Origin of the sequence: Pseudomonas sp. CFBP13508 (assembly GCF_005233515.1) — a bacterium.
GTDB classification, from domain to species: domain Bacteria; phylum Pseudomonadota; class Gammaproteobacteria; order Pseudomonadales; family Pseudomonadaceae; genus Aquipseudomonas; species Aquipseudomonas mercuritolerans.
Window position 1 is genome coordinate 57333 of sequence record NZ_QFZZ01000004.1, and the last position, 113552, is coordinate 170884.

General features: G+C 60.1%; 105 protein-coding genes and 2 pseudogenes (2 of these 107 cut by a window edge). 56 read left to right on the forward strand and 51 right to left on the reverse strand.

Going from position 1 to position 113552, the window contains the following annotated elements:
- Together PspCFBP13508_RS12375 and PspCFBP13508_RS12380 are read right to left on the reverse strand one after the other, a co-directional pair.
- Positions 1-226, reverse strand: partial view of a DUF4404 family protein gene (locus PspCFBP13508_RS12375; RefSeq protein ID WP_016775472.1) — the 5' portion only. 38 nt of this gene lie to the left of the window's left edge; 226 of the gene's 264 nt are visible here — the first part of the coding sequence; the start codon lies at positions 224-226; its stop codon lies beyond the left edge, outside the window.
- Between the two features lie 108 nt (positions 227-334).
- A complete protein-coding gene (locus PspCFBP13508_RS12380) occupies positions 335-955 on the reverse strand; it encodes an HAD family phosphatase (protein WP_137214666.1) in 621 nt (206 codons plus the stop codon).
- 199 nt (positions 956-1154) lie between these two features.
- On the opposite strand from PspCFBP13508_RS12380, the gene PspCFBP13508_RS12385 reads away from it, so the two are divergent.
- The 3 genes from PspCFBP13508_RS12385 (at position 1155) to rssC (ending at position 3852) form a co-directional block, all read left to right on the forward strand.
- Positions 1155-1844 (forward strand): VacJ family lipoprotein, encoded by a 690-nt coding sequence (locus PspCFBP13508_RS12385; RefSeq protein WP_122508321.1) that lies wholly within the window; start codon positions 1155-1157, stop codon positions 1842-1844.
- A gap of 344 nt (positions 1845-2188) precedes the next feature.
- Positions 2189-3373 carry a two-component system response regulator RssB gene (rssB, locus tag PspCFBP13508_RS12390; protein WP_130912523.1) on the forward strand — a complete coding sequence of 395 codons (1185 nt, stop codon included), beginning with the start codon at positions 2189-2191 and terminating at the stop codon, positions 3371-3373.
- Positions 3370-3852, forward strand: a complete 483-nt coding sequence (gene rssC, locus PspCFBP13508_RS12395; protein WP_003226553.1) for an anti-sigma factor antagonist RssC — start codon at positions 3370-3372, stop codon at positions 3850-3852. The genes rssB and rssC overlap by 4 nt, the downstream gene beginning before the upstream one ends.
- Positions 3853-4057: 205 nt before the next feature.
- On the opposite strand, the gene tal is transcribed toward rssC, so the two are convergent.
- Together tal and PspCFBP13508_RS12405 are read right to left on the reverse strand one after the other, a co-directional pair.
- Positions 4058-4984 (reverse strand): transaldolase, encoded by a 927-nt coding sequence (gene tal / locus PspCFBP13508_RS12400; RefSeq protein WP_016775468.1) that lies wholly within the window; start codon positions 4982-4984, stop codon positions 4058-4060.
- Between the two features lie 202 nt (positions 4985-5186).
- On the reverse strand, positions 5187-6143 hold the full coding sequence (locus PspCFBP13508_RS12405; protein ID WP_137214668.1) for a cellulase family glycosylhydrolase: 957 nt from the start codon (positions 6141-6143) through the stop codon (positions 5187-5189).
- Positions 6144-6432: 289 nt separating this feature from the next.
- Here PspCFBP13508_RS12405 and PspCFBP13508_RS12410 point away from each other — a divergent pair, with 289 nt between their 5' ends.
- The 8 genes from PspCFBP13508_RS12410 (at position 6433) to PspCFBP13508_RS12445 (ending at position 16083) form a co-directional block, all read left to right on the forward strand.
- Entirely contained in the window at positions 6433-6873 is a 441-nt protein-coding gene (locus PspCFBP13508_RS12410) for a low molecular weight protein-tyrosine-phosphatase (protein ID WP_016775466.1), read from the forward strand.
- A 39-nt stretch (positions 6874-6912) separates the two neighbouring features.
- Complete coding sequence (locus PspCFBP13508_RS12415; RefSeq protein WP_110603456.1) at positions 6913-9135, forward strand: polysaccharide biosynthesis tyrosine autokinase; 2223 nt, start codon at positions 6913-6915, stop codon at positions 9133-9135.
- Positions 9136-9175: 40 nt separating this feature from the next.
- Positions 9176-10258 carry a glycosyltransferase gene (locus tag PspCFBP13508_RS12420; RefSeq protein ID WP_137214670.1) on the forward strand — a complete coding sequence of 361 codons (1083 nt, stop codon included), beginning with the start codon at positions 9176-9178 and terminating at the stop codon, positions 10256-10258.
- A gap of 15 nt (positions 10259-10273) precedes the next feature.
- Positions 10274-11386, forward strand: coding sequence for a polysaccharide pyruvyl transferase family protein (locus PspCFBP13508_RS12425; RefSeq protein WP_041477306.1), 1113 nt, complete (start codon positions 10274-10276; stop codon positions 11384-11386).
- Positions 11383-12615, forward strand: a complete 1233-nt coding sequence (locus PspCFBP13508_RS12430; protein ID WP_137214672.1) for an oligosaccharide flippase family protein — start codon at positions 11383-11385, stop codon at positions 12613-12615. The genes PspCFBP13508_RS12425 and PspCFBP13508_RS12430 overlap by 4 nt, the downstream gene beginning before the upstream one ends.
- Positions 12606-13709, forward strand: a complete 1104-nt coding sequence (locus tag PspCFBP13508_RS12435; RefSeq protein WP_024013616.1) for a hypothetical protein — start codon at positions 12606-12608, stop codon at positions 13707-13709. The genes PspCFBP13508_RS12430 and PspCFBP13508_RS12435 overlap by 10 nt, the downstream gene beginning before the upstream one ends.
- Before the next feature lie 12 nt (positions 13710-13721).
- Positions 13722-14771, forward strand: a complete 1050-nt coding sequence (locus tag PspCFBP13508_RS12440) for an acyltransferase (RefSeq protein ID WP_137214673.1) — start codon at positions 13722-13724, stop codon at positions 14769-14771.
- Between the two features lie 178 nt (positions 14772-14949).
- The gene (locus PspCFBP13508_RS12445) at positions 14950-16083 is read left to right on the forward strand and encodes a GDSL-type esterase/lipase family protein (RefSeq protein ID WP_137214676.1); all 1134 of its coding nucleotides are present in this window, start codon (positions 14950-14952) and stop codon (positions 16081-16083) included.
- Between the two features lie 115 nt (positions 16084-16198).
- Here PspCFBP13508_RS12445 and PspCFBP13508_RS12450 read toward each other — a convergent pair whose 3' ends face one another.
- On the reverse strand, positions 16199-16612 hold the full coding sequence (locus PspCFBP13508_RS12450) for a mannose-1-phosphate guanylyltransferase (protein ID WP_137214678.1): 414 nt from the start codon (positions 16610-16612) through the stop codon (positions 16199-16201).
- Positions 16613-16643: 31 nt separating this feature from the next.
- Positions 16644-17477: a UTP--glucose-1-phosphate uridylyltransferase GalU gene (gene galU / locus PspCFBP13508_RS12455; RefSeq protein WP_137214679.1), complete on the reverse strand. Its 834-nt coding sequence runs from the start codon at positions 17475-17477 to the stop codon at positions 16644-16646.
- 387 nt (positions 17478-17864) lie between these two features.
- Here galU and galE point away from each other — a divergent pair, with 387 nt between their 5' ends.
- The 6 genes from galE to PspCFBP13508_RS12485 all read left to right on the forward strand — a co-directional run bounded on the left by galE (position 17865) and on the right by PspCFBP13508_RS12485 (position 24066).
- Positions 17865-18881 (forward strand): UDP-glucose 4-epimerase GalE, encoded by a 1017-nt coding sequence (galE, locus tag PspCFBP13508_RS12460; RefSeq protein ID WP_016775458.1) that lies wholly within the window; start codon positions 17865-17867, stop codon positions 18879-18881.
- A 230-nt stretch (positions 18882-19111) separates the two neighbouring features.
- Positions 19112-19348: a hypothetical protein gene (locus PspCFBP13508_RS12465; RefSeq protein WP_016775457.1), complete on the forward strand. Its 237-nt coding sequence runs from the start codon at positions 19112-19114 to the stop codon at positions 19346-19348.
- Between the two features lie 145 nt (positions 19349-19493).
- Positions 19494-20555, forward strand: coding sequence for a polysaccharide biosynthesis/export family protein (locus PspCFBP13508_RS12470; protein ID WP_042609067.1), 1062 nt, complete (start codon positions 19494-19496; stop codon positions 20553-20555).
- Between the two features lie 12 nt (positions 20556-20567).
- Positions 20568-21233, forward strand: a complete 666-nt coding sequence (locus PspCFBP13508_RS12475; RefSeq protein ID WP_137214680.1) for a YjbF family lipoprotein — start codon at positions 20568-20570, stop codon at positions 21231-21233.
- A complete protein-coding gene (locus PspCFBP13508_RS12480; RefSeq protein WP_137214681.1) occupies positions 21230-21991 on the forward strand; it encodes a capsule biosynthesis GfcC family protein in 762 nt (253 codons plus the stop codon). The genes PspCFBP13508_RS12475 and PspCFBP13508_RS12480 overlap by 4 nt, the downstream gene beginning before the upstream one ends.
- Positions 21988-24066: a YjbH domain-containing protein gene (locus PspCFBP13508_RS12485; RefSeq protein WP_137214682.1), complete on the forward strand. Its 2079-nt coding sequence runs from the start codon at positions 21988-21990 to the stop codon at positions 24064-24066. Before PspCFBP13508_RS12480 ends, PspCFBP13508_RS12485 begins: the two co-directional genes overlap by 4 nt.
- Before the next feature lie 504 nt (positions 24067-24570).
- Here PspCFBP13508_RS12485 and PspCFBP13508_RS12490 read toward each other — a convergent pair.
- From PspCFBP13508_RS12490 to PspCFBP13508_RS12500, 3 genes are all read right to left on the reverse strand, one after another.
- Positions 24571-25965 carry an undecaprenyl-phosphate glucose phosphotransferase gene (locus PspCFBP13508_RS12490; RefSeq protein ID WP_122612703.1) on the reverse strand — a complete coding sequence of 465 codons (1395 nt, stop codon included), beginning with the start codon at positions 25963-25965 and terminating at the stop codon, positions 24571-24573.
- A gap of 392 nt (positions 25966-26357) precedes the next feature.
- Positions 26358-27017: a helix-turn-helix domain-containing protein gene (locus PspCFBP13508_RS12495; protein WP_137214683.1), complete on the reverse strand. Its 660-nt coding sequence runs from the start codon at positions 27015-27017 to the stop codon at positions 26358-26360.
- Positions 27018-27295: 278 nt separating this feature from the next.
- On the reverse strand, positions 27296-28036 hold the full coding sequence (locus PspCFBP13508_RS12500; RefSeq protein ID WP_137214684.1) for a winged helix-turn-helix domain-containing protein: 741 nt from the start codon (positions 28034-28036) through the stop codon (positions 27296-27298).
- A 569-nt stretch (positions 28037-28605) separates the two neighbouring features.
- Between PspCFBP13508_RS12500 and PspCFBP13508_RS12505 the strand changes: the two genes are divergently transcribed.
- Complete coding sequence (locus tag PspCFBP13508_RS12505) at positions 28606-29439, forward strand: undecaprenyl-diphosphate phosphatase (RefSeq protein ID WP_137214685.1); 834 nt, start codon at positions 28606-28608, stop codon at positions 29437-29439.
- A gap of 50 nt (positions 29440-29489) precedes the next feature.
- Here the strand turns inward: PspCFBP13508_RS12505 and dusA are convergent, their stop codons facing one another.
- On the reverse strand, positions 29490-30500 hold the full coding sequence (gene dusA, locus PspCFBP13508_RS12510; protein WP_137214988.1) for a tRNA dihydrouridine(20/20a) synthase DusA: 1011 nt from the start codon (positions 30498-30500) through the stop codon (positions 29490-29492).
- Between the two features lie 126 nt (positions 30501-30626).
- Here dusA and PspCFBP13508_RS12515 point away from each other — a divergent pair, with 126 nt between their 5' ends.
- Positions 30627-30914 carry a hypothetical protein gene (locus tag PspCFBP13508_RS12515; protein WP_130909764.1) on the forward strand — a complete coding sequence of 96 codons (288 nt, stop codon included), beginning with the start codon at positions 30627-30629 and terminating at the stop codon, positions 30912-30914.
- 15 nt (positions 30915-30929) lie between these two features.
- On the opposite strand, the gene PspCFBP13508_RS12520 is transcribed toward PspCFBP13508_RS12515, so the two are convergent.
- The 3 genes from PspCFBP13508_RS12520 to PspCFBP13508_RS12535 all read right to left on the reverse strand — a co-directional run bounded on the left by PspCFBP13508_RS12520 (position 30930) and on the right by PspCFBP13508_RS12535 (position 33050).
- A complete protein-coding gene (locus tag PspCFBP13508_RS12520; RefSeq protein WP_130909763.1) occupies positions 30930-31343 on the reverse strand; it encodes a hypothetical protein in 414 nt (137 codons plus the stop codon).
- 454 nt (positions 31344-31797) lie between these two features.
- A complete protein-coding gene (locus PspCFBP13508_RS12530; RefSeq protein ID WP_137214686.1) occupies positions 31798-32511 on the reverse strand; it encodes a peptidoglycan recognition family protein in 714 nt (237 codons plus the stop codon).
- Positions 32512-32516: 5 nt separating this feature from the next.
- Positions 32517-33050 carry a PAAR domain-containing protein gene (locus PspCFBP13508_RS12535; protein WP_137214687.1) on the reverse strand — a complete coding sequence of 178 codons (534 nt, stop codon included), beginning with the start codon at positions 33048-33050 and terminating at the stop codon, positions 32517-32519.
- Between the two features lie 441 nt (positions 33051-33491).
- Here PspCFBP13508_RS12535 and PspCFBP13508_RS12540 point away from each other — a divergent pair, with 441 nt between their 5' ends.
- Positions 33492-33854: a DUF6124 family protein gene (locus PspCFBP13508_RS12540; protein WP_137214688.1), complete on the forward strand. Its 363-nt coding sequence runs from the start codon at positions 33492-33494 to the stop codon at positions 33852-33854.
- A 93-nt stretch (positions 33855-33947) separates the two neighbouring features.
- Here the strand turns inward: PspCFBP13508_RS12540 and PspCFBP13508_RS12545 are convergent, their stop codons facing one another.
- From PspCFBP13508_RS12545 to PspCFBP13508_RS12570, 6 genes are all read right to left on the reverse strand, one after another.
- Positions 33948-34736, reverse strand: coding sequence for a transporter substrate-binding domain-containing protein (locus PspCFBP13508_RS12545; RefSeq protein WP_137214689.1), 789 nt, complete (start codon positions 34734-34736; stop codon positions 33948-33950).
- A gap of 58 nt (positions 34737-34794) precedes the next feature.
- Positions 34795-35664 carry a copper homeostasis membrane protein CopD gene (gene copD, locus PspCFBP13508_RS12550; protein ID WP_137214690.1) on the reverse strand — a complete coding sequence of 290 codons (870 nt, stop codon included), beginning with the start codon at positions 35662-35664 and terminating at the stop codon, positions 34795-34797.
- A 3-nt stretch (positions 35665-35667) separates the two neighbouring features.
- Positions 35668-36042: a copper homeostasis periplasmic binding protein CopC gene (gene copC / locus PspCFBP13508_RS12555; RefSeq protein ID WP_137214691.1), complete on the reverse strand. Its 375-nt coding sequence runs from the start codon at positions 36040-36042 to the stop codon at positions 35668-35670.
- 32 nt (positions 36043-36074) lie between these two features.
- On the reverse strand, positions 36075-36944 hold the full coding sequence (locus PspCFBP13508_RS12560) for a copper resistance protein B (protein WP_137214692.1): 870 nt from the start codon (positions 36942-36944) through the stop codon (positions 36075-36077).
- Between the two features lie 11 nt (positions 36945-36955).
- Positions 36956-38653 carry a copper resistance system multicopper oxidase gene (locus tag PspCFBP13508_RS12565; protein WP_137214693.1) on the reverse strand — a complete coding sequence of 566 codons (1698 nt, stop codon included), beginning with the start codon at positions 38651-38653 and terminating at the stop codon, positions 36956-36958.
- 102 nt (positions 38654-38755) lie between these two features.
- Positions 38756-39226 carry a hypothetical protein gene (locus PspCFBP13508_RS12570; RefSeq protein WP_137214694.1) on the reverse strand — a complete coding sequence of 157 codons (471 nt, stop codon included), beginning with the start codon at positions 39224-39226 and terminating at the stop codon, positions 38756-38758.
- A 164-nt stretch (positions 39227-39390) separates the two neighbouring features.
- Between PspCFBP13508_RS12570 and PspCFBP13508_RS12575 the strand changes: the two genes are divergently transcribed.
- The 4 genes from PspCFBP13508_RS12575 to PspCFBP13508_RS12590 all read left to right on the forward strand — a co-directional run bounded on the left by PspCFBP13508_RS12575 (position 39391) and on the right by PspCFBP13508_RS12590 (position 41949).
- Positions 39391-40059, forward strand: a complete 669-nt coding sequence (locus PspCFBP13508_RS12575) for a ribonuclease T2 (protein WP_137214695.1) — start codon at positions 39391-39393, stop codon at positions 40057-40059.
- A 108-nt stretch (positions 40060-40167) separates the two neighbouring features.
- Entirely contained in the window at positions 40168-40695 is a 528-nt protein-coding gene (locus PspCFBP13508_RS12580; RefSeq protein ID WP_275550477.1) for a PAAR domain-containing protein, read from the forward strand.
- A 4-nt stretch (positions 40696-40699) separates the two neighbouring features.
- Positions 40700-41431, forward strand: a complete 732-nt coding sequence (locus PspCFBP13508_RS12585; protein ID WP_137214697.1) for an alpha/beta hydrolase — start codon at positions 40700-40702, stop codon at positions 41429-41431.
- Positions 41428-41949, forward strand: a complete 522-nt coding sequence (locus PspCFBP13508_RS12590) for a hypothetical protein (protein WP_137214698.1) — start codon at positions 41428-41430, stop codon at positions 41947-41949. Before PspCFBP13508_RS12585 ends, PspCFBP13508_RS12590 begins: the two co-directional genes overlap by 4 nt.
- Before the next feature lie 15 nt (positions 41950-41964).
- Here PspCFBP13508_RS12590 and PspCFBP13508_RS12595 read toward each other — a convergent pair whose 3' ends face one another.
- Entirely contained in the window at positions 41965-42822 is an 858-nt protein-coding gene (locus PspCFBP13508_RS12595) for a LysR substrate-binding domain-containing protein (RefSeq protein WP_137214699.1), read from the reverse strand.
- A 109-nt stretch (positions 42823-42931) separates the two neighbouring features.
- Here PspCFBP13508_RS12595 and PspCFBP13508_RS12600 point away from each other — a divergent pair, with 109 nt between their 5' ends.
- The 3 genes from PspCFBP13508_RS12600 (at position 42932) to PspCFBP13508_RS12610 (ending at position 46167) form a co-directional block, all read left to right on the forward strand.
- Positions 42932-43639: a haloacid dehalogenase type II gene (locus PspCFBP13508_RS12600; RefSeq protein WP_137214700.1), complete on the forward strand. Its 708-nt coding sequence runs from the start codon at positions 42932-42934 to the stop codon at positions 43637-43639.
- An 11-nt stretch (positions 43640-43650) separates the two neighbouring features.
- Entirely contained in the window at positions 43651-44424 is a 774-nt protein-coding gene (locus PspCFBP13508_RS12605; protein WP_137214701.1) for an aldolase, read from the forward strand.
- A 174-nt stretch (positions 44425-44598) separates the two neighbouring features.
- Positions 44599-46167, forward strand: a complete 1569-nt coding sequence (locus PspCFBP13508_RS12610) for a sensor domain-containing diguanylate cyclase (protein WP_137214702.1) — start codon at positions 44599-44601, stop codon at positions 46165-46167.
- Positions 46168-46326: 159 nt separating this feature from the next.
- Here the strand turns inward: PspCFBP13508_RS12610 and PspCFBP13508_RS12615 are convergent, their stop codons facing one another.
- Positions 46327-46662, reverse strand: a complete 336-nt coding sequence (locus PspCFBP13508_RS12615; protein WP_130909824.1) for a hypothetical protein — start codon at positions 46660-46662, stop codon at positions 46327-46329.
- A 189-nt stretch (positions 46663-46851) separates the two neighbouring features.
- Here PspCFBP13508_RS12615 and PspCFBP13508_RS12620 point away from each other — a divergent pair, with 189 nt between their 5' ends.
- The 4 genes from PspCFBP13508_RS12620 to PspCFBP13508_RS12635 all read left to right on the forward strand — a co-directional run bounded on the left by PspCFBP13508_RS12620 (position 46852) and on the right by PspCFBP13508_RS12635 (position 51585).
- Complete coding sequence (locus tag PspCFBP13508_RS12620; protein ID WP_024013585.1) at positions 46852-47292, forward strand: carboxymuconolactone decarboxylase family protein; 441 nt, start codon at positions 46852-46854, stop codon at positions 47290-47292.
- 252 nt (positions 47293-47544) lie between these two features.
- Positions 47545-48036, forward strand: a complete 492-nt coding sequence (locus PspCFBP13508_RS12625; RefSeq protein ID WP_130909825.1) for a sigma-70 family RNA polymerase sigma factor — start codon at positions 47545-47547, stop codon at positions 48034-48036.
- Between the two features lie 40 nt (positions 48037-48076).
- Positions 48077-49060 (forward strand): FecR family protein, encoded by a 984-nt coding sequence (locus PspCFBP13508_RS12630; protein ID WP_137214703.1) that lies wholly within the window; start codon positions 48077-48079, stop codon positions 49058-49060.
- A gap of 98 nt (positions 49061-49158) precedes the next feature.
- Positions 49159-51585, forward strand: a complete 2427-nt coding sequence (locus PspCFBP13508_RS12635; RefSeq protein WP_137214704.1) for a TonB-dependent receptor — start codon at positions 49159-49161, stop codon at positions 51583-51585.
- A gap of 90 nt (positions 51586-51675) precedes the next feature.
- Here PspCFBP13508_RS12635 and PspCFBP13508_RS12640 read toward each other — a convergent pair whose 3' ends face one another.
- Positions 51676-52827: an MFS transporter gene (locus tag PspCFBP13508_RS12640; RefSeq protein ID WP_101158826.1), complete on the reverse strand. Its 1152-nt coding sequence runs from the start codon at positions 52825-52827 to the stop codon at positions 51676-51678.
- A gap of 244 nt (positions 52828-53071) precedes the next feature.
- Between PspCFBP13508_RS12640 and PspCFBP13508_RS12645 the strand changes: the two genes are divergently transcribed.
- A complete protein-coding gene (locus tag PspCFBP13508_RS12645; protein ID WP_137214705.1) occupies positions 53072-54052 on the forward strand; it encodes a diaminopimelate epimerase in 981 nt (326 codons plus the stop codon).
- 153 nt (positions 54053-54205) lie between these two features.
- Here the strand turns inward: PspCFBP13508_RS12645 and codA are convergent, their stop codons facing one another.
- The 5 genes and pseudogenes from codA to PspCFBP13508_RS12670 form a co-directional block, all read right to left on the reverse strand.
- Positions 54206-55441 (reverse strand): cytosine deaminase, encoded by a 1236-nt coding sequence (gene codA / locus PspCFBP13508_RS12650; protein ID WP_071172997.1) that lies wholly within the window; start codon positions 55439-55441, stop codon positions 54206-54208.
- A 13-nt stretch (positions 55442-55454) separates the two neighbouring features.
- Positions 55455-56726, reverse strand: coding sequence for a cytosine permease (gene codB / locus PspCFBP13508_RS12655; protein ID WP_056791386.1), 1272 nt, complete (start codon positions 56724-56726; stop codon positions 55455-55457).
- A 191-nt stretch (positions 56727-56917) separates the two neighbouring features.
- Positions 56918-57034: pseudogene (locus PspCFBP13508_RS27650) on the reverse strand (metal ABC transporter ATP-binding protein); the annotation flags it as partial.
- A complete protein-coding gene (queD, locus tag PspCFBP13508_RS12665; RefSeq protein WP_007915588.1) occupies positions 57031-57387 on the reverse strand; it encodes a 6-carboxytetrahydropterin synthase QueD in 357 nt (118 codons plus the stop codon). The gene queD and the pseudogene PspCFBP13508_RS27650, both read right to left, overlap by 4 nt.
- A gap of 85 nt (positions 57388-57472) precedes the next feature.
- On the reverse strand, positions 57473-58552 hold the full coding sequence (locus PspCFBP13508_RS12670; protein ID WP_137214706.1) for a patatin-like phospholipase family protein: 1080 nt from the start codon (positions 58550-58552) through the stop codon (positions 57473-57475).
- A 291-nt stretch (positions 58553-58843) separates the two neighbouring features.
- Here PspCFBP13508_RS12670 and PspCFBP13508_RS12675 point away from each other — a divergent pair, with 291 nt between their 5' ends.
- Genes PspCFBP13508_RS12675 through PspCFBP13508_RS12690 form a run of 4 tightly spaced genes read left to right on the forward strand, consistent with a single transcriptional unit; the run spans position 58844 to position 61445 of the window.
- Positions 58844-59152, forward strand: a complete 309-nt coding sequence (locus PspCFBP13508_RS12675; RefSeq protein WP_016775414.1) for a PepSY domain-containing protein — start codon at positions 58844-58846, stop codon at positions 59150-59152.
- The gene (locus tag PspCFBP13508_RS12680; RefSeq protein WP_016775413.1) at positions 59152-59463 is read left to right on the forward strand and encodes a PepSY domain-containing protein; all 312 of its coding nucleotides are present in this window, start codon (positions 59152-59154) and stop codon (positions 59461-59463) included. The genes PspCFBP13508_RS12675 and PspCFBP13508_RS12680 overlap by 1 nt, the downstream gene beginning before the upstream one ends.
- Positions 59464-59466: 3 nt before the next feature.
- Positions 59467-60135 (forward strand): response regulator transcription factor, encoded by a 669-nt coding sequence (locus PspCFBP13508_RS12685; protein ID WP_110603823.1) that lies wholly within the window; start codon positions 59467-59469, stop codon positions 60133-60135.
- Positions 60132-61445 (forward strand): sensor histidine kinase, encoded by a 1314-nt coding sequence (locus PspCFBP13508_RS12690; protein WP_137214707.1) that lies wholly within the window; start codon positions 60132-60134, stop codon positions 61443-61445. The genes PspCFBP13508_RS12685 and PspCFBP13508_RS12690 overlap by 4 nt, the downstream gene beginning before the upstream one ends.
- 204 nt (positions 61446-61649) lie before the next feature.
- On the opposite strand, the gene PspCFBP13508_RS12695 is transcribed toward PspCFBP13508_RS12690, so the two are convergent.
- Complete coding sequence (locus PspCFBP13508_RS12695; RefSeq protein WP_016775410.1) at positions 61650-63797, reverse strand: methyl-accepting chemotaxis protein; 2148 nt, start codon at positions 63795-63797, stop codon at positions 61650-61652.
- Positions 63798-64211: 414 nt separating this feature from the next.
- Here PspCFBP13508_RS12695 and PspCFBP13508_RS12700 point away from each other — a divergent pair, with 414 nt between their 5' ends.
- Positions 64212-65528 (forward strand): Na+/H+ antiporter NhaC family protein, encoded by a 1317-nt coding sequence (locus tag PspCFBP13508_RS12700; RefSeq protein WP_016775409.1) that lies wholly within the window; start codon positions 64212-64214, stop codon positions 65526-65528.
- Positions 65529-65729: 201 nt separating this feature from the next.
- Positions 65730-67412 carry a methyl-accepting chemotaxis protein gene (locus PspCFBP13508_RS12705; protein ID WP_137214708.1) on the forward strand — a complete coding sequence of 561 codons (1683 nt, stop codon included), beginning with the start codon at positions 65730-65732 and terminating at the stop codon, positions 67410-67412.
- Between the two features lie 134 nt (positions 67413-67546).
- Here PspCFBP13508_RS12705 and PspCFBP13508_RS12710 read toward each other — a convergent pair whose 3' ends face one another.
- A complete protein-coding gene (locus PspCFBP13508_RS12710; RefSeq protein WP_137214709.1) occupies positions 67547-68482 on the reverse strand; it encodes a LysR family transcriptional regulator in 936 nt (311 codons plus the stop codon).
- A gap of 113 nt (positions 68483-68595) precedes the next feature.
- On the opposite strand from PspCFBP13508_RS12710, the gene PspCFBP13508_RS12715 reads away from it, so the two are divergent.
- From PspCFBP13508_RS12715 to PspCFBP13508_RS12725, 3 genes are all read left to right on the forward strand, one after another.
- Positions 68596-69081, forward strand: coding sequence for a DMT family transporter (locus PspCFBP13508_RS12715; protein WP_016775407.1), 486 nt, complete (start codon positions 68596-68598; stop codon positions 69079-69081).
- Positions 69082-69084: 3 nt separating this feature from the next.
- Positions 69085-69537 (forward strand): DMT family transporter, encoded by a 453-nt coding sequence (locus PspCFBP13508_RS12720; RefSeq protein ID WP_137214710.1) that lies wholly within the window; start codon positions 69085-69087, stop codon positions 69535-69537.
- A 566-nt stretch (positions 69538-70103) separates the two neighbouring features.
- Positions 70104-70271, forward strand: a complete 168-nt coding sequence (locus PspCFBP13508_RS12725; RefSeq protein ID WP_016775405.1) for a metallothionein — start codon at positions 70104-70106, stop codon at positions 70269-70271.
- A 22-nt stretch (positions 70272-70293) separates the two neighbouring features.
- Here the strand turns inward: PspCFBP13508_RS12725 and PspCFBP13508_RS12730 are convergent, their stop codons facing one another.
- Both PspCFBP13508_RS12730 and PspCFBP13508_RS12735 read right to left on the reverse strand, forming a co-directional pair.
- The gene (locus PspCFBP13508_RS12730) at positions 70294-70566 is read right to left on the reverse strand and encodes a hypothetical protein (protein ID WP_137214711.1); all 273 of its coding nucleotides are present in this window, start codon (positions 70564-70566) and stop codon (positions 70294-70296) included.
- Between the two features lie 49 nt (positions 70567-70615).
- Positions 70616-70843 carry a DUF6555 family protein gene (locus PspCFBP13508_RS12735; protein WP_016775403.1) on the reverse strand — a complete coding sequence of 76 codons (228 nt, stop codon included), beginning with the start codon at positions 70841-70843 and terminating at the stop codon, positions 70616-70618.
- A 146-nt stretch (positions 70844-70989) separates the two neighbouring features.
- On the opposite strand from PspCFBP13508_RS12735, the pseudogene PspCFBP13508_RS12740 reads away from it, so the two are divergent.
- From PspCFBP13508_RS12740 to mnmH, 10 genes and pseudogenes are all read left to right on the forward strand, one after another.
- A pseudogene (locus PspCFBP13508_RS12740) lies at positions 70990-71756 on the forward strand (helix-turn-helix transcriptional regulator).
- Positions 71757-71966: 210 nt separating this feature from the next.
- Complete coding sequence (locus PspCFBP13508_RS12745; protein WP_137214712.1) at positions 71967-72140, forward strand: DUF1427 family protein; 174 nt, start codon at positions 71967-71969, stop codon at positions 72138-72140.
- Positions 72141-72172: 32 nt separating this feature from the next.
- Positions 72173-73129, forward strand: a complete 957-nt coding sequence (locus tag PspCFBP13508_RS12750; RefSeq protein WP_137214713.1) for a zinc-binding alcohol dehydrogenase family protein — start codon at positions 72173-72175, stop codon at positions 73127-73129.
- Positions 73130-73398: 269 nt separating this feature from the next.
- A complete protein-coding gene (gene tssI, locus PspCFBP13508_RS12755; protein ID WP_137214714.1) occupies positions 73399-75402 on the forward strand; it encodes a type VI secretion system tip protein TssI/VgrG in 2004 nt (667 codons plus the stop codon).
- On the forward strand, positions 75399-76265 hold the full coding sequence (locus tag PspCFBP13508_RS12760; protein WP_137214715.1) for a DUF4123 domain-containing protein: 867 nt from the start codon (positions 75399-75401) through the stop codon (positions 76263-76265). The genes tssI and PspCFBP13508_RS12760 overlap by 4 nt, the downstream gene beginning before the upstream one ends.
- A partial coding sequence (locus tag PspCFBP13508_RS27810) for a toxin VasX (RefSeq protein WP_343287067.1) occupies positions 76262-77310 on the forward strand: 1049 nt, incomplete at its 3' end. The genes PspCFBP13508_RS12760 and PspCFBP13508_RS27810, both read left to right, overlap by 4 nt.
- 2425 nt (positions 77311-79735) lie before the next feature.
- Complete coding sequence (locus tag PspCFBP13508_RS12770) at positions 79736-80851, forward strand: hypothetical protein (protein WP_137214716.1); 1116 nt, start codon at positions 79736-79738, stop codon at positions 80849-80851.
- Between the two features lie 201 nt (positions 80852-81052).
- A complete protein-coding gene (locus tag PspCFBP13508_RS12775; protein ID WP_241669515.1) occupies positions 81053-82192 on the forward strand; it encodes a hypothetical protein in 1140 nt (379 codons plus the stop codon).
- A 173-nt stretch (positions 82193-82365) separates the two neighbouring features.
- Complete coding sequence (gene selD, locus PspCFBP13508_RS12780) at positions 82366-83400, forward strand: selenide, water dikinase SelD (protein ID WP_137214717.1); 1035 nt, start codon at positions 82366-82368, stop codon at positions 83398-83400.
- The gene (mnmH, locus tag PspCFBP13508_RS12785; protein WP_137214718.1) at positions 83400-84503 is read left to right on the forward strand and encodes a tRNA 2-selenouridine(34) synthase MnmH; all 1104 of its coding nucleotides are present in this window, start codon (positions 83400-83402) and stop codon (positions 84501-84503) included. The genes selD and mnmH overlap by 1 nt, the downstream gene beginning before the upstream one ends.
- Before the next feature lie 109 nt (positions 84504-84612).
- On the opposite strand, the gene PspCFBP13508_RS12790 is transcribed toward mnmH, so the two are convergent.
- Entirely contained in the window at positions 84613-85287 is a 675-nt protein-coding gene (locus PspCFBP13508_RS12790) for a hypothetical protein (RefSeq protein WP_041477219.1), read from the reverse strand.
- A 283-nt stretch (positions 85288-85570) separates the two neighbouring features.
- Between PspCFBP13508_RS12790 and PspCFBP13508_RS12795 the strand changes: the two genes are divergently transcribed.
- Positions 85571-86269 carry a glutathione binding-like protein gene (locus tag PspCFBP13508_RS12795; protein ID WP_122611212.1) on the forward strand — a complete coding sequence of 233 codons (699 nt, stop codon included), beginning with the start codon at positions 85571-85573 and terminating at the stop codon, positions 86267-86269.
- Between the two features lie 237 nt (positions 86270-86506).
- Positions 86507-87481 (forward strand): porphobilinogen synthase, encoded by a 975-nt coding sequence (hemB, locus tag PspCFBP13508_RS12800; RefSeq protein WP_016775388.1) that lies wholly within the window; start codon positions 86507-86509, stop codon positions 87479-87481.
- 96 nt (positions 87482-87577) lie between these two features.
- On the opposite strand, the gene PspCFBP13508_RS12805 is transcribed toward hemB, so the two are convergent.
- The 3 genes from PspCFBP13508_RS12805 to PspCFBP13508_RS12815 form a co-directional block, all read right to left on the reverse strand.
- Positions 87578-88021 carry a hypothetical protein gene (locus PspCFBP13508_RS12805; RefSeq protein ID WP_137214719.1) on the reverse strand — a complete coding sequence of 148 codons (444 nt, stop codon included), beginning with the start codon at positions 88019-88021 and terminating at the stop codon, positions 87578-87580.
- A 122-nt stretch (positions 88022-88143) separates the two neighbouring features.
- Positions 88144-89670 carry an FAD-dependent oxidoreductase gene (locus tag PspCFBP13508_RS12810; RefSeq protein WP_137214720.1) on the reverse strand — a complete coding sequence of 509 codons (1527 nt, stop codon included), beginning with the start codon at positions 89668-89670 and terminating at the stop codon, positions 88144-88146.
- Positions 89671-89871: 201 nt separating this feature from the next.
- Positions 89872-92076 (reverse strand): TonB-dependent siderophore receptor, encoded by a 2205-nt coding sequence (locus tag PspCFBP13508_RS12815; RefSeq protein ID WP_137214721.1) that lies wholly within the window; start codon positions 92074-92076, stop codon positions 89872-89874.
- Positions 92077-92344: 268 nt separating this feature from the next.
- Here PspCFBP13508_RS12815 and PspCFBP13508_RS12820 point away from each other — a divergent pair, with 268 nt between their 5' ends.
- Positions 92345-93427 (forward strand): DUF1615 domain-containing protein, encoded by a 1083-nt coding sequence (locus tag PspCFBP13508_RS12820; RefSeq protein WP_130909704.1) that lies wholly within the window; start codon positions 92345-92347, stop codon positions 93425-93427.
- A gap of 70 nt (positions 93428-93497) precedes the next feature.
- On the opposite strand, the gene PspCFBP13508_RS12825 is transcribed toward PspCFBP13508_RS12820, so the two are convergent.
- The 12 genes from PspCFBP13508_RS12825 to PspCFBP13508_RS12880 form a co-directional block, all read right to left on the reverse strand.
- Positions 93498-93899 (reverse strand): hypothetical protein, encoded by a 402-nt coding sequence (locus PspCFBP13508_RS12825; protein ID WP_137214722.1) that lies wholly within the window; start codon positions 93897-93899, stop codon positions 93498-93500.
- Positions 93900-94031: 132 nt separating this feature from the next.
- A complete protein-coding gene (locus PspCFBP13508_RS12830) occupies positions 94032-94724 on the reverse strand; it encodes an anti-sigma factor (protein WP_016775384.1) in 693 nt (230 codons plus the stop codon).
- Positions 94721-95248, reverse strand: coding sequence for a sigma-70 family RNA polymerase sigma factor (locus PspCFBP13508_RS12835; protein WP_130910341.1), 528 nt, complete (start codon positions 95246-95248; stop codon positions 94721-94723). The genes PspCFBP13508_RS12830 and PspCFBP13508_RS12835 overlap by 4 nt, the downstream gene beginning before the upstream one ends.
- 161 nt (positions 95249-95409) lie before the next feature.
- Entirely contained in the window at positions 95410-95931 is a 522-nt protein-coding gene (locus PspCFBP13508_RS12840; protein ID WP_130910342.1) for a DUF3455 domain-containing protein, read from the reverse strand.
- A 184-nt stretch (positions 95932-96115) separates the two neighbouring features.
- On the reverse strand, positions 96116-97750 hold the full coding sequence (locus PspCFBP13508_RS12845; protein WP_241669516.1) for an ABC transporter ATP-binding protein: 1635 nt from the start codon (positions 97748-97750) through the stop codon (positions 96116-96118).
- A 1-nt stretch (position 97751) separates the two neighbouring features.
- Positions 97752-98774, reverse strand: coding sequence for an ABC transporter permease (locus tag PspCFBP13508_RS12850; protein WP_137214724.1), 1023 nt, complete (start codon positions 98772-98774; stop codon positions 97752-97754).
- Positions 98774-99838, reverse strand: a complete 1065-nt coding sequence (gene yejB / locus PspCFBP13508_RS12855; protein ID WP_016775380.1) for a microcin C ABC transporter permease YejB — start codon at positions 99836-99838, stop codon at positions 98774-98776. The genes PspCFBP13508_RS12850 and yejB overlap by 1 nt, the downstream gene beginning before the upstream one ends.
- Before the next feature lies 1 nt (position 99839).
- A complete protein-coding gene (locus PspCFBP13508_RS12860; RefSeq protein ID WP_137214725.1) occupies positions 99840-101705 on the reverse strand; it encodes an extracellular solute-binding protein in 1866 nt (621 codons plus the stop codon).
- Positions 101706-101932: 227 nt separating this feature from the next.
- Positions 101933-104644, reverse strand: coding sequence for a TonB-dependent receptor (locus PspCFBP13508_RS12865; protein ID WP_161984080.1), 2712 nt, complete (start codon positions 104642-104644; stop codon positions 101933-101935).
- A 211-nt stretch (positions 104645-104855) separates the two neighbouring features.
- Positions 104856-105257, reverse strand: a complete 402-nt coding sequence (locus PspCFBP13508_RS12870; protein WP_016775377.1) for a biopolymer transporter ExbD — start codon at positions 105255-105257, stop codon at positions 104856-104858.
- On the reverse strand, positions 105257-105964 hold the full coding sequence (locus PspCFBP13508_RS12875; RefSeq protein ID WP_122611220.1) for a MotA/TolQ/ExbB proton channel family protein: 708 nt from the start codon (positions 105962-105964) through the stop codon (positions 105257-105259). Before PspCFBP13508_RS12875 ends, PspCFBP13508_RS12870 begins: the two co-directional genes overlap by 1 nt.
- 45 nt (positions 105965-106009) lie before the next feature.
- Positions 106010-106834, reverse strand: coding sequence for a TonB family protein (locus tag PspCFBP13508_RS12880; RefSeq protein WP_073471361.1), 825 nt, complete (start codon positions 106832-106834; stop codon positions 106010-106012).
- Between the two features lie 1072 nt (positions 106835-107906).
- Between PspCFBP13508_RS12880 and PspCFBP13508_RS12885 the strand changes: the two genes are divergently transcribed.
- Entirely contained in the window at positions 107907-108536 is a 630-nt protein-coding gene (locus PspCFBP13508_RS12885; RefSeq protein WP_095182125.1) for a glutathione S-transferase N-terminal domain-containing protein, read from the forward strand.
- Between the two features lie 121 nt (positions 108537-108657).
- On the opposite strand, the gene PspCFBP13508_RS12890 is transcribed toward PspCFBP13508_RS12885, so the two are convergent.
- Complete coding sequence (locus PspCFBP13508_RS12890) at positions 108658-109098, reverse strand: CBS domain-containing protein (protein WP_016775372.1); 441 nt, start codon at positions 109096-109098, stop codon at positions 108658-108660.
- 341 nt (positions 109099-109439) lie between these two features.
- Between PspCFBP13508_RS12890 and PspCFBP13508_RS12895 the strand changes: the two genes are divergently transcribed.
- Positions 109440-111800 carry a DNA polymerase II gene (locus PspCFBP13508_RS12895; RefSeq protein WP_161984081.1) on the forward strand — a complete coding sequence of 787 codons (2361 nt, stop codon included), beginning with the start codon at positions 109440-109442 and terminating at the stop codon, positions 111798-111800.
- Here PspCFBP13508_RS12895 and PspCFBP13508_RS12900 read toward each other — a convergent pair.
- The 3 genes from PspCFBP13508_RS12900 to PspCFBP13508_RS12910 form a co-directional block, all read right to left on the reverse strand.
- Positions 111765-112235, reverse strand: coding sequence for a DUF1810 domain-containing protein (locus tag PspCFBP13508_RS12900; RefSeq protein WP_137214727.1), 471 nt, complete (start codon positions 112233-112235; stop codon positions 111765-111767). The genes PspCFBP13508_RS12895 and PspCFBP13508_RS12900 overlap by 36 nt on opposite strands.
- Positions 112236-112259: 24 nt before the next feature.
- Positions 112260-113081, reverse strand: coding sequence for an aldo/keto reductase (locus tag PspCFBP13508_RS12905; RefSeq protein ID WP_137214728.1), 822 nt, complete (start codon positions 113079-113081; stop codon positions 112260-112262).
- A gap of 281 nt (positions 113082-113362) precedes the next feature.
- Positions 113363-113552, reverse strand: partial view of an aldose epimerase family protein gene (locus PspCFBP13508_RS12910; RefSeq protein WP_137214729.1) — the 3' portion only. The gene runs 959 nt beyond the window's last position; the window shows 190 of its 1149 coding nt (coding positions 960-1149); its start codon lies off the right edge, out of view — the gene reads right to left on this strand; the stop codon is at positions 113363-113365.

Consider the following 113552-nt stretch of genomic DNA (forward strand, 5'->3'; position numbering starts at 1 on the left):
GCAGGGTGCCGGCGATCGCCGGGTGTTCGACTTCGAAGCGCTCGACCGCCAGGTTCACGCCGTCGGCGATGCTCGCGTCCTGGGTGGCAGTTTCCAGCTGGATTTCCGATTCGATCTGCGCCATCAGCGCATGCAGATCCTCACGCTCGGCTTCCGACAGCGGTGGATTGTGTTCCAGCTGCTCGCGCAGGGTATCGAGCTGTTTTTGCAGTTCTTGGGCGGGCATGGTGGTTTCCTTTTATCAATAGGCACTGGCATTGACCGCAGCCACGCGCCAAAGGTCTGTGGCTGACCTTTAGATTAATCCACTCTCGGTAAACCTGCATGACGCCGGTCAGGGCTTTTCGCCTTTGGCGCGGCGCAAGCTGATGTCGGCGAGGCAGGCGTCCAGTTCGCCGAGATGATCGATCACCGAATGCACACCCAGGCCGAACAACTGCACGGTTGCCTTGCCGCGCAACTTTTCGCGTTCCTTTTGTGACAAAGCCTGCCACTCGCTCGGGCTCAGGCCGCATAGCGAGCCGCAGGACGCCAGGCCAATCGTCCAGAGTCCGGCATTCAGGCCGGCCTGTAACAGGCGCGGCTCACCACTGACCAGCACGCAGCCGTCGAGGCGGTCGATGTTCAAACTCATCAACGCCTGCCAGCACGCGTTGGGCGCTGGCCATGGATTCATTGTTGCTGAATGTTGCGTCGGTTTGATCCAGTCTGGCAGCGAGGCGGCCAGTGGCTGAGCGAGGGCAGCGGGCAATTCGTCGAGCCACGCGCAGGGAATTCCCTGGCGCTGCAAACTTTTCAGGCTATCGAGTGCGCCGGGTGTAGTTTTGGCATGTTCCGGCTGGGCGTTGAGCTGTTGCGCGGCGCGGGCACCGAAATCCACCAGGCAACCGCTCAGGCCGAACAGCACGGCAGTCAGGCCGGGCGCGGCGACGGGCAAGGTTTCGGCGTGAGTCATGGCAACGTCCCTGAAATAACGCTCAAGACTAGGGCGCGCGGGTGACAGTTGCATGACAGGCGGGTGAAAGCCTGCGTAGGAAACTTCCTGCATATCCTTGCAGCGGCGCACTGCCCAAATCGCCGTTTACGCTTATACTAGCGGCCTTAATGCCCGGGCCGAGAGGACCGCGCCAGTATCGAATCCAAGGAGTTTTTCTATGCGCTGGAGCCCTTCGCTCACTCAGCTAAGTGTATGTGCCAGCCTGTTGCTGGCGCCGTTCGCCACCCAGGCGGCCACCGAAGAAGACCCTTGGGAAAGCGTCAACCGGCCGATTTTCCAGTTCAACGACTTCGTTGACACCTACGCGCTGAAGCCACTGGCGCAGGGTTATGAGTTCATCACCCCGCAGTTCGTTGAAGACGGCATTCACAATATGTTCCGCAACGTCGGTGATGTGACCAACCTGGCGAACAACATCCTCCAGGCCAAACCGGCTGCAGCGGGCGTTGATACCGCCCGACTGATTTTCAACACCACCTTCGGTCTGCTCGGCTTCTTCGACGTCGGCACCAAGATGGGCTTGAACCGCAGCGACGAAGACTTCGGTCAGACCCTCGGTTACTGGGGCGTGGGCAGCGGCCCGTACGTGATGTTGCCGCTGATGGGGCCGAGCACCCTGCGTGACGCACCTTCGAAATACGTCGATAGCTTCACCGGCCCGTACCGCTACATCGACCACGTGCCGACGCGTAACTCGATCTTCGGCCTGAACATCGTCGACACCCGCGCCAGCCTGCTGTCGAGCGAGAAGCTGATCAGCGGCGACAAATACACCTTCATCCGCAACGCTTACCTGCAGAACCGCGAGTTCAAGGTGAAGGACGGTCAGGTCGAAGACGATTTCTGATTTCGACCGGCGACAGAAAGGCGACCCTCGGGTCGCCTTTTTTGTCCGCGCCAGAGCGTCGCCTGCGACTGCCGCTACCTTCCATCGGGTTACCGTGGGAGCGGTTCTTATAACTCCCGGTGATTTGACAAACAAAGTCGTCAAGCGACAATCGGCGCATGCTTGAAACGCTCTGCGGATGGGAGTACCGTCTGCGCCTTAGAAGGGCACCTCTGTTTAAAACCGCGAGCCAGGCGAATGCTTGAAAGCGCTGTAACAGAGAGGCTAGAAAGCGAATCCAGTAGTCTGCGCAGGGCCGTTGCCCCGCTCACTACGCCAACCTAATTCTGGCGCCGTTTGCCCACATGCCAAAAACCAGTGCCACGCTGCTGATAATCGATGATGACGAGGTAGTGCGCGCGAGCCTCGCGGCCTATCTGGAAGACAGTGGTTTCAGCGTCCTGCAGGCCGGCAACGGTCAACAGGGTCTTCAGGTATTCGAGCAAGACGAGCCCGATCTGGTCATCTGCGATCTGCGCATGCCGCAGATGGGCGGTCTCGAACTGATCCGTCAGGTCACCGAGCGCTCACCGGAGACGCCGGTGATCGTGGTCTCGGGTGCCGGGGTGATGAACGACGCGGTCGAGGCCCTGCGCCTGGGCGCTGCGGATTACCTGATCAAGCCTCTCGAAGATCTGGCTGTGCTCGAGCATTCCGTGCGCCGGGCCCTGGATCGTGCGCGGCTGCTGCTGGAAAACCAGCGCTACAGCGAGAAGCTGGAAAAGGCCAACCGCGAGCTTGAAGCCAGCCTGAACCTGCTCCAGGAAGACCAGAACGCCGGTCGCCAGGTGCAGATGAACATGCTGCCGGAAAGCCCGTGGAGCATCGACGAATTCAATTTTGCCCACCAGATCATCCCGTCGCTGTACCTGTCGGGTGATTTTGTCGACTATTTCCGCGTTGACGAACGCCGGGTCGCGTTTTATCTGGCGGATGTTTCCGGGCATGGCGCGTCATCGGCCTTCGTCACCGTGCTGTTGAAGTTCATGACCACGCGTTTGCTCTTCGAGTCGAAACGCAGCGGTACCTTGCCGGAGTTCAAGCCTTCGGAAGTGCTCGGTCATATCAACCGGGGGCTGATCAGTTGTAAGCTGGGTAAACACGTCACAATGGTCGGTGGAGTCATCGACGAGGAGACCGGTTTGTTGACCTATAGCATCGGCGGCCATCTGCCTTTGCCTGTGTTGTACACGCCTGACAGTGTTCGTTATCTCGAAGGCCGTGGCCTGCCGGTGGGGCTTTTCAATGAAGCCACCTACGAAGACCACGTGCTTGAGCTGCCGCCGACGTTCAGCCTGACGCTGATGTCTGATGGCATTCTGGACCTTTTGCCGGAAGCAACGCTCAAAGAAAAAGAGGCTGCTTTGCCCGAACGGGTGAAGTCAGCGGGCGGCAGCCTGGATGGTCTGCGGCAAGTGTTTGGTTTGGCCACGCTGGGGGAGATGCCGGATGATATCGCCCTGTTGGTGTTGAGCAGGAATCTTCAATGAGTACCGGTAGAATCCAGTTCGCCGAGCAGGACGGCACCTTCGTCCTGAAGTTCGTCGGTGAAGTTCGCCTGACCCTGTGTTCGGCGTTGGATGCGACTATTGAGAAAATCTTCACCGCGCTGAATTTCAACGCGATCGTGATCGATTTGACCGAAACCCGCAGCATCGACAGCACCACCTTGGGCCTGCTGGCCAAACTGTCGATCCTGTCGCGGCAGAAGGTCGGCCTGTTGCCGACGGTTGTCACCACCCACGAAGACATCACTCGGCTTTTACAGTCGATGGGCTTCGAGCAGGTGTTCAACATCGTCAACCACCCGGTGCCGTGCCCGGAGTGCCTGGACGACCTGCCGGATCAGGACCAATCCGAAGAAGTGGTGCGAATCAAGGTGCTGGAAGCGCACAAGATTCTCATGGGCCTGAACGATTCCAATCGTGAAGCGTTTCATGATCTGGTGAATGCGCTGGAGCGGCATTGATTCAGTGAATTGAGGATGCATGGGCCGGCCTCTTCGCGAGCAGGCTCGCTCCCACAGAATCTTTATTCGACACACAATCGAGATCACTCACAAATCCCTTGTGGGAGCGAGCCTGCTCGCGAAGGCGGGCACTACCGATTTCCAACAGCCACAAAAAAGGGCGAACCCTCACAGGTTCGCCCTTTTTGCATTCTACAGACTCAAATCAGAGCTTGGCCTGCAACAACGCTTCCAGTTTTTCCTGGTCGCGGGCGAACTGACGGATGCCTTCAGCCAGTTTCTCGGTGGCCATCGCGTCTTCGTTGGACAACCAGCGGAATTGCGCTTCGTTGAGGCTCAGACGCGCTTCACCGGCATTGCCCGGCGCCAGTTTGCGTTCCAGCTTGCCGGTGTCGGCGGCCAGCTTCTCCAGCAGTTCCGGGCTGATGGTCAGGCGATCACAGCCAGCCAGTTGTTCGATCTGGTTGATGTTACGGAAGCTGGCGCCCATGACCACGGTCTTGTAGTCATTGGCCTTGTAGTAGTTGTAGATGCGCGTCACCGACTGCACGCCAGGATCATCGGCGCCGGTGTAGTCGTTGCCGTTGGCCTTCTTGTACCAGTCGTAGATACGGCCCACGAACGGCGAAATCAGGAACACCCCGGCGTCAGCGCAGGCGGCCGCCTGGGCGAAGGAGAACAGCAGGGTCAGGTTGGTCTGGATGCCTTCCTTCTCGAGGATCTCGGCGGCGCGGATGCCTTCCCAGGTCGAGGCGATCTTGATCAGCACGCGGTCGCGGCCAACGCCGGCCTTGTCGTACAGCTCGATCAGACGATGCGCACGCTTGAGGATCGCATCCTGGTCGAAGGACAGGCGCGCATCCACTTCGGTGGAGATGCGGCCAGGAACCACGTTGAGAATTTCCTTGCCCACTGCGACGCCGAAACGGTCGCTGGCCAGGCCGACATCGCCCTTGCAGTCGCGAACGCAATCGTTCAGCAGTTCGGCGTAACCGTGAATGGCCGAAGCCTTGAGCAGCAGGGAAGGGTTGGTGGTGGCATCGGTCGGTTTGACTCGGGCGATCGCTTCGAAGTCGCCGGTGTCGGCAACCACGGTGGTGAACTGTTTGAGTTGTTCCAGCTTGGAAGTCATGGGCGTGCTCTATCCTATGGGTCTGAAGACATTACCCGAGCGCTGACGGGCACTCAAGGGTGCATTCGTGGATCGATGGCCCCGGTGGCAACAACCTGAAAACGATTGTTTGAAAGGTGGGGCGCGGTGTCGCTGAATACGATGCCAAAACAGCCCACAGGTTCAAAGCAACCGACCTGTGAACAGGCCGGTTGCCCATGTCCTACTCAGCGTTCAACACACCTTCCACGGACAACCGTGCCGGTTTTGGCTGACCGTCAGAGGTGAGAAAGCCGAAGTTCTTCTCGCGATCGTTGCTGCCCGAATCACTGTTCCGCCATTCATAGATAGAGGTCAGGGGAATATTCAGGCGTTTAACGTCGGTAATAAACGCGTTGATCTTGGTCGCTTGCCCTTCAGGACCGCCGTTGGAGGCGAGGGCCGAAACCCCCCATTCACTGATGACCCCCGGCAGATTGAAGTTCTGCTGGATGAAGGTCTGTGCGTTGCTGATCTGCGTGGCGGTCATGCCGTAAGGGTGATAGGAAACGGCGTTGAGGCACTTGGGGTAATCGCTGACGATACTTTTCATCGCCACCGTCGACGCCGAGCCGGCGCTTGGCGGCCGGGCGAAGCCGAAGCCGACCCGTGGCGTCGCCTGCGGCTGACCTTCGAAGGCCTTGCACATGCCGGCCATGAACGGCACGAAGGTGGTGTCGAAATTGCGCGTCGGCCAATAGGTTTCCAGGTCCGGTTCGTTCCATATTTCGATCGCTACCAGTTGCGAGCTCCAGGATTTTTCCAGCCCGGTCACGGTGTTGGCGAACTTAGCGCCGGCGGCGTTCAGCTCTTCGGGCGAAGTGGCCGGCAGTGCCTTGATCGCGCGCACCGTCAGCAGTACTGGCAGCCCGGCGGAAGCGGCGGCGGCGAAGGCGTCGCTGACCTGTTTCTGATACGTCTTGGCGGTGAGGCTGTCGCTCCACACGCCGAAGCGCACAAAGCTGAAGCCGGCGGCCTTGATTTGCGCGGCATCGGCGGCGGTGAAGCTCTGGATTTTCACCTGCACGCCGATGGTTTTTGCTGGAAGGTTGGGGAACAGCTCACTGGCGTGAACCTGGCTTGCGGCACCAAGCGCCATCAGGGCGAGGGCGGCGAGTTTATTGCGCTGTGCTGTTTTCATGTCTGCTCTCCTGAAGAGAATGACAACTACGAATATTTATCCCGTTACTCAATTTCCGATAACGGTGATGGCACTAAGTGCGCGAATGTTATTTTTTGTCAGGAAAACAGCAACTGAAAATCACAGTTATTTTTAGTCCGCTAATAGTGGTTGGGGCGGCTTAAAACGCTGTGGTACTTAATGTTCCTGTACTAACAGGGCGAAGCTATTTCTGAGTGCAGGAAAGTCGTGAGGGTTCATTAACTTTCGCGACATGTTGGCTGTTTGATATTACACAGGAAAGCAAGACTTGTTCAAAAAGATCCTCGTTGTCTGCGTGGGCAATATATGCCGAAGTCCGACGGCCGAACTGCTGCTGCGCAACGCGCTGGGCCCGTCCGCCATCACCGTGTCCTCAGCCGGCCTGTCCGCCCGCGTCGGCGAGGGCGTGGAGGCCTCGGCGCGGCAGGTTCTCGAAGAGCACGGGCATTGCGCCGAGGCCTTCAAGGCGCGGCAACTGACTTCGGACATCGTCAATGACTCGGACCTGATCCTGGTCATGGAAAAGGCCCACGTCAATCAAGTGCTGAAGATTGCCTCGCACGCCAGAGGCAAAGTGTTTCTGCTCGGCAAGTGGCAGAGCGAGCGCGAAATACATGATCCGTATCGTCAAGGCAAAGCCGCGTTTATTCATGCCCACGCATTGATTGAAGATGCTGTTAGTTCATGGGCGAAGCGTCTCGGGCATTGATGAATCTTCTTCAGAACAGTAAATGGTAAGAACAGACTTATGCAGTTACCGTCCGTAATCGGCACCCGCGACAATGATCAAGACAGTATTGATCTGCTCGGCATCTTCGGCAGCCTGATCGACCAGAAGTGGCTGATCGGCGCGCTGACCGGTGCCTTCATGGTCACCGGCGTCGCCTATGCGGTTCTGGCAACGCCGGTGTACCTGGCGAACGCGCTGGTGCAGGTCGAACCGAAAAAGAACGACATGCTCGGTTTCTCCGACCTCAACAGCATGCTCGGCGGGCAATCGCCGTCGGTGACCGAAATCGGCATCATCAAATCCCGCGCGGTGATCGGCAAAACCGTTGACGACCTGCGCCTGGATATCGACGTCACCCCCAACACGTTCCCGTTGATCGGCGGCTTCCTTTCGCGGCGCTATCGCGGTGACAGCGAGACCAGCGTCGCGCCGCCGCGTTTCGGTTTGAACAGTTATGCCTGGGGCGGCGAACGTCTGGAATTCAATCGGCTGCAATTGCCGAAAGACCTGCTCGGCAAGAAACTCACCCTGATCGCCGGCGAACAGCAGCGTTTTCAACTGTTCGATGAAAACGACAATCTGCTCGCCGAAGGCGTGGCCGGCGAAGCGTTTGCCAACGACGGCGTAGAAGGGCAGATCGCGCACTTGTCGGCCAACCCCGGAACGCGCTTTCAGGTGGTGCGCAATCCACGCATCGTGACCATCCAGGGCTATCAGGACGCGCTGGATATCTCCGAACAAGGCAAGGAGTCGGGGATCATTCGTCTGGCGCTGGCCAGCTCCGACGCGGCCGAGGCGGTGAAGATCCTCAACAAGATCGCCTCGCTCTACGTCGAGCAAAACGTACGGCGCACTTCGGCGGAAGCCGCGCAGAGCCTCGCGTTTCTGCAAAGCCAGTTGCCCCAGGTCAAGCGTGATCTGGCCAAGGCCAGCGACGCCTTGAATGCCTACCAGACCCACGGCAAGACCGTGAACATCTCGCTGGAGACCCAGTCGGTGCTGGGCCAGTCGGTGGCGCTGGAAACGCGCATCTCCGAGCTGAAAATGCAGCAGGCCGAACTCGATCGCAAGTTCACCAAACAGCACCCGGCCTATCGCGCCTTGATGACGCAGATCGGCGAGCTGACCCAGCAGCAGAAATCTCTCGAGGGCAAGGTTCAGGACTTGCCGGCCACTCAGCAGGAATTGCTCAACCTGACCCGCGACGTCGAGGTGGCTTCGCAGATCTACACGCAGTTGCTGAACAAATCGCAAGAACTGGACATCGTCCGCGCCGGGGCCGTCGGCAACGTGCGCCTGATCGACACTGCCGATGTCGACCTGACCAATCCGATCAAACCGAAGAAACCACTGATCGTGCTGATCGCGACATTGCTCGGCGCGTTTGTCGGCGTGGCGCTGGTGCTGCTGCGCAAATCCCTTAGCCGAGGCCTTGAAGGTCCAGAAGGCATCGAGCAGTTGGGCCTGCCGGTTTACGCGTCGATTCCCTACAGCGCCTTGCAGGAAGAAGAGGACAACAAAAAGGGCCGCGCCCGCGACGGCGTCGACAAGCCTGCGTACCTGCTGGCGCTGCGCAACCCGACCGATCTGTCGATCGAATCGATCCGCAGCCTGCGCACCTGCCTGCACTTTGCCGGGCTCGATTCGACCAACAACCGCATCATGATTTCCGGGCCGAGCCCACAGGTCGGCAAGACCTTCGTCTCGTCCAACCTCGCGGCGGTCATGGCCCTCAGCGGCCAGCGCGTGGTGCTGATCGATGCCGACATGCGCAAAGGGCATCTGCACAAAACCCTCAACACGCCGATCAGCAATGGTCTGTCCGACCTGCTGGTCAAGCGCTGCACCCTTGAGCAGGCGATCAACAAAGTCGAAGTCGACAACCTGCATTTCATCAGCCGGGGGCAAGTGCCGCCCAATCCTTCCGAGCTGCTGATGCACGCCAACTTCCGCGAGCTGCTGGCCGAACTCAGCGAGCGCTACGACCTGGTGATCATCGACACGCCGCCACTGCTGGCAGTGACCGATGCCGCCATCGTCGGTCGCGAGGCCGGCATCAGCCTGATCGTCACCCGCTTCGGGGTGAACCCGGCCAAAGAGATCGAACTGACCATTCGCCGCTTCGCCCAGAACGGCATCGAGTTGAAAGGCGCGGTGTTCAACGGCGTCGAGAAGCGTGCGGCCAGCTATTACGGCGGCACTGGCTATTACAACTACGAATACGCGTCCGACAAATCCTGATGGTTGCCGATTGTTCTTTCCTGTTTGAAGTGGGTGAGTTGTGAAAAAAATACTGCACGTGGCAGAGACGATCAAAGGTGGCGTGGCGACGGTGATCCGCACGATCTCGGCATCGCCTGAAGGCGACGCGGCGAATTATCAACTTGTCTATCTGGTGCCCGAGGATCAGGCCAAGGAGCTGCACGGCATCGCCCCGCAGCAGGTGCGCACCTTTCCACGCAGCGGTCGCAACGTGCCATCGCTGCTGCGTTTCGCCTGGCGCCTGAGCCAGGTGCTGCTCAAGGAAAAGCCCGACGTCGTGCATTTGCACAGCACCTTTTCCGGAGTGATCGGCCGTGTTGTGTGCGTGCTGTTGCGACCATGGCGCAAGCCGAAAATCGTCTACTGCCCGCACGCGTTTTCGTTCCTGATGGAAAGCTCGCCGACCAAGCAGAAGGTCTATGCGTGGATCGAGCGCGTGCTGCAGAAAGTCACCGACGTGATCATCTGCGTCAGCCAGTACGAGCTGGATAAAGCCGCGCGTTTCGGCATCGAGCGCAAGCGCATGAAGCTGATCTACAACGGCATTCACCACAAGGACGACGCACCGAAGAGCGCTGGCGCCGAGCCGATTCATCTGCTGTTCGTCGGGCGCCTGGATTACCAGAAAGGCTTCGACGTGCTGCTCAAGGCCTACGCCAAGGTCAATCGCAACGACCTCAAACTGACAGTGGTTGGCAGTGCGGTCAACGAAGACTCGGTCGAGTGCCCGCCGATGGATTCGGTCGAGTACCTGCCGTGGGTGACGCCGAGTGAAGTGCAGGCGCTGTATCAGAAAGCCGATGCGCTGATCGTGCCGAGTCGCTGGGAAGGCTTTGCCATGGTGCCGCTGGAAGGCATGGCCATGGGGCTGCCGGTGATTGCCAGCAACTGCACCTCACTGCCGGAACTGGTCACCAACGAAGTGTCTGGCTACGTCTTCCCGTCCGGTGATCACCAGGCGCTGGCCGACGTTTTGACGATCATCCAGAAGCCGCGCCTGCTCGACCTCGGCAACGAAGGTCGGAGCATTGTCCGCGAACGTTTCAGCGCAGCGTTGATGATCCGCCAGACCTACGACCTGTATCACGCTCCCACTTATTAAGTAGAACTCAAGCTTATGAACGTAACGATTTTGCATGGCTACAGTGCGTCTAACTCCGGTGACGGTCTGCTCGTCGATCTGGCCATTGCTCTGGTGCAGCGTAACTTTGGTGACGACACCGCGATCAGTGTCGTGGCGTCCGACCCTGAGTCGTTCAACTATCTGCCGCACCCGCGTTTCGATGCGCCGGTGATGGCGGCCAAGGGTCTGGGGCGGGTCAAGCAAGCGGTGTTTCTCAATCAGTCCTACGCCGGGCTCGCCGATCTGCTGAAGAAAACCGATCTGATCGTCGGTGTCGGCGGCGGCTACATGCGTTCGAAAAGCGCCTTCGAGCACATCAAGCTGAAGCTCGGCCATGCCAAGCAACTGGAAACCGCGATTCTCAGCAAAGTGCCGTCGGTGTACCTGCCGCAGAGCATCGGCCCGTTCCACGGCGAGAGCAGCAAGATCGTTGAACACTACGCCAGCGCCGATGCGGTGTTCGTGCGTGACAACCGTTCCTCGGCGATTTTTGATGCTTGCGAAAACGTCTACCGCGCGCCGGATCTGGCCGTGCAGTCGCTGGCGAGCAAGATTCTTCAGCAACCGAAATTCACTCGCTGCGCCGCCTCGCCGGCGACAGTCTGCGTGGTGCTGCGCAAGCCACCGGAGTGGAGCAAGGAGAAGAAGGTCGCTTACGTGGCCAATCTGAAACTGCTGCTGCAGCGTCTGAAGAACAAAAGCAAAGTGGTCTGCGCCGTGCAAAGCGCCGTACGTGGCAACGATGACGGCGCGTTCTACCGCGAGCTGGGCATCAACGAAGATCTGCTGTCGCTGAAGGCAACCATTGCCAAGTACCAACCGGACCTGGTGATCTCGGTGCGTCTGCACGGCGCCATCGAATCGCTGCTCTCCGGCGTGCCGGCGTATCACATCAGCTACGAGCGCAAAGGCTTTGGCGCCTATCAGGACATGGGCGTCGAGGACTGGGTGATCAACGGCGGCGATATCGACGTCGACACCATCATCAACACCGTTTACGCGCCCAATGCCTTGGCGGATTTCGGCAAGCGCCTGACCGACACTTGCCGCGAGATCGAGGCGAAAACCGTGGCCATGGACGAAATCATCAAGGGTGTCGTTCGATGATATTTCGGCTGTTGCTTCGCGGCGGAGCCTTGGGCGCGAAGTTCTTGCTGGTGTTGGCCATCACCCATTACCTCGGTTACGAGGCGCTGGGTTTTTACGGTGTGGTGGTCGCGGCTTCGCTGATCGCATCGAAGTTCTACAGCGTCGGCTTCAGTTCCGAAATCAACCGGCTGATCAGCGTCGGCGGCAGTTCGCGACGCGTGGTCGACAAGGTTCTGCTGCTGTATCTGGCGGTGGGGCTGTTGTTGTCGGTGCTGACGGTGCTGATCTATTCGCTGTTCCAGTCGGTAGAAGCAACCGCCACGTTGATCCTGTGCGTGACGCTGGTGTTGCTCACCGAGCACCTGTCGTTCGAAATCAATTCCTTCGTGTTTTCCGCGCAGAAAGCCACCGCCGGCGCTCTGCTGTTCTTCATCAAGACTGGCCTGTGGGCGGCGTTGGCGGTGGGCGGCATGGTGCTCGGCTGGGTCGCGGGCATCGCCAGTGTGTTGTGGCTGTGGGTCGTCGCCAACGTGCTGGTAATCATCGCCGGTTATTTGATCGTGGTGAACGTGCACAAGGGCCGCGAAGCCGCGCCGCTGGACACCGCGACGGTGTGGAAGGCCGGGTTGCCGTTCTATCTCGGCACCGGTCTGATCGCCCTGAGTCAGTACGCCGAGCGCTTTCTGATCATCGACCTCGAGCCCTACGCCAGCCTCGGTAAATATGTGTACGCGTGGTCCGCGGCCAACACTTTGCAGGCGTTGTCGTACGCGGTGGTGGCGGTGGTCGGCATTCCGGTGCTGGCCAAGCGTTTCCAGGCCGATCAACAGGCGTTCACGGTCAGGCAACTGTTCGTCAACAAATGGGTGATGCGCTCGCTGGTGGTCTCCGCCGTTGTGGCCGTGGCGATCTATGTGTTTTTCAATGTGTTGCTCGATTACGTCGCCAGCAGCGTGCCGCGCCCGGATAACGCGCTCCTCGCGGTGCTGATTTTTTCCTTCGCTTTGCGGGCGATTGGCGACATCGTCTGGGGCGGTTTGATTGCTTCGAAAAACAGCCGGGTGTCGCTGGCCAGCGCGACGCTCTGCCTGCTGATTTCAGTGCCGATCAGCTATGTGCTGATCAAGCATTACTCGATCTACGGCGCGGCGTGGGGCAACGTTTTCGCCATCGTCGTGCAGCTCAGTGTGATTGCAGTGTTGACCCGTGTCACCGGCGCGAAAAAGGCTGCGCTGTCATGGGCCTGAAATTGCCGCGCATCGAGTTTCGTGGGCGCAAATTCGATTCGTCGATTTCCTTTCTGATCCTGTTCACCGGGCTGTTTCTGTCAGTGGCGATGCCGCTGTTGGTGCCGCGTGATCCGGGGCCGGATGCGATGACCTTGTGGTCGTCGTATGCGCGTGCCGACAACTGCAATTTCTGGAACCCGTTCTCGCCGGATCGCTCGTCCTACGAGTGTTCGGCGTTCCTGCTGCGGCCCACCGGGATCAACCTGACCAACGCCTGGGCCTACGGCATGTTCTGCAATTTCTTTCTCACCGCAATTCCGGTGGTGGTGTTCCGGCGCATGCCGTTGACCATTTTCGGCACCCTGTGCCTATGGGGCATCGTGCGTTCGTTTTTCCTTGAGAACCTGACCAAGGAAATCATCGTGTCGGTGGCGGTGTTGAGCATTCTGCTCAGCGCATTGACGCGCAAATATCGCGGCGGTTTTTTCCTCTCGGCGGTGATTTACGGTGTGCTGATCCGGCCGTACTGGATCCTGTTTTCGCTGTCGTGGGTCGGCGTCTGCGTGATGAAAAAGTACGTCTCGCGCTTCACCTTCTTCCTGATGCTGTTCCTGTTTTATCTGGCGGTGGCCATGGCCATTCAGCTGGCGTTGGGCTTTCCGGTGTCATCGATCCGCGCGAGCAACAACGAGCTGCGCACGGCGGGCGAGGAGGGCTCGAAGTCGCTGATCGTTTCGTGGCTCAGCGGCAGCGACTTCGTCTCCCAGGCGCTGGATTCGATGATCATTTTCTTCCGCCTGTCGTTCCCGGTTGAGCTGATTCTGCTGTCCGGGCCGGGGCAGGTGATCTTCGTTGCGCTGATGATCATGACCGCGCTGCTGCTGTTCAAAGTCATCACTTCGACCGACTACAAGGGCGCGCCGATCCAGACCAAACCCAAGGAACTGATCGCGATTCCGCTGGCGTTTCTGTTGGTGCAAGGCTTGTTCGAGCCGGACTTCGGCTCCTTCGCCCGCCACTTCTCGATGGTGGTGCCGGTGTTGTTCGTCGGCCTGGGCTTGATGCTGCGCGCGAACAAACCGGCGCAGGTCGAATCAAGAATTCTCACTTAAGGCAGGTGCTCTATGTCGAGCAAGAAAAAATCCCTGGAAATCGAAACCCTGCGCGGCCTGGCGTGCCTGCTGCTGGTGCTCTATCACGTCATCGGCCCGCTGGGCGGCGGCTTGAAGATCGACATCGGCTCGCCGTTCCGGGTCATCGCCGACTCGATGGTGTACGTGCGCATGCCGCTGTTCACGTTTATCTCCGGCTACATCTATTCGATCTACAAGATTCGCGGCAATGACTTTTCCGCCTTCTTCGTCGGCAAGGTGCGGCGGCTGATCGTGCCACTGTTCTGTGTCGGCGTGCCGTTCTCGGTGCTGCAAGCGGTGGGGCCGGGGGTGAACAAGGACGTCGGCGTGATCGACGCGTTGTTGTCGTTCTGGGTGCCGATCAACCACTTCTGGTTCCTGCAGGCGGTGTTCAGCATTTTCATCTTCGTCGGTTTGCTGGAATGGCGCGGCCTGCTGCGTTCGGCGACGCGGTTGTATGGCTTGTTTGCGTTTGCGGCGGTGTTGTTCCTGCTGCCGCCGTTGCCGTTGGATGCGTTCGGTATCAACGGTGCGATTTATCTGCTGCCGTTTTTTGTTGCAGGGATGATCGGTCAGGAAAATGTCGATGTTTTGAAACAGCGTTTCAAAGTGATCGGGCCGCTGCTGTTTGTGCTGATCTCGCTGACGCTGTTGTACGTCGCGGCGATTGATCGTGAGCTGATTGTCGATCGCCGCAGCCTGATTGGTTTGACCGTGGGTTGCGTGTCTTGCATCGCGTTGCTGTCGAGTGACATGCGCTCGAAAGCGCTGACCTGGCTCGGTGGATATTCCTATGCGATTTTCCTTTTCCATGTGCTGTTCGCAGCGACCTCGCGGTTTGTCCTTGGGCGCCTCGGCGTGAAGGATGAGAGCTTGCTGGTGCTGGGTGGTCTGAGTTGTGGATTGCTCGGGCCGGTGGTGCTGGCGATGGTGTTCAGCCGGTTCAACTTCACTTCGGTGCTGTTCCTTGGCGAGCGCGCGGCGAAGAAAAAAGCACCGGTGATTGTCGCTCCGGTGGTGCAGACGCAATCATCCCTGTAGGAGCTGACGAGTGAAACGAGGCTGCGATCTTTTGATCTTTTGTCGTGGCTTGCGAAGATCAAAAGATCGCAGCCTCGTTTCACTCGTCAGCTCCTACAGTGGATTCGTGCAAGTCACACCATCCTTGTGGGAGCGAGCCTGCTCGCGAAGGGGCCATCCCGGACAAAGGAAATATTCAATGATGCCAGTAGACGCCCCTCAACCAGCCGCCACCTCGGCCATCACGGTAGACGATGCCCGCCAGCGCTTTACGCAGTGGCGCGAGGGCAAGGCCGGCAAGGTGCTGGCGGTTTCGGTGATCGGCGATAGCTACACCGCCGGGCAGGATTTCTACCTGAACAAACTGGTGCAGCGAGTGGCCGCCGAGGTGGGTTTCGCTGGCCCCGGTTACGTCGGTTTCAACCACGGCGCGGCGCTGGGCGGCACGCATTTCAAATACACCCGCAGCGGCGACAAATACTTCGGCGGCGGCTGGAAGGTTTCCGAACTGGGCCAGGCCAGCCCGGACAGTCGCACGATCAGCGGCAAACCCGGCGCCTGGTTGCAAGTCGATGCCAGCCCTTCGCCGCGCATCGATACCACGGTCACTCAGGCGAAACTGTTGTATCTGGGCAACGGCAAATCCGAAGAGCTGCGCTATCGCTGGTCGCCCGCGCAAGCCTGGCAACCGTTGAAACTCGCAGGCTCAGGCATTCAGGAAGTCGCGCTAGAGGGCGTTCCATCAGCCGCAGACTGGTCATTCAGACTGGAAGTGGTGAAGGGCGCGCCCACGTTGTTCGGCCTTTGGATGACGAATGATGAGAAGGGCATTCGGGTGTCGAAACTGGCGGCCTCCGGCGCGGCATCCGCGGATTTCTATCACGCCGATCGACAGTGGCAGACGCAATGGAAAGCCGTGGTGTCGAAGATCCCGGCCGACGTTTACCTGATCATGCTCGGCGGCAACGATCAGGGCTTCGGCGTCAAACCTGCGCAGTACCTACAAAACGTTCAGGGCCTGGTGAGCATGCTGCGCGAGATTCAGCCGGCGGCGAGCATCAACCTGATCCTGCGTCAGGACACCACGCGCTCCAGCGCTTATCCGATGTCGGCCTATGCGCAGGTGCTCGAACCGTGGGCGCGTGAACAGCAGCTCGGTTTTGCCAACCTGCAATGCGCATTCGGCCCCGACGTCAAACGCTACGCCAGCGCGATGATCGGCCCGGACAAGATTCATCCGTTGCCGGCCACGGGCGGGAAGGTGATTGCCGATTATTTTTATGGCTGGATCATGGGGCACGAGACTGGGTGCGGCAGCGCTGCAAAAATTTGAATGTGGGAGCGAGCCTGCTCGCGAAGGCGCCGTGTCAGATACCGAAATGCTGACTGTGCCGCCGCTTTCGCGAGCAGGCTCGCTCCCACAATGGATCGGCGTGACGCCCGGGTGATCAGGCGTCGTGCTTGAAGGCGTCGATGAGCCCCAGCAGTTCGTCAAGCTTGCGCGGCATCAACCGCGCATCACAACGGGTTTCAACATTAATGATGATCGCCGGGTCGTTGCAGCAGATGCGCACGCGAAAGCGCCAGTCGCTGAAGATCACTTTCAGGCCATCGCGGTCATCCATTTCCAGCGCCTGTTCGCCATACCACGCTTTCAGGTGCGCGAGCAGCGGATAAGGATCGCGCAGCGGCCGGCGGATATCGCCAGACGCAGGAAACACGCCGATCCGCTCCACCAGCAGAATCGTGCCCAGCCAGGTTTCGTTGGCGCTGGGCAGCGGTTGATGGCGCGACAACCAGCTCATCACCCCGAGGTTGCCCACCTCACGTTCAATCTCTGTCGAATGTTGTGCAATGTTCATGGTTGCCTGCCTCTGGTGGTGGGGAGTCGTCTCAGCGGCCCTTGAGGTACACGTTGTCGTAGCAGAAATTGGTCGCTTGCAGATAACCCTCGGCATCGCCGCAATCGAAGCGCAGGCCTTTGAATTTGTAGGCCAGCACGCAGCCGTTCTGCGCCTGTTTCATCAGTGCGTCGGTGATCTGGATTTCGCCGCCCTTGCCTGGTTCGGTGTCGGCGATCAGGTCGAAGATGTCCGGGGTGAGGATGTAGCGCCCGATGATCGCCAGGTTCGACGGCGCGTCCTGCGGCGCCGGTTTTTCCACCATGTTGTTGACCCGGTAGATGCCCTCGGAAATCAGCTCACCGGCAATCACGCCGTACTTGTGAGTCTGGTCGGCCGGGACTTCCTGAATGGCGACGATCGAGCAGCGAAATTTCCTGTACAGCTGAATCATCTGCGACAGCACACCGTCGCCTTCGAGGTTCAGGCACAGGTCGTCGGCCAGCACCACGGCAAACGGTTCGTCGCCGATCAATGGGCGACCGCTGAGAACGGCGTGGCCCAGGCCTTTCATTTCCACCTGACGGGTGTAGGAGAAGGTGCAGGTGTCGATCAGCTCGCGGGTGCCGGCGAGGAATTTTTCTTTCTCGGTGCCACGGATCTGGTGCTCGAGTTCGTAGCTGATGTCGAAGTGGTCTTCCAGCGCGCGCTTGCCCCGGCCGGTGACGATGGCCATGTGTTGCAGGCCAGCGTCCCGTGCTTCTTCAACGGCATATTCGATCAACGGCTTGTTGACGATCGGCAGCATCTCCTTCGGCATGGCTTTGGTCGCCGGCAAGAAACGCGTGCCGTAGCCGGCAGCGGGGAACAAACATTTACGAATCATAAAAGTATCCTGGACAGTCATGGAACACAGGCGACGGTTGCGCACCACAAAGTGGCGGCAAGTTTCAATGATTATTGAAGGCTTACTTTAATACCCGAGTCAGGTTGTTGCTGGCAATTAGTTGCGCTGTTAAAAAGCGCTAATGTTATGAGATGTCGACTACTTGGTTATTAGTTATTTTTAGTCGGTATCTGTCGATAGTGATAAGTATCCAGGGAGTGCTAATAAGTACCCGTCAAACAGTTTGACCGGCAAAAATAATTATTGCCAGTGGTTGAACTGAATTTGTTTGAGGTTGTTGTCGCCCTGTTTGTGTGAATTGCTCCGCATATCCACCAGGCATGGCTTGACACGCTACCGGGTATTTATTCAATGACGGACCGCGCTATGAAGATTCTGGTAACGGGTGGTGCCGGCTATATCGGCTCGCATACCACACTTGCATTGCTTGAAGCAGGTTATGAAGTTGTCGTTCTGGATAATCTTTGTAACAGCAGCGACGCAGCACTTCACGCCGTTGAAGCCATTTGCGGCAAAAGTGCATGGATGATTCGCGGCGATGTCTGCGATCGGCCGCTGCTCGACCGGATTTTCCGCGAGCATCAGATCGACGCCGTGCTGCATTTCGCCGGGCTCAAAGCCGTGGGCGAGAGTGTGCGCAAGCCGCTCGAATACTACGAAACCAACGTCGGCGGCAGCATCACCCTGTGTCAGGCGATGGCAGCGGCGGGGGTGTTCCGGCTGGTGTTCAGTTCCTCGGCGACGGTGTACGGCGAGCCTGAAGAGATGCCGATTCGCGAGGATTTTCCTACGGGCAATCCGACCAATCCCTACGGCCAGTCCAAGCTGATCGTCGAGAACGTGCTGCGCGACCTGAGCCTCGCCGAGCCGCGCTGGAGCATCGCGCTGCTGCGCTATTTCAACCCGATCGGCGCCCACGCCAGCGGGCACATGGGCGAAGACCCCAACGGCATCCCGAACAATCTGGTGCCGTATATCAGCCAGGTCGCGGTCGGCAGCCTGCGCGAGCTGTCGATCTTCGGTAATGATTACCCGACCGCCGATGGCACCGGCGTGCGCGATTACATTCATGTCGTCGATCTGGCGGATGGGCATTTGAAAGCGTTGCAGTCGATCAGCGAGCGCACCGGCATCCACACCTGGAACCTCGGCACCGGCGATGGCTACAGCGTGCTGCAAGTGCTGCATGCGTTCGAACAGGCCTGCGGCCGCCCGGTGCCTTACCGGATGATGCCGCGTCGCGCCGGTGACATTGCCGAGAGTTTTGCCGATGCTTCGAAAGCGGCGAAAGAACTCGGCTGGAAAGCCACGCGCAACTTGCAGGACATGGTCGCCGACACTTGGCGCTGGCAATCGAATCATCCCAATGGTTATTCGCGATGATGGCCATTTAGTCCGATGTTAGTTTCAGTCAGGTTGTTAGATAACGTCGGGAAATTACACTGGCAATGCCATTTGCAAATCCGTAGATATAAACCTGCCGTTCGACTTTAGCAGTTGCGTAGCGCTGTGAAAGAACAACGGATCTTGTTCGCGCTCTTTGCGGACTTGAAAGCTACCAGCTCTGACACAGACCTGTTTTTTAACAGTTCGAATGTTAGAAAGGAGTTGTTATGAAAAAAGTGATGGCAGTTGCCCTGTTGACGATGTTGAGCAACTGGGCTGCCGCCGCTGAAGCGCCGTTGACAGCGGTAACCAATGTAGGTGGCAGTGTGGCGGCTTCGCAAGCGCCCGCGGCCAGTACTGCAATGGTTGCCAGTGCTGTAGCGGCGTCCAACAGCGGTGGCAGTGCCAACGGTGGTACCACCGGTACGACGGGTACCACCGGTACAACCGGCACGCATAACTAACAGGAACATTTGTTAGTGCAGTACAGAGTCGCCCGACGCAAGTCGGGTGACTTTGTTTTTTGGATTCGCCCTTGAATAGCGTAGTGCCATTATGACTCGTAGTGTTTATCTTTTAATGTTGGCAAGTCTCGCTTTGCAAGGTTGCATGTTTTCCCCCGGCCAGTACCTCAGCACCAGCGATATCACCCGCCAGGGTGCCAGCGAAAGCAGTCGGGTCGAGCTGATTCCGATCACCCCGAAGCTGATCGCCATGAACCGCGCCACCCAGAAGCGTGAGTCGCTGCCGGCGGAGCTGCTGGTGACGCCGGCGGAATATCGCATCGGCAACAATGACGTGCTGTACATCACCGTCTGGGATCACCCGGAGCTGACTGCCCCCTCCGGCGCGCAACAACAGATCGATGCCAACGGCCGTCTGGTGCGCTCCGATGGCACGCTGTATTACCCGTTCATCAAGGAAGTCCAGGCCGCCGGCCGGACTATCCAGCAACTGCGCGCGGACATCGAACAACGCCTGTCGGCATTCATCGCCGAGCCGCAGGTCGACGTCGCGGTGCTGCGCTTCGCCAGCCAGAAAGTCGTGGTCACCGGCGCCGTGACGAAGGCCGGCCCGCAAGCGATTTCGACCAATCCGCTGAGTGTGGTCGAAGCCCTCGGTTCCGCTGGCATCGACACTAATAACGCCGACTTGTCGGGCCTGCTGCTGACGCGCAACGGGCGGGTGTATCCGCTCAATCTCGACTCGCTCAATCAGCAGGATTCCGAACTGCAGAACGTCTACCTCAAGGGCGGCGATCAGCTGTATCTGCCGTACAACGACAACAAGCGCATCTACGTCATGGGCGAGGTCAACCAGCCACGCGCGCTGAGCTTCAAGACCGCAACCATGAACCTGTCCGACGTGCTCGGTTCGGTCGGTGGCCTGAGTCAGACCAGTTCCAACGGTAACGCGGTGTACGTGATTCGCGGCGTGGAAAATCTCGACGTCGAGCCGGCGAAGATCTATCAGCTCGAAGCCGAATCGCCGACCGCCATGGCGCTGGCTTCGCACTTCCAGGTGCGGCCGCAGGATGTCGTCTACGTCGGTCCGGCCAACGTCACCCGCTGGAACCGTTTCATCAGCCAGTTGGTGCCGTCGGCGTCGATTGTCGGCACTGGGGCTTCGGCAGCGAAGAACTGGAGCGAATACAGCAACAACAGCAAATAAGGCCGCCCGACTGTGAACCTATTGAAAGTGGGCGTCTGCCTGATGGCGGCCTCGTTGCTGTGCGGCTGTAACCCGCTGATGAGCGCATCGCTGAACAACCTCAAGGCCGCCGTCGTCGGCCCCGATGAGGTTGACGTATCGGCGGCCGAAGTCGCCGGGGTCAACTACCCGCAACTGAAACTGACCACACCGTCCGGCTCAGGCGTGCTGGCGCTGGTGCGCGAGCGCGAAGACCTGCAATTCTGGGTCGCCTCCGGCAAGCAGGTGTTGCTGCTGCGCGATGGCCTCGCCGTGCGCAGCATCGGCCTCGGTCTGCAAGGCGATCTGGATGGCACGCGGCTGGCCGATGATTCGCCGTTCAAGCAAGGCCTGCACCACGTCGCCGACGGTTTCACCACTCGGCGCTGGATTGATCTGTACAAGGGCCAGGAAGTCGGCGTGATCATCAACAGTCGCTTCTCGCGCCGCGCCACCGAGACCCTGGAGATTCTCGACAAGGCTTACTCGGTGCTGCGCGTCGACGAACAGATCGACGCCCCAGCCATTGGCCTCAGCGCGACCAACCGTTACTGGGTCGACCCGCGAGACGGTTTCATCCTGCAGAGCGAGCAACAACTGACCTCGCAGTTGCGCGTCAAGCTAGTGCAACTGACCCCTGATCGCAGGCATCTGCCGTGAAGCGCTTGAGCCTAATCGCGGCGGGCCTTTTGCTGATCGCAGGGGCGAGTCAGGCCGCTGTCAGGGTGTCCGGCGACGTCGCCAATCCCGGGCCGATCGCATTGCCGCCGGGTGGGCGCCTGCTCGACGTGATCAGCGAAGCCGTGCCCAATGCCGAAGGCTATTGGCTGGCGGGTGGATTGTTGCGCCAGTCGCTGATCGAGGAGCAGACGCGGCTCAAGGTTGGTGTGCTGTTCGATCTTGAGGTGCTGCAACGCATGGCGACGCTGTTTGATCGGCCGAGCCGCGCAGCACTGGCGCAGCGCATTGCCGAAGAAGTCCGACAAATGCCAGTGACCGGACGGCAGATCGCTGACCTCGATCCGGTGGCGGTGGAAGTCGGCTTCGCGCGCAACATTCGCCTGGATGACGGCGATCGGCTGATCTATCCGAAACGAGTTGATGAAGTGCAGGTGTTGGGCGCGGTCACCGAGCCGTGCCACCTGCCGTACCAGCCATTGCAGGAGGCTCGCGAATATCTCGAAGACTGCTCGATTCTCGACGATGCCGAAGCGGATTACCTGTGGCTGATCCAGCCGAACGGCGTGTCGCGGCGCGTCGGCATCGCCCACTGGAATCGCGAGTCCGGGCAGTTTCCGGTGGCCGGCAGCAGGATTCTGGTGCCGATAAAAAATGATGATCTTGATCCGCCTCTTCCTGAACTGAATCAGCAGTTGGCCGAATTCATTGCCACGCAGCTGGCCGAGGTGGTTCGTTGAAGTTACGTTTTGCAGCTGTGTTGTTATTGCCCTGCGGTCTGGCTCACGCCGAGCCACGCATTACCCAGAATGACTTCGGTGGCGCCGGGCTGTTGCAGACACCGACGGCGCGGATGGCCCCGGCCGGCGAATTGAGCGTCAACGCCAACCGCACCGATCCGTACAGTCGCTACAGCGTGTCGTTGCAGCCGCTGGACTGGCTCGAAGGTTCGTTCCGCTACACCGCGATCACCAACCGGCCGTACGGCTCGGAGGCCCTCAGCGGCAGTCAAAGCTATAAGGACAAGGCGGTCGACGCCAAGATACGGCTGTGGCAGGAAAGCCACTGGGCGCCGGAAGTGGCGCTGGGCTTTCGAGATATCGGTGGTACCGGTTTGTTCTCCAGCGAATTCTTCGTCGCCAACAAGCGCTTCGACAATTTCGATTTCAGCGCCGGTATCGCCTGGGGCTACATCGGTAATCGCGGCGACTTCGACAACCCGCTGGGCTACGTCAGCAATCGCTTCGATACGCGCCCGGCGCTGGAAGGCACCGGTGACGTCAACTCCGGCTCGTATTTTCGTGGCAAGCCTTCACTGTTCGGTGGCGTGAGCTATCAGACACCTTGGGATCGGCTGAGTCTGAAGCTGGAGTTCGAAGGCAACGATTACAAGAACGAGCCGAAGGACAACGAGATCAAACAGGACTCGCCGATCAACCTCGGTGCGGTGTTCAAGGTCACCGATTCGATCGACCTCAGCGCCGCGTGGGAGCGGGGCAATACAGCGATGTTCGGAGTGACCTTCCACACCAATTTCGTCAGCCGCAAGGCGCCGGCCAAAACCTACGACCCGACCCCCGAACCGTTGCCTGCGAAGGCGCCGACGACCTCGATGGAACAGGTCAACTGGGCCGATGTGTCGCGGCGTTTGCAGCAGAATGCCGGGTACAAGGTCGAGCGCATCAGCCAGCGCGATTCCGAACTGATCGTCTATGGCGAGCAGCAGCGTTATTTCCATTCGTCCAAAGCCGTTGGCCGCGCGAGCCGGATTCTCGACAACAGCGTCAACGACGACATCGACTGGTTCACCGTGGTCAACAAGCGCTATGACTTGCCGCTCGAAGAAACCAGCCTGCCGCGCCAGACCTTCCGCGAAGTGATCAACAATGAAGAACCGTTGCAGGCGCTGCACCGCACCACCGAAATCAACCCGGCGATGCCGCACAACGAGAAAACCCTCTACACCGAAGCGCCGCAGCACTTCAGCTATGGCGTGGGTCTGGGCTTCAAGCAGAACGTCGGCGGCCCGGATGGTTTGCTCTATCAGTTCAGTGCCGATGCGGACGCGGAATATCGCTTCAACCGCAACACTTGGTGGAGCGGTTTGCTCAGCGCCAACCTGGTCAACAACTTCGACAAATTCGTCTACGACGCGCCGAGCGGATTGCCCCGCGTGCGCACGGATCTGCGCCAGTACCTGACCACGTCAAACACGACCATGCCATTGTTCCAGCTCAGCCATGCCGAGCAGTTGGATAAAGACCTGTACGGCATGGTTTACGGCGGTTATCTGGAGTCGATGTTTGCCGGCGTCGGCGCGGAAGTGTTGTTCCGCCCGACCGGCGAGCGCTGGTCGTTGGGCGCGGACCTGAACTGGGTGCGCCAGCGTGATTTCGATCAGGGCTTTGCCTTGCGCGATTACTCGGTCGTGACCGGGCATATCACCGGCTATACCGACCTGCCATTCGATACGCTGGCGGCGGTCAGTGTCGGTCGTTATCTGGCCGGGGATTGGGGCACCACCGTGGATATCTCCCGTGAGTTCTTCAACGGCGTGCGCGTCGGTGCCTGGGCAACCATCACCACGGCCAGCAGCGCGGAATATGGCGAAGGTAGTTTCGACAAGGGGCTGTACCTGTCGATCCCGTTCGACGAAATGATGAGCATGTCGACCATGCGCCGCGCCAACCTGGTCTGGGCGCCACTGACCCGAGATGGCGGCGCCAGACTGAGCCGCAGCTATCAACTGCACTCGATGACGGATAGCCGGGAAGGTGACATGTTCTACCGCAACTTCGAGAAGATTACCGAGTAAGCGCTGGTCTCTGGGAGCGAGCCTGCTCGCGAATGGTCCGGCACATCCAACATCTGCATCGCCTGACACAACGCTTTCGCGAGCAGGCTCACTCCCACAGGGGGTTGTGTTACAGCACAGTTTTCGACCCGAACCCTGATCCCTGTGGGAGCGAGCCTGCTCGCGAATGGTCCGGCACATCCAACATCTCCAGTGCCTGACACACCGCTTTCGCGAGCAGGCTCGCTCCTACACTTGATCGGCGTCACGCCACACATCCTGGTCATCACCCGAATCCCTGTGGGAGCGAGCCTGCTCGCGATGGTCCGGCACATCCAACATCTCCATCGCCTGACACACCGCTTTCGCGAGCAGGCTCGCTCCCACAATTGGACGGCATCACGCCACACATCCTGGTCATCACCCAAACCCCTGTGGGAGCGAGCCTGGAGTCGATACTGGTTACCCAAATCCCGGCCACAAAAAAGGGGACTTTCGTCCCCTTGTGATCTGCAGCGCTGAGCCTCAGTAAATATCCTTCGACAACAACGTAAACGGCGTTTTCACCAGGATCTTCAGATCCAGCCACAACGACCAACTGTTGATGTACTGCAGGTCAATCTCGACACGCTTTTGCATCTTGTCGATGGTATCGGTCTCGCCGCGGCAGCCGCTGATCTGTGCCAGGCCAGTGATGCCCGGTTTGATTCGGTGACGCGCCATGTAAGCGAGAATCTTGCCCGAGTAATAGTTGTTGTGCGCCACCGCATGCGGCCGCGGCCCCACCAGCGCCATATGCCCCTGCAACACGTTGAACAGTTGCGGCAACTCATCCAGCGAAGTGCGGCGGATAAAACGACCTACTGCGGTAATGCGCGAGTCATTGCGGCTGGCCTGTTTTACTTCGCGGTCATCGTGGACACGCATCGAGCGGAATTTCCAGACCTTGATCACCTTGCCGTTCCAGCCATGGCGGTCCTGCTTGAAAAATACCGGGCCGGGCGAGTTGAGTTTCACTGCCAGAGCGATGATCAGCAGCAGCGGACTGAGGGCGATGATCGCCAGAAATGCCACGGTCTTCTCAACCAGACTTTTGCTCAGCGCAGCGGTCGGACGGCTGGTCAGCGGGCTTTCGTTCAAGTAGATCGCCGGCAGGCCGTCCACGACTTTCACCGAGTGGTTGAGCAGGGTCAGGCTGTTCAAGTCCGGCACCCACACCACATCGACGTTGGCCCCGAGCAAATCGACATACATCGCTTCGATTTTCGCTGCTTCGCACAGCGGCAGGGTGATGTACAAGCGGCGGATGTCGTGGGCTTCGATCAGCTCGAGCAACTCATCCTGAGCGCCAACGACACGCGGTGCGTCGGAAGCGAGGACTGGTTTGTCGCCGTTGCTGACCAGGCCGATCAGCGGCAGGTTTTCCAGTTGGCTGAGTTTCTTCGCCAGGCCCAACGCCAGTTCGCCAGTGCCGACGATCAGCGTGCGGTGCTCGCTTTTACGCGAACGCTGGTAGTACTTGGAAAACGCATGCAGCGGCGCGTAGAGGAAGGCCTGACCGAGGAAGCCGTACACCGCCCAGCTCAGGATCACCTGACGGGAAAACAGCTCGTCGGCTTGGCAGACAAACGCGATGCACGCCAGCGCGGCCATGGTCATCGACCAGCCCATGAACAAGCGGCCGAGGCCGGTCAGGTAGTTGTCGCGTTTGCGATAAACGCCGCTGAATGTGTAAGCCGGCACCGACGCCAGGACGGCGAGGGTGGCACACATTCGGTAATAGAACGCGACGGTGCCGGTGTGCTGTTCAGCGAGGATGAACAGCAGCGTCACAACGAAAGCCTGTGCCAGCGCCCATTGGCCCCAAAAGGTCAGTCCCTTGAGGCCCGTGCTTCGATTAATACTGAGAGAAAGATCCATACGATATCCCCAAAAGACGTCCATTCAGGTTTCAACAGTTGAAAGCCGAGTTGTTATGCAGACTTATTGTTTTTGTTTTAGCGAGTGTCTTGAGGTAACAACATCGAGAGCCGAACTGTCGTCAGCCAATAGACTAAGTTATTGCCGGGGATGGTGTCTGACGAGTTCTAACAAGATGGCACTGTGCCAACTTTTTAATATTTAAATAGAGGGCTGTTAGAAAAGGTCGTAGAGAGGGGGGATGAAAAAATGAGGGCGTATTTGTTACTGTTGAAAGATGAAGGCAGGGAGGCGTTTATCAATTCAGGGAGGGGGGAATCAAACAGAGTGCTCTTCTTGTTGTTGTGGTCGCACTTTATATCTGTTTGTCTGGGTTTGAAGGTCGGCTTCGGTTACGCAACGACTTCCTGGATCAGGCAATATCCGCGATTTCTAACGGCTCGGAACAATCGCTCGCCATTGCTTGCGCTCTTGAACTTGTCCTGCAACCGGCTCAGGCACATTTCCAGGCCACGGTATTGCTCGGGTTCCCGACCAATGCTGATGATCAAGTCATCACGACTGACCACGCGCTCTTCATGGCTCAGCATTTTCCGCACCAGCGCGGTTTCCAGGCCAGTCAGGCTGATCGCAACATTGTCCTTGAGCAACACGCCTTGTTCATCGTCGAGATGCCAGGTATCGCTGCAAGGCTCAGTGCTCTCGCTGACATTTGAGATATGAGCGCCTTCTGCACTGCGGGTCGGGAAGCTTTGAAACGGATTGTCTGTTTGCGCGGCTCGCCATTCATTTTCAAGAGTGGCCAGTATGCGTTGAGTATCATGTTCGATACTGCGCGCAACATTCTTTCGGCTGAGGCTTGGGTAACTGAACTCCATGACCATCGGGGCGGAAGAGGGCGAAGCAACACCTTCAACAAACATTTGTGCCTGCGACGTGCCAAACGAATTGAAACGTTTACTGGACAAGATGGTTTCCAGTTCACGTTGCGACGTTGTGCTGTGCGTCACAACAACAAAATATTTTCTGGGGAGGGTTGTACTCGTTTCCATGTCTCTCTCCTAAATACACACCAAAATTGGCTAAAAGATAAATCGGCAGGCGAGCAATGACTTCCTCGGAAGTAATCGTAGGCAGGGTTCGGGCCGAAAATGGCCCTCGATAAATTCCACTCGATCTGCTGCTATGTTATGGAGTTTTATTGTTATTAGGCGTGATGCCGTGCTCATTCAAGTGCTTGAGTTTTAATAAGTATGAAGCGCGATTGAAACGATATGGCTGCATCAGACGATCCTTCGTACGTATGCAAAAGGGGAAGACTGTCCGAGACTCAGGCAGTCGATATCAGGCCCCGCATCAGGCGATAGCCGTAGCCGCGGATGCTCTGAATCGCGTTTGTACCATACATGTCCTTGATTTTTCCACGCAAGCGACTGATTGATTTTTCCAGTGCCCGAGGGTCGTAGAAATTGCTGTTGAGGCCCATGATGCTGGCGATTTCATCATGGCTCAGAATGTGATTGCCGGTGTTCGCAAAGGCTTCGAGGATCTTCATCTCGGCGAAGGAGATATCGAGTTTGCGCCGACTGTCCATCAGGCAGATCCGTGTCGGATCAAGCGTTAGATTGATATCTCGCTGCCAGTCTTCGCTGTTGAAGAATTCAGTCAGCAACTCGTCGCTGTCATCGCCCAGTGTGTTGAGCTTGATACAGGCATCCGCCCCAGCAAGAAAATACTTGAGTTTGTTAACGGCGCCGCGGCCGGTGACGACTGCGCAAATAAGCGGTTTCAAGTTGTCATTGCGCAGGTTCTGCACCAGGGCCAGATTATCTTCGAGCGCCTGTGGGCTATCGATGATGAGGAAAATGGCGCGATATGAACCGATGTAACCTTGTTCTTTATACGAACTAGTGAAGGCACCTGTTTCCAGGATCATATCGGACTGCACGTGCTTTGCGATCAGCGATCTGAAATGATCAGCCACACCCAGTGTACGACCCAGCGCAAGAACACCGGATTCATCATTTGTCGGGCGCGGACTTCTCGTCGCCAAGTTCCCTGAGAGCATCATGCGTTGACTCGAATTAGGTGCTGACATCGGGATGTTAAAGCACCGGTTCTCATCTGTGACTGACAATTGGTAACATTTACGCGGATTTTAGACACATCTCCCGAGTTTTCTAACAATAAGTAAGCTTTTCAAGCTTTTAGTTGATTTTCTCGAGGTTGTGAACTAACGCGTAGATGATGGCTATATGCAATGGTGCCACTATTTTGAGCTTGTGGCGATGGCTTTGTCTATGTCCTTTTGCCACTGATTGGCCATGTCAACAATGTGTGAAGTTGATCACACTTCATATCTGAACTGAAATATTTGTAGTAATAGATGTAAATTTTTTCAGTCTAGTTCGTCGGCCGACGATTACTAACATGACTTGAGTGTGGCTATTCGTTAGACCTATTCTTCGAAATCAAAAGATCGCAGCCTTCGGCAGCTCCTACAGGGAAATGCATTCCCAATGCAGGAGCTGCCGAAGGCTGCGATCTTTGATCTTCATATGCGCCAATTATGTAACTCAGATACTCAACCCTGAGTGTTATTGACTGGTCGCTCACCCTGAGTGCTCTGACGGAGGATTAATGGATTTCTGGACCCTTTTCCAGGTATTGATATTAGGCGCGGTAGAAGGCCTGACTGAGTTCCTGCCCATCTCGAGTACCGGCCACCAGATTATTGTCGCCGACCTGCTTGAATTCGGCGGTGAACGCGCGATGGCGTTCAACATCATTATTCAACTGGGGGCCATTCTTGCTGTGGTCTGGGAGTTTCGTCCGAAGATCTTCGAAATCGTCAAAGGCCTGCCCACCGAGCGCAACGCGCAACGTTTCACCCTTAATCTGCTGATCGCGTTTTTCCCGGCCGTTATCCTCGGCGTGTTATTCGCCGACGCGATTCATGAATACCTGTTCAACCCGATCACCGTTGCGGTGGCGCTAGTAGTCGGTGGCATCGTCATGCTGTGGGCCGAACAGCGCAGCCATGTAGTCAGCGTCGAACATGTCGACGACATGCGCTGGTCCCACGCGTTGAAGGTCGGTTTCGTACAATGCCTGGCGATGATTCCCGGCACCTCGCGTTCCGGCTCGACGATCATCGGCGGTCTGCTCTTCGGCCTTTCGCGCAAAGCCGCCACCGAGTTCTCGTTCTTCCTCGCCATGCCGACCATGGTTGGCGCCGCCGTGTACTCCGGCTACAAATACCGCGACCTGTTCCAGCCCAACGACCTGCCAGTATTCGCCCTCGGCTTCGTCACCGCCTTCATCTTCGCCATGATCGCCGTGCGTGGCCTGCTGAAATTTATCGCCAACCACAGCTATGCCGCGTTCGCGTGGTACCGGATCGGTTTTGGTTTGTTGATTCTGGCGACTTGGGTGTTTGGCTGGGTGAACTGGACGGCGGCTGCTGCCGCTTGAGGCGTCAAGCCAGGCGAATCAAACCGCCTGGCTGGAGTGAGGGGAGGGCATCAACGCCCTTCAAGCAACTCAGCCGCCTGATCCAGCAACGCCAACGGATCCTTGGCCTTGTGAATATCCACCGACAACAACTGACGAAACTTGCGCGCCCCGGGGAACCCTGTGCCCAGGCCCAGCACATGGCGCGTGATGTGATGCATCGCACCACCGGCCAGCAGATGTTCGGCGATATAAGGCCGTAATTGCGCCAACGCCTCAGCGCGGCTGATCACCGGTGCAGTACTGCCGAACAGTTGCTGATCGACCTCCGCCAGCAAATACGGATTGTGATAAGCCTCACGCCCGAGCATCACGCCATCGAAGGTCTGCAAATGCTCATGGCAGGCCTCCATCGTCTTGATCCCGCCGTTCAGCACAATCTCCAGCTCCGGAAAATCCGCCTTCAACTGCGCCGCGACGTCATAGCGCAACGGCGGAATGTCGCGATTCTCCTTCGGCGACAACCCCTCCAGAATCGCAATCCGCGCATGCACGGTGAAACTCGTGCACCCTGCATCCCGCACAGTCCCGACGAAATCGCACAGCTCGGCATAACTGTCGCGCCCGTTGATGCCGATCCGGTGCTTCACCGTCACCGGAATCGACACCGCATCACGCATCGCCTTCACACAATCGGCCACCAACTGCGGATGCCCCATCAGGCACGCGCCGATCATGTTGTTTTGCACACGATCACTCGGGCAGCCGACGTTCAGGTTCACCTCGTCGTAGCCATGTTCCTGGGCCATGCGCGCGCAGGCGGCGAGATCGAGCGGAACACTACCGCCGAGCTGCAACGCGAGCGGGTGCTCGGCTTCGTTGTGACGCAGGAAACGTTCGTGATCACCGTTTAGGAGCGCGCCGGTGGTGACCATTTCGGTGTAGAGCAGGGCGTGCTTGGACAGGAGGCGCAGGAAGTACCGGCAATGGCGGTCCGTCCAATCCATCATGGGTGCCACACTGAAGCGCCGAGACGGCTCAGGCGTTGGTTTTACTGGGCTAAAGCTCTGATTCTGGACCATTTTACTCAACGTGTTTTCGACGTGATTTCGGGCGTTTTCAAGGGTTTTCAGCATCTGTTGGTACGATGTACCCATTCGAAGCCAATACGTACCACTTTCGTTTGTGGCAGCTGTAGGACATGAAAAATGGCTGATGGAAGCACTGCGCTTCACCGCGCAGCACCGCATCTGCCGGAATGGGTTGCAAGTCTACCAAGAGAGCGAGATTTGCGCCCCGGAAACGAACTACACGAGCGCGAATCAGAGCTGGATGAGCGGGCGATCAAGTGGGCGATAACGCAGGTTCGAGTGCATCAATGGCTGCACTTACGTTCAGTCTTGGTTGCGCTGGAAAGAGTGAATGGCATTCTCGGCGTAGAGTGGGGCGCTGCCGCCCCATCTATGACGATCGATGTGGTCGACCTAATTTCATGAGGGCTCACGACTAACTCATGGTCGGAAAGGGTCAGTTTCGCCAGTGCATTGTTTCAATCGAGCAATAACGTCCGGGCCGGTTTTAGCAATATCGACCCTGCCTGTTGCATCCAAATAGATGTCAATAGTTCGGCCCCATTTGGGGCTGATGTCCACGCACCTCTGAAAACCTTTATCAGTCCACCAATCAAACATCATGAAAAAGTCGTCATCAGGGAATAGGTAGCCGAACTCAACGGCTGAGCCACCGTGCTTGATATCGCCTCTATGAATCCTGTCCTGAGTATTCCAAACGTAGTGAAATTCTTCCTCACTGTTCAGTGAAAAATTCACCGCTACAACTGGGGAGCAGAAGTACCAGAAAAAAAGGACGATGAGCGGCAGAAGGATCCACCGTACATACCGGCGTCCGACTTTATTTGCATCCATGTGGCTTGATACCTTTTTCCATCGCTAGGTTGTATTGTCAGTATCAATTCCAAGATCATTTTAATGTTAACCCCGGCGGGGGGGGGCAGTAAAAAGCTGGGCAGGGGCATGGAGTATTCGTTCAGAAGATCGTTCTGCCTATGATGTATATGCTGAGATGAAGGTGGAAACTATCTCTTCTTGCATAGTTCGAGCTCCTCTTGGTTATGCAGGTCAGTAGTCACCCCGAGCCGATATTTGCAGTACTGAATTACCAACTGTCGTTCCGTACCGCTTAACTCACCTACAGTTTTGTCATCTGATTCGTACGCGAAAATATTTTCAAATTTCATTTGAAATGTCGGACTTTTCTTGATGAAGAACACTTTTTCTGGATAAGCGTCCTCCATCTTTTCATAGAAGCCGACGTATAGGACAACGACACAGATAATTGTGGAGATGATAAGAAGCGATTTCATGACGAAGGCGGTCGCAAGAGTTTGGTTTTGATTCGAAGGTTTTTTACCAGTTCCATGCCAATATTGCCTGGACAAATCTTCCCTTCGCCGGCCTGCATTGGGAATTCACGATGTCCTCCTAACGTTGTCACCCTGAAAACACTGGTCAGGGCCTGAATCAACTTCAGAAGAGTGTCAATCTGAATGGCAGGAATTTTCTGATCCATATTGCCATTGAAGGTTTCAAGAGCCTGACGGGCAAAAGCCACCATGTCTCCACCTTCTTCGGCAGTCGTCAGGTTCTCCAGCAAAACGATCCCAATTACACCAGTGTTGTAGTTATGTACGCTTGAGCCTTTGAATCGTATGTCACGTCCTTCAAAGACTTTCCCCGTGCAGTCGATACCATAGTGATAACCGATGTCATCAAACTTGGCTTGATGCTCACTTTGGATTGCCCGCATTTGTCCTGCCCCAGCACCGCAACCCATACTCCGGCCGGCATGGTGAAGGGCGATCATTGAGTAGTCCCAATCATCGACCATTTCGCCTTTTGCTTTATGTGCTCCCCAAGAGGATCTTTCCACAAATTCGCATTTGTTTTTGTGGAGAAGCCTGATAATCGCTTCCCTTGTTGCAGCTCTATCATTGACCGTGATAGTCGTGGGGACAATCGGCGCGCCTGGTTTGATTTCCGCTGCTTTTGCTTCAGTAGTAAATTGTTCGGCCATAGTGTTCAATCCGTGAGTTCGCTGAGCGTCCGAGCTGGTGAGGTGAAGTCGATGGTAACTGAAATAGCAGCATCTTTTGTTGGGGTCTTAACGGTCGCTGCTCCTGTACTATCGGTAACACCGGTAATCTTTTGACCATTAACGATTGCGCTGAAATTCCTTCCTGCCAAGGGCTGGCCTGTTTCGCTGTCAACGATGCTGAAGGTGTGCCCATAAGTTTTCTGCAGCAATAGGGGAAGCGGGGCAATAAATGGTGCCGGACTATGCGAGTCACCAATAATCACGGTGCCCGAGCCGCCGATGACGATGTCTCCATGGGTGCCTACCGTACCTACCAAGGGAGCATTCTTACCGTTGATAAATACAGTCGAGGACACTGCTGACGCCAAAGCGCTGCCGCAGGTGCAAGTATCGCCTTTGGTCGCGGCTGCAAGACCGTCGAAGAAAACATCGGGAGATCCGGACGCGATAGCTTTCGGACCGTGTCCAGGGATAGGGCAATTGGTGGGATCGGTAATACGAGCTGCTGGCTTTGCCATGTCTGACTTCCTGTCTACGATTTTGCCAAGTGGAACTGTATCAGACTCGATTTGAACTTTGGCTCGGGATTTTTAAACGGTTACGCTGGCGCTTGTTTAAATCTGACTAGTGAAAGTCATCCGAAGCCTACGTTGTCTTGCGCCTCCCCCTACACCTAAGACAGAATCCGCCGGCTTGTGCGTCTAGCCTGCGGGTTCTATCGTCCCTGGGTCACTGAAAGCAGTGATCGGGTTTGGTAGCCCGCCTCGTGTCTAGATGCATTGCGTCACCTGATTCAGGTCGCTTCTCAGCGCTCGAATATCATGGTGGTCATGCGTGGGGTCCATTCGTGGGCGCCGGGTTCTAGTGCGACCGGTCTACCAACCCGCGTATGGCCGCCACCCTTCGTTTGGTAGCGAGGGTGATGGCTCCTTTTGGTAATCGCGCTAGAGGATTCATCCATGTTCAAACCCACACCAAATCCCCCCGAAACCAATCCCGCATCCCCCTACAAATCCCCAGACTCAAAAAAACTCCACGACGCCGCCGAGCGTGCGCTGGATTATTACCTGCCTCCCGCCAGTCACATCAAAGCCTCCACCAACCAGCCCGAACGCATGTTCCTCGCCAACCCGGCTTACGACAGTGAGTCCCTGTTGGCCAACGCCAGCGAATCACTGGGTTCGGCCAGCATCATGCTCAACGACTTCGCCGCGTTACTGGAAAACTCGCAGCGCAAGACGTTATTGGGCATCGCCCAAGTAGTGATGCTGGGAGAGATCGCAGTGAATCAGGCGTTGGACAAAGTTGAAGTGAAGGCTTGAAGCGAACCTCGCGGTGACGGAGCGGTTATCCGTCACCGCGAGGCTAAATAGTTAGCTGAACATTCGCTTTCACCGCTGCACGACGAATAACGGTTACTGCCCCGGCACCGCAATCCACTCACCCAACGTCTGCTGATACTTGCCAGTGACCTTGCTCAAATGCAGCCACTGATCGACATACACTTTCCAACTCATGTCATCACGCGGCAGCAAGTAAGCCTTCTCCCCGTACTGCATGTACTTATGCGGATTCACTGCGCACAACCCCGGTTTGAGTTTCTGCTGATACAGCGCTTCCGAGGCGTCGGTGATCATCACGTCGGCTTTGTTGTCGAGCAGTTGCTGGAAGATCGTCACGTTGTCGTGCAGGGCCAGCTGTGCCTTGGGCAGGAAGGCGTGGACGAAGGCTTCGTTGGTGCCGCCGGCAGGTTCCACCAGGCGCACGTTGGGCTGGTTGATCTGGTCGATGGTCTGGTATTTGGACTGGTCGGCGCAGCGCACCAGCGGGATTTTGCCGTCAGTGTCGAGGGTGTTGCTGAAGTAGGCTTTTTTCTGCCGTTCCAGTGTGACCGAGATGCCGCCCATGCCGATGTCGCATTTGCCGGCCTGCATGTCGGGCATCAGGGTTTTCCAGGTGGTCTGCACCCATTGCACCTTGACGCCGAGGCTGTCGGCCAGGGAGCGGGCCATGCTGATGTCGATGCCTTCGAAGTCGCCGTCGTTGCGCTTGAAGGTGTAGGGCTTGTAGTCGCCGGTGGTGCAGACGCGCAACTGGCCTTGTTGTTGAATGCTGTCAAGGTGGGACGTGGCGGGGTCGGCGTGAGCGCCAGTCGCCAGGGTCAGCAGGCCGCCGAGGATCATCGTGCTTTTTAGTGTTGTCATTGAGATCGGGCTTCTGAAAGGGAAGGTGGCCCAGTGTAGTGAAAGCCTTCCTCGGGTGTCATCCTGGGTCCGGACTCAAGGTGCCCAGCCACGCCACCAGCGCCACGATCAGCAGGGCAAGGGCCAGCTCCATCACGACGCTGCGCCGCAGCGCGTTCGCGGCGATGAGGTGCTGGCCGTCGCGCAGTGATCGTTGCAGTGACGGTCCAAGATGAAAGCGGTTCAACGCAGCGAGCACCAGCATCACGGCAAACGCCAGCACCTTGATCGCCAGCAGCAGCCCGTAGGTGCCGAACAGCACTCCGTCGAGCCTTGGGCCGACGATGAAAAGATAATTCATCACGCCGGTGACCGACACCGTCAGCACGATCACCGCGCCCACCCATTCGAAGCGTTTCACTGCATCGGCGAGCAAGCGAAGGCGTGTGTCACCGATCCGTCCGCTCGCCATCAACACCAGCGCCAGCAAGGCACCCAACCAGGCTCCCGCCGCAAGCAAGTGCAAGATGTCGCTGAGAAAGTGCCAGAACCGCAGCCATCCTTCGTCCATTGCGCCATGCCCGCTCCACGCCAGCGAAGCGAGGGCAATGGCGCCTGCCAACGACGCTGGCCACAGACCCGGTCGGATCACCACGATGGCCAGCGCTGTCATCCGCAGTGCCCACGCCAGGCCGACGTCCGTTTCCAGCAGCATCATCTGCAGGTGCGGCCACAAAGCCGCGAGCTGTGTTTCGCCACTCATGGCGCGGGTCATCAGCACCAGCCCGGCCACTGACAGCAATGCCCCTGTCACTGCCATGCCCCGCAACAACGGACGGAACCGCAGCAGCGCGTTGAAGCTGTACAAGCCAAACAACGCCAGCCCGAACAACAGCAGCAAATCCACATACAAGGCGAACCGCAGGATGATGTTGAGCAGGTCCGCCATTGTTCACTTCACTTTGAACGTGACGTTACCGGTGATCGGGTGCGTGTCGGCGGACACCGCGCGCCACTGCACCTGATAGGTGCCGGCAGGCAGCGGGGCGAGCGGGGTGATCAGCATGGTTTTCGGATCGCTGCTGGCGCTGACTTTGGCTTTCATCGGCATCGGCGAGTGAGCCATGCCACCCATTTCGGTCATTACCAGTTTGGCGCCGGAGAATTGCGTGACCAGGTTCTCGGAAAAGTGCAGCTCGATCCTGTTCGGCGCGGCACCTTCCGCGCCTTCGGCCGGCGTTGACGAAAGCAGTTTTGGGTGGGCCTGGGCGAGGGTGCTCAGGAGCAATCCGCTGGCGAATATCAGGGGCAGGGTCAATGTGCGCATGCAAGGTCTCCAATTTGTTTTTTTAGAAGAATTCAGAACCACAGCCTGACCCCGAGGACCAGGCGCGCCTCACTGCGATCCTCGTCTTCTTCGCCGGCATAGTCAGCGGTGTTGCCGTAAGTGCGATTCCACGTCACGCCGATATAAGGCGCGAATTCGCGGCGGATTTCATAACGCAACCGCAGGCCCGCCTCGGTATTGGACAACCCTGAGCCGATGCCTCGCTGCGGATCGTTTTTGCCGTAGATATTCAGTTCAGCGGTCGGCTGCAGGATCAGTCGATTGGTCAGCAGGATGTCGTAGTCGCCCTCCAGCCGTACCGCACTCTGGCCGCCCTTGCCAAGGAAGGCCGTGGCTTCGGCCTCGAAGTTGTACAGCGCCATGCCTTGCACGCCGAACGCGGCCCAGGTTTGCGGTGCGCCGGGTTTGAAGTCCTGACGCACGCCGCTGACCACGTCCCACCATGGTGAAATCGCGTGGCCCCATAGCGCTTGAATTTCCGCGTCTTCAGTCTTGCCGTTGTTGCGCTCGCCTTCAGAGCGCAGCCACAGCCGATCGGTATCCCCGCCGATCCAGCCGGACAGATCCCAGGCCAAAGCGCTGCCGTCATCGGCGTTCTGCCATTCGAGTTTGTCGGCTAGAAAGTAGCTGTTTATAACGCTGTCATGCACTTGATGACCGCCGGGGCTGGTGAACACCGCAGCGCGGTCGGCGTCGGTCACGGGCGGAATCGGCGTGCGGCTTTTGCTGGGCGCGGCGGGCTGCATCATGCCGTCGTCCATGCTTTGCATTGCCGAATGATCCATCCCGGGCATCTGGCTATGGTCCATGCCGTGCATGGCGTCGGCGGCCATGGCTGAGGTGCCGGCGAGCAGCAGCGAAAACACGCTGAGTCGAGTCATGATCGGCCTCTTCATTCTTCCACCCGCACTTCGCGGAACATGCCCGTTTCCATGTGATAAAGCAGATGACAGTGATAGGCCCAGCGGCCGAGGGCGTCGGCGGTGACGCGATAGCTGCGGCGGCTGCCGGGCGGCATGTCGATGGTGTGTTTGCGCACCTGAAAGTTGCCGTTTTCGTCCTCCAGATCGCTCCACATCCCGTGCAGGTGGATCGGGTGGGTCATCATGGTGTCGTTGACCAGCACCAGGCGGATGCGCTCGCCGTATTTCAGCCGTAGAGGCTCAGCATCGGAGAACTTGATGCCGTTGAACGACCAGGCGAATTTCTCCATGTGGCCGGTCAGGTGCAGCTCTATCGTGCGGCTCGGATCGCGGCCGTCCGGGTCCTCGAAGGTGCTGCGCAGGTCGGCGTAGGTCAGCACTCGGCGGCCGTTGTTGCGCAGGCCGAGGCCTGGGTCGTCGAGCTTTGGCGCGGTGATCATGGCCTGCATGTCCACCAGCGGATTATTGTTTTCACTGTCGGGATGGTCTTGCATCGGGCCCATGGCGGAGTGATCCATGGCGCTCATGTCCATGCTGCCGTGATCCATGCCGCCCATGCCCATGTCGTCCATGCTCACCAATGGACGCGGATCCAGCGCCGGCACTGCTGCCGACATGCCGGCGCGTGTGGCGAGAGTGCCACGGGCGTAACCGCTGCGATCCATCGCCTGAGCGAACAGGGTGTACGCCTCGCTTTCAGGTTCAACGATCACGTCATAGGTCTCGGCCACGGCAATGCGCAGTTCATCGACGCTGACCGGTTTGACGTGCAGGCCATCGGCAGCCACCACCGTCATCTTCAGTCCCGGAATGCGCACATCGAAATAGGTCATGGCCGAGCCGTTGATCAGGCGCAGGCGCAGTTTTTCGCCGGGACGGAACAGCCAGGTGAAGTTGTCATCGGGGGCCTGGCCGTTGAGCAAAAAGGTATACGTGGCGCCACTGACGTCGGCGATGTCGGTGGGGTTCATGTTCATTTGCGCCCACATCGTGCGATCGGCAACCGTGGCGCCCCAGCCTTTCTCACCGACATCGTTGATAAAGTCGCCGACGGTGCGTTTGTGGAAGTTGTAGTAGTCGGACTGTTTTTTCAGGGTCTTCATCAGTCTGGCCGGGTCTTCGTCGGTCCAGTCGCTGAGCATCACCACGTAGTCGCGATCGTACTGGAACGGTTCCGGCTCTTTGGCCTCAATGACCAGCGGCCCATAGACGCCGGCCTGCTCCTGTAAGCCGGAATGGCTGTGATACCAGTAGGTGCCGTGTTGCCGAACCTTGAACTGGTAAACGTACACGCCGCCCGGTTCGATGCCGTGGAAACTCAGACCCGGCACGCCGTCCATGTTCGCCGGCAGCAGAATGCCGTGCCAGTGAATCGAGGTGTCGGCCGTGAGCCGGTTTCGCACCCGCAGCGTCACGGTATCGCCTTCGCGCCAGCGCAACAGCGGACCGGGCAGGCTGCCATTGATGGTCATCGCCGTGCGTGCAGAACCCGTGAAATTGACCGGAGTTTCGCCGATGAACAACTCGAATTCGTTACCGCTCAGTTCGTTGACGGGCGCGGCGCCGTTCAGTGCCCAGACCGGTGTACGCCAGAGCCCGAGGCCACCGAGCAAGCTACCGGCGGCCAGGCCTTTGACAAAAGTGCGTCTTGTGAGAATGGAAGGCATGCGCTGGAAATCCCCGTCTGGCTCATGACAGAGAGACTAGCCAGCCCCGGCTTTCAGTTGGCTGAGGCAAACATTACAGTTTTGTCAGTTAACCCGGGCGGCTTACAGGCTTAACCCTTGCTGCACCACCTGCAGCAGATTGTTTTCCGTCAGCGCGATCGCATCCAGCTCCTGGCCGGTCTCGATAGTCTGCAACCACCAATGGCTTTCGCCATGCTCGTCAACCGTGCGCAGCAACGACTGATCACGCCCCGGCACCTTGATCTCGACACGTCCGCAACCGTCCTCGGTAAACCGCGCAATCGGATCGAAAATCAGACTGTGATTGTTCGCTTCGATCACCAACTGGTCGATGGCGTAGTCATGGCTTTCACCATCCGGCGAAGTTTCGCAAACGTGCGTAGGATTTCGCCGAATCTTCAGTCCTACTTCGGTGACTGGCTGTAGCCAGGCTTCGATGCGGTGGTACAAGTCGTATACCTGAGCAGGCCAGCAATCGATTTCCAGCGCCGCATCAGCCTGGGTATGCCGTGTCTGCTTGAGTCTGGCGGCGAGTTCGTCTGCTTTACTCATGTCGGTTCCCTTGTTGGATGTCTGCCTGTTCAGCGTAGACCTTTGCACGGCGCAGGGCCTTGCCTTGCGTCATGCGCTTGCAATACAAGCGTGTCGAAATCAGCACTGGCCAAGCCTGGCCAACAACGAAAACCACGGACGCAGGCGTCCCAAGGAACGGGTTAATGAAAAAGCTGTTTACAATTCTGGCGCTGATCGCGCTGACGGCCGGTAGCATTGGCATGAGTTCGGCGCGTCAGCCGGCGTCGAACAAAGCGCAGGCCGAATCGGTGGCGGGGGTGTTCGACTATTACCTGCTGGCGCTGTCCTGGTCGCCGACCTTTTGTCTGACGCACAAGGACGACGCGCAGTGCACCGGCAAGGGTTATGGTTTTGTCCTGCACGGTTTGTGGCCGCAATACGCCAAGGGCGGCTGGCCAGAATCCTGCCCACCGCTGACCAGGCTATCGGCGGCAGAAACCAGCAAGGGCCTGACGATGTACCCGACGAAAAAACTCCTCGATCACGAATGGTCCAAGCACGGTACCTGCAGCGGTCTTGGCGCGGAGGGCTATCTGGACAATTCCGATCAGGCCCTCGGCGCGGTGAAGATTCCGCAGGCGTTACAGCCGTTCGGCTCGACGTCGTACTACTTCGAAGCGCAGGAAATTGTCGATCTGTTTCGCAAGGCCAATCCGGGTATTCCTGAAGACGGAATTGCGGTGGTTTGCAGCGGCCCGCAGCTGTCGGAAGTGCGGGTGTGCATGGACAGGGATTTGCAGTTCGGCGTGTGTGGCAAAGGGGTGAAGACGCAGTGTCGGGCGGGGGATATTCGGGTGCCGCCGGTACGGTAAGCCATCCGTAATGAGCCAGGAAAAACAGGCGCTCCCGTGAGCGCCTGTTTTTTTGGCCTGAGGATTTGAAGGGGAGGGCAAATTCGCGCATGCTGCGCGCCTCAAAGGATCTGCACGACACATTGCAAGGAGCTGTTCATGAGCGGAAAACCCGCTGCCCGCGTCACCGACCCCACCGCCTGCCCGTTGCCGGGACACGGCACCAACCCGATCGTCAGCGGCTCGCCGAATGTCAATTTTGATGGACTGGCGGCTGCGCGCATGACCGACAAGTCCGCTTGCGGCAGTGCGATCAGCGGCGCTGTATCTGGCACCGTGTTCATCAATGGCTTGAACGCGGCGATGCTGGACAGCACCGGTGGCCACGGCAATGTCGTCATCGGCGGTTCAGGCACGGTGATCATTGGCGACACCGTAGTCGCGGCGCCTTTCAGTGGTCTGCTGCCGATGCCGGTGCACTTCACCGACAAGCTGAAACTGGTCAACGATGTGACCGGTGAACCGATGCCCAACCATCCCTACATGATCCAGCGCGCCGACGGGCGCATGGAGCATGGCGTGTCTGATGCCGACGGATTTACCCATGAAGTCAGTTCGCACCTGCCTGAAACCATCAAACTGTTTCTGGAGGAGTGAGGCAATGACTGCTGAGACGGTAACGTGCGCGAAGGGCAACACTTACAAGCTGCAAAAGGAGCATACGCTGACCGACAAGAAGGATGTCAGCGCCAAGCCTGTGCCGGTGGAAAGTACCAAGGCGATCGTGCTTTTTATTGGTGGGGCTGGGGATAAGGAAAGTTATTACTTTTCTGGGCCTTATGGAAACATCCAAGAGGCGCGCAAGGAATTTGATGAGCGAGCTTTAACGCTTGCGAGGGAAGGGAAATACAAGTCGGATTGGTTGGGTTACAACCAAGTCAAAGGAAAGCAGGATATCCAGCGGTACGTCCTGAGTCTGATCCCCTACAAGAGCTGTCCCGTATACATCATTGGGCATAGCCTCGGTGGGTGGAATGGCGCGCACCTGACGAAGTTAATGTCGGATTGGAATTACAGAGTTCAAATGTTAATTACCCTTGATCCGGTGGGTGAGGGGGCTTTGGTCTGGGCTGGCTCAGACATTTACTTTGGCGCTCCCGATCCAGTCGCTCATGATTGGATAAACGTCAAGGCAACGCCATCCAGAAGAAACTCATCAGACGGAGTCGCGGATTTTGGCGAGAAATGGACAATTTCATGCGGACCTTCATTGAACATCAATGTTGACACCAATCACGCTAATGCCTTGGGTTTGTTTACCGCACGTATCGCCGGGGGAAAAACGGCGAGTGATCTTCTCTTCGACTCGATCATGAAGGAGTTTCCAGCATGAACAAGACGTTGCTTTGCGCGTTTCTGGCTATTTGCTCGGGATGCGCCAAAGATCATGTTATGCCTGCCGCTCACCTGAAATTCATGTCAGTTGAAAGAGAGCAGTCTGTTTTATACGTAATCAAATATCAGTCTGATGTTGATATTCTGGATCTTTTTGGACTAGGCGAGCGGGAAGGAATTATCTCAGGCATGCTCAAATGCGCTTTGGCTGACGATCAGGATTTCTCAGTAGGCAAAGGCATTCGGTTTTCCTCATACGGCTTGATCAGATCCGACAAAACAAAAAGCGAGAGTGGCAAATTCTCTTACTTCACCCGAGCCTTCATGAGTGAAACTTCCAGCGATCAAAGTTCGGAAAGACATTTGTCCGTAGCGGAGCTGAACAACCTCCTCGCCAACAAAACCCAAATCCCCTGCAAGGTCGTCATCACCGCCTTCGGCTACAAACCCTACTACTCAAACACCATGAACATCCCCACCGCCGACCTGCTCCGGGAAATCAACAAACCCGAATAACCCCCCGCGGGGGATTCAGGCAAATCCCCCCGCATCCACCCCCAATTCCCCACGCAAAAACTCCACCAGCCCCCGCTGCAACCCGCTCAACACTCCCTCACGACTAACCAGCGCCAGTTCCGTCGGCGCCAACTCCGGCAGATCCGTACACACCTCATGCTCTGGCAATAGCGCCGAAACCGGCAACACCGAAACCCCTAACCCAGACGCCACCGCCGCTTGAATCCCGGTCAGGCTGTGGCTGCCGAACGCCACTCGCCACGGTCGCTGCGCTACATCGAGCAGGCGAATCGCCCGTTGTCGATACAGGCAGCCCTGCGGAAACAGCGCCAGCGGCAGCACACCGCTGGAGGTGTCCAATTCGGTGCCTTTGACCCACACCAGTCGTTCCGGCCAGGTGGCCCATGCCGGGCCGCTGTCGGGTTCGCGTTTGATCAGGGCAATGTCGATGTCGCCGGCGTCGAGGCGTTGGCGCAGGTCGAGGCTCATGCCGCTGATGGTTTCCAGGCGCGCTTGCGGATGGTTGCGGGTAAAACCGGCGAGGATCAGCGCCATGCGCCGGGCGTCGAAGTCTTCCGGCATGCCGATGCGCAGCACTTCCAGATCGACGTCGCTGGCCAGCGCTTGCGTGGCTTCGGCGGACAGCGCCAGTAACCGGCGCGCATAGTGGATCAGCAGTTCGCCGTGTTCGGTGACCGCGACGTTCACTCCGCTGCGGTCGCGCAGGAGTAGCGGGTGGCCGACCAGATCTTCGAGTTTGCGCACCTGCTGGCTGACCGTCGATTGCGTGCGGTGCACACGTTCGGCGGCGCGGGTGAAGCTGCCTTCGTCGACCACGCAGACAAAGGTTTTCAGCAATTCGAGATCCAGCATGGCAGCATTCCTGATAGTGGTTTTGCGAATGACGATCGAGCATTTATTTAATTTCACACTATCACCGCGCGCTCATAAGCTGAAGTCCTCACTCTGGAGGAATCGACCGATGACCTTGAACAACACGCCACGCCCGCACTGGCTGACCTTCGATTGCTACGGCACGCTGATCCAGTGGGATGAAGGCCTGAAAGCCGTGGTCGAGAAAATACTCAGCGACAAGGGCCAGCACGCCATCGACGCCGATAAGTTGATCGAAGTCTACGACCGTCACGAGCACCGTCTCGAACAAACGCCGCCGCACCGTTCCTTTCGCGAACTCAGCACCCTCGGCCTGCAACTGGCGCTGGCAGAGTTGGGCTTGCCGAGCCAGCCCGAGGACAGTCAACGCCTGGCGTCAGCCATCCCGAACATGCCGCCATTTGCCGAAGTGGTCGACACCCTCGCGCAGCTCAAAGCCATGGGCTTCAAGCTGTGCATCGTCTCCAACACCGACGACGACATCATTGCCGGCAACGTCGCGCAGCTCGGCGGCCATATCGACCGGGTGATCACCGCGCAACAGGCCGGTGCCTACAAACCGGCGCCGCGCCTGTTCGACTACGCTCATGAGCAATTGGGCGTGACCCGGGATGAAGTGGTGCACATCTGCGCCAGCCCCATGCTCGATCACACGGCGGCGCGGGACATGGGTTTTCGATGCGTGTGGATCGATCGCGGCACGGGTCGTCAGTTGTTGCCCGACTACCGGCCCGACGCGATCCTCTCCAGCCTCGATCAACTGCTGCCGCTGTTCAAATCCCTCGGCTGGACCTAAGGAGAATTGCCATGGCGCATATCTTGAGCGGCACTGGCAAAGCCAGACCAAGCGCAACGTTGAACCTGGAAACCGAGGCGATCATCACCGCTCGCAACGAACTCGCTGCGTGCTTTCAACTGGCCGCGCTGCAGGGTCTGGAGGAGGGCATCTGCAATCATTTTTCGGCGATGCTACCGGGGCATGATGATCTGCTTCTGGTCAATCCATACGGCTACGCTTTTTCGGAAGTGACCGCGCAGAATCTGCTGGTCTGTGACTTCGCCGGCAACGTGGTCGCTGGCGAAGGCGAGCCCGAGGCGACCGCGTTCTACATCCACGCGCGCCTGCACAAACAGCTGCCACGGGTAAAAGTCGCGTTCCACACGCACATGCCGCACGCCACCGCGTTGTGCCTGTTGCAAGGCCCGCCGCTGCTGTGGCTGGGGCAGACTGCGCTGAAGTTTTACGGGCGCACAGCGGTGGACGAGGATTACAACGGCCTCGCACTGGACGCATCCGAAGGCGACCGCATCGCCAGCGTCATGGGCGACGCCGACATTCTCTTTCTGAAAAACCACGGGGTGATTGTCGCTGCGCCGACCATCGCCGAAGCCTGGGACGATCTGTATTACCTGGAGCGCGCCGCGCAGGTGCAGCTGCTGGCGATGGCAACCCAACGTGAATTGAAACCGGTGCCTCATGCGATTGCGCAGCGCGCCTATGCACAAATGCGTGAAGGCGATGCGCAAAGTGCTCGCGCGCACCTGACCAGCGCGATGCGGCGGCTGGCCCTGCACAACTGATTAACCGTAAAGAAGCAGTCGTAAATAAATCGACGAAAAGCGATCATCCAAACTCGCGACGCGCCGATAACTGGGCGGGAGGCGGGCGTTTGCCCGGTACATCCCGGTGGGCTACGCTCACACATACAAGGGTTTCGGGCTCGCGCCCCTGTCGTACCTGCCCAGGACATGCTTTTGCCAATCCCCATTCACGATCCGCATCAGGCCCCCGGCACGCTCAAACGGTTGCCGCTTCGCAAAGCGGCGGTGCTGTTTATCGTTGCGGTGAGCCTGTGCCTGTGCGGTCTGCTGTACCTGCAATTGGAGCAGTCGCGGCGTCAGGATCTGGCGGTGGCGAAAATGGCCTCGGGCAACCTGACCCGAGCCATGGCGCAGCAGGCCGAGGACACCGTGCGGGCGGCAGATCTGGTGATGACCAGCCTCGTCGACTGGATTCAGGACGATGGTTACGGGGCGGCGCAGCGCCCTCGGTTACAGCGGATCTTTGCCCGCCGCGCGCAGCAACTGGATCAGTTGCATGGCATCTTTCTCTTCGATCGCGAAGGGCAGTGGGTCATTACTTCGTTCGCCGATCTGCCTCGTGGCAATGGCGTGGCCGATCGCGAATATTTCAGGTTCCATCAGCAGAATGCTTCGACCGTTGCGCACATCGGCCCGGCGATTCGCAGCCGCGAAAACGGCGAGTGGATTATTCCGATTTCCAGACGTGTCAACGATCAACTTGGCAACTTTCAGGGCGTGCTGATGGCCGGTATCCGCATGTCCTACTTCGATCAGTTCTTCAAAAGCTTCAGCCTCGATGACAGCGGCATCATGTTTCTGGCGCTGACCGACGGCACCTTGCTGGCGCGACGGCCCTTTGATGAGTCGCTGATCAACACCTCGGTGGCTCACGGCGAGATCTATCAAACCCTGTTGCCGAACGCTAACGCTGGCACCGCGATGCTCAATTCCGTGGTCGACGGCGTGACCCGCTTGTATGGCTATCGCCAGCTCGCCTCGTATCCGCTGGTGGTCTCTGCTGCGACGTCGCAAGACACGATTTTGCAGGGCTGGTATGACCGCGCCTTTCAGTCCAGCGTGATTGTCGCGCTGGTGATCCTCGGGATTGGCCTGTTCGGCTGGGTGTTCATTCATCAGGTGCGCGACGGCGAGCGTATCGAGAAAAACCTGCGCAAGGCGCAACTGGCGCTGGAACAGATTGCCACCCACGACAGCCTTACCGGGTTGGCCAATCGGCGCTTGTTCGAGCGTTCGCTGGACATTGAGTTTGCCCGGGGCGCGCGGCAGGTCAGCCCGGTGAGCCTGATCATGCTCGATATCGATTTCTTCAAGCGCTACAACGATGCCTACGGCCATGTCGCCGGCGATCAATGCCTGGCGCAGGTGGCACAGGTGGTGAAGGCCTGCTGCCAGCGCAAGTCGGATCTGGCGGTGCGTTACGGCGGCGAAGAATTTGCCGTGCTGCTACCGGACACCGACATCAACGGCGCGCTGGCGATAGCCGGGCAGATACGCCGCAGCGTGATCGACAAGCACATCATCCACAGCGGCTCGCCGACCGGTTATCTCACCGTGAGCCTGGGCTGTTATGCGTTTATTCCGCACGGCAACGACAGCCCGCAGGTGTTTATCCAGCGCGCGGATGCGGCGTTGTATCAGGCGAAAAATGCCGGACGCAATCGCGCGGCGGTGTTTACAGCTGAAGAGGGTTTTGCCGAACTGATGCGTTCGGATCGCTGATTCTTTCAATCAACAGAAATCAGAAGTGGGAGCGAGCCTGCTCGCGAATCGGTGTGTCAGCTTGCATCAAGCTTGGCTGACAGACCGCTTTCGCGAGCAGGCTCGCTCCCACATTGGGTCCTGATGTAAGCAGGACTATCTGGGATGGCTCTTGTTCGTTCAGCCGCCCGTGCCACCGCCCGCACCACCCGTGCCGCCGCCGGCCGAGCCGGTGCCGCCACCCGCGCCGGAACCCGAGCCACTGGCGCCGCCATTGGTGCCCGTGCCGGTGCCCATCCCCGAGCCAGTACCGGTGCCGGTGCCGTTATTGGTTCCGCCAGAACCAGTGCCGCCCGATGGCGAGCCCGGGGTGTTGTCTGGCGGCATGGTCGAGCTGCTGGCGCCGCCGGACTTGGTGCCCGTCGCATCGGTGCTGTCATTGGCCGCGAAGCTGGCGGCGGACGCCGTGGCGAGCAGGCCGGCCAACAATAACGAAGTGAATTTGCGCGTCATCATGGTACGTCTCCTGATAAAGGGGATTACCTGATATTGGTCTTGCGCACTGAAACCTTGGTGCCCGTCGAGTGACGAGCGGTCAGTCGCCGCGCCAAGTGGCCTACCGTTCTTCTGCAACATTGGCTATTTGCCGAAGCACCCCCGGGGACTAACGTAGCCACACATTCAATCGCTACCCCGGAGCCCACCATGCAATCTCGTGCCGATTTCTACACCGCTTCCCCTGATGCCATGAAAGCGATGATGGCGCTGGAAAATGCCGTCTCGAAACTATCGCTGGAAAAGAGCCTGCTCGAACTGGTCAAGCTGCGCTCTTCGCAAATCAACGGCTGCGCATTCTGCATCGACATGCACACCGCCGACGCGATCAAGGACGGCGAAACCCCACGCCGCCTGTTCGCCGTAACGGCATGGCGGGAAGCGCCGTTCTTCAGCGAGCGTGAACGTGCAGCGCTGCTGTGGACCGAGTCGCTGACACAACTGAGCCTGACCCACGCGCCGGACGAAGACTATGAAGTCGTCGCTGCACAGTTTTCGCCGAAGGAACTGGTTGACCTGACCGTGGCGATCAACACCATCAACGGCTGGAATCGCCTGGCGGTGGGCTTCCGCAAACTGCCGCAGGCCTGAAACACTCACGCTATTCCCTTGTGGGAGCGAGCCTGCTCGCGAAGGCGACGTGTCAGTCACCATCATCGTTGCTGACACACCGCATTCGCGAGCAGGCTCGCTCCCACAGGGACCTGCTCAATGCCCATCGGAGCTCGGCGTCGTCGGTGGTTGCACCTTGCGCATCAAGAACACCGTCACAGCGTGCATTGCTTTGTATTAATACGAAGCATTACTATTCACGCCCCTTTCTCACCACGCCGCCCATCCCCCATGCGCTCCCGCAGATCCGGCTTTTTCGAGCATTACGAAGAGTTGATCGGCACCTGGACTCGGCGCCTGCGCAATCGCGCGCAGGCCGAGGATCTGGCGCACGACACCTTTGTGCGGGTGCTCGAGGCGGATTCGGCGGCGGTGCAGCAGCCGCGTGCGTATTTGCACCAGACCGCGCGCAACATCGCGGTTGATGGGTATCGGCGTGAGGATCGGCGCGGCGCCATGGAGTCGGAGGCGGTCGAGGACACTGCGTCGTCAGCGGGCGACCCGGAGCATTACATGCGCGCGATCCAGTTGGCCGACTCCATCGAACGCGCGCTTGCCGAATTGCCGCTCAACTGCCGCAAGATTTTTGTCTGGCAGAAGATCGAAGGCCTGACTCAGGCGGAAATTGCCGAACGCCTGGGGCTGTCCAGGAACATGGTCGAAAAGTATATGATCCGCACCCTGCGGCATTTGCGTGAGCGGCTGGATGGGTTGCAATCATGAGCGCTCGCGTCTTTTCATTCTCAGCCGGACAGGACATTCCATGATGGAAACGGGTGATTGCGCCTGTGGGCAAACGGCGGTGCGTGACGAAGCGGCGGCCTGGTTCGTGCGTCTGCAGGAGCCGGATGTCAGCGTCGAGCAACGCCAAGGCTTCGAGGCCTGGCTGAACGAGCATCCGCAGCACCGCGAAGAATTCCAGTTGCTGCAAGGCTTGTGGACCGCGGCTGATCTGCTGCCGACTTCTCGCCTCAAGGCGCTTGCCGAAACTTCGCCACCTCGCCGCGAACGCCGGCCGTTGCTGCGTTATGCCGTGGCCGCGAGTGTTCTGACCGTGGCGCTGGGACTTGGCCTGTTCAGCGGGCTGAATCATCCGGGCGGATACCGCGCCGAGTTCGCCACGGCGCCGGGCGAGCGCAAGCATGTAGCGTTGCCGGATGGTTCGGTGATCGATATGAACAGTCGCAGCCGCTTGCAGGTGCGTTATGAGCAGGATCGGCGGCTGATCGAATTGAGCGCGGGCGAGGCGATGTTCAGCGTTGAACACGACGCCTCGCGTCCGTTCGTGGTCGAGGCCGGCAGCGGCAAGGTCACAGTCACCGGTACGCGTTTCGATGTGCGCCGCGATGCCACGCAGACCCGCGTTGCGGTGGAGCAGGGCACGGTGAAGGTGCAGGGAAGTGCTGCCCCGGAGAACGAATTCATCAACCTCACCGCAGGCCTCGGCACTGCGGTCGATGCCCAGGGCAAAGTCCTGCCGGCCTACGCGGTCAACCCGGCGGAACTGACCGCATGGCGCAACGGCAAACTGGTGTTCAACAACGCCAGCCTCGGCGAAGTAGCGGCGGAAGTATCGCGCTATCGCGACAAACCGCTGACCGTATCCCAGCCGAACGTGGCCAGCCTGCGCCTGACCAGCGTGTTCAAGTCCGACGACACCGACGCCTTGCTCAAAGCCTTGCCGAGCATCCTGCCGGTGACGGTGCGCACCCTCGCCGATGGCAGTCAGGAAATAATTTCCAGATAGCATTCAGGTTTTTTCCCCGTTCATCGTCTACCTGTTCAACTGCAACTGGTTTGCATTAACAGCCGCACACTCTTGCGATCCACAGGACTCCGTACGACGTGAACATCACCACCCACCACAATAAAAAATCCCCTTGGTTGCCATTGGCTCTCGCGCTGGCGGTCAGCGCCGCGATGCCGTTGGCGTTTGCCGCTGAAGCCATTCATATCCGCGCGCAACCGCTGGGCCAGGCCTTGAGCGAGCTGGGCCAGCAAACCTCGCTGCAGGTGTTTTTCAGCCCCGAACTGGTGGCCGGCAAACAGGCGCCAGCGGTCGACGGCGACCTTTCGCCAGAGCAGGCTTTGCGTCAGCTGTTGCAGGGCAGCGGTCTCGATTATCAGATCAATGAAGGCTCGGTGACGCTCGCCCCAGCCGCCACTTCCGCAGCCAGCAACGGCCCGCTGGAGCTCGGCGTGACCGACATCAAAGTGGTCGGCGACTGGCTCGGTGACGCCGACGCGGCGGTGGTGCAGAACCACCCCGGCGCACGTACGGTGATTCGCCGCGAAGCGATGGTCGAGCAGGGCGCGATGAACGTCAGCGACGTGCTCAAACGCGTGCCCGGCGTGCAGGTCCAGGACTCCAATGGCACCGGCGGCAGCGACATTTCCCTCAACGTCGGTGTTCGCGGTCTGACTTCGCGCCTGTCGCCACGCTCGACCGTACTGATCGATGGCGTGCCAGCGGCGTTCGCGCCATACGGCCAGCCGCAGTTGTCGATGGCGCCGATCTCCTCGGGCAACCTCGACAGCATCGACGTCGTGCGTGGCGCCGGTTCCGTGCGCTACGGGCCGCAGAACGTCGGCGGCGTGATCAACTTCGTGACCCGCGCGATCCCGGAGAAAACCACCGGCGAAATCGGCACCACCCTGGAAACCACGCAGTACGGCGGCTGGAAACACATCGACACCGCATTTCTTGGCGGCACCGCCGACAACGGCATGGGCGTCGCGCTGTTGTATTCCGGCGTCAACGGTCACGGCTATCGCGAGCGCAACAACGGCAACGACATCGACGACGTGCTGCTCAAGACGCACTGGGCGCCGACCGATCAGGACGATTTCAGTCTCAATTTCCACTATTACGACGCCAGTGCCGACATGCCCGGCGGCCTGACCCAGCGTCAGTACGACGACAAACCGTACGAATCGGTGCGTGACTACGACCAGTTCACAGGCCGGCGCAAAGACGTGTCGTTCAAGTGGATCCGCCAGATCGACGAGCGCACTCAGGCAGAAATTCTCACCTATTACACCGACAGCTTTCGCGGCAGCACCATCGCCGCGCGCGATCAGCGCACCCTCAGCTCGTACCCGCGTTCCTACTACACCCTCGGCATCGAGCCGCGCGTGTCGCGGGTGTTCGATGTCGGCCCGACCACTCAGGAAGTCAGCGTCGGTTATCGCTATCTGAAAGAGGCGATGCACGAAGAGTCGAGTCGTCTGGCGCTGGTCAACAACCAGCCAGTAGTCACGCCGACCTCTGACGGCCACGTATTCCAGGATCGCACCGGCGGCACCGAGGCCAATTCGGTGTATGTCGACAACAAGATCGACGTCGGCAACTGGACCATCACCCCAGGCATTCGCTTCGAACACATCAGCACCGATTGGCACGACCGCGCCGTGCTCGACACCGCTGGCCGGCCGGTCCAGGAGAAAAACCGCAGCATCGAAAGCAACGAACCGCTGCCGGCGCTGAGCGTGATGTATCACCTGTCCGATGCCTGGAAGCTGTTCGCCAACTACGAAACTTCGTTCGGCAGCCTGCAATATTTCCAGCTCGGCCAGGGCGGTTCGGGTGACAGCACCGCCAACGGTCTGGAGCCGGAAAAGGCCAAGACCTACGAGATCGGCACGCGTTACAACGATGATGTCTGGGGCGGCGAGGTGACGCTGTTCTACATCGACTTCGATGACGAACTGCAATACATCAGCAACGACGTCGGCTGGACCAACCTCGGCGCGACCAAGCACCAGGGCATCGAAGCCTCGGCGCACTACGACATGGCGGCCCTCGACCCGCGCCTCGATGGTTTGACCGCCAATGCCGGGTTCACCTACACCCGCGCCACCTATGAAGGCGAGATCCCCGGCTTCAAGGGCCGCGATCTGCCGTTCTATTCGCGGCAGGTGGCCACGGTCGGATTGCGTTACGAGATCAACCGCTGGACGTACAACATCGATGGCTTCGCCCAATCGAAACAGCGTTCGCCGGGCACCGGTGTGAATGCGGATGGCAGCTTCAACGGCAATTACATCACTGAAGGCACGGCGGACGGGCAGTACGGCGACATCCCGGGTTACGTGACCTGGAACGTGCGCGGCGGTTATGACTTCGGCGCGCAGGTCTCGAATCTCAAGCTCGGTGCCGGGGTGAAGAACGTCTTCGACAAGCAGTACTTCACCCGCTCCAGCGACAACAACTCGGGGATGTATGTCGGCGCACCGCGCACGTTCTTCGTGCAGGCCAGCGTCGGTTTCTAAAACACAAGATCAAAAGATCGCAGCCTTCGGCAGCTCCTACAGGGGAACGCAAATCCATGTAGGAGCTGCCGAAGGCTGCGATCTTTTGCTTTAGACCTTGAGGACTTTGCCGCCAATCGCCACAGCCACCAGCAACACCGCCATCAGGCCAAAGGCAAAACTCAAGCTGCTGGCATGGGCGACAAAACCGATCACCGCCGGCCCGGCGAGAATACCGGCATAACCCAGCGTGGTAATCGCCGGTACCGCGATGCTCTCCGGCATCACCGTCTGCTTGCCCACCGCCGTGTACAGCACCGGCACGATGTTCGAGCAACCGGCGCCGACCAGCGCATACCCGACCAGCGCCGCTTGCCAGCTCGGCGCGAAGGTGGCGAGAAACAACCCCGCCGCCGCCAACAGCCCGCCGAACAGAATGATCCGTGTCGCACCGAGCTTACGCACGATGCGGTCACCGAGCAGACGGCCGACGGTCATGGTCAGGGCAAACGCTGCGTAACCCATTCCCGCGTAAGCCGTGTCGATCCCCCGTTCCTGAGCGAGGAACACAGCGCTCCAGTCCAGCGCGGCGCCTTCGGTGAGGAACACGATAAAGCACATGCCGCCGATAAACAGCACGATGCCATGGGGAATGGCGAACGCCGGGCCGGAGCTTTCGCTGCCGTACGGCAACATGTGCGGCACGCACTTGAGCAAGGCGCCGATCAGCAACACGACGACGACCAGCATCGCTGCCAGCGGTGTCAGCCCGAGGCCGAGCAGGGCACTGACGCCCGCCGCACCGACAATGCCGCCGAGGCTGAACAGGCCGTGGAAACCCGACATCATGTGCTTGCCGCTGGCGCGCTCGACGATCACTGCTTGCAGGTTCACCGTCGAATCCACCGTGCCGAGACCGGCGCCGAACATGAACAACGTGGCGATCAGCGCCGGGATCGACGACACCGTCGCCAGCAGGGGCAATGCCGCGCAGATCAGCAAGGTGCCGCCGGTGGCCACACGTCGGCAACCAAAACGCGTGGCGAGAATCCCCGCCAGCGGCATCGCCAGAATCGAGCCGACACCCAGGCACAGCAGCAGTAATCCCAGCGTGCCCTCATCCAGCCCGGCTCGTGCCTTGGCGTACGGCACCAGCGGCGCCCATGCGGCGATGCCGAGGCCAGCGATGAAAAAAGCGACGCGGGTGGACATCTGTTGCAGGCGTCCGGGGACGAAGGTGTCTTGGGGGTTGAGGCTGGTCATATCGATCCTTGGCAAAAAAACAACTGCATCCCGAGTGACATTCTGACGGCGTTGAGGTTCGATCTCAGGCCTTTCGGGGCATAACGGTGGACATCCTACCCTGTGGGAGCGAGCCTGCTCGCGAAAGCGGTGGGTCAAATATGGAAATGTCGACTGACCCACCGCCTTCGCGAGCAGGCTCGCTCCCACACTGGTTTGCGGTTTACAGTCGGATTTTCGCCAGCATGGAATACGGGAACAAGGCATGACGAGCTTCTACGACGCACGCGGCAATATCTACGGAATGGTCTCACCCGAAACCTTGCGCGAAGCCGGAATCGCTTTGCCAGCGAGGGCCGTAGAGTGCGCCGTATCCAGGCAGCAATGGAGCGAGGCCGCCATCGCTTTGTGCTGTCACTGGCCCGAAGGCCAGCGCCCGGCCAACAGTAAGCCCCACCGCAGCGACGGCCTGCTGATCGGCCCGTTCCAGGCAGCTGCGCCGTTCGATGTGCTGATCGTGAATACCGACGGCAGTCTCGCCGAACGCAGTGGTAACGGCCTGACGATTTTTTCTCAGGCATTGACCGAGCAAGGCTTGATGGCGGAGCAGGGCGCCGTGCTGCGCGTTCATCATGACAAAGGCGGGGCACTGGAAACCTCGGTGAGACCCGCCGAAGTCGAAGGCGTGCGCGGTTTCTGGCTCGACCTCGGTCAGCCTGGCTTCGGCCCGGAGGCTGTGGGTGCGCAGACGGTTGAAAACGTTCAGTTCAACAATCGCGACGTCAGCCATGTCCAGCCCCTGGCACAACTCGATCCTGACTGGAGCCACAGCCAATTCCTCCGTATCGGCAATCCGCATTGCGTGACGCTGCTAAGCAATCCGGCCATGTTGCCGAGTAACGAGCGGATGCTTGAATCACCGCTGAACGAAAGGCTTACAGCAATCGCCTATGCCATGCCCACCGGTGCCGGAAATCCCTGTCCGGCGGGCGTCAATCTGCAATGGTCCGCGCTGGCTTCGCCGCAGCAAATCCTCGCCCGGGTATTCGAACGTGGTGAGGGACCAACCGCGTCATCCGGCACTAGCGCCAGCGCGGTCGCGTGTGCAGCGTGGCGGGTGGGTTGGGTCGAGGCGGGAGAAGTGCGGGTGGTCATGCCCGGCGGCACCGCACCGGTTTTGCTTGAGGTTTCGCAAGGGGAGTTGCTGCGCGTCAGATTGTTTGGCACGGCGCGGTTGATCGCTTGATTCCGCCGACGCTATCGCTGGGATCTTCTGTGAGAGCGAGCCTGCTCGCGAAGAGGTCGGCACATCCAACATCGAGGCGCCTGGCATGGCGCTTTCGCGAGCAGGCTCGCTCCCACAGGTTTTGCTTTCGGCCCATCAGGTTCAGCGCAATTCTCAGCTGAACTCCACCACCGGCATCTGCCGCTTCATCAGCACCTTGCCGCCGCGAATCGAATACAGCGGCAGGCCTTGGCTGCGGATCACTTCGTAGTCGCTGTCCGCCGAGAGAATCAGCAGGTTCGCCGGGCGGCCCTGTTCCAGTCCGTAACGCTCGCCCAGGTGCATGGCTTTAGCGCTGTTGTCGGTGACCAGATCCAGCGCACTTTGCAGGTTGCGATAACCGAGCATGTGGCAGATGTGCAGACCGGCTTCAAGCACGCGCAGGATGTTGCCGTTGCCCAGCGGATACCACGGGTCGACGATCGAATCCTGACCGAAACACACGTTCATGCCGGCTTCGAGTAGTTCGTTGACGCGGGTGACGCCCCGGCGTTTCGGGAAGTTGTCGAAACGCCCTTGCAGGTGAATGCTTTCGGTCGGACAGGAAACAAAACTGATCCCGGAATGGCCGAGCAGGCGGAACAGTTTGGCGCAGTAGGCGTTGTCATAAGAGCCCATCGCCGTGGTGTGGCTGGCGGTGACGCGGGCGCCCATGTCGCGGCTGCGCGCTTCTTCGGCAAGCACTTCGAGGAAACGTGAATGCGGATCGTCAGTCTCGTCGCAGTGCACGTCGACCAGGCAGCCGGTGCGCTCGGCCAGGTCCATCAGAAACTTCACCGAGCTGACGCCCTGATCGCGGGTGTATTCGAAATGCGGAATGCCGCCGACCACGTCGGCGCCCATGCGGATCGCCTCTTCCATCAGCTCGCGACCGTTGCGGAACGACTCGATGCCTTCCTGCGGGAACGCGACGATTTGCAGGTCAATCAGGTGACGGCTTTCCTCGCGCACTTCGAGCATGGCCTTGAGCGCGGTGAGTTGCGGGTCGGTGACGTCGACGTGGGTGCGCACGTGCTGAATACCGTGGGCGGCCAGGGCCTGAATGGTCTTCTTGGCGCGAGTCTTGGTGTCTTCTTCGGTGATGGTGACCTTGCGCTCGCCCCAGCATTCGATGCCTTCGAACAGCGTGCCGCTCATGTTCCAGCGCGGCTCGCCGGCGGTGAGGGTGGCGTCGAGGTGGATGTGCGGCTCGACGAAGGGCGGCACCACCAGATTGCCGCCGGCATCGAGGTCATCCGGGCCGAGGGTTGGCGCTTCGGTCTGACGGGCGATGCTGTGGATCAGGCCGTCTTCAAGGTGCAATTCGTGCAGGCCTTCCTGGTTGCGCAGGCGGGCGTTGATGATGTGCATCAGGCAAATCCTTTTATAGGTCTTGTAGTGGTGCGCTGACGCGACGGGCGCCGAGCACACCGGTGACGATGACATACGTTAGCGCGGCAGCGGCAATGCCTACCAGCGGCGCGACCCAGGGCGAACTGAACGCAGCGACGGTGCCAACGCCGTAGGCCCCGAGCCCCGGCCAGTTGAACGCCGGCAACCGTGCGTCGGCCAGGCGCGGATAGTGCCCGCGCCAGCGGTAGAAGAAGTCAGCCATGATCACCCCGCCAATCGGCGGAATCACCGTGCCGAGCAGAATCAGATACGGCACCAGCATGTCGTACATGCCCAGTAGCGCGAGCAGCGTGCCGATTACCGCGCCACCGAGGGTCACGGTCTTGCGCCGACCGGTGCGCAGCAGGTTGCAGCCGGCCACGGCGAAGTTGTAGATGGTGTTGTCCTGCGTACTCCAGATGTTCAGCAACAGCATGGCCATCGCGGCCATGGCGAAGCCCTGCAACAGCAGCACTTCAACCACATCCGGCTGTTGATAGACGATCGCGCCATATGCGCCGATCAGCACCATCAGGCCGTTGCCGATGAAAAAACCGATCAGGCTGGCCAGCACTGCCACTTTTGCCGAGCGCGAAAATCGCGTCCAGTTGGTGGCTTGGGTCGCGCCGCTGACGAAGGTGCCGAACACCAGGGTGATCGCTGTCGACCAGTCCAGCGAACCGCTCGGCACCACGCTGAGCAAGCCTTCGAAGCCGCCAACCTTCACGGTCGCTGCCCACATCGACAGCATCAGCAGCAACATCATCGCCGGCACCGCGATGTACGAGAGAATTTCCAGTCCGCGATAGCCGATGTACGCCGTGGCGCAGAAGCCCAGACCGAACAGCACCATCAGGACCAGCACGGTGCTTTCATCGAGATTGAAATACTTGCCGATCACCACCGCTGCCGTTGCCGTGCCCCAGGCGTACCAGCCGATCTGGGTGAAGCCGAGGATCAGGTCGCTGAGCTTGCTGCCGACTTCGCCAAAACAGAAGCGGCCCATCAGCACTGAATTGAGGCCGCTCTTGAAGGCGATGTAACCCAAGCCTGCCGCGTACAGACCGAGCAGCAGGTTGCCGACAATGATCACCGCCATCATCTCGGCGAAACCGAACGCGACCCCCAGCTTGCCGCCGGCAAACATGGTCGCGGTGAAAAACGTGAAGCCCAGTAACACCATCGCCGTCGAGGCCAGGCCTTTGCGCGCGTGCATGGGGACTTCACTGAGCGGGTAATCGTTGCCGGAGGCGTTCTGCGTCATGGGGCAGTCCTTGCTGGAAGGGGAAGACGCAGAAGGGTTGCAGCGGTCGTGCCAAGCGACGCAAGTGACCGAATGTGGAGACGCGACTGGGGTTTTCAGCGCGAAAGCAGTGCACTTAATGCACCAGGAGCCCAATGTGGGAGCGAGCCTGTGATGTGCACGGCAGATGAGTCAAACCTGGCGCCGGACTCTTGTGGGAGCGAGCCTGCTCGCGAATACGGAGTGTCAGTCACCGAATAAATTGACTGGAACGACGCTTTCGCGAGCAGGCTCGCTCCCACAGGGGCGGGGAGAAGTGTGTTGCTTATTCGCCGCGATAAATGCAGCCGCTGGTGCACGTCTCATGAATGCGGATCGCGCTGAGTTCCGGCAGCAATGGCTTCATCTCGTTCCAGATGAATTTGGCCAGCACTTCGCTGGTCGGGTTTTCCAGGCCGGGAATGTCGTTCAGGTAGTTGTGGTCGAGACGCTCATACAGCGGCTTGAAAATCGCTTTGATCTCGGAGAAATCGCGAATCCAGCCAGTGTGCGGATCGAGGTCGCCGCTCAGGTGCAGCGCGACCTTGAACGAGTGACCGTGCAGGCGTCCGCACTTGTGGCCGTCCGGGACGTGCGGCAGGCGGTGGGCGGATTCGAAAGTAAACTCTTTGAAGATTTCCACGGTATTTTCGGCTCTGTTCAGATGGCGTTCGCCGCAGCGATTCGGGCAGGCGGCGAGTTTATCAGCTTGTCTTTGGCCGTGCTGACTAAAGGGTCAGCAAGCGCTCGGCGAGGCGACCGTTGGCCGTCAGTTCGAGGAATTCGTCGCCCAGTCGGCGGCTCTCGTCCATCGCCGTGTGCCAGTATTTCTGCCGGCTCGGCGCATCGCCCATGAAGCGTTTGAAGTCGTTGCGATCGGGCAGTTTGCCGTAGGGCAGGCGCGCCAGATATTCCTTCGACGGCGCGACCAGCAGCACATCCTGCAGACGCTGCACCGAAGCGCGGCGCCAGGGCAGGGTCTTGTCGAACCAGCCGGGAATCACCCGATCGGTGAAATGCGGATAGAGCACGATGCCGTCGCCGCTGTAGGGCAGGTCGAGGTGGTAGTCGAGCAAACCGCCGTCGCGGAACGTACCGGCACCGGCGCCGGGCAGGTAGCGCACGCCTTCCATGACCATCGGGATCGACCCGGACGCGAGCAGGGCCTGGCGCAGGTTGCCGGTGTTGAGGGCAACGAAGCGTGAAGGGAAATCGGTCAAGGCATCAAGCGGCGGGGCCAGGCGCGGATCGTGGATGATCAGCCGTTCGAAGTGCCGCGACAGCCGCGCACGACCGCGCAGGTTGTCGGCGATCACCGAACCCAGCGCCAGACCGAGGCGCCCGCGATGATCCTCGGCGAGGCGGCCTTGGCTTTTCACCACCATGATGTTCAGTCGGTAATCGGGGTTTTCGAGGATGCTCGCATCGCGGCCGTCGAGCAGGTCATTGAGCATGCGCTGCGAGCTCTGGCTGATCTCGGCCATGGTCACGCCTTTGTTGAAATTCTGCTCGGCGTACAGCTGGCCGAGGCGGCGAATGCCTTCGGCGGCGTCCGGCAGGCAGGCGCTGGCGAAGCGCCAGGAACCCACCGAGGCGCCGATCAGCGAACGCTCACGCGGCGCACTCGGCAGCCACTCGCCGAACAACGCCAGATCGAGCCCCTGAATCCCCAACGCCTTCGGCCCACCGGCCGCACCGGGCAGGGTGCCGACGTCAGCGGCGTGCAATCCCTGCGCACGAATCCGCGCCATGGCCCGCGGGCCGGCCTTGAGAGTGAGGGCGGGAAACTTGATGTGGATGGCGGTCATACCGGTCTCGATCGTTAGCAAGCTGGCGATTATAAGCACATGTTGCAGGCCCATGTAGGAGTGAGCCTGCCCCACAAGGGGGGCAGACGCAAACCAGTGTGGGAGCGAGCCTGCTCGCGAAAGCGGTGGGTCAGAAACATCGTTGCGGCTGACACTGCGCCTTCGCGAGCAGGCTCGCTCCCACAGGGGACCTTGCCAGCAATGGGGCACAATGATGGCCATTCAGTTTCAGTTAAGTTGACCCCGCTATGGTGCCCACCGTAAGCAACATATAAGAATTCGGAGACACCCATGAAAACCCTGACTGCCCTGACCACTGCCTCGATCCTCGGCCTTGGCGCCAACACTGCGCTGGCGCGCGATCTCGGACCCGACGAAGCGCTTCGTTTGCGCGACGCTGGTACTATCGTCTCCTTCGAGAAGCTCAACGCCATCGCGCTGGAAAAACACCCCGGTTCGGAAATCACCGAAACCGAGCTGGAGGAAGAGTACGGCAAGTTCATTTACCAGATCGAACTGCGCGACCCGAAAGGGCTGAAGTGGGATCTGGAACTGAACGCGGTCGATGGTGAAGTGCTCAGGGATCATCAGGATACGTAATGAAGCTGAATAGTCGCGCCACCCGCCTCACGGCGCTGGCGCTGGTGTTGTTGTGCAGCACGGCCATGGCTCGCGACCTCGATCAGGACGAGGCGCTGGCCCTGCGTCGCGATGGCGTGATCCTGCCGCTGGAGCAAGTGCTGCAGCAGGCCATGGATCGCTACCCCGGCGCCAAGCTGCTGGAAGTCGAGCTGGAAGAAAAACACGACGTGTACATTTACGAAGTCGAATTGCTGACGGTCGAGGGCGTGGCGCGCGAGCTGCACCTGAAGGCCGATACCGGCGAGTTAGTCAAAGACAAGGAAGATTGATCGATGCGTTTGCTTCTGGTGGAAGACCACGTACCGCTGGCCGACGAACTGCTCGCCGGCCTGCAACGCCAAGGCTACGCGGTGGATTGGCTGGCCGATGGCCGTGACGCGGTGTATCAGGGCAGCAGCGAGCCCTATGACCTGATCATCCTCGACCTCGGCCTGCCCGGCGTACCGGGGCTGGAGGTGTTGGCGCAGTGGCGCGCCGCCGGTCTGGCGATTCCGGTGCTGATCCTCACCGCGCGTGATTCCTGGGCCGAGCGCATCGAAGGGCTGAAGGCCGGCGCTGACGATTACCTGACCAAACCGTTCCATCCGGAAGAGCTGTACCTGCGCATTCAGTCACTGTTGCGCCGCTCCAAGGGCCAGGCCAACCAGCCGACCCTGCAAGCCGCCGGCCTGCATCTGGACGAAGGTCGCCAGTGCGTGGTTCGCGACGGCGCCGACATTCAGCTGACCGCCGCTGAATTCCGTCTGCTGCGCTATTTCATGCTGCACCCGGAACAGATCCTCTCGAAAAGCCACCTCGCCGAACACCTCTACGACGGTGAGACCGAGCGCGACTCCAATGTCCTCGAAGTCCACGTCAACCACCTGCGGCGCAAGCTCGGCAAAAGCGTGATCGAAACCCGTCGCGGTCAGGGTTACCTGTTCGGCGGGCAAGCTTCATGAGGTCAATCCAGCGCCGTTTGAGCCTGGGTTTGATCAGTGTGATGGTGATCGTCGGTCTGGTACTGGCGCAAACCAGCCTGTGGTTGTTCGAAGTCGGTTTGCAGCGCTACCTCGAAGCCGGCCTGCGCAACGACAGCGAAAGCCTGCTGGTGGCGCTGGTGCGCGGCCCGCAAGGTTTGCAATTGGATGAGCGGCATCTCTCGCCGGCCTATCAGCGGCCGTTTTCCGGGCATTACTTTCGCATCGATTTTTCCGACAGCCACTGGCGTTCTCGCTCGCTGTGGGATCAGGAACTGCCGCTGCTGCAACACCCGGGGCTGCACAGCAACCTGCAACTGGGCCCGGGCGGGCAACGCTTGCTGATACTGCGCTCGGACTATCGACGCCTGGGTCAGTCGATCTCGATCAGCGTCGCCCAGGATTACACGCCGGTCAGCGACAGTTTCCAGCGCATGCGCCAGATCGGCCTCGGTCTGGGGCTGGCGGCGTTGCTGCTGATTCTGTTCCTGCAACGCCTGACCGTGCGCCGCGCGCTGAAACCGCTGGAACGCGCGCGCGAGCAGATCGCTCAGTTGCAACAGGGCCAGCGCTCGCAACTCGACGATCAGGTGCCGGTGGAACTGGAGCCGCTGGTGGCGCAGATCAACCATTTGCTCGCCCACACCGAAGACAGCCTCAAGCGCTCGCGCAATGCCTTGGGCAACCTCGGCCACGCGCTGAAAACCCCGTTGGCGGTGCTGCTTAGCCTGGCCTCCAGCGACAAGCTCGATGACCATCCCGAGCTGCGCAAAATTCTCAAGGAACAACTGGAACAGGTGCAGCAGCGCCTCAATCGCGAACTCAATCGCGCGCGGTTGTCGGGGGATGCGCTGCCCGGCGCGTTGTTCGATTGCGATGCCGAGCTGCCGGGGTTGCTGGCGACCTTGAACATGATTCACGGCGAGCATCTGGCCTTGAGTTACGTCGCACCGCCGGGCTTGCAGCTGCCGTGGGACCGCGAGGACTTGCTGGAACTGCTCGGCAACCTGCTCGACAACGCCTGCAAATGGGCCGATGCCGAGGTGCGCTTGAGTGTGATCGAAAGGTCTGACGGCTTTGCCTTGAGCGTGGAAGATGACGGCCCGGGGATTCCCGAGGAGCAGCACACTCAGGTGTTCAGCCGTGGCACGCGGCTGGATGAGCAGACCCACGGGCATGGGCTCGGCCTTGGGATCGTGCGGGATATTGTCGATACGTGGGGTGGCTTGCTGGTGCTGGGCGAAAGCGAGTGGGGCGGGTTGAAAGTGGTGATTGAACTGCCTCGGCGGTGAGCCCTTGAAAAGCCCCTCACCCTAACCCTCTCCCAGAGGGAGAGGGGACTGATTGTGTTGTTCTTGAGAGATGCACCCACTTGAAATCCGAGTCGAACTCAGGACTTGAATGGCATGAAGATCGGCTCCCTTTCCCCCTCGCCCCCCTTGGGGGGAGAGGGCTGGGGTGAGGGGGGATTGGAACTGACACCCCGCACTTGTGCATCAAACGCGAAACTGATCCATCAACCGCTGCTGCTGATTCGCCAGGCTGTTGAGCGACTGGCTGACCCGCGCCGATTCATTCGCCTGTCCGGACAGCGACTCGGTCACATCGCGAATCGTCGCCACGTTGTTGTTGATCTCCTCAGCCACTGCGCTCTGCTCTTCGGCGGCGCTGGCGATTTGCAGGTTCATGTCGCTGATCACCGTCACCGCATCGCCGATCTGCCGCAGCGCCGTCACCGCCTGGCCAACCTGCTCGACACTGCCCTGGGCCTGACGATGGCTGTTGCCCATCGAGCCGACCACTTCCTGCGTGCCGTTCTGCAGTTGCTCGATGACCTGGCGGGTTTCCTCCACCGACTCCTGAGTGCGGCGCGCAAGGTTGCGCACCTCATCCGCGACCACGGCAAAACCGCGTCCGGCTTCACCGGCGCGGGCGGCTTCGATGGCGGCGTTGAGCGCCAGGAGGTTGGTCTGCTCGGCGATGGCGCGGATGGTTTCCAGCACTGTGCCGATCTTCTCGCTGTTCGCAGCCAGCCCTTCGACCTGAACCATCGCGGCGCTCATGTCGGCGGCGAGGGTGTCGATGCTTGCGGTGGTGCGGTCGATCACGGTCAGGCCCTGACGGGTGGCGCGGTCGGCGTCCTTGGCAGCTTCGGCGGCCTGCGCGGCGCTGCGTGCAACGTCCTGGGCAGTGGCGCTCATTTCGTGGGACGCGGTGGCGACCTGATCGACCTGGCGATATTGCTGCTCCATGCCGGCGCTGGTCTGAGTGGCGATGGCCGAGGACTGGTCGGCAGTGTTGCGCGCGTCCTGCACCGAGCGTTTTACCTCGGCAATGATCGGCTGCAACTTGTCGAGGAACTTGTTGAACCAACCGGCCAACTGGCCCAGTTCGTCCTGCTTGTCGTAGGCCAGACGCCGGGTCAGGTCGCCTTCGCCGCTGGCGATGTCTTCAAGCATGTGCGCCACACCGAGAATCGGCTTGGTCACGCTGCGCGCCATCAGCCACACCAGCAGCAGACCGATCAGCGCGGCGAGCAGGCCCAGGCTCAGTTCGATCAGCGTGCCCGAGGTATTGCTCGCATCCAGTTGCTGCTTGAGCGCTTCGGCGCGGCTGACCAGGACTTTCTCCGGCACATCGAGCAACACGCCCCACGCCGGTCCGTCGGGAATCGGCTGGAACGGCGACAGCACCTTCAACTGGCCGTTGCTGTGCAGGCTGCTCACGCCAGTGCTCGCGGCGAGCAGGCGCAGCAACTCGCTGCCGCTGGCCTGATCCACCGCATCCAGGCGCTGGCTGAGTTTGCCGGCATCCGGGCTGTAACCGGCGAGCAGGCCGGCGGGGCTGACAATACTGACGGCGGTCTGGCCGTCATACAGCTTGCGGCTGGCGTTCTGGCTGATCGCTTGCAGGCTGTTGAGATTGATGTCGACCGACAGCGAGGCGATGACTTTGCCATTGACCTGCAGCGGGAAGACGATGCTGGTCATCAGCACTTTGTGGCCGTCGATGACATAGAAGTACGGCTCGATCACGCACGGTTTGAGCGTGGTGCGCGGGCAGGTGAACCAGGCGTTGGCGGCCTGACCGCTGGGGCCAGTGCTGGTGTCGCTCATGTCGCTTTCCGGCAGCGCCATCGAGGTGACTTTGCCCGGGGTCGGCTGCGACCAGTACAGGGCAAAACGGCCCTTGTCGTTGCTGCCCAGTTCAGCCTGATCGGCAAACAGTTCGTCCTTGCCGTCCAGCGCATTGGCTTCGAACACCAGCGACAGGCCGAGCAGGTCCGGGTTGGCTTGCAGCGCGGATTTGACCTGACGGGTCATGTCCTCGCGCAGGTCGAAGGCATCGAGAAAGCGCTTCTCGGCCTGCTCACGCAAAAACAGCACCTGGCGCGAGAAGCCGTGGCCGTACTGATAGGCGTCCATGAATTGCTGACGAATGCCGGCGGCCTGCACCTCGCCCTGCGATTCGATACGCGCCTGCGCCGACTCGGTGAGCATCTCCATGCTCGAGGCCTTGACCAGCGCCGAGCTGTGTTCCATGCGATACAGCGAAAGACCGACCAACAGGGTCACGATACCGGCCAGGCAGAGGCCGGCGAGCAGGGTGATTTTCCATTGGATGGAAAGTTGTCTGAGCGACATGGAGAACATCCTTATCCGATAAATATCTGAGACTTTGCACTGTAGCGGCCGCGTTTCGGCTTTCTTTATGCCGTGAGCGCAATATGACCGATTGCCGCATGCGGGGGCTGTGGTCCTGTCCTGTAGTCCTGTAGTCCTGTAGTCCTGTGGTCCTGTGGCGAGGGGATTTATCCCCGTTCGGCTGCGAAGCAGTCGTGACACCTGCGTATAGGGTTGATTTGAAGTTTGCCGGGGGCGGCTTCGCCACCCAACGGGGATAAATCCCCTCGCCACAGGGCTTTGACACCGCCGCCACTCTGCGGCACAGTGCGCGCCCTCTAACAAGACCCTCTGTACACATCCGCCGGCCAACCCGGGCGGACTCATCCTGTCTGGCGGTGTGTTTTCACCCGCAGTGTTTTTTGAGGTAGTGAAATGAATGCAGTCATAGCAGCCGTCGGCGTCATGCTGATCCTCAGCCTGTCGCGCGTGCATGTAGTGATCGCGCTGATCGTCGGGGCGCTGGTCGGCGGCCTGACCGGCGGTCTGGGCATCGACGCAACACTCAAGGCGTTCAACAGCGGTCTGGGCGGCGGCGCGACGGTGGCGTTGTCCTACGCCTTGCTCGGCGCTTTCGCCGTGGCGATTGCCAAATCCGGCCTGGCCCATGCGCTGGCCGACAAGGCCCTGGCCATGGTGGATCGGCAGCATGCAACCGGCGGCGGTAACGTCAAATGGCTGCTGATCGGCCTGCTCTGGGTGGTGGCGATTGCCTCGCAGAACATCCTGCCGATCCATATCGCGTTCATTCCGCTGCTGGTGCCGCCACTTCTATATGTACTGACCAAGCTGCAACTCGATCGCCGTCTGATCGCCTGCGTCATGACCTTCGGCCTGATCACCCCGTACATGTTTCTGCCGGTGGGCTTCGGCAACATTTTCCTCAACGAAATCCTGCTGGCCAACGTTGCGCGCAGCGGCGTCGACATCAGCGGCATCAATGTCACCCACGCCATGGGCATTCCGGCGCTGGGCATGGTTTTCGGCCTGGCGATGGCGTTCATCAGCTATCGCAAGAAGCGCGTGTATGACCTGGCGAAGATCGAACAGGTCGAACAGACGGCGGTGCAATACAACCCGCTGAGCCTGATGATTGCCGGTGTGGCCATCGCTTCGGCATTCGTGGTGCAGTTGCTGCTGGACTCGATGATTATCGGCGCTCTGGTCGGGTTTCTGATTTTCTCGGTGTCGGGCATCGTCAAATGGCGCGAGACCGATGATCTGTTCACCGAAGGCATGAAAATGATGGCGATGATCGGCTTCATCATGATCGCCGCCTCAGGCTTTGCCGAGGTGATGAAGGCCACCGGGCAGGTGCAGACGCTGGTCGAATCGTCGGCGGCCTGGATCAATCACAGCAAAGGCGTCGGGGCTTTGTTGATGCTGCTGGTGGGCTTGCTGGTGACCATGGGCATCGGTTCGTCGTTCTCCACCGTGCCGATTCTGGCGGCGATCTTCGTGCCGTTGTGCGTGCAACTGGGCTTCAGCCCGATCGCCATCGTCTGCATCGTGGGCACTGCCGGCGCGCTGGGCGATGCCGGGTCGCCAGCCTCGGACTCGACCCTCGGCCCGACCTCGGGTCTGAACATCGACGGCCAGCATCACCACATCTGGGACACCGTCGTACCGACCTTCCTGCACTACAACCTGCCGCTGCTGGTGTTTGGCTGGGTTGCGGCGATGGTTCTGTAAGAATCCACAATTGCCCCATGTGGGAGCGAGCCTGCTCGCGAAGGCGTCGTGTCAGTCGACACACAGGTTGCTGAGCCAACGCTTTCGCGAGCAGGCTCGCTCCCACAGGGGGGGCGGCGATGTTTCAAGACTCAACTTTTGCTCCGGCGTGCCGTTAAAGCCTTTAACCACGCCAACAAAATCAAAAGAGTGAGTCCCCCGATGCGCCTGAGTCTCAAGGCTAAAGTCCTGTCCCTTGCCGTTCTGCCGGTGCTGCTCTTTGCGCTGGTCATCAGTGTGACCACGCTGTTCATCCTCCAGGAACAGGCGCGCAAGGAGGTCGAACAGACCCGCGAGCGGCTGCTCAGCGACGCCAAGGCCACCCTGCAAAGTTACGTCGCCGTGGCCATGACCACGATCAAACCGCTGTATGACGCCGCCGCACCGGGCGACGACGCGGCGCGGGCGCAGGCGATCAAATTGCTTTCGGGCATCCGCTATGGCAAGGACGGCTATTTCTTCGGCTACGACTCCGAGACCGTGCGCCTGTTCAAGGCCAACGATCCCGATGGCGTGGGCAAAAGCTTCAAGGACAACCGTGATCCGAACGGCGTCTACGTCAACCTCGGCCTGGTCAAGGTGGCCAAGGACGGCACTCACTATCTGCAATACAGCTCGCCGCTGCCGGGCAACGCCAAGGTGCTGGTGCCGAAACTCGGCTACACCGAATACCTGCCGAAGTGGGACATGGCGGTCGGTACTTCGGTCAACCTCGACGGCATCGAAGCGCAAGTGGCGCTGGTCGAGGCGCAAGTGCAGGAGCGCGTGCAAGGCGTGGTGCTGAGCATTGTCGGCGTTGCGGTGCTGGTGCTGCTGGTTATTGCGGCGGCGGGCATGCTGCTGGCCAACACCATTCTGCGTCCGCTGACCCTGATGAAAGCCAACCTCGACGACATCGCGGCGGGCGAGGGCGACCTGACCCGGCGCCTGAACATCACCAGCCAGGACGAACTTGGCGAACTGGCCGGCTCGTTCAACCGCTTCGTCGACAAGATCCACGGCCTGGTGCGGCAGATCACCGAGATGACCACGCAACTCACCGGGCTGGTCACCCAGGTCTCGGAACAGGCGCAGCGTTCCGATCAGGCCATGGAGCGTCAGCGCCACGAAACCGATCAGGTCGCCACCGCGATCAACGAAATGTCCGCCGCCGCTCAGGAAGTGGCGAAGAGCGCGCAAAACGCCGCCGTCGCCGCGCAGCAGACCGACGAAGAAGGCCAGAGCGCCAAGCGCGTGGTCGCAGGCAGCATCAAACAGATTCATGCGCTGGTCGACGATATCCGCAACAGCGGCGTGTCGCTGGACAGCCTGCAGCAGGACGTCAGTTCGATCGTCGGCGTGCTTGGGGTGATCCGTTCGATTGCCGAGCAGACCAACCTGCTGGCGCTCAACGCCGCGATCGAAGCGGCACGTGCCGGTGAGGCCGGGCGCGGGTTTGCCGTGGTTGCGGACGAAGTACGCGCACTGGCCAGCCGCACGCAGATCAGCACCCAGGAAATCCAGGGCATGATCGACCGCTTGCAGGCCGGCACGCAGCAGGCGGTCGAAGCGATGCGCCGTTCCAGCGAGGCCGGCGATGGCACGTCCCAGCAAGCCAATCAGGCCGGTGCATCGCTGGATGCCATGGCGCAGTTGATCGCGACGATCAACTCGATGAACGCGCAGATCGCCAGCGCAGCGGAAGAGCAGACGGCCGTGGCCGAAGAGATCAACCGCAGCGTGCATCAGATTGCTGTGGCGGTGGACAGCGTCGCCGATGAAACGCAACTGGGCGCGCAAACGTCGCGCAGTCTGGCGGAGCTGGGGCAGCGGTTGGGCAAGCTGGTTGGTCAGTTCCGTATCTGACGCAATTCTGGAGCCCTGCATAAACCCTGTGGGAGCGAGCCTGCTCGCGAAAGCTGTGTATCAGACGCTGCTCTGATATCAGACGGACCGTATTCGCGAGCAGGCTCGCTCCCACATTTGGATTTGTGTAGGGCTTAAGATCTGTCCCAATAGGGAATCTCGCCAAAGCATTCGACAAAAAAATCAATCACCGTCCTGACCTTCACCGACAACCGCCGGCTCCCCGGCCACAGCACGGCGATCTGCTGCGGTTCCAGACTGTTCGACACCTGATATTCCCCCAGCACCGGCACCAGTGTGCCCTCGCGCACCGCTTCGCCAATCAGCCACGACGGAAACATCACCAGCCCTAAGCCTTGCTGGGCGGCCTGGGTCAGGGTGTCGGCGTGGTTGCCGGTGATCGGGCCTTTGACGGTGTACGGCGTCCAGTCCTCGCCATCACGGCGGAAAAACCAGCGCTGCTGACCGGCCGCGCCTTTGTAGGCCAGGCACTGATGCTGCGCGAGTTCGTCCGGATGCTGCGGCGTGCCTTGGCGTTTGAGATAGGCCGGGCTGGCGGCGACCTGAAAGCGGTGCGGCGCCAGAACGCGTGCCTGCATGCTTGAATCGTGCAGCGCGCCGATGCGAAACAGCAGGTCGGCGCCTTCCTGTAACGGGTCGACGTAATGGTCGGTTTGCTGGATATCCAGTTGCAGCTTCGGATAGCGCGCGCAGAGCTCACCCAGCCAGGGCGTCAGATGGCGTTGGCCGAACACCACCGGGGCGTTGATGCGCACCAGTCCGGTGGGTTCGCTTTGCTGTTCCTGCAACGCCTGTTCGGCTTCTTCCAGTTGCACCAACAGCAACCGCGCATGGTGGCCGAGCGTGCGCCCGGCTTCGGTCGGGGTGACGGCGCGGGTGTGGCGGTAGAGCAATTGCTGGTTGAGCGCCTGCTCCATCAACTGGATCTGCCGTGAAATGGAGGAGGGCGCGACCCCTTCGCGGCGGGCGACTTCGGAAAAACTGCCGTGGTCGAGGACCGCTACAAACAGCCTTAACGCTTTGAATCCGAGTTCGTTGAGCCCGTGCATGCCATGTCTCGCTGTGCGTGTTGCGCAAAAGTGTTGTCTGGATGCTCCCATTTATCGCACAGCGGCGCCAGCCGATAATCCGCGCCATTGTTTTTGAGCGTGGAAGGTTATGTATGCAGACGTTGGATGAAGGGGTGGTTGCTGCACCGGTAAAAAGATCGGTGTTGCGTCTGCTGTTGCTGCCACTGGTGATTCTCGCTGGCATGGGCTTGTCGGTAGAAGCCGGATTGCTCGGGCCGCTGGGCGAGCAGGTCGGGCATTTGTGGGCGACGTTGAGCATCTTCGGCGTGGGTTCGGCAATTCTGTTTTTGCTCCTGCTGTTTGCCGGTCCGCAAAAAGGTCCGGCGCTGACCGAACTGCCGCGCTGGCAGTTGATCGGCGGTTTTCTCGGGCCGATCTACGTGGTGGTGCTGACGCTGGCGACGCCGCATATCGGCATTGCCATGACGATGATTGCGATTTTGTCCGGTCAGGTCGGCAAGAGTGTGCTGATCGACCATTTCGGCTGGTTCGGTGCGACGCGCAAGAAGGTCAACGGTGAGCGCTGGCTGGCGTTGGGCTTGATTGTGGTGGCTTTGGTTCTGATTGCGCGGGGGTGAGTGATGGGTCTGGTGATTTTGTTGGCGGTGGTGGTGTTGGCCGGTGCGGTGTTGAGTGTGCAGGCCGCGATCAATGGTCGTCTGGGTGAGACGGTCGGTGTGCTGCGCTCCAGTCTGCTGACCTTTGCGGTGGGCGCGGTGGTGACCGGGTTGTTGATTCTGTTTTTCGAGCCGGCGCAGGCGGTGAGTCTGCTTCAGGTGCCGAAGTGGCAATTGACCGGGGCGCTGTTTGGCGTGGTGTACATGATGGTGATGGTTGGCGCGGTGCCGGTGGTCGGGACGGCTGTGGCGACGGTGGCGGTGATTGTCGGGCAGTTGGGGATGGGGATGTTGATCGACAATTTTGGCTGGTTGGGGAATCCGGCGATCGGCTTGTCTCCGAGTCGGATGCTGGCGATGGTGTGTCTGGCGGTGGCTTTGGTGTTTATGTATCGGAGTTCGCGGCAGGCGCAGTGATTTTATTTGTTTGACTGTGTACATATCCGTTGCTGCGGGTGTTGCTTCTGGCGGTTCCGCTGTGTACGACTGCGTCGTTCGGTCGCTGCGCTCGCACATCCGGATCAATCCCTCCACTCAGCCTGCCGACGGGCTCTGAGATCAAGATCAAAAGCGGTACTCGAGCTTGCGCTCATTGTTTTGAGTGGTTAGGAGCGGGTGGTGTCTGGCTTTGGTTTTGTGCTGGGATTCGCCCCTCACCCCAGCCCTCTCCCGGGGGAGAGGGGGCCGATTTTCGGGCTTTTCAAAATTTGCGTTCGACTCGGTATTCCACGTCGGCGGGTTTCTCGCAATCATCTCGGTCAGTTCCCTCTCCCTCCGGGAGAGGGCTAGGGTGAGGGGCTTTTGATGTCTGCGCAGGTCTGTGCTGCGCGCAGTTGTTCTGTGGGAGCGAGCCTGCTCGCGAAAGCCACTTCTGCGTCGCCCAATCTCTCAACAGTTGGCCAGCCTGCAACACCACCTTCTACACTGTCCCTTACGGCTTACCACTCAAGCCTCAGACAACCACCACGCAAGGAGTCTGTCCCATGTCCGATAAAAAATGCGACTGCCCGGGCTGCAACTGCACGATCAAAGAAGGCGAACATTCCTACGCTGTGCACGGCAAACATTATTGCTGCGAGGCTTGCGCTCATCACCACAAACACGGTGAAGAGTGTGCGATGAAGGGCTGCGGTTGCGCTCATCCGAAATAAGCGCGGCAAAAAAAAGTGGAGCCTAATCAGGCTCCACTTCCATTTTCAGACTGTCGTCTTCCTGTCGCTCAAAGTGCCTCACCGTGCCTTGCAGTGTTCGCCCTTCGACCTTGACCACCACAATCTTCGCTTGGTGGAGGTCTTCCGGTACCGGTGCCTGGACGCACAGGGTGAAGCGATAAGGGTCATCCGCGACCGTTTCCAGTGCGACTGCGCAATTCACCGTTTTGGTGATCTGGCCGAAGAAGGTGGTCAGGCCGTAGTCCAGTCGGGCCGGGTGATAAGTGTCGGTCATCGGTCGATTCCCCCTGTCGATTGCCAAGCCTGCGGTGAAGGCGGTGGGGTCAGTTGGTCTGGCGCCAGGTGACGTTTTCCAGACCGAATTTTTCTGCCATCGGTTTGCTGGTCTTTTGCACTTTCTCGCGGCCGAAGCGCGGGATGCGACCCACGCCCGCGTCGCAGCTTGCCCAATGCCAGGCTTCGGCGTTGTCCATTTTGTCCGAGCGGATAATGAACGACTTGGGGGTGCCATGCAGTGTGTAGTCGATGACGTAAAGTTTTGCGTTGTTCATAAAGCCCGAATTCCTCCCTGTGGTATTAAACGGATCGCGCTGTGCCGGGAAAATTCATTCGGATTGTCCGACGGTATCTATCGTTGGCGAGGGCGGGGCGTGCTGGTTACCATGGCGGCTTCGCCAACCCCCTGTGAACGCTCGCCATGGCCCTCGCCGCGCCCCCTGATCTGACCGACACCGATGTGCCCGTGCAACCGCTGGCGCGAACCTATCCGCGTGGTTTGTTCATCGAGCCGCACGAGCATGTCTGGGGGCAGTTGCTGTATGCGATGAGCGGGGTGATGTGGGTGGAAACCCCGCACGAAGCGCTGGTGGTGCCGCCGCAGCGGGCGGTGTGGTTGCCGCCGGGAGTGCCGCACGGGATTCGTGTGGTGTCGGATTTGCAGATGCCAATATCTACCTGCGCCCGGCGCTGGCGGCGACGCTGGATGCGACGGTGCAGGTGATCGAAGTCGGTGGTCTGCTGCGCGAGTTGATCGTCGGGCTGGTGGCGCAGGGCGATGCCGGCGAGGCTGAGTATTACGAGGCACTGGTCGGGCTGGCGTTGCTGGAACTGCGCCGGGCCAGGCGTTCGCAACTGAAAATTCCGCTGCCGGATGAGTCCGACCGGCGTCTGATGAATCTGTGTCAGGCCGTGATGGCCGCGCCGTCGCTGGAGATCCCGTTCGAGCAGCATGCGCAGAACGCCGGGGCCAGCGTGCGTACGCTGGCGCGGCTGTTCAAGGACAGCCTCGGCATGGGCTTCGCCGAATGGCGACGGCAGGTGCAGTTGGCGACGGCGGTGGCTGCGTTGATTCAGGGCGTGGCGGTGAGCGTCATTGCTCGCGAACTGGGTTATTCACCGAGCAGCTTCAGCGACATGTTTCGCCGGGAGCTGGGGGTGGCGCCTTCGCAATTCTCGGCAACTTGAACAGATCCATGTGGGAGCGAGCCTGCTCGCGAAAGCTTTGCACCAGGCAATGAAGTGCTGACTGGAAGACCGCATTCGCGAGCAGGCTCGCTCCCACACGGTTCTGTGGCGGCTGCAGAAGGTTTGTCCGAAATTCAGAAGTCCTTGGCCGATACCGCTCCGCCCGTTTCCCTAGACTCTGCCCATCACTTATCGCGGCGGAGTTTCCCCATGAACTACCTCATTTCTCTGGCCATCGGCCTGGGCGTCGGCCTGCTCTACGGCGCGCTCGATTTCCGTTCTCCCGCACCACCGGCGATCGCGCTGGTCGGTCTGCTCGGCATGTTGGCCGGTGAGCAGTTGTGGCCGCTGGGCCAGCAACTGGTCGCTGGCTGGTTGTCCTGAATTTTCCCTTTTTCCTTTTGGTGGATATGCCCATGAAAGCGTTGCAATTCGATCAGACCGGCGACCTGTCTTCCCTGCGTTTCGTCGACGTCCCGACCCCGGTGCCCGGCGCCGATGAAGTGCTGGTGCAGATCAAGGCTGCCGGCCTCAATCCCAGCGATGTGAAAAACGTCCTCGGGCGTTTTCCTTACACCACGCTGCCACGGATTCCGGGGCGGGATTTTGCCGGGGTGGTGGTCGAGGGGCCGCAAGCACTGATCGGTCAGGAAGTCTGGGGTACCGGGCGCGAGCTGGGCTTCTTCGCCGACGGCGCCCATGCGCAATTCGTCAAATTGCCGGCCAGCGGCGTGGCGCACAAACCGGCGCATTTGAGTTTTGCTCAGGCGGCCAGCCTTGGCGTGCCGTACACCACGGCGTGGGATGCGCTGGAACGCAGCCTGGTCAGCGCCGATACGCGTTTGCTGGTGATCGGCGGCGGGGCAGTGGCAACTGCGGCTTTGGCCCTGGCAAGAGTGCGCGGCGCGCAATTGCTGGCGGCGGCGCGCCGGCCCGAGCAGGTAGCCGATTTGCAGAAGCAGGGCTATCAGACGATTCAACTGGATAAGCCAGAAGACCTCGGTGCGCAGGTCAACGCGGTGTATCGCGGTGGCGCCGATGTGATCTTCGACACCACCGGTTTCTGGCTGCCCGCTTCGGTGGCGGCACTGGCCACCTTCGGCCGCATCGCCATCATCGCCGCGCCGGTCGACGGCCACGTGCAATTGCCGGCGCTGGCGCTCTATCGAAAAGGCGGCTCGGTGGTCGGGATCAACTCCTTGTTGTACGGCGTTGAGGCGTGCGCGGCGATGCTCGAGCAGTTCGGGCGGTTCTTCGATGAGGATCGCTTGCCGCTGCCGCAGGGCTTGGTGGAGGTGCCGCTGGCTGAAGGGCTGGCGCGCTATAACGAGGTCAATCAGGGTGGTGGCGACAAGATCATCTTGCTGCCCTGACTCACGCAAACCCCTGTGGGAGCGAGCCTGCTCGCGATGACGGTGGATCAGTTAAACAGTCGCCGACTGACACACCGTTTTTCGCGAGCAGGCTCGCTCTCACAGGGAATACATAGGATCCGGGATCATTTCCGTAGGATCCTGGTCGTTTCTCTGTGGGCCACGTCCTTTTCGCTCGCAGACCGGCAAAACAGGCAAAGGTCTGACTTCACCCATTGCAGTGCACCGTTGCACAGTCCCGTCTTTCACTCAGACACAGGGACAGGTGGATGCGCATCGCTGGCAGGCCCGTTGTTTTCACTCTCGAGATAGAAGGCGTTTCCCACGATCTTCAAGTGTTCGGTTTTCGCACCCGGGAAGTGCTCAACCAGACCTACGAACTGGATCTTGAGCTGGTCAGCGAGCGCCCCGACGTGGATCTGGAAGGCTTGCTGCATCGGCCGGCCTTTCTCTGTTTCGGTGCCGACGGTAGCGGCATGCACGGGCTGGTCTATCGGGTCGGCCAGGGTGATTGCGGTGTTCGGCTGAGCCGTTACCAGATCACCCTGGCGCCGCATCTTGCCTACCTCGCGCATCGGCGCAATCAGCGGATTTTCCAGAACCTGAGCGTGCCGCAGATCATCGCCAATGTGTTGAGCGATCACGGCATGCAGGCCGATGCCTGGCATTTTCAGCTCAGCGCCGAGTACCCGGCGCGGGTGTATTGCGTGCAATACCAGGAATCCGATCTGCACTTCATCCAGAGGCTGTGCGAGGAGGAGGGCCTGCACTTTCACTTCCGCCACCGCCGTGAGGCGCACCTGTTGGTGTTCGGCGACGATCAAACGGCGTTCCTCAAACACGACCTGACGACGCGCTATTTACAGGGCAACGGCCTGGTTGCCGATGCGCCGGTTATCGACCAGTTCACTGTGCGCCTGGAGCCACGCTCCAACCTCGTCGAGCGCCGCGACTATCACTTCGAAAAGCCCGCAGTGCAGTTGGACGCCAAGGTCAGTGCAGCGCGGGTTCCGCTGCTGGAAGATTATGAGTTTCCCGGGCAGTTCACCCACCGCGAGCGCGGCAAGCACCTCAGCCAGCGTGCGCTGGAGCGCCATGGTGCCGACTATCGTCTGGCTAACGGGCGCAGCAATCAGGCGCTGATGCGCGGCGGCAGTTTCATGACCATGGCGGATTACTCGCGCGCCGACTGCAACGATTTATGGTTGCTGACCGAGGTCGAGCACATCGGCAAACAGCCGCAAGTGCTCGAGGAAGCGTTCACCGAGCAGGCTGACGCTGATGGTTTCAGCCAAGGCTACCGCAACCATTTCGTCGCCACATCGTGGGACGTGGTGTTTCGCCCGCAGCTCAAGCATGTCAAACCGCGCGTCAGCGGCAGTCAGTTGGCGGTGGTGACCGGCCCGCCCGGCGAAGAAATCTACAGCGATGCCTACGGCCGCGTGAAAGTGCAAATGCTCTGGGATCGCGACGGCCAGCGTGATGAGCAGTCAAGTTGCTGGCTGCGCGTGGCCACTGCCTGGGCACATGACCGCTACGGCAGCGTGCAGATTCCTCGCGTCGGCATGGAAGTGCTGGTGGGCTTCACCGATGGCGATCCGGACAAACCGCATGTGCTCGCCTGCCTGCCCAACGCCGAAACCCCGGTGCCACTGGACCTGCCGGCGCAACAGACGCGCAGTATCTGGCGCAGCCAGAGCAGCCCCGGCGGCGGTGGTTACAACGAACTGCGCATCGAGGACCGGCAAGGCGCGGAAGAAATCTCCATCAGGGCGCAGCGCGACTTGGTGCAGCACGTGCTCAACGACTTGCGTGTGCAGATCGACAACCTGCACAGCCAAGTGATTGGCGGCGTCTCCAGCCTTGAGTTGCGTGACGAGGAACATCACCTGACCCATGGCAATCGCCTGACTGAACTCAAGCAGGACGATCATTTGTGGGTGCAGGGCGAGCAGCATGTGCGGGTCGCCAGCCAGCGCGTCAGTGCGGCGCAGCAGCTGCATTTCGGCGCGGGCGAGCAGGTGGTTTTCAACAGCGGCCTGCAGATCACTCTGGCTGCTGGCGGGCATTGGCTGACGGTCGGCGCCGCCGGCATTTTCAGCAGTGTGCCGGTGGTGCAGGGCGGGGCGCCGACGGTGTGTCTGCCAGCGGAACCCATGCTGCCGGGGGCCGCGCCGTTGCTCAAGGCGACGTTCGATGCCGTGCAGCAACGGCATGCGCTGCTGACCACGCGGACCTCGCGTTGCCTGATCTGCGAGGCGGCCCAGGCATGAGCCTTTTGACGGATTGGCCTGAAGGTTTGCCGTGGGCTGAGCAGCAGGCGTTTGTGCTGCTCGACGGCGCGACGATCGCCGATTTACCGGCGCAACTGCGAAGGCTCGATCCCGCCGCCAACGCTTTCGCGCTGTACGACCAGCCACCGTTTTCGGCCCTGCGTGACGTCTCGCCGCTGCTGGTGGCGCTCGCTGACGCTGACGATCCGCTGGCGCGGTTTTATCGCCAGCACGCCCAACAGGAATGGGGCGTGCTGCTGTTCAGCGCCGCGCCGGCGCATGAAATCGTCGCGCATTTGCGCCAGTTGCTGATCGTCGAGTTGCCGGTCGGCTCGCCGGTGTTGTTGCGGCTGGCGGATGCCGCCGTAGCGCAGGCGCTGTTTGCCAGCGGCGATGCGAGCCTGTTCGGGCCGCTGGGATGCGTGGTCACGGCGGATGGCGCGCGGGGAGTCTGGCACTGTCAGCGACCTCGGCACGGGCAGGGTGGGGCGCTGGTGGCGCCGTATCGGTTGAGTGCCGAGCAGGATGCCGCGCTGGATCGGGTGGATCGGCGGCGGGTGTTGCTCGACATCGATACGCACCTGCTCAAGCACTTTCCTGACTTTCATGTCGGGGACACGGCAGTTGAACGCTGGCAATTGCTGGAACGCATCCACGCCCACGCCAGCGAGCTTGCCTTGAGCAGCCCGTCCGAAATTCTGCTGTACGCCAACGTGGTGGCATGGCTGGACGATGCAACGTGCAGCCGGCATCCGCAGATCCATCAGCTGATGCACACGCCTTCGCTGCAATCCCCCGGCGAGCGCGTTGCGATTGCCGCTGCAATGGCCTTTCGATGGGCCTCTGAGAGACATCAATCATGAACCATCCCGCCAACCTCGATGCGTTAGCCGCCTCGAAAGCGCCCATTGGTGCGCCAGCCGCCTGCCCCTTGCGCAACACCCACGTGCAACTGCTGCCCCTCGCTTACGGCCTGGTGGAAAAACCCTTCGACCCCAGCAGCGAACTCACGCTGCCGTACACCCTGACCACGCGCCCCATGGGCATCCGCCGCCTGCGCGATGGTTGGCTGTACATCGTCGACAGCCTCAGCGGTGAGCTCTACGAATATCGCGTGCTGGAAGGCGTCATCAGCGCATTGCTGTATCGCGGCAAAAGCGTCAGCGAGGAGCAGCGCAGCGCCATCGAGGAACGTCCGGCGTTGATCTTTTCGCGCAAAAGCACCCTTTACGTGACCTTCGCCGACGTGCAGTTGAGCGCGGCGAAATGCCGGCAGGTGCTGGACAGCGCGGAGGAGCGCGAGCACTTCATGCAGGCGGTCGATCTCGGCCCGGTGCATTGTCTGATCGGCGGCGAGCATCTGCTCACCGTGGCCCAGGCCAAACAGTGGCTGGCGGAAGTGGCCTGCACAGCGAAACCGCTGGCCGAGGCGGACGCCACGCGGATGCCGACGGTGCAGGTCAGCGATGCGCCGGAGCATGAACGCGAACCCTATCTGTGGGAAAACCCGCGACGTTTTCGCGAGGCGCATATCGGCGAATTTCTTGGTCGGGTGCGCGGGCCATATCAGGACGACACGCTGTTTCTGCTGGTCAACGACGACCTCGGGGTGATGCGTGATCTGGCTGATTATCAGGACCTGGTGGTCGGCTGGATCGAGCAGTGGAGCAACACCGACAACAACGAGCGCGACTATCTGCTGGCCAGTTACATCGAGTCGCTGAGCCAGCTCGGATCTCAGGACTTCGACGCTTTGGCCAAGGCCAGCGATGATCCGCGCGCCCAGGCATTGTTCGCTGAACTGGAGCAATTGCCCGAGCCGGATCGGGAAAATACCCGGCAGGCATTGCTTGAGTATTTAAACAAAGGTGGTGAGGTTGTCCCGACCGATACTCAGGCTCGACCTGANAGGCGGATCGGCGCTTTTACACCCGTGAATATTTTGCTGAAGTCGCCCCGGCCGACTTCGTCGAGCGTCACCTGAGCACACTGGTCGAGCTCGGCAAGGATCAGAGCCGACGCATGAAAGACGTGCTCGACGGCCCGCTGCTCAGCGGCAAACGCGGCATCAACGACCTGATCGACCGCCCGGCCATGGACGAGGTGCTGAACAGTCATCGCGACAACCTCGGACGCTGGAATCGCCTGCTCGAACGCATCACCGCCGACCGCGCGCAACTGCTGTGCGCCGGGCGTTTCCATCGCTCGGCGTGGTATTTCGACGGCCAAGTGCAGATCGATCAGGCGCTCGCCAGCGAATACGCCTGCCTCAAGGACATCGGTCGCAGCGACTCGGCCAATGAGCAAATGCTCGGTTACCTCGAACGACACCCGCAACTGACCCGCCCGTTGTTCTACACCTTGCCGCTGCGCTTGCAGACCGAGCAGGCCGGGCAATATTCAACGCTGTTCAACGCCGGCATGGCGATGTTCAACAACCTGCCGGACTGGCTGGCCAAATTGCAGAGCATCGAGCAGCCGCAGCTGCCGGCACTGGACGACCTGCCCGCACACAGTCGCGTCTTGGCGGACGCGGTGCAAGACACTTACAGCCCGGCGCTGAACCTCGGCCTGAGCCGGGCGCTGGAAGGCTTCGATCTTGCCGGCGAGAAAATCCCCGACCTCGACGAACTGTTCCAGCGCCTGCCCAAAGCCCTGCGCCTGCGCGTCTTCGACGCCGCACGAACCAGCGGCGTGACCTTCACCGTGTCCACCCCGGCGGAGCAATCAGCGCTGCAAGCCACGATCAAGGAAGTGCTGCGCGAACGCGACTACCTGAAAACCCTCAACCGCGAACGCAACCAGCTCACCCACAACAAAAACCGCCAGGGCCACAAAACCGCCCGGGCAGTGGAATTGCAGCAGGAAATCGTCCGTGTGCGCACGCAACTGGCCTTGTTCGAAGGAAGGCTGGCGGCGGCGTTAAGCCCGATTGACGAACTGCCGGATCGCTCGGCACGGCTGTATGGCGCCACCCCGGCGAAAGCGGGCGTGACGGTGGTGTTTCCGCCGGCGCAGCACGGGGAATTGCGTGGGTTGCTGGAGAATATTCGTGCGGGGGTGGCGGGCGTTTCGAAGGCGAGTCTGGTGCGGACGGAGGGGATGGGGTTGTTGGTGGTGTTGGTGCAGGTGGTGAATTTGGTGGGGGTTTATCGAGAGGTGATGAAGCAGACGAGGGACAGGAAGAAACGGGCGGATTTTGTTGCTGCCGTAATCGCGACAGGCGCAGCCGGATTTACCGCTGCGCAAGGGCTCGCCGATACGGCGCTCAAGGCTCGAAGCGCGAGTCTTATTGCCAGCATGCAGGTTGAAGCGCTGCGACAGGTTCATGTGCAGATGGGGAAGTTGCATGTTGGGTTGGGGGCGTTTACTTATGTTCTGGGTTTGAGAACTTCGTTTGCCAGCTTCAGAATTAGCGATCGAAAGTGGCAAGATGCAATTCGTAGTGGCACTCAATTTGAGCAGAAAGCGGCTGCGGTGGCGACGTTGGGCGCCGCAGGTATGGTTGCAACTAACGGATATGGGGCGAGCAACACTTTTCACGCTTCTTTTAAAGTGCTGACTGCAGCGAACAGTTCGGCACGCGCAGCGGCGTGGGCTGCCGCTGGCACACGTCTTTCTACTGTATTTTTTCGCTTCAATCTCGCCGGTGCATTGTTCACCGTGCTGGAATTCGTCGGAACGTGGCTATTCCATCGCTACAACCTCTCTGCCCACGATAAGTGGTTGAAAATCACGCCCTGGAGCCGTAATGAAGAGATGCGCGGTGACCACTCCCTGGATGACTATCAAAACTATCTGGCGTTTTTGATACACGCTCCTTACGCCCAATCAGGACCTGATCCGAGTGACACTTGGCTGAAGACTTTATTATTTGGCGCCAAACCCAGTGATATTCATTTGGTTCTGCCGAGGCTGGCGCTAAACGATCTTCTGCCGCCGTTAAACGGTAAACCGAGTCAACGCTTGGGAATCGGTGCCCATCGACTTGTTGCACCGCTGCATGGTCGCGGTGTGCCGCAAGTACGCAAGGAAGTCATCAGTGAGGAGATATTGAGCAGTCTGCGAATCGTGAAGTCATCACCAGATGGTTTGGTGCTTTGTCTTCAGTACCCCATCCGTCCCGATTCTGACTACACGCCTGCAAAGGAAACGCTCGAACTTGCCATATGTATCCAGACCGTCAATGGCAAAGGTGGGGCGGAGTCAAGAACGCGCGTGATTCATATTGACCCTCTGGATAGCGGTCATTTTGCTGTAGTAACTCCCGGCTCGGTTAAAGACAACCCTCCGGTTTTGCTGGTAGAAACTCAATACCTCGAATGGGCTGACCATGCTGAATAATCGCAGTAATCCTCTTTCCAGTTCGGAATATGAGGGGGTTAAAAAAGCGGGCGATATTGAGCCGTTCCCAAGCGGGAAGATTACCTATCTCGCACCGTTGCCATTACCTACATCAATGCCGCCTTACGGACCTCATATCGGAGCGTTCAATGACGGATACATGGACTTTGGTCTCGGCTCACTGGAGGTATTCCCATGGCAGCTAATTCTCGGCGCGACGACCGCAGGAACTTTTATGGTTCTCGTTTTAATTCCTTTATTTACGGGCTTGCTAGGGATTCTTTTTGGCTATGGAAACGAGGCGATTTGGGAATCAATGGTTGGTGTATTCGAAGTGGCGTTGGAAAATGAATTAATTTGCGGTCCCCTGATCTTGCTCATCGGTATTGGCGTCTGGCACCACTTCCACAAAAAACGCCTCTCCCTCATCCCAACCCGCTTCAACCGCCAACGCCGCGAAGTCTGCTTCATGCCCGAGGGCGCCACCGAACCAGTCTTCATCCCATGGGAATCGCTCTCCGCGTGGATCATCGAAGCCAAGGGCGTCACCCAGTTCGGCGTCCATCGCCAATACGGCATGGGCATCGGTTTTCATCACGGCGAAACCCTCACCAGCCTCGAATTCCAATGCGCCGGCCTGGAGCTCGCGATCAGCCACTGGGAAGCGATTCGCGGTTACATGGAGTACGAAGTCAACGACCTCAAATCGATCCAGGACCTGCAAGACCTGCAAGGCCCGGACGACCCGCCCCACGAAGGCCTGCACACTTTTCGCAATGCCCGCGCGCGGATGCACCAGCAGATCCGTGAAGGCCGCCGCTCGCGGCTGTCGGGATTTTTTTGGTACCTGTATCACGTCATGACTTTATGGACGATTCCAAACCGTTTGGTCGAATGGGAAGTGCGCCGTCTGGAAAGAATCGGCAAGCAGGCGCTGCCGGAAGCCATGCGTGCCTGGTCCGAGCCGCTGCCCGAAGAGCAATGGTCCAAGCCCAGTGAAGAGTTGCTGCGGCTGAGTGAACAAGTGCGGCGTATGCACAAGCGCCAGCCGCATCGGCCGATTACACAGATTTTCGCTGAGGTTTGCAGGCGGGCTGTGGACTGATGCAGAGCAGTTTTGTGACCAGAGGGAGGGAGGTTTTTTGCCTGTTTGAGCGCCTTCGCGAGCAGGCTCGCTCCCACAGGGGACCGCGTTGGATGCGGATGTTTCGGTTGATCTTGGCCGAGGTGGGAGACCCTCGGGGTGGCGGCCATTTCTCAGTTGTTGCTACCGGGTCGGTCAAGCAAAACCCGATGGTTATGCTGGTTGAAACTCAATACCTCGAATGGGCTGACCATGCTGAATAATCACAATGAGCCTCTTGTTGATGAGCAATTTGAGGTGATTAGAAGAGCGGGTGATGTAGAGCCGTTCCCAAGCGGAAAAATTACCTATGTCGCACCGTTGCCATTACCTACAGCAATGCCGCCTTATGGGCCTCACATTGGGGAGTTAAAAGAAGCATACATGGACTTTGGGCTTGGACTGCCAGAGGTATTTTCGTGGCAGGTAATTCTCGGCACGCCAACCGCAGGCGCCTTTATGATCATTGTTTTATTTCCTTTATTTACCGGCTTGCTAGGTATTATTTTTGGCTATGGGAACGGGGCCATTTGGGAATCAATGATTGGTGTATTCGAAGAGGCTTACAAGAACCAATTAATCTGCGGCCCCTCGATCCTTCTTATTGGCCTGGGCGTCTGGCACCACGTCCACAAAAAACGTCTCTCCCTCATCCCAACCCGCTTCAACCGTCAACGCCGCGAAGTCTGCTTCATGCCCGAAGGCGCCATCGAGCCAGTCTTCGTGCCATGGGAATCGCTGTCTGCCTGGATCATCGAAGCCAAAGGCGCCACCCAGTTTGGCATCCACCGCCAATACGGCATGGGCATCGGTTTCTACCAAGGTGAAACCCTCATAAGCCAGGAATTCCAATGCGCCGGCCTGGAGCTCGCGATCAGCCATTGGGAGGCGATTCGTGGCTACATGGAGTACGAGGTCAACGACCTCAAATCGATCCAGGACCTGCAAGACCTTCAAGGCCCGGACGACCCGCCCCACGAAGGCCTGCACACTTTTCGCAATGCCCGGGCGCGGATGCATCAGCAGATCCGTGAAGGCCGCCGCTCGCGGTTGTCGGGATTTTTTTGGTACCTGTATCACGTCATGACTTTATGGACGATTCCCAACCGTTTGGTCGAATGGGAAGTGCGCCGTCTGGAAAGAATCGGCAAGCAGGCGCTGCCGGAAGTCATGCGTGCATGGTCCGAGCCGCTGCCCGAAGAGCAATGGGCCAAGCCCAGTGAAGAGCTGTTGCGACTGAGTGAACAAGTGCGGCGGATGCACAAGCGCCAGCCGCATCGGCCGATTACGCAGATTTTCGCTGAGGTTTGCAGGCGGGGCTGACTGGACGGTGCAGGCAGGTTCGATTGCTTTCGCGAGCGGGCTCGCTCCCACAGGAGACCACCGTACAAATGTGGGAGCGAGCCTGCTCGCGAAGGGGGCCGCTCGGTCAGCACAAGAATCTGCGCGCTCGCGCTCTGCTAGAATCCGCCCCATTCATTGCCAGAGACTCTCCCATGAGCGAGCCGATTCGTCTGACCCAATACAGCCATGGCGCCGGTTGTGGCTGTAAGATTTCCCCGCAGGTGCTGGAAGTGATCCTCGCCGGCAGCGGCGCACAGAACCTCGATCCGAAACTCTGGGTCGGCAACGCATCGCGCGATGACGCGGCGGTGTATGCGATCGATGCCGAGCGCGGGGTGGTGTCGACCACCGATTTTTTCATGCCGATTGTCGATGACCCGTTCGACTTCGGCCGCATCGCCGCGACCAATGCGATCAGCGACATCTACGCGATGGGCGGCGATCCGTTGATGGCGATCGCGATCCTCGGCTGGCCGGTGAATGTGCTGGCGCCGGAAGTGGCGCGGGAAGTGATTCGTGGCGGTCGCTCGGTGTGTGACGCGGCGGGTATTCCACTGGCGGGCGGGCATTCGATCGATGCGCCGGAGCCGATCTTCGGCCTCGCCGTCACCGGGCTTGTGGAAAAGTGCCACATGAAACGCAACGACACCGCCACCGCCGGTTGCCTGTTGTACCTGACCAAACCGCTGGGCATCGGCATCCTCACCACCGCCGAAAAGAAGGGCAAGTTGCGCGCCGCCGACGTCGGTGTCGCCCGTGACTGGATGTGCACCCTGAACAAGCCTGGCAGCCGCTTCGGCAAACTCGCCGGCGTCACCGCGATGACTGACGTCACCGGTTTCGGCCTGCTCGGGCATCTGGTGGAAATGGCCGACGGCAGCCAGTTGACCGCGCGCATCGCCTATGACCGCGTGCCGCGTCTGGACAGCGTCGAGTACTACCTCGATCAGGGCTGCGTGCCGGGCGGTACGCTGCGCAACTTCGACAGCTATTCGAGCAAGGTTGGCCGCGTGCAGGAGTTGCACAAACGCGTGCTGTGTGATCCGCAAACCAGCGGCGGTCTGCTGATTGCGGTCACGCCTGAAGGCAATGACGAGTTCCTCGGCGTCGCCGCCGAACTGGGTCTGAACCTTGCGCCGATCGGCGAACTGGTTGAGCGACAGACGAACGCGGTCGAGGTGATTTGATGCTCCGCGACTGCACCGACTACCGCGACATTTTCCTCAACGACCGGCCGATGATGGATGCCCGCGCGCCGGTCGAGTTTCACAAAGGCGCGTTCCCCGGCGTGGTCAATCTGCCGCTGATGAATGATCTGGAACGGCAGAAGATCGGCACCTGCTACAAGCAGCACGGCCAGCAGGCGGCGATCGAGCTGGGCCATCAAATGGTGTCCGGCTCGGTCAAGGCCGAGCGCATCCAGGCCTGGGCCGACTTCGCCCGGGCTCATCCCGATGGTTATTTGTATTGTTTCCGTGGTGGCTTGCGCTCGCAGATCACCCAGCAGTGGTTGCGCGACGAGGCCGGCATCGACTATCCGCGCGTCGGCGGCGGCTACAAGGCGATGCGCAGCTTTTTGATCGACACCCTTGAGCAGGCCATCGCGCAGTGTGATTTCGTTTTGCTCGGCGGCATGACCGGCACCGGCAAGACCGAAGTGCTGGTGCAGTTGCGCAACGGTGTGGATCTGGAAGGCCACGCCAACCATCGCGGCTCCAGTTTCGGCAAACGCGCCACCGGGCAGCCGTCGAACATCGATTTCGAGAATCGCCTGGCCATCGACTTCCTGAAGAAACGCGATGCCGGGATCGAGCAGTTTGTGCTCGAAGACGAGAGCCGTGTGGTCGGCAGTTGCGCCTTGCCGTTGCCGCTGTATCAGGGCATGCAGCAATACCCGATGGTCTGGCTGGAAGATCGTTTCGAGGATCGTGTCGAACGGATCCTGCGTGATTACGTCATCGATCTGTCGGCGGAGTTTGCCTCGGTGCACGGTGAAAACGGTTTTGCCTTGTTCTCCGAACGTCTGCTGGAAAGCCTCAACAACGTACAGAAACGCCTCGGCGGTGAGCGCCATTCGCGGATGCTGGTGTTGATGGAGCAGGCGCTGGCCGAGCAGGGCCGCAGCGGCGCGGTGGATCTGCATCGCGGCTGGATCGAGGGTTTGCTGCGTGAGTATTACGACCCGATGTATGTGTTCCAGCGCGAGAAGAAGGGCGGGCGGATCGAGTTTGCCGGAGAGCGGGGGGCGGTGATCGAGTATTTGCGCGCGAGGGTGAGTCAGAAGGCTTGAGGCGCAAGCCACTGGCCTCTTCGCGAGCAGGCTCGCTCCCACAGTTGAAATGCGTTCCCCTGTGGGAGCGAGCCTGCTCGCGAAGACGCAATATCAGGCGCTACAAAACTCAGGTCGGGCAGGTGTCCTTGCCGTTATCCAGCCCCTGTTTGTAGATATGGCTCTGCAAACTGGCCTTGCCGTTGTGCCACTTCAGGGTCAGCACATACAGCGAATCGAAGTCATCGCCGGCCCAGTCATCGGTGATCTTCTGTCGCTCGCCCACTGCGTTGCCGGCGACCTTGTTGATCAGATCCGGTAGGTAGCCGTGAGACCAGGCGGTGTAGATCGTCGAGTTGTGGTACTTCTCGTCCAGCAGTTCGCGGGCCAGATCGCTGGTGTCGTTGGCGGAGAACTCGATGTTCACCGGCAGGCCGAGCTTGATCGCGGCCGGGCTGATGGTCATCAGCGGACGAATGTAGCTGTAGGAATTGTCCAGCTCGCCTTCCTCGACGTTGCGCGTCGGGTTGGCAGCGAACACGTAGTCGGCCTTGCCGAATTTTTCCGGCAGCAGGGTCGACAGGTCGATGGCGCGGTTCAGGCCCTGGCAGTTGAGCTGGCCGAGGCCGCCTTCGGGCTTTTCCGCGTGGCGCAGGAACACCAGCGTCTGCGTGCCGTCCGCCGGTTGTGCACGGCTTTCACTGGATTCAAGCGAGAGAAAAAGCGCGCTGACTGCCAGCAGGGAGGGCAGGGCCACGTACGCGCGATGTTTGAAACGTTTGGCGAAACTCATCAGGTTCGTCATCAATTCGAGGGTTCTTCAGCAAAATCGGTTAAGGCTGACAAACCTTGGCACCGCGGGCTCCCAGCACCGGGTGTTTCCCTGTCGTGAACAGCTTCCTCTGCGAGAAAGGCATAGCTCAGAGTCCTGTAATGCCCGTTTGGTTCGATCCGGGCCAGTGCGCAGCACTCTAACGGCAACCTTTGCGGGCATGCAGGCAGGTTAGCGACAGGATGTTACGGTTCGTGTAGGCGCGGCGGCAGGCCTACTTTATGATCGGTTTTCAATTTGTGACTGGATGCTTCCAATGACCGATCTGTCTGCATTCCCGATTACTCAGAAATGGCCGGCGCAGTACCCGGACTGGATTCAGCTCTACTCCCTGCCGACCCCCAACGGCGTCAAAGTGTCGATCATGCTCGAAGAAATCGGCCTGCCGTACGAGCCGCACCGCGTCGGTTTCGACACCAACGACCAGACCTCGGCGGAATTTCTCTCGCTGAACCCGAACAACAAGATCCCGGCGATCCTCGACCCGCATGGCCCGGAAGACAAACCGCTGCCACTGTTCGAATCCGGCGCCATCCTGATTTATCTGGCCGACAAGAGTGGCCAGTTGCTCGCTCAGGAAGGCGCGCTGCGCTACGAGACCATCCAGTGGCTGATGTGGCAGATGGGCGGCATCGGCCCGATGTTCGGACAGCTCGGTTTCTTCAACAAATTCGCCGGCAAGGATTACGAGGACAAGCGTCCGCGTGACCGCTATGTCGAAGAGAGCAAACGCCTGCTGAACGTGCTCAACACCCGCCTCGAAGGCCGCGACTGGATCATGGGCGAGCGCTACACCATCGCCGACATCGCCACGTTCCCGTGGGTGCGCAATCTGCTTGGCTTCTATGAGGCCGGGGATCTGGTCGGCATTCAGAATTTCCCCAATGTCACGCGGGTGCTGGAGCGGTTTCTCGCTCGCCCGGCGGTCATTCGTGGCCTGACTATTCCTTCCTGACTCACCGCGTGCCCCCTGTAGGAGCTGCCGAAGGCTGCGATCTTTTGACTTTGATCCTAAAAAACAAGATCAAGAGATCGTCCGATCGCGGCCCGAGCCTTCGGCAGCTCCTACAGGGATTGTTGCACCTGCGGTAACGCTCTCTTGATTGATCCAGGTTTGTCCCGCACCCGCCGCAAGGCATAAGCTTCGCCCCCTACGACTTTCGTCTCATCCGCTGTTTTCAGGAAAGGCCCCATGTCCAGTCAGTTCCCCGAAGCACGTCCCCGCCGTCTGCGCCGCAATGCGAGCCTGCGCAGTCTGTTCCAGGAAACCGAGTTCAGCCTGAACGATCTGGTCCTGCCGATCTTCGTCGAGGAAGACATCGACGACTTCGTGCCGATCACCAGCATGCCCGGCGTGCAGCGCATTCCCGAGCGCAAACTGGCCAGCGAAATCGAGCGCTACGCCCGCGCCGGCATCAAGTCGGTGATGACCTTTGGCGTGTCCCATCATCTCGATGCCAACGGCAGCGACACCTGGCGCGAAGACGGCCTGGTCTCGCGCATGTCGCGCATCGCCAAGGATGCCGTGCCGGAAATGATCGTGATGTCCGACACCTGCTTCTGCGAATACACCGATCACGGCCATTGCGGCGTGATGCACAACCACGAAGTCGACAACGACCAGACCCTGATCAACCTCGGCAAACAAGCCGTGGCCGCCGCCCGCGCCGGGGCTGACGTGATTGCGCCCTCGGCGGCGATGGACGGCCAGGTTCGCGCGATTCGCCAGGCGCTCGACGCCGCCGGCTTCACGCAGATTCCGATCATGGCCTACTCGACCAAATTCGCCTCGGCGCTGTACGGTCCGTTCCGCGAGGCCGGCGGCAGCGCGCTCAAGGGCGACCGCAAAAGCTATCAGATGAACCCGATGAACCGCCGCGAAGCCCTGCGCGAATCGCTGCTCGATGAGCAGGAAGGTGCCGATGCGCTGATGGTCAAACCGGCCGGCGCCTACCTCGACATCATCCGCGACATTCGCCAGGCCTCGAACCTGCCATTGGCGGCGTATCAGGTCAGCGGCGAGTACGCGATGATCAAGTTCGGCGCCCAGGCCGGGGCGATCGATGAAGATCGCGTGGTCCGCGAAAGCCTTGGCGCAATCAAGCGTGCCGGGGCGGATCTGATCTTCACTTACTTTGCGATGGATCTGGCGTTGGCGGGGATCTGAGAAAGGAATCGCAACTTGCAGCATTGCCTGTATGGAATGGTTGCTCCTTGTAGGCAGAGGCGTCAGGTTGCGATCGTCTCCATGACTCGATTTTTATCAGAAAAGAGCTTTGCTGAGTTTGACACCTAGCGACGCAGTGACATACAGCGTTGGAGCACCAATTTTGTGTTCGATTGGATCGAAATCAGCTTTGATTTTTCCACTGAAACGAGTTTTATTTTCAGAAATCGTTAGATGCAAGATTGATTGATTGGGCGATGCGTACGTCCAACCTGCATGATTTGCAAAGTACACTGCGGCGTACTGGTAGTAGGTCGAAGGTATTTCATATGTTCCATCTTCCAGATCGCTGAAAATTTGAAATATAAAAGACCTGTCGTTGGCCTCCGTTCTCCCTCGGAACTCATATTTTACCCGCTGGGTTGACCGCAACTCGATCAAAGCAGCATTTAAAGGTTGGTGGTCGGCGACTTCGAACAGTGCGTTTAATGTTCCAGTGACCTCTATGTCTTGCACTTGGTCTGCGGTGGACAGTTCCATCTTGATTGCTCCTTGAAAACGGTGAGCAATGATTAGAGGTGGCGCTGCGCAAAGCGTCTACTGTAAGAGTTGACAGGTGTTCAGGTCTGTCCGACGAATGGCTGGCCAAGGAAGTGTTAAGGTCACTGAAAAGGCCGGATGCCGTGATCCAGGAAGTAGCGTTCGATCACCTTCGGATCGGCACTGTTGTCGGCAATCGCCACATAGGTATCCGGCCGCAACAGATAAAATCCGTTGCGCCCCAATCCCGCCGTTTCAAACGCCGGGCGCCAGTCGAAGACGTGCAGCGGCAAGTGATGTTCAGCGCACCAGGCGATCATCTCGTCGCTGGTGTCGCCGTACACATGCACCTGCCAGCACGGCTGCCGTAGCGGCTCGAAATTATCTCCTTCGCCATCATGCGCCCACGGCAAGCGGTCGCCGCCGTGCACGTGGCCGGCTTCACCCTGGCTCAGTGGCATGCCGCGATAGTTGAGGGTGACTTGCGAGACCGTGCGAAACAGGAATTCGCGGCTCGCTTCGAACCCGGCCACTTTCGGAAGCAGAAACGGCGCCACGCGCATCCGTAGCAGATCGGCCATGCGACCCTGCGCGGTGACGAAACTGAGGACCTTGTCGGTGGTGGAGACCAGTCGGCGAGCGAAGGCGATGCGCTCGGATTCGTAGGTGTCGAGCAGCCTCGGCTCGGCGCCACCACTGAGCACGGCAGCGAGTTTCCACGCCAGATTGATTGCATCGCCAATGCCCGTGTTCATGCCCTGGCCACCGGCCGGACTGTGTACATGGGCGGCATCGCCGAGCAGAAACGCCCGGCCGCTGCGAAAGTGCTCGGCCACGCGGTGATGCACGCGATAAGTGGAGAACCAGTGCACGTCTTCGATATGCACTTTCAGCTGCTCGATGGCGCGGCTGCTGACGTCGGAAAATTGCAGGGTGTCGGCACGCTCGGCGCGTTCATCACGCACCGTGCCGATCAGCCGCGCACGGCCTTCGCCGGCCAGTGGGAACACCGCGAGAAAGTCCGCTTCGTCCAGATCCAGATGCAGCTCGCCATTCAGTGCCGGGCCGCTGGCCGTGACATCGGCGACGTAGAAAATCTGCTGATAGGTACCGCCAGGGAAGTCGGTGTCGAGGGTTTTGCGCACCACCGAACGGCCGCCGTCGCAACCGGCCAGATAGCAGGCCTGACAGACTTCCAGCTGGCCATCGGGCAAGCGCAGATGGGCGGTGATGGTGTCTCCGTTGTCCGTGAAGCTGTCCAGCGCGGTATTGCGCTCGACGCTGACGCCGTAGTCTTCGAGGCGCTCGAGCAACAGCCGTTCGTGCTCGTCCTGCGGGAAGATCTCGACGAAGGCGTAGGGTGTCAGGCCTTCGCCAATGCGCTTGAGCGGCAGTTGCGCGACCGGTTTGCCGTGAACCCAGAAATTTGCCGCCGCGACCTGATGGCCGCGACGCACGATGGTGTCGGCCAGGTCGAGTTGGCGATACAGCTCGAGGGTGCGTGCCTGCACCGCCAGAGCACGGGAAGTGGTGCCGGGCGCCGAGGTCTTGTCGATGATGCGCACGCGCACGCCGAGTTTGCTCAGCCACAGGGCCAGGACCAGACCGGTCGGGCCGGCGCCGATGATCAGCACGTCGCTGCGATTCATGGGGCTGTCCTCTTGTGGCTGTGCAGCAAGTATGGATCAGGTCGCCAGTTCCGACCTCTTCGCGAGCAGGCTCGCTCCCACAGGGAACGCATTCCAGTGTGGGAGCGAGCCTGCTCGCGAAGCGTCCGGTCAAGCGCCAAAAAAACCAGAAAGGCCCCGCAACCGTGAAGCTGCGGGGCCTTTTTTACGACGCAATCACGCTTAGAAGTCGATCGTCCCCGACAACTTCGCCACCCGTGGTTCGCCCTGGGTCAGGTAGCCGCCCTGAGCCGATTCCCAGTACTTCTTGTTCGCCACGTTCTCGACGCCGAACCGCACGGTCACGTCCTTCTCCGACACCTTGAACGCATAGCGTGCGCCCGCGTCGAAGCGGTTCCACGTCGGCAGGCTGAGGTTGTTCGCTGCGTCGGCGTATTGCCCGCCGGTGCGCAGCATCCGCGCATTCAGCGCAACCCCTTGCAGGCCCGGCACGTCCCAATCCACGCCAGCGTTGAACTGGAAGGTCGGTACGCCGATGGCGTGGTTGCCGTCGTTGGCGCCATTGAGGGTGTTTTTCAGTTCAGTGTCCATCAGGGTCAGGCCGCTGATCAGGCGCAGGCCGTCGATCGGCTCGCCGAACACGTTCATCTCCACGCCTTTGTTGATCTGCTCGCCTTCGCGCACGTAGGTGCAGGTGGTGGCGCTGTTGATTTCGCAGTAGCCGTCGCTTGGCTGTTCGATGCGGTAAACACCGAGGCTCGCACCGTAAGTGCCCATGTCGACTTTCACGCCCAGTTCGGTCTGCTTGGAGCGTTTCGGTGCGTAGACTTCGTTGCCGTTGGTGACGCGGAAACCGCCAGAGCTGGTAGGCGAAGTCGGCCCTTGGGCCAGACCTTCGATATGGTTGGCGTAGAACGACACATGCTCCCACGGTTTGAACACGATGCCGTACACCGGCGTGGTGATCGACTCGTCGTAGCTCGACGAGCGCGGGCCGCTGCCGTAGCTGGCGTAGCTGTAACCCTGCACCACCAGTTGCTGGCGACGCAGACCGGCGGTGACCAGCAGGCGATCATCGAAGAAACCGAGGGTGTCGGAAATTGCCACGCTGCGGTTGAAGGTCTTGCCGACGATGCCCGGATCGTTGAGATCGCCGCCAGAGAAATTGCCGACCGGTGCCGGAGGAGTGATCGGATGGTAAATATTGTTCGAGTAGCGGGTCAGGTCGAAGTCATAAGCACTGCGCTGCTCGGCCCAGATCCCGGTCAGGCCGAAATTCAGCTTGTGGCTGACCGGGCCGGTGTTGAACTTGCCGTTGAGACCGGCCATGACGCTGGTGTTGTCCTCATCATGCGGGACGAACGAGCCAGTGGTGAACGACGCGCCGCTGTTGCCGACCAGCGTGGTCGAGTTGTACCGGCCGACTTCACGGGTGTGCTTGGCGCCACCGGCGGCGTAGGCGGTCCAGTTGTCGTTGAGGTCGTATTCGGCGCGGAGCATGCCGAAGGTGTCTTCGATGTCGGTGTAACCCCATTTCGGCGCGTAGTTGGTGTCCGCCGATGGCGCGTCCGGGATGTGCGTGGCGGTGCCGAGGTTGACCGAGCTGCGGCCACCGTTGACGCGTTCCTTCTGATAGGCAAAGTCACCGGACACCCGCAGCGCATCGCCGCGATAATCCAGACCGATGGCGAACAGTTTCGATCGCTGGTTCTCGTGATCGATGCCGGTGTCGCCTTCGCGCTGCGACAGGTTGACCCGCGCGCCGAAGCGGTTGTCTTCACCGAAACGCTGGCCGATGTCGAAGTGGTGACCGATGCGACCTTCGCTGTTGATGTCGGTGGTGTAACGGCGCAGCGGCACGTCGCCGGCGCGCTTGGGTTGCAGGTTGACGCCGCCGCCGATGCCGGAACCGGTCGGGGTCACGCCGTTGATGAAAGCGTTGGGGCCTTTGAACACTTCCACGCGCTCCAGCGCATCGGTGGAAATGATCTGCCGGGGCAATACGCCGTACAGGCCGTTATAGGAAATATCATCGCCATTGAGCGGCAGGCCGCGAATCATGAAGACCTGCGCCTGGTTGGAGAAGCCCGAGGCCTGGCGCACCGAGGAATCGTTGAGCAGCACATCGGCGACGTTTTCCGCCTGCTGATCCTGGATCAGCTGCTCGGTGTAGGACGCCGCGCTGAACGGCACGTCCATCATGTCCTGATTGCCGAGCACGCCCAACTGGCCGCCGCGCGCGACCTGACCGCCAGCGTAGACCGGGGGCAGGGCGTTGGGCGCAGGCGCCTGGGCATTGACGTTGACGTCGTCGAGCACCAGCGCTTTGCTGTTGTCTTCAGCGGCATGGGCGGTAACGGTCAGGGAGCACAGCAGGGCAAGCAAAGTCGGGCGGAACGGAGCGCCGAGTCGAGCAGAAGCGGGCATGTCGGATACCTGGAGGCGAACGGCCAAAGAAAAAATAAGGGCGGCGCGGAACTCCTTGCGCTAATGCGACTCCAGGCGCGAATGATAGGGTTTCGCAGTAACGTTTTGCAATCAGTTTGTCATCCGTAGGAGCTGCCGAAGGCTGCGATCTTTTTGATCTTAATGTTGACTTTGATCTGCAAAAAGCAAGATCAAAAGATCGCAGCCTGCGGCAGCTCCTACGGGGGTTGTGTATGGTGTTGTGGCTAATTTGATTGGATGGAGCAACATGCGATTACTCATTACTCTCGGCGCTTTGCTGCTGCTCGCCGGTTGCGCCAGCCAGCGCAGCAACGAACCTGCGCCGCGTCCGCCGGCTGAAGTGAAGGCGGAAATCGTTCGGCTGTTGCCGGCGAAAACTGCCGACCGTCAGGGCTGGGCCACGGACATCTACGCCGCGTTCGCCGCACAGGGCATCAACACCACCACGCAGAATCTGTGTTCGGTACTGGCCGTGGCCGAGCAGGAGTCCACTTTCCAGGCCGACCCGACAGTGCCCGGCCTAGGCAAGATCGCCCGCGACGAAATCGACCGCCGCGCCGCCAAGGTGCACATCCCCAGCCTGCTGGTCAGCGGCGCTCTGCAAGTGCGCTCGCCCAACGGCAAGAGCTACAGCGAACGCCTGAACGCTGCGCGCAGTGAAAAAGAGCTGAGCGCGATTTTCGACGATTTCATTGGCATGGTGCCGATGGGTCGCACGTTGTTCGGCGGGTTCAACCCGGTGCACACCGGCGGGCCGATGCAGGTCAGCATCGAATTCGCCGAGGAGCACGCCAAGGATTACCCGTACCCGGTGGACGGCACGATTCGTCGTGAAGTGTTCAGCAGGCGCGGCGGCATGTATTTCGGCATCGCCCATTTGCTCGGTTATCCGGTGAGTTACCGTGAGCCGTTGTATCGTTTCGCCGATTTCAACGCCGGCTGGTACGCCAGCCGCAATGCCGCGTTTCAGAATGCGGTCAGCCGCGCTTCCGGCATCCCGCTGACCCTGGACGGCGACCTGATTCGCTACGACTCGATCATGCCCGGCAGTACCGAACTGGCGGTGCGCACCCTCGGCAAGTCGCTGGGCATGCGCAACCCGACGATTCGCGATCAATTGGAGAAAGGCAAAACCCTGGAATTCGAAGAGACCAAACTCTATCAGCGCGTGTTCGAACTGGCGGAGCGGGCCGAAGGCAAGGCGTTACCGCGTGCGGTATTGCCGGGAATTGTGCTGCAAAGTCCGAAGATCACCCGCAAACTCACCACAGCCTGGTTCGCCAAGCGCGTGGACGAGCGCTACAAGCGCTGCATGGCCAAGGCCGGATAAAACACGCAGACATAAAAAACCCGGCTGCGGGAGCCGGGTTTCTCTGCGGTGTTGCGCTTGCAGTCATGCATCAGGCAACACGGCGTTCGATCAGACGATCAGAACCACCTTCGGCAACACGGCGCTCGATCAGACGATCCGAACCACCTTCAGCAACGCGGCGCTCGATCAGACGATCCGAACCACCTTCAGCAACGCGGCGTTCGATCAGACGATCCGAGCCACCTTCGGCAACACGGCGTTCGATCAGACGATCAGAACCACCTTCAGCAACACGGCGTTCGATCAGACGATCCGAGCCGCCTTCAGCAACACGGCGTTCGATCAGACGATCCGAACCGCCTTCAGCCAGACGGCTTTCGATCAGCTTGTCCGAACCGCCTTCGGCGATCAGGGTGTGCGCCGGGGTGGCGGCGAAAGCGTTAACTGCGAAAACCGAGAAAGCGATGCTGAGAAGAGTCTGGCGTTTCATGATGGTGTGCTCCGGGGTGTTGTTGGTTGGTATGGAGCTGATGTTACGCCCGGAATTTTTTATGAGAACTTCATTACCGTGATGGTGAACATCGACGTCGATGATGGTTGCGGACAACCGCGTAGCAGAGCCTCAGAGCACCTTCACCGCACGCCCGATCGCCTGAATCGGCCCGGTCGGCTTGCCAATCGGCGAGCCATTGGCGCCTTCCAGCGTCAGCTCAAACAGCTGGTTCGGTTGCAACGGCGGCAGTTTGTCCAGCGGCACCGACAACGCCTGCCCCGGCTTGACCAAGCCCAACGACACCGGCCCCGACCAGCCGTCAGCCTTGGTCCAGAACTCCAGCGCCTTGTCCGCCGGCACCTCGACCACCCCTAGCGGAATCAACTGGATCTCCCGGGCATTGCTCGCCTGAATCACCCATCCCGGCGCCTTGTCCTGCGGCGCCACCAGCACCACCAGATAACTCGGTTTCGGCGCAGTCTGCGTCAGCAGCATCGTGCCGAGGATCAATGTCGCCGCCAGCCCGGCCGCGCTCAAGCCGCGCCACAGCGGCAGCAGATTCCACCACGAGGTTAGCGGTTTCTTCACCGTCAGCCGTTCGAGACTGCGTTCGATACGAGGCCATAACTGCGCCGAGGGTTGCTGAGGTTCGGCCAGATCGGTCAGCTCCAGCAGACGTCGCTCCCATGCGTCGACTGCCGCCCGCAACTCAGGATCGTTCGGCAGGCGCCGTTGCACCTCGATGCGCTGCTCGAACGACAAGGTGCCAAGCACGTATTCGCCGGCCAGTTCATCCCGTTCCTGCGCTGATTCGCCGGTCATCCCATGCACTCCCGCAAAGCATTGAGGCTGCGCTTGATCCACGCTTTGACCGTGCCCAGCGGCGTGTCGAGGCGTGCGGAAATCTGCGCGTGGCTGTAACCGTCGACGTAGGCGTGGAGGATGCAGCTGCGCCGCTGCGGTTCCAGTTGCTCGAGGCAGCGATGAATGCGTGCCGAGTGAACATCGACCGCCTCATCAGGCGCCGCTGCCTCATGTTCTTCGCTGAACGGCGTTTCCCGACTTTGCTTGCGCAGCTGATTCAACGCCAGGTGCCGGGTCACGCTGAACATCCAGCCCCGCGCCGAACCCCGCGCCGGGTCGAACCCGGCCGCGCCGTGCCAGATCTTGATGAACGCCTCATGCACAATGTCCTCCGCCAGCGCCGTATCGCGCACCAGCCGCTTGGCCACGCCGAGCAGGCGCGGGCCTTCCTGCACATACAAATCGCGCAAAGCCAAACGCTCGCCCCGGGCACAGGCAGCGAGGCGGGCTTCGTAATCGAAAACGGATTCGGGTAAAGGCATGGGGTGCAATCTAGCTCACATTTCCCAAACATCCAGACGCATTGTTCCCTGTGGGAGCGAGCCTGCTCGCGAATGCGGTGGGTCAGAAAGTAATAAGGCGACTGACACTCCGTCTTCGCGAGCAGGCTCGCTCCCACAGGATTGTGCACTGCTTCCGAATATCAGTTCGCCGCCCAGAAAATATAATCCGCCTGATACTTCACCACTTCCTGCTTGCCCTTGTTCGCCATGGTGCACTCACTGCCCGGCGCGACGCCGCCCTTGAGCGCGACGCGCTGGATGTAGCTGACCCCGGTCATCGCGCCTTTGCCCTCGGCCGGATTGGCCTTGACCAGTTGATAGGGCAGGTTGCCCGGGCTCGACGGTGCCACGGCGAGTTGTGTGCCGGTGACTTTCGAACCGTCCTTGGCTTGCCACGTCGCTGGCGGGCCGAAATAAGTGCCGACCTGTTTGCCGCTGCGATCATTGAGCACCGCTTTCGGGCCGACAAAGGTCCATTCGGTCTGCCCGGCCACATTGGGCTTGTCGCGGCATTCGTAGGTGATCTCGCCAACCCCGGTGGTCTCCAGGGCAATCTTGTGCCCGTCCGGCACCTTGATCGCGTCGGGATAACTGCTCTGGGCGAAGGTGGTCGCGGTGAAAGCGAGCAAACCGGTGAAGCCAATCAGCTGGGTGATGTTCATCCGATGATTCTCCGAAAAGGGTAGGGCGCTGACAGCACCAGAGTGGGCTGTTACAGGGACTACCCGTGGCGGAGGCGATTGGATGCAGTGCCGGAAAAATAAATTTCAAACACCACCGATCAAACCTGTGGGAGCGAGCCTGCTCCGGGCGGCGTTCCGACGAAAGCGTCGGTTCAGTCAGCTCTTATGTGACTGACGCACCGCATTCGCGAGCAGGCTCGCTCCCACAAGGCTCTCTATAAGGCTTGAGGCCCGAGGCTTTCAGTAACTCTTGGGTATACGGATGTTTCGGCGCAGCGAAAATCTCCCGCGACGAGCCTTGTTCAATCACCTTGCCATCCTTGATCACCATCAAGTCATGCGCCAGCGCATGCACCACCGCCAGGTCATGGCTGATGAACAGATAGGTCAGCCCATGCCTGATCTGCAACTGGCGCAACAATTCCACCACTTGCTTCTGCACCGTGCGATCCAGCGCCGACGTCGGTTCGTCGAGCAGGATCAGCGCCGGTTCCAGCACCAGTGCGCGGGCGATGGAGATGCGCTGGCGCTGGCCGCCGGAAAACTCGTGGGGGTAACGATGGCGGCTCTGCGGGTCGAGGCCGACTTCCTCGAGCACGCGAATCACCGCCGCTTCACGCTCGGCCTCGCTGCCGATGCCGTGGGTCAGCAAGCCTTCGGCGATGATCTGCTGCACTGACATGCGCGGGCTGAGGCTGCCGAACGGGTCCTGAAACACCACCTGGATCTGCCGGCGCAACGGGCGCATCAGGCGCTGATTGAGCAGGCTCAACTGCTTGTTGCCGAAACGGATATTGCCCTCTGATTCGACCAGTCGCAGGATCGCCTGGCCCAGCGTCGACTTGCCCGAACCCGATTCGCCGACGATGCCCAACGTCTTGCCGCGTTGCAGGGTGAAACTGACCCCGTCCACCGCTTTGATGTAATCCTGCTGACGGCTGAAGAGTTTTTTCGGCAGGGGAAACCACACCTTCAAATCATCGACTTCCAGCAGGTTGTGCTCGTACTCACTGGGCACTGGCGCGCCGCTCGGTTCAGCCTCGATCAACAAGCGGCTGTAAGGATGTTGCGGCGCTTGGAACAGCGTCTCGCAATCGGCCTGTTCAACGATCTCGCCTTGACGCATAACGCACACGCGCTGAGCGATCCGGCGCACCAGATTGAGGTCGTGGCTGATCAGCAACAGCGACATGCCGAGGCGCTGCTGCAGTTCGATCAGCAGTTCAAGAATCTTCTGCTGTACGGTCACGTCCAGCGCTGTGGTCGGTTCGTCGGCAATCAACAATTCCGGCTCGTTGGCCAGCGCCATGGCGATCATCACCCGTTGCCGCTGACCACCGGAAAGCTGATGCGGATAGGCTTTCAAACGCTGCGACGGCTGGCGAATACCCACCAGCTCGAGCAGCTCCAGAGTCCGCGTGCGGGCGGCGCGGCCCTTGAGGCCCTTGTGGATTTCCAGCACTTCGCTGATCTGTTTTTCCACCGTGTGCAGCGGGTTCAGCGAGGTCATCGGCTCCTGGAAAATCATCGCAATGCGATTGCCGCGCAGACCACGCATCTGCTGTTCGCTGGCGTGCAGCAAATCCACGCCGTTGTAGCGAATCGCGCCGCTGCTGCTGACGTTCTTGCCCGGCAACAGACGCAGAATCGAATGCGCCGTCACCGACTTGCCCGAGCCGGATTCACCGACCAGCGCCAGACACTCGCCACGGCGGATATCCAGGTTCACACCGTGCACCACTTCCTGCCCCGCGAAGGCGACGCGCAGGTCGCGGATCTCGATTAAATGGTCTTGCATGTCAGCTCCTCGGATCAAAGGCATCTCGGCACGCTTCACCGATGAAAACCAGCAAAGACAGGATCAGCGCCAGGGCAAAAAACGCTGTCAGCCCCAGCCACGGTGCCTGCAGATTGCGTTTGGCCTGGCCGATCAGTTCACCCAGCGACGCGGTGCCGGCGGGCATGCCAAAGCCGAGAAAATCCAGCGCGGTCAGGGTGGCGATGGCGCCGGTGAGAATGAACGGCAGGTAGGTGAGGGTGGAAGTCATGGCGTTGGGCAGAATGTGCCGGCGCATCAGTTCGCTGTCGGTCAGGCCCAGCGCGCGCGCGGCTTTGACGTATTCGAGATTGCGCCCACGGAGGAACTCGGCGCGCACCACGTCGACCAGCGCCAGCCAGGAAAACAGCGCCATGATCCCCAGCAACCACCAGAAACTCGGCGAGACGAAGCCGGACAGAATGATCAGCAGATACAGCACCGGCAGCCCCGACCAGATTTCCAGAACGCGCTGCCCGAGCAAGTCGACCCAGCCGCCGTAGTAGCCCTGCATTGCCCCGGCGAGAATGCCGATCAACGCGCTGATGGCGGTGAGGATCAGCGCGAACAGAATCGAGATTCGCGTGCCGAAAATCACCCGCGCCAGAACATCGCGGGCCTGATCATCGGTGCCCAGCCAATTGCTCGATGACGGCGGGCTGGGCGCCGGTTCGGTGAGGTCGTAGTTGACCGTGTCGTAGCTGAACGGGATCGGCGGAAACAGCATCCAGCCGCCCTGATCCTCGATCAGCTTGTGCACGTAACTGCTGGCGTAATCCGGCTGAAACGGCAATTCGCCGCCGAAATCGGTCTCCAGATAATCGCTGAGGATCGGAAAGTAAAAGGCGTCGTGGTAGCGGATCACCAGCGGCTTGTCGTTGGCGATCAACTCGCCACCGAGGCAGATCAGGCACAGGCCGATAAACAGCCACAGTGACCAGCGCCCACGGCGGTTGGCCTTGAATTGCGCGACGCGGCGCTGGCCCAGAGGCGACAGTGTGAACATCAGGCAGTCCTCGCCGAGAAATCGATGCGCGGGTCGAGCAGGGTGTAGCAGAGGTCGCCGATCAGCTTGATCAGCAAACCGAACAGGGTGAACAGAAACAGCGCGCCGAACACCACCGGATAGTCGCGCGATACCGCCGCTTCGTAGCTCATGCGCCCGAGGCCGTCGAGGTTGAAGATGGTTTCAATCAGCAGGGAGCCGGCGAAAAACACTTCGATCAGCGCCGACGGCACACCGGCCACCACCAACAGCATGGCGTTGCGAAACACGTGGCCGTACAGCACGCGGCGCTCGGTCAGGCCCTTGGCTCGTGCGGTGATCACGTACTGCCGGCTGATTTCGTTGAGAAAGCTGTTCTTGGTCAGGATCGTCAGCGTGGCAAAGCCGCCGATCACCAGCGCCGTGACCGGCAGTACGAGGTGCCAGAGGTAGTCGCCGACCTTGCCCAATGTGCTGAGGCTGTCGAAGTTGTCCGACACCAGTCCCTGCACCGGAAACCAGTTGACGTAGCTGCCCCCGGCGAACACCACGATCAACAGAATGGCGAAGAGAAACGCCGGCATGGCATAGCCGACGATGATCGCGGTGCTGCTCCAGACATCGAAGGCGCTACCGTTCCTGATTGCCTTGCGAATGCCCAGCGGAATCGAAATCAGGTAGGTGATCAGCGTCGCCCACAAGCCCAGCGACAGCGACACTGGCAGCTTCTGCACGATCAGGTCGGTGACCTTGGCGCCGCGAAAGAAGCTGTTGCCCAGATCCAGTTGTGCGTAGTTTTTCAGCAGCAACCACAGGCGTTCGTGCAGCGGTTTGTCGAAGCCGTAATGGCGTTTGATTTCCTCGATCAGCGCCGGGTCCAGCCCACGGCTGCTGCGCCCGGCACCGCCGACCGCCGCGACTTCGCCGCCACCGCCCATGCTGTGCCCGCCAAAGCCTTGCAGGCGGGCGATGGCTTGTTCCACCGGCCCGCCGGGCGCGGCTTGCACGATAAGAAAATTCACCACCAGAATGCACAACAGCGTGGGGATGATCAGCAGCAATCGGCGACTCAGATAACGCAGCATGTCACTGGCCTCCCGCAAGCTGAGCGCTCATCTGCTGAGTCGTCAGCGGCCTGGCCGAGACTTCCCACCAGGTGTTGAGGCCTTCGTCATACGAAGGTTGCACGGCGGGCATGCCGAAGCGGTTCTGATACACCGTCGGCGTGCCTTTGGAGTAGTAGTTGGGAATCATGTAGTAACCCCATTGCAGCACCCGGTCGAGGGCGCGGGCGTAATGCACCATGGCTTCGCGGCTGTTGGCCTGGACCAGCCCGTCGAGCAGTTGATCGACCGCTGGATCGGCCAGCACCATCGCGTTCGAGCTGCCGACTTGCGTGGCACTTTGCGAGCCATACAGGCTGTACAACTCGCGGCCCGGGGAGACGATCGGATCGCCACTGCGCGGGAAAGCGCAGACGATCATGTCGTAGTCGCGAGCGTTGAGGCGGTTGATGTATTGCGCTGAATCGATGCGGCGCAGATTGAGCGTGATGCCGATCTGCGCGAGGGTGCGTTTGAACGGCAGCAGCATGCGATCGAAGCCGCCCTGACCATCGAGAAAGGTGAATTCCAGCGGCTCGCCGGCGGCGTTGACCAGACGATTGTTTTTCGCCGTCCAACCGGCTTCGGCGAGCAGTTTCAGCGCTTGCAATTGCTTGTCGCGGATGTAGCCGCTGCCATCGGTTTTCGGCGCTTCATAGACCGTGGTGAACACCTCGTCAGGAACCTTGCCGCGCAACGGTTCGAGGATCTTCAATTCCTCGGCATCGGGCAGGGTGCTGGCGGCCATTTCACTTTTGGGCCAGAAGCTGTTCTGACGCACGTAGAAGCCGCGCATCATCTGTTTGTTGGTCCACTCGAAATCCCAGAGCAGGCTGATCGCCTGACGCACGCGGCGATCCTTGAAGAACGGGTTCTGCAGGTTGAACACAAAACCTTGGGCGGCGGTGGGTTTGTGCGGCGCCAGAATGGCTTTTTGCAAGCGCCCGTCGCGCAGGGCCGGGCTGTCGTAGCCAACCACGTAACCCGAGGAAGAGAACTCGCGGTTGTAGTCGAACGCACCGGCCTGCAGCAGTTGGCGAGCGACGTCGGTGTCGCCGTAGAAATTCACCGTCAGGCTGTCGAAGTTGTACATGCCGCGACTGACCGGCAGGTCCTTGCCCCACCAGTCCGGGTCGCGCTGGAAACTGATGCTGCGCCCGGCGTCGACCTTGCTCACCCGGTACGGCCCGCTGCCCAGCGGTGGCTCGAAGCCGCCGCCATTGGCGAAGTCGCGGGTTTTCCACCAGTGCTCGGGCAGCACGCGCAGCGTCGCCAGATCCAGTGCAAGGGTGCGATTGAGGTTGTTCTTGAAGGTGAAACGGACCTGGCGTGGACCTTCGACCAGCACGTCTTGCACGTCGGCATATTGCTGGCGATAACTCAGGCTGCCCTTGGTCATCAGCAGGTTGAAGGTGTAGCGCACGTCTTCGGCGGTGATGGGCGTGCCGTCGGCGAAGCGTGCCTTGGGGTTGAGGGTGAAGCGCACCCACAAACCCTCCGGATCGCGCTCGATCTGCTGCGCGACCAGAGCGTAAACCGTGTAGGGCTCATCCAGCGAACGAAACGCCAATGGCGAATACACCCAGTCATTGACCTGCACCACGGAAATGCCCTGATCGGCATACGGCGTGATGTAGTTGTACTGACCGATCTCCATCGACGCACGGCTGAGCGAACCGCCCTTGGGCGCGTCGGGGTTAACAAAATCGAAATGCTTGAAGCCGGCCGGATACTTCGGCGCCTCGCCGTACACCGTCAGCGCGTGACTGCCGCCGGCCAGTGCCGAGGTCCCGGCACAGAGCAGCGCACTGCCCAGCAGCAAAGCGGCCATGTTGCGCAAAACATTCATGAAGTCACCCTTGAAATCCCTGAAGGAACCCGGACCCCCGGTGGGAGCGAGCCCTTGTGGCGAGGGGATTTATCCCCGATCGGCTGCGCAGCAGTCGCAAGATCAATGCATGCGGTACTTCTGTTGCTCCGCGTCGGCAGGTCCTGGGGGCGCTTCGCACCCCATCGGGGATAAATCCCCTCACCACAAAGGCTCGCTCCCACAGGGGGGATGCGTTTTATCTCGGGTCAGAAGTGATACGTCATGCGCGCAAACAATGTCCGGCCCAGCGGGTCGGTGTAGCGCGGGTCATAGCCGCTCTGGAAGTTGTAGGCCTGGTTGGAGAACGGCGGGTTGCGGTCGAACACGTTCTTCATCCCGGCATCAACGTCGAGCACTTTGTTGAAGGTGTAACCGGCCGAGAGGTCCCACACCGAATACGACGCCACCCTTGCGTGAGTCTCGCGGTCGTAATCGTTGTAACCGGTGGTGAAGCGGTTGGTCAGCGCTGCTCGCGCCGCACCGAGGCTCCAACTGCCGGTGAGGTTGTGCTTCCAGCGCGCGATCACGCCGTCGCCCTGAAAGTCGCCGACCTTGTCGGTGAACGGGCCTTTGATGGTGCTCTGGAAGTCGTACTCGTCGACATAGGTGCCTTGCAGGCCGAGGCCAAACTGACCGTACGGCGTGTTCGGGAAGCGATAGTCGAGCGACACGTCGACACCGTTGGTTTCGACGATGCCGAGGTTGGCGTTGCCGGTAACGATGTAGTTGAGCGTGCCGTCGGCGTTGCGCACGAAGCGGTCCGGGTAGGATCCGGCCTGATCGAACACGGTGGATTCCGGGAACGGCTGGATCTGGTTGGAGATGTGAATCCACCAGAAATCCAGACCCACCGACAGATTGCTGATCGGTTGGTAGACGAAGCCCAAGGTGACGTTGCGCGCCTTCTCCGGGGCCAGATCCTCGTTGCCGCCAATCTGGTTGAGGAATTGCTGACCGCAATCACGCCCGCCGTTACCGCCCGGTTGCACCACACCGCCGGTACACAGCACCGGATCGTTGTAGAAACCCTGGGTGAAGGTGATGCTGCGCGGCGAATACAGTTCATACAACGAAGGCGCGCGGAAACCTTCGCTGTAGGCGCCACGCACCACCAGCTCTTTGAGCGGCTGATAACGGAACGAATATTTCGGGTTGGTGGTGCTGCCGAAGTCGCTGTATTTGTCGTGGCGCACAGCGGCGGACAATTCAAGGCTGTCGAGCACCGGCACGTTGAGTTCGGCATAGGCGGCCTTGACGCTGCGGTCGCCCTCGACGCTGCCGGCCGGGTCGATGCCGAGGCTCTGGATGTCGCCGGCGAACGACTCGAAGTCCTGATGGAATTTCTCCTTGCGGTACTCGCCGCCCAGCGCCAGACCGGACGGACCTGCGCCGAACCAGTCGCCGATTTCACGGCTGACCCGGCCATCGAAACCGGCAACGCGGCCCACGGCGGTGGAGTAGGCGCCGTGGTACGCGGCGGCATCGATGTACTGCTGGCCGGCAGCGGTCTGCGGGCCGAACGGGTTGAGCAGACCGCTGGCCAGGCCGTCAATCATCGCCTGGTCGCTGACATAACCACTGGTGACGCTGGAGACGATTTTGTTCTGGTTGTACGAGGCGCCGACGTTGTAATCCCAACCACCCACCAGGCCGTCGAAGCTCAGCAGAAAGCGTTGGCTGGTGTTCTGGTCTTTCGATTCACGCGGGCCGGCAGCGGTTTCACGCCAGTTCACATCGACCGGCTGCGTCGGGTCTAGGGCGAAATCGGTCGGCGCCGGGGTGATGCCGTTGCCGGGGTAGTACGGCGAGGAAGAATCCAGACTCAGGCCGGTCAGTGGCGCCGGGCCGACGGCGACGGCGTTGTTGTTGCGCGACCAGAAATATTCAAGGTTGGCGTTGTGATCATCGCCGAGCTTGGCAGTGGTCTTGCCGAAGAACGAGGTCTTCTCGGTTTGCGGCACCAGGTCGATGAATTCACGGGTGCTGAAGCGGCACAAGCCGTCGCGGGCGATCAGGTTGGGGCCGTTGCAATTGCTGTTGGCCAACGGGTTGGTGGCGTTGCCGTTCTGGCTGTAGTTGCCGGGGAACGCGGTGCCGGAGGTCTGATCGAGACCGCGACCGGGCGCGTAGTCGGTGGCGAAGGAGCGGTCGTTGGCGTCGAGGTTCTGCTGCTTGTTGTAGTTGAACACGCCGAGGACGTTGAAGCGGTCTTCTTCCAGATCGCCGTAGCCCCAACTGGCGCTCATGTCCTTGGTCGCGCCGCCACCGCTGTGGGTCGGCGTTTCGCCACCGAGGGTCAACGCGCCGTCGGTAAGGGATTTCTTGGTGATGAAGTTGATCACACCGCCGATGGCGTCGGTGCCGTACAGGGCCGAGGCGCCGTCGCGCAGCACTTCCACGCGTTCGATGGCGGCGAACGGGATCATGTTCAGGTCCACCGCGCCGCCGGCCGAGTTGGTCCCCGACAGGGCGTTGTTGGCCAGGCGGCGACCATTGAGCAGCACCAGCGTCTTGTTCGCACCGATGCCGCGCATGTCGGCAAACGACGCACCGCCCGTTGCCGCGCCGACGGAGCCGGCGCTGTTGTTGATCGACTGGCTGCCGGTGATGCGCTGCACCAGTTCGGCGGTGGTGGTCACGCCCTGTTTGCGCAGCTCCTCGGCCTTGAGAATGGTGATCGGCACCGCCGTTTCCGCATCGACCCGGCGAATCGCCGACCCGGTCACTTCGACCCGTTGCAGTTGCGTGGTCGGCGCCGCCACGACAGCGGCTGCCGGCGTGGCGCTGTTGTCGTCCTCGGCCGCTTGCACGGTCCCGGCGCCCATCCCCATGGCCACCAGATACAGCGGAACGAAACGGTGGCGAGACATCGTTGCCACCAAAGGTTTGAGCGTGAAGCGTGGAGTGTTCATCAGCATGGTTGTTTCCGATTTTCAGACGTTATCGAATTGGCCTTGTGAGCCGCTCATTGCTCCGCTTCCGGTGATACCGCGCGCGGAAAACCACTTTCTTCAAGCAAGCCGATCCCCTCCGAAGACGCGTAGCGTTTTTTCGGTCGGCCGGGTGCGACGGGATTTCTTTTTTCAGCGGTGCCGGGCGGATGCTTTCAACAGCCGCCCGGCACCGTCGTCAGTGGGTGGTCATCACCGAAATCTTGCTGATGCCGGAGCGTTCGATCGATGCCATGGCCTTGGCCACCTGGCCGTAATTGACGGCGGCATCGGCCTGCAATTGCACACGGACTTCGGCGTCCTTGGCCTTGACCTCCTTGAGGCTGGCCTCGAGGGATTCCGGGGCCAGTTCGGTCTTGGCCAGATAGAACTTGCCGTCCTGATCGACGCTGACCACCACCGGGTCTTTCTTTTCGGCAGGGGCGACGGCGTCGGTTTTCGGCAGGTTGACCTTGATCGCGTTGGTCATCAGCGGCGCGGTGACAATGAACACCACCAGCAGCACGAGCATCACGTCGACCAGCGGCGTGACGTTCATTTCGCTGAGCACTTCATCGCTGTCTTGAGTGGAGAATGACATCAGCTGGCCTCCCGCACGGCGTTGGTGCTTTTGCTGGCAATGGCCTGGCGGCTGATGGAAAACGCACTGCGCGAGGCGAGGGCGTCGAAGTCGTGGGCGAAGTCGTCCATGTCCGCCGAGGCGAGTTTCAGCCGGCGCAGGAAGAAGTTGTAGATCAGCACTGCCGGCACCGCGACGGCGATGCCCACGCCCGTAGCGATCAGTGCGTGGCCGATGGGGCCGGCGACCGCTTCAAGGCTGGCCGAGCCGGTTTCGCCAATGCTTTGCAGGGCTTCCATGATTCCCCACACGGTGCCGAACAGGCCAATGAACGGCGCGGTGCTGCCGATGCTGGCGAGGATCGCCTGGCCGTTTTCCAGCGAGCGACGTTCCTTCTGGATCTGCTGGCGCAGGTTGCGTTCCAGGCGATCGGAACGGTTGATGGTGTGCGCCAGTTGCTGCGTGGTGCGCGGCGACTCTTCGACCAGCAGGGCTTCGAAACCGCTGCTGGCGATGCGCGCCAGCGAGCCTGGATACTGGCTGGCGTGTTCGGCGGCGGTGAGCAGGTCCGGCGCGCTCCAGAAGGCTTTGGTGAACTGTTTGTTCTGCGCTTTCTGGCGCAGGTACTGGGCCGACTTGACCAGCAGGATCGCCCAACTGACCACGGAAAACAGCACCAGGCCCCAGAGCACACCGGGGACAATCATCGAAGACAGTGAATCGTTCATGGCTACACCTCGCTTGCGTTAATCAGTAATGAGTCGGTTGCGCCGTCATTGCGGCAATTTGAAATCGATGGTCTGGGTGGCGAAGCCGTCGATCGGCGTATCACCGCGCTTGGCCGGAATGAACTTCCAGTTCTTCACCGCCGCGACGGCCGCCTCATCCAGTTGCGGCTTGCCGCTGGACTTGGTCACCGTCACGCTGCCGGCACGGCCGTTGGCCAGCACCTGAATGCGCAGCACCACGCTGCCTTCCCAGTTGCGGCGTAGCGCCAGCGACGGGTATTCCGGCGGCGGGTTGCCGAGGCTGGCCAGGCCGGAAATCGCCGCCGATTCCTTGACCGGAGCGGGCGCAGCAGGTGGTGCCGGTGGTGCGCTCGGTGTTGTCGGCGCCGCAGGTGCGGCAGGTTGCGCCGGGGCCGGCGGCGCTTTCGGTGGCTCAACCTTTTTCACTGGTTTTGGCTTCTCGACCGGTTTCGGTTTTTCGATTGGCTTGGGCTTCTCCACCGGTTTGGGCGGCGGCTTGACCGCGTCCTCGTCCTCCACCGGCTGCTCGGGTTCCGGCGGCGGTGGAGGCGGGGGCGGCGGTGGTGGTTCCGGTGTCGGTGGGGCCGGAGGCGTCGGGCTGGTCAGCTCGACGGTCATTTCCGGGATTTCCGGCGGCGTCGGCAGTGGCTCCGGCCGCGCCTGATGAAAGAACCACCACGCGCCGCCGTGTATCAGCGCCGACACGGCGATCAGCAAGAGCATCTGTGGTTTGTTCAACCCGCCGGGTCGTGACGTGTTGGCTGTAAACGCCGGCCTGCCCGTTGCCGGCGGGACCGGCGCTTGCTGCAACGGCCCCGGCAGGGTTTTGTGCTTTACCGCATCGTTCATTAAAGCTCCCTCGGGTCAGATGAAGGGCAATAAGGTGCCGTCCGAACATATGGCTGATGTTCGAGTGAGTGGGTGCAACTTTCTTCAAGGTGTGCGCGAGCCGATAGTTGAACTATCTGTTTAAACGGCCTCGAACAAACTTAGTGGCTTAGTAGCATCTATATCGATTGTTCATTATCCATTCCGTGGCTTGTTGTTGTGTGGAGACGTGAGCTGTCTCAGGTTTGTTACAGTTTGCAACAGGTGTGCCAGATGTTGCTGAGACGGGTTGAACGCATATCTTCGGTGTTACTGATGTCGCATTTATATAAGTTTCAAGTTCGCATACGGTTTATTCGGCGCGAAGCGGTCCTCAAGTCCTCGCAGAAGGGCTTTTTCCAGAGCGAGTCAGAGGGAACGCTGTATCACGCCAATCGGCGGGATAGAGCGGCTGCTCGGTGATCAGGCTCAGCACCTATCGGTGCGTAGCGAATCGATTTGGTGCAGGTCAGTCATTCAGCGGTTCACAGGACATGTTCCTTATTTTGATTCTGGAGTATTGGTTAACTGCATCACATTCGGGCGTGCGCTTTTGGTGCAACTTCAATGACGGAAAGTCATTGTTCGACAATCTTGTTGTTGTGCCTTTTATTAATTGCCGTATTTAAAAAATAAATAACACTTGGCGCCCGGCGATCGCTCTATCGCCAGGCACGCAAAGTGTGCATTGGGTTTCAGGTAATAAAGGAGAAACGCGCCAGGCTGAATAGGCTCGGCTGAACTTGGGGCTGGATTTGCGAGTGAGTGGGGTATGTCGTACGGCGGAGCATTTGAAGATTCACAGGTGAACTCCTTATTGCCAGCTCGGACAGGCGAACTTTTGGTTCGCTGTCGCACCTTACAAGAACGCGGATAGCGTTCGATGAATGCTCTTGGTGCGGGATGGGCACCGCCAGCGCTGATTGGCGAAGGTTGATTTCGCAAGTCGGCAGTGCATGGGAAAAACGTGCCAATCACGACACATTTGCAGAATTTTCTACGTCAGGCCAGCCAGCCATCTACCCTGTGCAAAGGCCTTATCGGGGGAACGGACATGTACCAGCTCTACGGGCACAAGAATTCCGGCGCGGCCGCCATAGAGGCGGCACTGGAGTTGTGCCAGATCGCCTATCGCTTCATTGATACCGAAGCCAGCGCCGAGGCCGACGAGGCGCTGGGCAAACTCAATCCGTTGAAACAGATACCGACCCTGCAACTGCCGGACGGCAGCGCCATGACCGAAAGTGCGGCGATCCTGATTCACCTGGGCCTGACGTTTCCCAAGTCCGGCCTGCTGCCGAGCAAGGCAGCCGATCGTGATCAGGCGATTCGCGGCCTCGCCTATATCGTCAGCAATTGCTACGCGGCGGTCGGCATCATCGATTACCCCGAGCGCTGGCTGAGCACGCCCGACGAGAGCGCACGGCAAAACCTGATCGCCGGCACCCGCCAGCGCCTGCATTTCAGTTGGGAGGTATTTGCCGATCAGTTTTCCGGGGAGCTGTATCTGGATGATGAAACGCCCGGCGCATTGGATGTGCTGGCGGCCGTGGTGAGCCGCTGGGCCGGCAGCCGCGAACACCTGCGCCAGACCCGCCCGGGCTTTTATGCTTGGCTGCAAAGGATCGACCGACACCCGGTGCTGGCACCGGTGTTTGAGCGGCATTGGCCGTCTCAAGGCTGACCGATACATGAATGTGGGAGCGAGCCTGCTCGCGAAAGCGGTCTGTCAGTCAAAGATGTGTCGACTGACCTGGCGCATTCGCGAGCAGGCTCGCTCCCACAAGGGGATCACGGCGGTGGGCTCATTCGCCGCGAATGTACTGCTCCAGCTGTTTGATCAGCTCGGCCTGTTCGGCAATCGCTTCCTTCACCAGGTCGCCGATCGACAACAGGCCGATCAACTGGCCGTCCTCGACCACCGGTAAGTGGCGCAGGCGTTTGTCCGACATGATGCCCAGGCAGGTGTCGACGGTTTGTCGGGTATCCACGGTAATCACGTCCTTGACCATGATGTCGCGCACTGGCGTACCGACCGAAGAGCGCCCGTGCAGCACCAGTTTGCGTGCATAGTCACGCTCGCTGATGATGCCGACCACTTTGTCGTCTTCGACCACCAGCAAGGCGCCGACGTTTTTCTCGGCCATCTTCATCAGCGCTTCGAGCACCATGTGATCGGGTTTGATCTGGTGCACTTCCTGATTTTTCTGATCTTTGAGCTTGAGCAGTTGGGCGACGGTCTTCATGGCGGTTACTCAGGTGTTGTCGTTGTTCATCAAGCATCGTAGACGCAGCCGCGCAGAGCAAGGTGGCAAAGCGGCAGTTAGCGTGCAAAAAACGCCATTTGCCGGAAAAAACTTCTTTGTATCGGTGAATGAAGCATCTGTGGCGAGGGGATTTATCCCCGCTGGCCGCGAAGCGGCCCCGCTTTTAATGAAAGGGCCTGCTGCGCAGGCCAACGGGGATGAATCCCCTCGCCACAGATAAATCCCTCTTGCCACAGATAAATCCCTGTTGCCGCAGATAAATCCCTTGCCACAAATGCTGCGTAGAATGGCGTTCTGATTGAAACGTTGAGGTCGCAGTGGTGGATTTACAGCAGGGCTTCGTCCTGACCCGGCATTGGCGCGATACGCCGGCCGGCACCGAAGTCGAGTTCTGGCTGGCGACGGACGCCGGGCCGCGCCGCGTGCGTCTGGCGCATCAGCCGTCGGTCGCATTTATTCCCGCCGCACAGCGAGAAGCAGCCGAGCGTCTGCTGCACGATGAAAAGAATGTAGAGCTGCGACCGTTGGCCTTGCTCGATTTTCAGCATCGTCCGGTGCTCGGTCTGTATTGCCAGCAGCACGGCCAGTTGATGCGCCTCGAAACCGCGCTCAACCGCGCCGGCGTCGACGTCTTTGAAGCCGACGTGCGCCCGCCGGAACGCTATCTGATGGAGCGCTTCATCACCGCGCCGGTGCTGTTTGGCGGCACCCCGGATGCTGACGGCGTACTGATCAACGCCCAGCTGAAACCCGACCCCGGTTACCGGCCTAAACTGCGCCTGGTCTCGCTCGACATCGAAACTACCGAAAACGGCGAGCTGTATTCCATCGCGCTGGAAGGCTGTGGCGAGCGCCAGGTGTACATGCTCGGCATGCCGAATGGCGATGCCAGCATTGTCGATTTCGACCTCGAGTACTGCGACTCGCGCACGCTCATTCTGAAGAAGCTCAACGACTGGTTCGCCCGCCATGACCCTGACGCGATCATTGGCTGGAACGTTGTGCAGTTCGACCTGCGCATCCTCCACGAACACGCCCGGCGCCTCGGCGTGCCGCTGAAAATCGGCCGTGGCGGCGAAGAGATGCAATGGCGCGAGCACGGCAGCCGCAATCATTATTTCGCCTCGGCAGCGGGGCGGCTGATCATCGATGGCATCGAGTCGTTGCGTTCGGCGACCTGGAGTTTTCCCTCGTTCAGCCTGGAAAACGTTGCGCAGACGCTGCTCGGCGAAGGCAAGGCGATCAACAATCCGTACCAGCGCATGGACGAGATCAACCGCATGTTCGCCGAGGACAAGCCTGCGCTGGCCAAATACAACCTCAAGGACTGCGAACTGGTCACGCGAATCTTCGCCAAGACCGAACTGCTGACGTTTTTGCTCGAACGCGCCAGCGTTACCGGTTTGCCGGCCGACCGCAGCGGCGGTTCGGTCGCCGCGTTTACCCATTTGTACATGCCATTGATGCACCGTCAGGGCTTCGTTGCGCCAAATCTGGGCACCAATCCACCGCAGGCCAGCCCCGGCGGTTTCGTTATGGATTCACGGCCGGGGCTGTACGAATCGGTGTTGGTCCTCGATTACAAAAGCCTCTACCCGTCGATCATTCGCACCTTTCTGATCGACCCGGTGGGCTTGATCGAGGGCCTGCAACACCCGGACGACGCTGACTCGGTAGCGGGTTTTCGTGGCGCACGCTTCTCGCGCACCCGCCATTGTCTGCCGTCCATCGTGGCGCGGGTGGCCGAAGGGCGCGAAACCGCCAAGCGCGAGCACAATGCGCCGCTGTCCCAGGCGTTGAAAATCATCATGAACGCCTTCTACGGTGTGCTCGGCTCCAGCGGTTGCCGTTTTTTCGATACCCGGCTGGCCTCGTCGATCACCTTGCGCGGCCACGAAATCATGTTGCGCACTCGCCAGTTGATCGAAGAGCAGGGCCACGCCGTCATTTACGGCGACACCGATTCAACCTTCGTCTGGCTGCGCAGTCTGCATGGTCAGGAAGAAGCAGCGCAGATCGGCCATGCGCTGGTCAAGCACGTCAACGATTGGTGGCGCGCCCATGTGTGCGAGGAATACGGGCTGGAAAGCGCGCTGGAATTACAGTTCGAGATTCACTACAAGCGCTTCCTGATGCCGACGATTCGCGGCGCGGAGGAGGGCAGCAAGAAGCGCTACGCCGGCCTCGTCACTCGCGCCGATGGCAGCGAGGAAATGGTCTACAAAGGCCTGGAAACCGTGCGCACCGACTGGTCGCTGCTGGCGCGGCAGTTTCAGCAAGAGCTGTATGAGCGGATTTTTCAGCGCAAGCCGTATCAGGATTATGTGCGCGATTACGTGCGCAAGACCCTCGCCGGCGAGTTCGACGATCGGCTGATCTACCGCAAACGTCTGCGCCGCACCCTCGACGATTACGAACGCAACGTACCGCCGCACGTCCGCGCGGCGCGGCTCGCCGACGAATACAACGCCGAGCAGGGGCGGCCCCGGCAGTATCAGAACGGCGGCTGGATCAGCTACGTCATCACCCTGGCCGGCCCGGAGCCGCTGGAAGTACGCCGCGCCGCCATCGACTACGACCATTACATCACGCGACAGCTGCAACCGGTGGCGGACGCGATTCTGCCGTTTGTCGACGACGACTTCTCAACTCTGATCGGTGGGCAACTGGGCCTGTTTTGAGTCGAGCAGTTGCAGCGTCCACTCATCGAGGATGCCGTGGAAGTACCGCTCCAGCGCCTGATGGAACAGACTGTCCTCGGCGCTGAACTGGGCGAACAGGGTCATCGAAGAATGAAATTTCAGGTCATCGGGATGGCCGAAAATGTCTGCAATCGAGCGCTGCGGCACATTCAGCACCAGTTGCGTGCAGGTGCGCACTCTCGCCCCGAGCAGTTCATTGGCCAGATAGGCCTGGGCTTCCTCGGCTGAACCAATCGCAAAGCGCCGGGCCATTTCGCTGCCGCCCAATCCGGCGAACTGCGGGAAGACGAACCACATCCAGTGGCTGCGCTTGCGGCCCGTCTCGAGTTCACGCTGGACCCGTTCGAACACCGGGTCCTGTGCCTGGACAAAACGTTGCAGGTTGTACGGGTCGTGCAGATCTGTGCTTCTCATGGCGAAGCCCTCGCAGTCGGCAGCTCAGACCATGGCCAGTCGCTGCTTGCGTTGAGGCGCCGGGAACACTTTGTCCAGCGCCGCCAGATCCCCGGCGTCCAGTTGCAACTGCGCCGCCTCGGCATTGAGTTGCACATGCTCGGGGCGCACAGCCTTGGGAATCGCAATCACGCCGTCCTGACGCAGGAGCCACGCCAGGGAAATCTGCGCCGGGGTGGCATTGTGACGGCTGGCAATGTCTTGCAGAACCGGCTCGGCGAGCATCGCGCCGCCCTGGCCGATCGGACAGTACGCCATCAACGGCAGGCGCTGATGCTGGCACCACGGCAGCAGATCGAATTCGATACCGCGCTCTTCGAGGTTGTACAGCACCTGATTGGTAGCGCAGGCCGAGCTGGAGAGTTCTTCGAGGTCGTCGACATCGAAATTCGACACGCCCCAACGGCCGATCTTGCCGTCCTCGCGCAGGCGTTCGAAGGCTTCGACGGTTTCCTCCAGCGGATACTGACCGCGCCAGTGCAGCAGATACAGATCGATGTAGTCGGTACCGAGCCGACGCAAACTGCGCTCGCAGGCTTGCGGGATGCCCTGGCGGCTGGCGTTGTGCGGGTAGACCTTGCTGACCAGAAAGACTTGATCGCGCAGACCGGCGATGGCTTCGCCGACCACCGTTTCGGCACCGCCCTCGGCGTACATCTCAGCGGTATCGATCAGGCTCATGCCCAGCTCGATGCCGCTGCGCAGCGCCGCCACTTCACGGCTGTGCGCCGAACGATCCTCGCCCATGCGCCAAGTGCCCTGGCCAATCACCGGAACCTGCACGCCGGCCAACTCAAGGGTACGCATTCAAACCTCCTGCCTTAAAGAGTCGATATCTTTAGTGGGCAGCAGGATAGAGCAAGGGTTCCCGGAAGGAAGGGGGAGTCAAGGATGAAACCGGATCAATTGTGGCGAGGGGAATGTGTGGTGAGGGAATTTGTGGCGAGGGGATTTATCCCCGCTGGGCTGCGAAGCAGCCCCGATCCTGCAACACGCGCTGTATCAGACAGCGTTCTATTGCAGGTTTTTGGGGCTGCTTCGCATCCCAACGGGGATGAATCCCCTCGCCACAGGGGGAGGAAGGCAGGTTACTTGGCGGAGAACTTCAGGACCACGCTGTGAGCATAAGTCTGCCCCGGATCAAGCCGCGTGCTCGGGAAATCCGGCTGGTTCGGCGAATCCGGGTAGTGCTGGGTCTCGAGGGTGAATGCGCCCCAGTGTGGATAGACCTTGCCGCCCTTGCCCTTGACCGTGCCGTCGAGGAAGTTGCTGGTGTAG

Bases quoted from the DNA above. Each gene is read 5' to 3' on its own strand.
- PspCFBP13508_RS12380 (WP_137214666.1), bottom strand. From the start codon at position 955: ATGACTCACGCCGAAACCTTGCCCGTCGCCGCGCCCGGCCTGACTGCC.
- PspCFBP13508_RS12385 (WP_122508321.1), top strand. From the start codon at position 1,155: ATGCGCTGGAGCCCTTCGCTCACTCAGCTAAGTGTATGTGCCAGCCTG.
- rssB (WP_130912523.1), top strand. From the start codon at position 2,189: ATGCCAAAAACCAGTGCCACGCTGCTGATAATCGATGATGACGAGGTA.
- rssC (WP_003226553.1), top strand. From the start codon at position 3,370: ATGAGTACCGGTAGAATCCAGTTCGCCGAGCAGGACGGCACCTTCGTC.
- tal (WP_016775468.1), bottom strand. From the start codon at position 4,984: ATGACTTCCAAGCTGGAACAACTCAAACAGTTCACCACCGTGGTTGCC.
- PspCFBP13508_RS12405 (WP_137214668.1), bottom strand. From the start codon at position 6,143: ATGAAAACAGCACAGCGCAATAAACTCGCCGCCCTCGCCCTGATGGCG.
- PspCFBP13508_RS12415 (WP_110603456.1), top strand. From the start codon at position 6,913: ATGCAGTTACCGTCCGTAATCGGCACCCGCGACAATGATCAAGACAGT.
- PspCFBP13508_RS12425 (WP_041477306.1), top strand. From the start codon at position 10,274: ATGAACGTAACGATTTTGCATGGCTACAGTGCGTCTAACTCCGGTGAC.
- PspCFBP13508_RS12430 (WP_137214672.1), top strand. From the start codon at position 11,383: ATGATATTTCGGCTGTTGCTTCGCGGCGGAGCCTTGGGCGCGAAGTTC.
- PspCFBP13508_RS12435 (WP_024013616.1), top strand. From the start codon at position 12,606: ATGGGCCTGAAATTGCCGCGCATCGAGTTTCGTGGGCGCAAATTCGAT.
- PspCFBP13508_RS12440 (WP_137214673.1), top strand. From the start codon at position 13,722: ATGTCGAGCAAGAAAAAATCCCTGGAAATCGAAACCCTGCGCGGCCTG.
- PspCFBP13508_RS12445 (WP_137214676.1), top strand. From the start codon at position 14,950: ATGATGCCAGTAGACGCCCCTCAACCAGCCGCCACCTCGGCCATCACG.
- PspCFBP13508_RS12450 (WP_137214678.1), bottom strand. From the start codon at position 16,612: ATGAACATTGCACAACATTCGACAGAGATTGAACGTGAGGTGGGCAAC.
- galU (WP_137214679.1), bottom strand. From the start codon at position 17,477: ATGATTCGTAAATGTTTGTTCCCCGCTGCCGGCTACGGCACGCGTTTC.
- galE (WP_016775458.1), top strand. From the start codon at position 17,865: ATGAAGATTCTGGTAACGGGTGGTGCCGGCTATATCGGCTCGCATACC.
- PspCFBP13508_RS12465 (WP_016775457.1), top strand. From the start codon at position 19,112: ATGAAAAAAGTGATGGCAGTTGCCCTGTTGACGATGTTGAGCAACTGG.
- PspCFBP13508_RS12470 (WP_042609067.1), top strand. From the start codon at position 19,494: ATGTTTTCCCCCGGCCAGTACCTCAGCACCAGCGATATCACCCGCCAG.
- PspCFBP13508_RS12490 (WP_122612703.1), bottom strand. From the start codon at position 25,965: ATGGATCTTTCTCTCAGTATTAATCGAAGCACGGGCCTCAAGGGACTG.
- PspCFBP13508_RS12495 (WP_137214683.1), bottom strand. From the start codon at position 27,017: ATGGAAACGAGTACAACCCTCCCCAGAAAATATTTTGTTGTTGTGACG.
- PspCFBP13508_RS12500 (WP_137214684.1), bottom strand. From the start codon at position 28,036: ATGATGCTCTCAGGGAACTTGGCGACGAGAAGTCCGCGCCCGACAAAT.
- PspCFBP13508_RS12505 (WP_137214685.1), top strand. From the start codon at position 28,606: ATGGATTTCTGGACCCTTTTCCAGGTATTGATATTAGGCGCGGTAGAA.
- dusA (WP_137214988.1), bottom strand. From the start codon at position 30,500: ATGGTCCAGAATCAGAGCTTTAGCCCAGTAAAACCAACGCCTGAGCCG.
- PspCFBP13508_RS12515 (WP_130909764.1), top strand. From the start codon at position 30,627: ATGGCTGATGGAAGCACTGCGCTTCACCGCGCAGCACCGCATCTGCCG.
- PspCFBP13508_RS12520 (WP_130909763.1), bottom strand. From the start codon at position 31,343: ATGGATGCAAATAAAGTCGGACGCCGGTATGTACGGTGGATCCTTCTG.
- PspCFBP13508_RS12530 (WP_137214686.1), bottom strand. From the start codon at position 32,511: ATGGCCGAACAATTTACTACTGAAGCAAAAGCAGCGGAAATCAAACCA.
- PspCFBP13508_RS12535 (WP_137214687.1), bottom strand. From the start codon at position 33,050: ATGGCAAAGCCAGCAGCTCGTATTACCGATCCCACCAATTGCCCTATC.
- PspCFBP13508_RS12540 (WP_137214688.1), top strand. From the start codon at position 33,492: ATGTTCAAACCCACACCAAATCCCCCCGAAACCAATCCCGCATCCCCC.
- PspCFBP13508_RS12545 (WP_137214689.1), bottom strand. From the start codon at position 34,736: ATGACAACACTAAAAAGCACGATGATCCTCGGCGGCCTGCTGACCCTG.
- copD (WP_137214690.1), bottom strand. From the start codon at position 35,664: ATGGCGGACCTGCTCAACATCATCCTGCGGTTCGCCTTGTATGTGGAT.
- copC (WP_137214691.1), bottom strand. From the start codon at position 36,042: ATGCGCACATTGACCCTGCCCCTGATATTCGCCAGCGGATTGCTCCTG.
- PspCFBP13508_RS12560 (WP_137214692.1), bottom strand. From the start codon at position 36,944: ATGACTCGACTCAGCGTGTTTTCGCTGCTGCTCGCCGGCACCTCAGCC.
- PspCFBP13508_RS12565 (WP_137214693.1), bottom strand. From the start codon at position 38,653: ATGCCTTCCATTCTCACAAGACGCACTTTTGTCAAAGGCCTGGCCGCC.
- PspCFBP13508_RS12570 (WP_137214694.1), bottom strand. From the start codon at position 39,226: ATGAGTAAAGCAGACGAACTCGCCGCCAGACTCAAGCAGACACGGCAT.
- PspCFBP13508_RS12575 (WP_137214695.1), top strand. From the start codon at position 39,391: ATGAAAAAGCTGTTTACAATTCTGGCGCTGATCGCGCTGACGGCCGGT.
- PspCFBP13508_RS12585 (WP_137214697.1), top strand. From the start codon at position 40,700: ATGACTGCTGAGACGGTAACGTGCGCGAAGGGCAACACTTACAAGCTG.
- PspCFBP13508_RS12590 (WP_137214698.1), top strand. From the start codon at position 41,428: ATGAACAAGACGTTGCTTTGCGCGTTTCTGGCTATTTGCTCGGGATGC.
- PspCFBP13508_RS12595 (WP_137214699.1), bottom strand. From the start codon at position 42,822: ATGCTGGATCTCGAATTGCTGAAAACCTTTGTCTGCGTGGTCGACGAA.
- PspCFBP13508_RS12600 (WP_137214700.1), top strand. From the start codon at position 42,932: ATGACCTTGAACAACACGCCACGCCCGCACTGGCTGACCTTCGATTGC.
- PspCFBP13508_RS12605 (WP_137214701.1), top strand. From the start codon at position 43,651: ATGGCGCATATCTTGAGCGGCACTGGCAAAGCCAGACCAAGCGCAACG.
- PspCFBP13508_RS12615 (WP_130909824.1), bottom strand. From the start codon at position 46,662: ATGATGACGCGCAAATTCACTTCGTTATTGTTGGCCGGCCTGCTCGCC.
- PspCFBP13508_RS12620 (WP_024013585.1), top strand. From the start codon at position 46,852: ATGCAATCTCGTGCCGATTTCTACACCGCTTCCCCTGATGCCATGAAA.
- PspCFBP13508_RS12625 (WP_130909825.1), top strand. From the start codon at position 47,545: ATGCGCTCCCGCAGATCCGGCTTTTTCGAGCATTACGAAGAGTTGATC.
- PspCFBP13508_RS12630 (WP_137214703.1), top strand. From the start codon at position 48,077: ATGATGGAAACGGGTGATTGCGCCTGTGGGCAAACGGCGGTGCGTGAC.
- PspCFBP13508_RS12640 (WP_101158826.1), bottom strand. From the start codon at position 52,827: ATGACCAGCCTCAACCCCCAAGACACCTTCGTCCCCGGACGCCTGCAA.
- PspCFBP13508_RS12645 (WP_137214705.1), top strand. From the start codon at position 53,072: ATGACGAGCTTCTACGACGCACGCGGCAATATCTACGGAATGGTCTCA.
- codA (WP_071172997.1), bottom strand. From the start codon at position 55,441: ATGCACATCATCAACGCCCGCCTGCGCAACCAGGAAGGCCTGCACGAA.
- codB (WP_056791386.1), bottom strand. From the start codon at position 56,726: ATGACGCAGAACGCCTCCGGCAACGATTACCCGCTCAGTGAAGTCCCC.
- PspCFBP13508_RS12670 (WP_137214706.1), bottom strand. From the start codon at position 58,552: ATGACCGCCATCCACATCAAGTTTCCCGCCCTCACTCTCAAGGCCGGC.
- PspCFBP13508_RS12675 (WP_016775414.1), top strand. From the start codon at position 58,844: ATGAAAACCCTGACTGCCCTGACCACTGCCTCGATCCTCGGCCTTGGC.
- PspCFBP13508_RS12680 (WP_016775413.1), top strand. From the start codon at position 59,152: ATGAAGCTGAATAGTCGCGCCACCCGCCTCACGGCGCTGGCGCTGGTG.
- PspCFBP13508_RS12685 (WP_110603823.1), top strand. From the start codon at position 59,467: ATGCGTTTGCTTCTGGTGGAAGACCACGTACCGCTGGCCGACGAACTG.
- PspCFBP13508_RS12690 (WP_137214707.1), top strand. From the start codon at position 60,132: ATGAGGTCAATCCAGCGCCGTTTGAGCCTGGGTTTGATCAGTGTGATG.
- PspCFBP13508_RS12695 (WP_016775410.1), bottom strand. From the start codon at position 63,797: ATGTCGCTCAGACAACTTTCCATCCAATGGAAAATCACCCTGCTCGCC.
- PspCFBP13508_RS12700 (WP_016775409.1), top strand. From the start codon at position 64,212: ATGAATGCAGTCATAGCAGCCGTCGGCGTCATGCTGATCCTCAGCCTG.
- PspCFBP13508_RS12705 (WP_137214708.1), top strand. From the start codon at position 65,730: ATGCGCCTGAGTCTCAAGGCTAAAGTCCTGTCCCTTGCCGTTCTGCCG.
- PspCFBP13508_RS12710 (WP_137214709.1), bottom strand. From the start codon at position 68,482: ATGCACGGGCTCAACGAACTCGGATTCAAAGCGTTAAGGCTGTTTGTA.
- PspCFBP13508_RS12715 (WP_016775407.1), top strand. From the start codon at position 68,596: ATGCAGACGTTGGATGAAGGGGTGGTTGCTGCACCGGTAAAAAGATCG.
- PspCFBP13508_RS12720 (WP_137214710.1), top strand. From the start codon at position 69,085: ATGGGTCTGGTGATTTTGTTGGCGGTGGTGGTGTTGGCCGGTGCGGTG.
- PspCFBP13508_RS12725 (WP_016775405.1), top strand. From the start codon at position 70,104: ATGTCCGATAAAAAATGCGACTGCCCGGGCTGCAACTGCACGATCAAA.
- PspCFBP13508_RS12730 (WP_137214711.1), bottom strand. From the start codon at position 70,566: ATGACCGACACTTATCACCCGGCCCGACTGGACTACGGCCTGACCACC.
- PspCFBP13508_RS12735 (WP_016775403.1), bottom strand. From the start codon at position 70,843: ATGAACAACGCAAAACTTTACGTCATCGACTACACACTGCATGGCACC.
- PspCFBP13508_RS12745 (WP_137214712.1), top strand. From the start codon at position 71,967: ATGAACTACCTCATTTCTCTGGCCATCGGCCTGGGCGTCGGCCTGCTC.
- PspCFBP13508_RS12750 (WP_137214713.1), top strand. From the start codon at position 72,173: ATGAAAGCGTTGCAATTCGATCAGACCGGCGACCTGTCTTCCCTGCGT.
- tssI (WP_137214714.1), top strand. From the start codon at position 73,399: ATGCGCATCGCTGGCAGGCCCGTTGTTTTCACTCTCGAGATAGAAGGC.
- PspCFBP13508_RS12760 (WP_137214715.1), top strand. From the start codon at position 75,399: ATGAGCCTTTTGACGGATTGGCCTGAAGGTTTGCCGTGGGCTGAGCAG.
- PspCFBP13508_RS12770 (WP_137214716.1), top strand. From the start codon at position 79,736: ATGCTGAATAATCGCAGTAATCCTCTTTCCAGTTCGGAATATGAGGGG.
- selD (WP_137214717.1), top strand. From the start codon at position 82,366: ATGAGCGAGCCGATTCGTCTGACCCAATACAGCCATGGCGCCGGTTGT.
- mnmH (WP_137214718.1), top strand. From the start codon at position 83,400: ATGCTCCGCGACTGCACCGACTACCGCGACATTTTCCTCAACGACCGG.
- PspCFBP13508_RS12790 (WP_041477219.1), bottom strand. From the start codon at position 85,287: ATGACGAACCTGATGAGTTTCGCCAAACGTTTCAAACATCGCGCGTAC.
- PspCFBP13508_RS12795 (WP_122611212.1), top strand. From the start codon at position 85,571: ATGACCGATCTGTCTGCATTCCCGATTACTCAGAAATGGCCGGCGCAG.
- hemB (WP_016775388.1), top strand. From the start codon at position 86,507: ATGTCCAGTCAGTTCCCCGAAGCACGTCCCCGCCGTCTGCGCCGCAAT.
- PspCFBP13508_RS12805 (WP_137214719.1), bottom strand. From the start codon at position 88,021: ATGGAACTGTCCACCGCAGACCAAGTGCAAGACATAGAGGTCACTGGA.
- PspCFBP13508_RS12810 (WP_137214720.1), bottom strand. From the start codon at position 89,670: ATGAATCGCAGCGACGTGCTGATCATCGGCGCCGGCCCGACCGGTCTG.
- PspCFBP13508_RS12815 (WP_137214721.1), bottom strand. From the start codon at position 92,076: ATGCCCGCTTCTGCTCGACTCGGCGCTCCGTTCCGCCCGACTTTGCTT.
- PspCFBP13508_RS12820 (WP_130909704.1), top strand. From the start codon at position 92,345: ATGCGATTACTCATTACTCTCGGCGCTTTGCTGCTGCTCGCCGGTTGC.
- PspCFBP13508_RS12825 (WP_137214722.1), bottom strand. From the start codon at position 93,899: ATGAAACGCCAGACTCTTCTCAGCATCGCTTTCTCGGTTTTCGCAGTT.
- PspCFBP13508_RS12830 (WP_016775384.1), bottom strand. From the start codon at position 94,724: ATGACCGGCGAATCAGCGCAGGAACGGGATGAACTGGCCGGCGAATAC.
- PspCFBP13508_RS12835 (WP_130910341.1), bottom strand. From the start codon at position 95,248: ATGCCTTTACCCGAATCCGTTTTCGATTACGAAGCCCGCCTCGCTGCC.
- PspCFBP13508_RS12840 (WP_130910342.1), bottom strand. From the start codon at position 95,931: ATGAACATCACCCAGCTGATTGGCTTCACCGGTTTGCTCGCTTTCACC.
- PspCFBP13508_RS12845 (WP_241669516.1), bottom strand. From the start codon at position 97,750: ATGCAAGACCATTTAATCGAGATCCGCGACCTGCGCGTCGCCTTCGCG.
- PspCFBP13508_RS12850 (WP_137214724.1), bottom strand. From the start codon at position 98,774: ATGTTCACACTGTCGCCTCTGGGCCAGCGCCGCGTCGCGCAATTCAAG.
- yejB (WP_016775380.1), bottom strand. From the start codon at position 99,838: ATGCTGCGTTATCTGAGTCGCCGATTGCTGCTGATCATCCCCACGCTG.
- PspCFBP13508_RS12860 (WP_137214725.1), bottom strand. From the start codon at position 101,705: ATGAATGTTTTGCGCAACATGGCCGCTTTGCTGCTGGGCAGTGCGCTG.
- PspCFBP13508_RS12865 (WP_161984080.1), bottom strand. From the start codon at position 104,644: ATGCTGATGAACACTCCACGCTTCACGCTCAAACCTTTGGTGGCAACG.
- PspCFBP13508_RS12870 (WP_016775377.1), bottom strand. From the start codon at position 105,257: ATGTCATTCTCCACTCAAGACAGCGATGAAGTGCTCAGCGAAATGAAC.
- PspCFBP13508_RS12875 (WP_122611220.1), bottom strand. From the start codon at position 105,964: ATGAACGATTCACTGTCTTCGATGATTGTCCCCGGTGTGCTCTGGGGC.
- PspCFBP13508_RS12880 (WP_073471361.1), bottom strand. From the start codon at position 106,834: ATGAACGATGCGGTAAAGCACAAAACCCTGCCGGGGCCGTTGCAGCAA.
- PspCFBP13508_RS12885 (WP_095182125.1), top strand. From the start codon at position 107,907: ATGTACCAGCTCTACGGGCACAAGAATTCCGGCGCGGCCGCCATAGAG.
- PspCFBP13508_RS12890 (WP_016775372.1), bottom strand. From the start codon at position 109,098: ATGAAGACCGTCGCCCAACTGCTCAAGCTCAAAGATCAGAAAAATCAG.
- PspCFBP13508_RS12900 (WP_137214727.1), bottom strand. From the start codon at position 112,235: ATGAGAAGCACAGATCTGCACGACCCGTACAACCTGCAACGTTTTGTC.
- PspCFBP13508_RS12905 (WP_137214728.1), bottom strand. From the start codon at position 113,081: ATGCGTACCCTTGAGTTGGCCGGCGTGCAGGTTCCGGTGATTGGCCAG.